The sequence below is a fragment of the Variovorax sp. AC103 genome, assembly GCF_979254005.1.
In genome coordinates this window covers 218,984-329,854 of sequence record NZ_CEEDFC010000004.1, presented here as the reverse complement: position 1 = coordinate 329,854, position 110,871 = coordinate 218,984, and the positions used below count along the sequence as shown (strand labels likewise).

109 protein-coding genes, 2 tRNA genes and 1 other RNA gene (2 of these 112 only partly in view) are annotated in these 110,871 nt (G+C 67.8%); 38 read left to right on the top strand and 74 right to left on the bottom strand.

The features are described 5' to 3' along the window. The 5 genes from pssA to AC0IYU_RS08230 all read right to left on the bottom strand — a co-directional run. Window positions 1-384 carry the 5' end (the start) of a CDP-diacylglycerol--serine O-phosphatidyltransferase gene (gene pssA / locus AC0IYU_RS08250; RefSeq protein ID WP_435438147.1) on the bottom strand. It extends 441 nt beyond the left edge of the window, so the window shows 384 of its 825 coding nt (coding positions 1-384); it begins with the start codon at window positions 382-384; the stop codon falls past the left edge of the window. A 187-nt stretch (window positions 385-571) separates the two neighbouring features. After that, on the bottom strand, window positions 572-1,588 hold the full coding sequence (ilvC, locus tag AC0IYU_RS08245) for a ketol-acid reductoisomerase (RefSeq protein ID WP_435438146.1): 1,017 nt from the start codon (window positions 1,586-1,588) through the stop codon (window positions 572-574). Between the two features lie 54 nt (window positions 1,589-1,642). After that, entirely contained in the window at window positions 1,643-1,906 is a 264-nt protein-coding gene (locus AC0IYU_RS08240) for a DUF4282 domain-containing protein (protein WP_435446297.1), read from the bottom strand. A gap of 55 nt (window positions 1,907-1,961) precedes the next feature. Continuing rightward, a complete protein-coding gene (gene ilvN / locus AC0IYU_RS08235) occupies window positions 1,962-2,453 on the bottom strand; it encodes an acetolactate synthase small subunit (protein WP_435438144.1) in 492 nt (163 codons plus the stop codon). 104 nt (window positions 2,454-2,557) lie between these two features. Then, window positions 2,558-4,342, bottom strand: a complete 1,785-nt coding sequence (locus AC0IYU_RS08230; RefSeq protein WP_435438143.1) for an acetolactate synthase 3 catalytic subunit — start codon at window positions 4,340-4,342, stop codon at window positions 2,558-2,560. Window positions 4,343-4,622: 280 nt separating this feature from the next. On the opposite strand from AC0IYU_RS08230, the gene AC0IYU_RS08225 reads away from it, so the two are divergent. Genes AC0IYU_RS08225 through AC0IYU_RS08200 form a run of 6 tightly spaced genes read left to right on the top strand, consistent with a single transcriptional unit; the run spans window position 4,623 to window position 8,055 of the window. Further along, entirely contained in the window at window positions 4,623-5,189 is a 567-nt protein-coding gene (locus tag AC0IYU_RS08225; RefSeq protein ID WP_435438142.1) for an RNA polymerase sigma factor, read from the top strand. Beyond that, complete coding sequence (locus AC0IYU_RS08220; RefSeq protein ID WP_435483896.1) at window positions 5,186-5,611, top strand: DUF3619 family protein; 426 nt, start codon at window positions 5,186-5,188, stop codon at window positions 5,609-5,611. The genes AC0IYU_RS08225 and AC0IYU_RS08220 overlap by 4 nt, the downstream gene beginning before the upstream one ends. A gap of 17 nt (window positions 5,612-5,628) precedes the next feature. Further along, window positions 5,629-6,453 carry a DUF3106 domain-containing protein gene (locus AC0IYU_RS08215; protein WP_472115048.1) on the top strand — a complete coding sequence of 275 codons (825 nt, stop codon included), beginning with the start codon at window positions 5,629-5,631 and terminating at the stop codon, window positions 6,451-6,453. A gap of 12 nt (window positions 6,454-6,465) precedes the next feature. Beyond that, window positions 6,466-7,029 (top strand): RDD family protein, encoded by a 564-nt coding sequence (locus tag AC0IYU_RS08210; protein WP_472115046.1) that lies wholly within the window; start codon window positions 6,466-6,468, stop codon window positions 7,027-7,029. After that, window positions 7,026-7,433, top strand: a complete 408-nt coding sequence (locus AC0IYU_RS08205; RefSeq protein ID WP_435438138.1) for a diacylglycerol kinase — start codon at window positions 7,026-7,028, stop codon at window positions 7,431-7,433. Before AC0IYU_RS08210 ends, AC0IYU_RS08205 begins: the two co-directional genes overlap by 4 nt. Before the next feature lie 31 nt (window positions 7,434-7,464). After that, window positions 7,465-8,055 (top strand): LOG family protein, encoded by a 591-nt coding sequence (locus AC0IYU_RS08200; RefSeq protein WP_472115044.1) that lies wholly within the window; start codon window positions 7,465-7,467, stop codon window positions 8,053-8,055. Between the two features lie 47 nt (window positions 8,056-8,102). Here AC0IYU_RS08200 and AC0IYU_RS08195 read toward each other — a convergent pair whose 3' ends face one another. Together AC0IYU_RS08195 and AC0IYU_RS08190 are read right to left on the bottom strand one after the other, a co-directional pair. After that, entirely contained in the window at window positions 8,103-8,441 is a 339-nt protein-coding gene (locus tag AC0IYU_RS08195) for a P-II family nitrogen regulator (protein ID WP_116907431.1), read from the bottom strand. Beyond that, on the bottom strand, window positions 8,438-10,135 hold the full coding sequence (locus tag AC0IYU_RS08190) for an NAD+ synthase (protein ID WP_472115041.1): 1,698 nt from the start codon (window positions 10,133-10,135) through the stop codon (window positions 8,438-8,440). The genes AC0IYU_RS08195 and AC0IYU_RS08190 overlap by 4 nt, the downstream gene beginning before the upstream one ends. A 19-nt stretch (window positions 10,136-10,154) precedes the next feature. Between AC0IYU_RS08190 and AC0IYU_RS08185 the strand changes: the two genes are divergently transcribed. Together AC0IYU_RS08185 and AC0IYU_RS08180 are read left to right on the top strand one after the other, a co-directional pair. Next, window positions 10,155-11,309 carry a GNAT family N-acetyltransferase gene (locus AC0IYU_RS08185; protein ID WP_435483900.1) on the top strand — a complete coding sequence of 385 codons (1,155 nt, stop codon included), beginning with the start codon at window positions 10,155-10,157 and terminating at the stop codon, window positions 11,307-11,309. Window positions 11,310-11,381: 72 nt separating this feature from the next. Further along, on the top strand, window positions 11,382-12,134 hold the full coding sequence (locus AC0IYU_RS08180; protein WP_472115039.1) for a hypothetical protein: 753 nt from the start codon (window positions 11,382-11,384) through the stop codon (window positions 12,132-12,134). 55 nt (window positions 12,135-12,189) lie between these two features. Here AC0IYU_RS08180 and ppa read toward each other — a convergent pair whose 3' ends face one another. After that, window positions 12,190-12,717 (bottom strand): inorganic diphosphatase, encoded by a 528-nt coding sequence (gene ppa, locus AC0IYU_RS08175; protein ID WP_116907427.1) that lies wholly within the window; start codon window positions 12,715-12,717, stop codon window positions 12,190-12,192. Between the two features lie 254 nt (window positions 12,718-12,971). Between ppa and AC0IYU_RS08170 the strand changes: the two genes are divergently transcribed. Genes AC0IYU_RS08170 through AC0IYU_RS08140 form a run of 7 tightly spaced genes read left to right on the top strand, consistent with a single transcriptional unit; the run spans window position 12,972 to window position 22,972 of the window. Beyond that, the gene (locus AC0IYU_RS08170) at window positions 12,972-15,482 is read left to right on the top strand and encodes a sodium-translocating pyrophosphatase (RefSeq protein ID WP_472115036.1); all 2,511 of its coding nucleotides are present in this window, start codon (window positions 12,972-12,974) and stop codon (window positions 15,480-15,482) included. A 48-nt stretch (window positions 15,483-15,530) separates the two neighbouring features. Beyond that, window positions 15,531-17,432: a YhgE/Pip family protein gene (locus tag AC0IYU_RS08165; RefSeq protein WP_472115034.1), complete on the top strand. Its 1,902-nt coding sequence runs from the start codon at window positions 15,531-15,533 to the stop codon at window positions 17,430-17,432. Between the two features lie 38 nt (window positions 17,433-17,470). Then, a complete protein-coding gene (locus AC0IYU_RS08160; RefSeq protein WP_472115031.1) occupies window positions 17,471-18,193 on the top strand; it encodes a MerR family transcriptional regulator in 723 nt (240 codons plus the stop codon). Between the two features lie 4 nt (window positions 18,194-18,197). Further along, complete coding sequence (locus AC0IYU_RS08155) at window positions 18,198-19,631, top strand: TolC family protein (protein WP_472115028.1); 1,434 nt, start codon at window positions 18,198-18,200, stop codon at window positions 19,629-19,631. After that, window positions 19,631-20,617: an HlyD family secretion protein gene (locus AC0IYU_RS08150; protein WP_472115025.1), complete on the top strand. Its 987-nt coding sequence runs from the start codon at window positions 19,631-19,633 to the stop codon at window positions 20,615-20,617. Before AC0IYU_RS08155 ends, AC0IYU_RS08150 begins: the two co-directional genes overlap by 1 nt. A 22-nt stretch (window positions 20,618-20,639) precedes the next feature. Next, on the top strand, window positions 20,640-21,824 hold the full coding sequence (locus AC0IYU_RS08145; protein WP_472115022.1) for an ABC transporter permease: 1,185 nt from the start codon (window positions 20,640-20,642) through the stop codon (window positions 21,822-21,824). Beyond that, window positions 21,824-22,972 carry an ABC transporter permease gene (locus AC0IYU_RS08140; protein WP_472115019.1) on the top strand — a complete coding sequence of 383 codons (1,149 nt, stop codon included), beginning with the start codon at window positions 21,824-21,826 and terminating at the stop codon, window positions 22,970-22,972. Before AC0IYU_RS08145 ends, AC0IYU_RS08140 begins: the two co-directional genes overlap by 1 nt. Here the strand turns inward: AC0IYU_RS08140 and AC0IYU_RS08135 are convergent. Then, window positions 22,969-23,598 carry a TetR/AcrR family transcriptional regulator gene (locus tag AC0IYU_RS08135; protein WP_472115016.1) on the bottom strand — a complete coding sequence of 210 codons (630 nt, stop codon included), beginning with the start codon at window positions 23,596-23,598 and terminating at the stop codon, window positions 22,969-22,971. The two genes, AC0IYU_RS08140 and AC0IYU_RS08135, sit on opposite strands and share 4 nt — an antisense overlap. A gap of 129 nt (window positions 23,599-23,727) precedes the next feature. Here AC0IYU_RS08135 and AC0IYU_RS08130 point away from each other — a divergent pair, with 129 nt between their 5' ends. Then, window positions 23,728-24,573, top strand: coding sequence for a metal-dependent hydrolase (locus AC0IYU_RS08130; protein WP_472115013.1), 846 nt, complete (start codon window positions 23,728-23,730; stop codon window positions 24,571-24,573). 21 nt (window positions 24,574-24,594) lie between these two features. Here AC0IYU_RS08130 and AC0IYU_RS08125 read toward each other — a convergent pair whose 3' ends face one another. From AC0IYU_RS08125 to AC0IYU_RS08090, 8 genes are all read right to left on the bottom strand, one after another. Continuing rightward, window positions 24,595-25,182 carry a hypothetical protein gene (locus tag AC0IYU_RS08125; protein ID WP_472115010.1) on the bottom strand — a complete coding sequence of 196 codons (588 nt, stop codon included), beginning with the start codon at window positions 25,180-25,182 and terminating at the stop codon, window positions 24,595-24,597. Window positions 25,183-25,437: 255 nt separating this feature from the next. After that, a complete protein-coding gene (locus AC0IYU_RS08120; protein ID WP_116907419.1) occupies window positions 25,438-25,668 on the bottom strand; it encodes a hypothetical protein in 231 nt (76 codons plus the stop codon). Continuing rightward, window positions 25,655-26,017: a hypothetical protein gene (locus AC0IYU_RS08115; protein WP_472115007.1), complete on the bottom strand. Its 363-nt coding sequence runs from the start codon at window positions 26,015-26,017 to the stop codon at window positions 25,655-25,657. The genes AC0IYU_RS08120 and AC0IYU_RS08115 overlap by 14 nt, the downstream gene beginning before the upstream one ends. Before the next feature lie 26 nt (window positions 26,018-26,043). After that, window positions 26,044-26,964, bottom strand: coding sequence for a DUF6999 family protein (locus AC0IYU_RS08110; RefSeq protein WP_472115005.1), 921 nt, complete (start codon window positions 26,962-26,964; stop codon window positions 26,044-26,046). Then, window positions 26,948-28,864, bottom strand: coding sequence for an iron-containing redox enzyme family protein (locus tag AC0IYU_RS08105; RefSeq protein ID WP_472115002.1), 1,917 nt, complete (start codon window positions 28,862-28,864; stop codon window positions 26,948-26,950). The genes AC0IYU_RS08110 and AC0IYU_RS08105 overlap by 17 nt, the downstream gene beginning before the upstream one ends. A 4-nt stretch (window positions 28,865-28,868) precedes the next feature. After that, the gene (locus AC0IYU_RS08100; RefSeq protein ID WP_472114999.1) at window positions 28,869-29,813 is read right to left on the bottom strand and encodes a fatty acid desaturase; all 945 of its coding nucleotides are present in this window, start codon (window positions 29,811-29,813) and stop codon (window positions 28,869-28,871) included. Next, window positions 29,791-30,567: a sterol desaturase family protein gene (locus tag AC0IYU_RS08095; RefSeq protein WP_472114996.1), complete on the bottom strand. Its 777-nt coding sequence runs from the start codon at window positions 30,565-30,567 to the stop codon at window positions 29,791-29,793. The genes AC0IYU_RS08100 and AC0IYU_RS08095 overlap by 23 nt, the downstream gene beginning before the upstream one ends. A 9-nt stretch (window positions 30,568-30,576) precedes the next feature. Next, the gene (locus tag AC0IYU_RS08090) at window positions 30,577-32,151 is read right to left on the bottom strand and encodes a phospholipase D-like domain-containing protein (RefSeq protein ID WP_472114993.1); all 1,575 of its coding nucleotides are present in this window, start codon (window positions 32,149-32,151) and stop codon (window positions 30,577-30,579) included. A 131-nt stretch (window positions 32,152-32,282) separates the two neighbouring features. On the opposite strand from AC0IYU_RS08090, the gene AC0IYU_RS08085 reads away from it, so the two are divergent. Both AC0IYU_RS08085 and AC0IYU_RS08080 read left to right on the top strand, forming a co-directional pair. Next, a complete protein-coding gene (locus AC0IYU_RS08085; RefSeq protein WP_472114989.1) occupies window positions 32,283-32,846 on the top strand; it encodes a peroxiredoxin in 564 nt (187 codons plus the stop codon). Between the two features lie 80 nt (window positions 32,847-32,926). After that, window positions 32,927-34,360, top strand: a complete 1,434-nt coding sequence (locus AC0IYU_RS08080) for an aldehyde dehydrogenase family protein (protein WP_472114987.1) — start codon at window positions 32,927-32,929, stop codon at window positions 34,358-34,360. A gap of 113 nt (window positions 34,361-34,473) precedes the next feature. On the opposite strand, the gene AC0IYU_RS08075 is transcribed toward AC0IYU_RS08080, so the two are convergent. Together AC0IYU_RS08075 and AC0IYU_RS08070 are read right to left on the bottom strand one after the other, a co-directional pair. Continuing rightward, complete coding sequence (locus tag AC0IYU_RS08075; protein ID WP_472114984.1) at window positions 34,474-35,394, bottom strand: ZIP family metal transporter; 921 nt, start codon at window positions 35,392-35,394, stop codon at window positions 34,474-34,476. Between the two features lie 11 nt (window positions 35,395-35,405). Beyond that, on the bottom strand, window positions 35,406-36,041 hold the full coding sequence (locus AC0IYU_RS08070; protein WP_472114982.1) for a superoxide dismutase: 636 nt from the start codon (window positions 36,039-36,041) through the stop codon (window positions 35,406-35,408). A gap of 192 nt (window positions 36,042-36,233) precedes the next feature. Here AC0IYU_RS08070 and AC0IYU_RS08065 point away from each other — a divergent pair, with 192 nt between their 5' ends. The 5 genes from AC0IYU_RS08065 (at window position 36,234) to moeA (ending at window position 41,490) form a co-directional block, all read left to right on the top strand. Then, the gene (locus tag AC0IYU_RS08065) at window positions 36,234-36,935 is read left to right on the top strand and encodes a hypothetical protein (RefSeq protein WP_472114979.1); all 702 of its coding nucleotides are present in this window, start codon (window positions 36,234-36,236) and stop codon (window positions 36,933-36,935) included. A gap of 81 nt (window positions 36,936-37,016) precedes the next feature. Then, window positions 37,017-38,300, top strand: coding sequence for a serine hydrolase domain-containing protein (locus tag AC0IYU_RS08060; protein ID WP_472114976.1), 1,284 nt, complete (start codon window positions 37,017-37,019; stop codon window positions 38,298-38,300). 57 nt (window positions 38,301-38,357) lie between these two features. Then, window positions 38,358-39,512 (top strand): GTP 3',8-cyclase MoaA, encoded by a 1,155-nt coding sequence (gene moaA / locus AC0IYU_RS08055; protein WP_472114973.1) that lies wholly within the window; start codon window positions 38,358-38,360, stop codon window positions 39,510-39,512. A 14-nt stretch (window positions 39,513-39,526) separates the two neighbouring features. Continuing rightward, on the top strand, window positions 39,527-40,174 hold the full coding sequence (mobA, locus tag AC0IYU_RS08050) for a molybdenum cofactor guanylyltransferase MobA (protein WP_472115233.1): 648 nt from the start codon (window positions 39,527-39,529) through the stop codon (window positions 40,172-40,174). Beyond that, complete coding sequence (gene moeA, locus AC0IYU_RS08045; RefSeq protein ID WP_472114970.1) at window positions 40,171-41,490, top strand: molybdopterin molybdotransferase MoeA; 1,320 nt, start codon at window positions 40,171-40,173, stop codon at window positions 41,488-41,490. Before mobA ends, moeA begins: the two co-directional genes overlap by 4 nt. On the opposite strand, the gene AC0IYU_RS08040 is transcribed toward moeA, so the two are convergent. The 11 genes from AC0IYU_RS08040 to AC0IYU_RS07990 all read right to left on the bottom strand — a co-directional run bounded on the left by AC0IYU_RS08040 (window position 41,487) and on the right by AC0IYU_RS07990 (window position 51,718). Further along, window positions 41,487-41,978, bottom strand: a complete 492-nt coding sequence (locus AC0IYU_RS08040) for a GAF domain-containing protein (RefSeq protein WP_472114967.1) — start codon at window positions 41,976-41,978, stop codon at window positions 41,487-41,489. The genes moeA and AC0IYU_RS08040 overlap by 4 nt on opposite strands. Before the next feature lie 28 nt (window positions 41,979-42,006). Further along, window positions 42,007-42,996, bottom strand: coding sequence for an acetamidase/formamidase family protein (locus AC0IYU_RS08035; RefSeq protein ID WP_472114964.1), 990 nt, complete (start codon window positions 42,994-42,996; stop codon window positions 42,007-42,009). 11 nt (window positions 42,997-43,007) lie between these two features. After that, window positions 43,008-43,718, bottom strand: coding sequence for an ABC transporter ATP-binding protein (locus tag AC0IYU_RS08030; protein ID WP_472114961.1), 711 nt, complete (start codon window positions 43,716-43,718; stop codon window positions 43,008-43,010). Then, window positions 43,708-44,433 (bottom strand): ABC transporter ATP-binding protein, encoded by a 726-nt coding sequence (locus AC0IYU_RS08025; RefSeq protein WP_472114958.1) that lies wholly within the window; start codon window positions 44,431-44,433, stop codon window positions 43,708-43,710. The genes AC0IYU_RS08030 and AC0IYU_RS08025 overlap by 11 nt, the downstream gene beginning before the upstream one ends. Continuing rightward, window positions 44,430-45,524: a branched-chain amino acid ABC transporter permease gene (locus AC0IYU_RS08020; RefSeq protein ID WP_472114955.1), complete on the bottom strand. Its 1,095-nt coding sequence runs from the start codon at window positions 45,522-45,524 to the stop codon at window positions 44,430-44,432. The genes AC0IYU_RS08025 and AC0IYU_RS08020 overlap by 4 nt, the downstream gene beginning before the upstream one ends. 39 nt (window positions 45,525-45,563) lie before the next feature. Continuing rightward, a complete protein-coding gene (locus AC0IYU_RS08015) occupies window positions 45,564-46,430 on the bottom strand; it encodes an ABC transporter permease subunit (protein ID WP_472114952.1) in 867 nt (288 codons plus the stop codon). Window positions 46,431-46,470: 40 nt separating this feature from the next. Then, a complete protein-coding gene (locus AC0IYU_RS08010; protein ID WP_435483932.1) occupies window positions 46,471-47,694 on the bottom strand; it encodes an urea ABC transporter substrate-binding protein in 1,224 nt (407 codons plus the stop codon). Window positions 47,695-47,737: 43 nt separating this feature from the next. Next, the gene (locus tag AC0IYU_RS08005; protein ID WP_472114949.1) at window positions 47,738-49,138 is read right to left on the bottom strand and encodes an amidase; all 1,401 of its coding nucleotides are present in this window, start codon (window positions 49,136-49,138) and stop codon (window positions 47,738-47,740) included. Window positions 49,139-49,406: 268 nt separating this feature from the next. After that, the gene (locus AC0IYU_RS08000; RefSeq protein ID WP_472114946.1) at window positions 49,407-50,342 is read right to left on the bottom strand and encodes a helix-turn-helix domain-containing protein; all 936 of its coding nucleotides are present in this window, start codon (window positions 50,340-50,342) and stop codon (window positions 49,407-49,409) included. Between the two features lie 110 nt (window positions 50,343-50,452). Beyond that, on the bottom strand, window positions 50,453-50,902 hold the full coding sequence (gene rnhA / locus AC0IYU_RS07995; protein WP_435446254.1) for a ribonuclease HI: 450 nt from the start codon (window positions 50,900-50,902) through the stop codon (window positions 50,453-50,455). 39 nt (window positions 50,903-50,941) lie between these two features. After that, on the bottom strand, window positions 50,942-51,718 hold the full coding sequence (locus AC0IYU_RS07990) for a class I SAM-dependent methyltransferase (protein WP_435483935.1): 777 nt from the start codon (window positions 51,716-51,718) through the stop codon (window positions 50,942-50,944). Here AC0IYU_RS07990 and gloB point away from each other — a divergent pair. Both gloB and AC0IYU_RS07980 read left to right on the top strand, forming a co-directional pair. After that, a complete protein-coding gene (gene gloB, locus AC0IYU_RS07985; protein ID WP_472114944.1) occupies window positions 51,717-52,496 on the top strand; it encodes a hydroxyacylglutathione hydrolase in 780 nt (259 codons plus the stop codon). The two genes, AC0IYU_RS07990 and gloB, sit on opposite strands and share 2 nt — an antisense overlap. Next, entirely contained in the window at window positions 52,493-54,091 is a 1,599-nt protein-coding gene (locus tag AC0IYU_RS07980; RefSeq protein ID WP_472114942.1) for a transglycosylase SLT domain-containing protein, read from the top strand. Before gloB ends, AC0IYU_RS07980 begins: the two co-directional genes overlap by 4 nt. A 36-nt stretch (window positions 54,092-54,127) precedes the next feature. Here the strand turns inward: AC0IYU_RS07980 and AC0IYU_RS07975 are convergent, their stop codons facing one another. The 8 genes from AC0IYU_RS07975 to dnaX all read right to left on the bottom strand — a co-directional run bounded on the left by AC0IYU_RS07975 (window position 54,128) and on the right by dnaX (window position 61,607). Next, window positions 54,128-55,309 (bottom strand): low temperature requirement protein A, encoded by a 1,182-nt coding sequence (locus AC0IYU_RS07975; protein ID WP_472114939.1) that lies wholly within the window; start codon window positions 55,307-55,309, stop codon window positions 54,128-54,130. 67 nt (window positions 55,310-55,376) lie between these two features. After that, window positions 55,377-56,213 (bottom strand): ABC transporter permease, encoded by an 837-nt coding sequence (locus AC0IYU_RS07970; RefSeq protein WP_472114937.1) that lies wholly within the window; start codon window positions 56,211-56,213, stop codon window positions 55,377-55,379. Further along, entirely contained in the window at window positions 56,213-57,028 is an 816-nt protein-coding gene (locus AC0IYU_RS07965; protein ID WP_472114934.1) for an ABC transporter ATP-binding protein, read from the bottom strand. The genes AC0IYU_RS07970 and AC0IYU_RS07965 overlap by 1 nt, the downstream gene beginning before the upstream one ends. A gap of 55 nt (window positions 57,029-57,083) precedes the next feature. Then, entirely contained in the window at window positions 57,084-58,121 is a 1,038-nt protein-coding gene (locus tag AC0IYU_RS07960) for an ABC transporter substrate-binding protein (protein ID WP_472114930.1), read from the bottom strand. A 172-nt stretch (window positions 58,122-58,293) separates the two neighbouring features. Then, window positions 58,294-58,686 carry an MAPEG family protein gene (locus AC0IYU_RS07955; RefSeq protein ID WP_472114927.1) on the bottom strand — a complete coding sequence of 131 codons (393 nt, stop codon included), beginning with the start codon at window positions 58,684-58,686 and terminating at the stop codon, window positions 58,294-58,296. Window positions 58,687-58,702: 16 nt separating this feature from the next. After that, complete coding sequence (recR, locus tag AC0IYU_RS07950) at window positions 58,703-59,293, bottom strand: recombination mediator RecR (protein ID WP_435483942.1); 591 nt, start codon at window positions 59,291-59,293, stop codon at window positions 58,703-58,705. A gap of 7 nt (window positions 59,294-59,300) precedes the next feature. After that, the gene (locus tag AC0IYU_RS07945) at window positions 59,301-59,633 is read right to left on the bottom strand and encodes a YbaB/EbfC family nucleoid-associated protein (protein WP_007836669.1); all 333 of its coding nucleotides are present in this window, start codon (window positions 59,631-59,633) and stop codon (window positions 59,301-59,303) included. Between the two features lie 72 nt (window positions 59,634-59,705). Further along, window positions 59,706-61,607, bottom strand: a complete 1,902-nt coding sequence (gene dnaX, locus AC0IYU_RS07940; RefSeq protein ID WP_472114924.1) for a DNA polymerase III subunit gamma/tau — start codon at window positions 61,605-61,607, stop codon at window positions 59,706-59,708. Window positions 61,608-61,738: 131 nt separating this feature from the next. Here dnaX and ffs point away from each other — a divergent pair. Further along, an RNA gene (gene ffs / locus AC0IYU_RS07935) (signal recognition particle sRNA small type) lies at window positions 61,739-61,835 on the top strand. A 94-nt stretch (window positions 61,836-61,929) separates the two neighbouring features. Here ffs and AC0IYU_RS07930 read toward each other — a convergent pair. From AC0IYU_RS07930 to AC0IYU_RS07920, 3 genes are read right to left on the bottom strand one after another with little or no spacing between them, the layout of a single operon-like run. Further along, window positions 61,930-63,168, bottom strand: coding sequence for a TIGR03862 family flavoprotein (locus AC0IYU_RS07930; protein ID WP_472114921.1), 1,239 nt, complete (start codon window positions 63,166-63,168; stop codon window positions 61,930-61,932). After that, window positions 63,165-66,431 carry a UvrD-helicase domain-containing protein gene (locus AC0IYU_RS07925; RefSeq protein WP_472114919.1) on the bottom strand — a complete coding sequence of 1,089 codons (3,267 nt, stop codon included), beginning with the start codon at window positions 66,429-66,431 and terminating at the stop codon, window positions 63,165-63,167. Before AC0IYU_RS07925 ends, AC0IYU_RS07930 begins: the two co-directional genes overlap by 4 nt. After that, entirely contained in the window at window positions 66,428-69,073 is a 2,646-nt protein-coding gene (locus AC0IYU_RS07920; protein WP_472114916.1) for a PD-(D/E)XK nuclease family protein, read from the bottom strand. Before AC0IYU_RS07920 ends, AC0IYU_RS07925 begins: the two co-directional genes overlap by 4 nt. A 159-nt stretch (window positions 69,074-69,232) precedes the next feature. Between AC0IYU_RS07920 and trxA the strand changes: the two genes are divergently transcribed. Both trxA and rho read left to right on the top strand, forming a co-directional pair. After that, window positions 69,233-69,565 (top strand): thioredoxin TrxA, encoded by a 333-nt coding sequence (gene trxA / locus AC0IYU_RS07915; protein WP_042578306.1) that lies wholly within the window; start codon window positions 69,233-69,235, stop codon window positions 69,563-69,565. A 179-nt stretch (window positions 69,566-69,744) separates the two neighbouring features. Continuing rightward, window positions 69,745-71,010: a transcription termination factor Rho gene (rho, locus tag AC0IYU_RS07910; RefSeq protein ID WP_013540932.1), complete on the top strand. Its 1,266-nt coding sequence runs from the start codon at window positions 69,745-69,747 to the stop codon at window positions 71,008-71,010. Between the two features lie 54 nt (window positions 71,011-71,064). Here rho and AC0IYU_RS07905 read toward each other — a convergent pair whose 3' ends face one another. Next, complete coding sequence (locus AC0IYU_RS07905) at window positions 71,065-72,132, bottom strand: oxidoreductase (protein ID WP_472114914.1); 1,068 nt, start codon at window positions 72,130-72,132, stop codon at window positions 71,065-71,067. 183 nt (window positions 72,133-72,315) lie between these two features. Between AC0IYU_RS07905 and AC0IYU_RS07900 the strand changes: the two genes are divergently transcribed. The 3 genes from AC0IYU_RS07900 (at window position 72,316) to AC0IYU_RS07890 (ending at window position 75,741) form a co-directional block, all read left to right on the top strand. Then, window positions 72,316-72,585, top strand: coding sequence for a type B 50S ribosomal protein L31 (locus AC0IYU_RS07900; protein ID WP_472114912.1), 270 nt, complete (start codon window positions 72,316-72,318; stop codon window positions 72,583-72,585). A 76-nt stretch (window positions 72,586-72,661) separates the two neighbouring features. Continuing rightward, window positions 72,662-74,401: a hypothetical protein gene (locus AC0IYU_RS07895; RefSeq protein WP_472114909.1), complete on the top strand. Its 1,740-nt coding sequence runs from the start codon at window positions 72,662-72,664 to the stop codon at window positions 74,399-74,401. Further along, on the top strand, window positions 74,398-75,741 hold the full coding sequence (locus AC0IYU_RS07890) for an MATE family efflux transporter (RefSeq protein WP_472114906.1): 1,344 nt from the start codon (window positions 74,398-74,400) through the stop codon (window positions 75,739-75,741). Before AC0IYU_RS07895 ends, AC0IYU_RS07890 begins: the two co-directional genes overlap by 4 nt. A 13-nt stretch (window positions 75,742-75,754) precedes the next feature. On the opposite strand, the gene phoR is transcribed toward AC0IYU_RS07890, so the two are convergent. The 7 genes from phoR to pstS are packed head-to-tail and all read right to left on the bottom strand — an operon-like array spanning window position 75,755 to window position 82,403. Further along, window positions 75,755-77,095, bottom strand: coding sequence for a phosphate regulon sensor histidine kinase PhoR (gene phoR, locus AC0IYU_RS07885; protein WP_472114903.1), 1,341 nt, complete (start codon window positions 77,093-77,095; stop codon window positions 75,755-75,757). 50 nt (window positions 77,096-77,145) lie between these two features. Further along, window positions 77,146-77,838, bottom strand: a complete 693-nt coding sequence (gene phoB / locus AC0IYU_RS07880) for a phosphate regulon transcriptional regulator PhoB (protein WP_435438081.1) — start codon at window positions 77,836-77,838, stop codon at window positions 77,146-77,148. A gap of 28 nt (window positions 77,839-77,866) precedes the next feature. Then, window positions 77,867-78,568, bottom strand: a complete 702-nt coding sequence (gene phoU / locus AC0IYU_RS07875; RefSeq protein WP_435446234.1) for a phosphate signaling complex protein PhoU — start codon at window positions 78,566-78,568, stop codon at window positions 77,867-77,869. A gap of 10 nt (window positions 78,569-78,578) precedes the next feature. Beyond that, the gene (gene pstB, locus AC0IYU_RS07870) at window positions 78,579-79,361 is read right to left on the bottom strand and encodes a phosphate ABC transporter ATP-binding protein PstB (protein WP_435483952.1); all 783 of its coding nucleotides are present in this window, start codon (window positions 79,359-79,361) and stop codon (window positions 78,579-78,581) included. Window positions 79,362-79,374: 13 nt separating this feature from the next. Further along, window positions 79,375-80,259, bottom strand: a complete 885-nt coding sequence (pstA, locus tag AC0IYU_RS07865; protein ID WP_435483953.1) for a phosphate ABC transporter permease PstA — start codon at window positions 80,257-80,259, stop codon at window positions 79,375-79,377. After that, complete coding sequence (gene pstC, locus AC0IYU_RS07860) at window positions 80,256-81,338, bottom strand: phosphate ABC transporter permease subunit PstC (RefSeq protein ID WP_435483954.1); 1,083 nt, start codon at window positions 81,336-81,338, stop codon at window positions 80,256-80,258. The genes pstA and pstC overlap by 4 nt, the downstream gene beginning before the upstream one ends. A 30-nt stretch (window positions 81,339-81,368) precedes the next feature. Then, a complete protein-coding gene (gene pstS, locus AC0IYU_RS07855) occupies window positions 81,369-82,403 on the bottom strand; it encodes a phosphate ABC transporter substrate-binding protein PstS (protein WP_472114900.1) in 1,035 nt (344 codons plus the stop codon). Window positions 82,404-82,664: 261 nt separating this feature from the next. Here pstS and AC0IYU_RS07850 point away from each other — a divergent pair, with 261 nt between their 5' ends. Further along, window positions 82,665-84,185: a Ppx/GppA phosphatase family protein gene (locus AC0IYU_RS07850; protein WP_472114897.1), complete on the top strand. Its 1,521-nt coding sequence runs from the start codon at window positions 82,665-82,667 to the stop codon at window positions 84,183-84,185. A 10-nt stretch (window positions 84,186-84,195) separates the two neighbouring features. Here the strand turns inward: AC0IYU_RS07850 and AC0IYU_RS07845 are convergent, their stop codons facing one another. The 3 genes from AC0IYU_RS07845 to AC0IYU_RS07835 form a co-directional block, all read right to left on the bottom strand. Then, on the bottom strand, window positions 84,196-84,657 hold the full coding sequence (locus AC0IYU_RS07845) for a SixA phosphatase family protein (RefSeq protein ID WP_472115232.1): 462 nt from the start codon (window positions 84,655-84,657) through the stop codon (window positions 84,196-84,198). Between the two features lie 19 nt (window positions 84,658-84,676). Further along, window positions 84,677-86,815: a polyphosphate kinase 1 gene (gene ppk1 / locus AC0IYU_RS07840; protein ID WP_472114894.1), complete on the bottom strand. Its 2,139-nt coding sequence runs from the start codon at window positions 86,813-86,815 to the stop codon at window positions 84,677-84,679. Window positions 86,816-87,006: 191 nt separating this feature from the next. Further along, entirely contained in the window at window positions 87,007-87,897 is an 891-nt protein-coding gene (locus AC0IYU_RS07835; protein ID WP_472114891.1) for a GNAT family N-acetyltransferase, read from the bottom strand. A 166-nt stretch (window positions 87,898-88,063) separates the two neighbouring features. Here AC0IYU_RS07835 and AC0IYU_RS07830 point away from each other — a divergent pair, with 166 nt between their 5' ends. From AC0IYU_RS07830 to AC0IYU_RS07815, 4 genes are all read left to right on the top strand, one after another. After that, on the top strand, window positions 88,064-89,743 hold the full coding sequence (locus AC0IYU_RS07830) for an FAD-dependent oxidoreductase (protein ID WP_472114889.1): 1,680 nt from the start codon (window positions 88,064-88,066) through the stop codon (window positions 89,741-89,743). A gap of 96 nt (window positions 89,744-89,839) precedes the next feature. Beyond that, window positions 89,840-90,544 (top strand): glutathione binding-like protein, encoded by a 705-nt coding sequence (locus AC0IYU_RS07825; protein WP_472114886.1) that lies wholly within the window; start codon window positions 89,840-89,842, stop codon window positions 90,542-90,544. 47 nt (window positions 90,545-90,591) lie between these two features. Next, a tRNA-Pro gene (locus AC0IYU_RS07820) sits at window positions 90,592-90,668 on the top strand. Window positions 90,669-90,852: 184 nt separating this feature from the next. Beyond that, a tRNA-Arg gene (locus AC0IYU_RS07815) sits at window positions 90,853-90,929 on the top strand. 141 nt (window positions 90,930-91,070) lie between these two features. Here AC0IYU_RS07815 and AC0IYU_RS07810 read toward each other — a convergent pair. The 18 genes from AC0IYU_RS07810 to AC0IYU_RS07725 all read right to left on the bottom strand — a co-directional run bounded on the left by AC0IYU_RS07810 (window position 91,071) and on the right by AC0IYU_RS07725 (window position 104,664). Further along, entirely contained in the window at window positions 91,071-91,391 is a 321-nt protein-coding gene (locus tag AC0IYU_RS07810) for a hypothetical protein (protein WP_472114883.1), read from the bottom strand. Window positions 91,392-91,537: 146 nt separating this feature from the next. Next, window positions 91,538-91,903, bottom strand: coding sequence for a hypothetical protein (locus AC0IYU_RS07805; protein WP_472114880.1), 366 nt, complete (start codon window positions 91,901-91,903; stop codon window positions 91,538-91,540). Window positions 91,904-92,181: 278 nt separating this feature from the next. Continuing rightward, window positions 92,182-92,379 (bottom strand): hypothetical protein, encoded by a 198-nt coding sequence (locus AC0IYU_RS07800; RefSeq protein WP_472114878.1) that lies wholly within the window; start codon window positions 92,377-92,379, stop codon window positions 92,182-92,184. Window positions 92,380-92,448: 69 nt separating this feature from the next. Then, the gene (locus tag AC0IYU_RS07795) at window positions 92,449-92,748 is read right to left on the bottom strand and encodes a hypothetical protein (protein ID WP_472114876.1); all 300 of its coding nucleotides are present in this window, start codon (window positions 92,746-92,748) and stop codon (window positions 92,449-92,451) included. A 72-nt stretch (window positions 92,749-92,820) separates the two neighbouring features. Then, window positions 92,821-93,081 carry a hypothetical protein gene (locus AC0IYU_RS07790; protein ID WP_472114874.1) on the bottom strand — a complete coding sequence of 87 codons (261 nt, stop codon included), beginning with the start codon at window positions 93,079-93,081 and terminating at the stop codon, window positions 92,821-92,823. Between the two features lie 233 nt (window positions 93,082-93,314). Then, window positions 93,315-93,548 carry a hypothetical protein gene (locus tag AC0IYU_RS07785; RefSeq protein ID WP_472114871.1) on the bottom strand — a complete coding sequence of 78 codons (234 nt, stop codon included), beginning with the start codon at window positions 93,546-93,548 and terminating at the stop codon, window positions 93,315-93,317. Window positions 93,549-93,633: 85 nt separating this feature from the next. Further along, window positions 93,634-94,596 carry a cupin domain-containing protein gene (locus AC0IYU_RS07780; protein ID WP_472114868.1) on the bottom strand — a complete coding sequence of 321 codons (963 nt, stop codon included), beginning with the start codon at window positions 94,594-94,596 and terminating at the stop codon, window positions 93,634-93,636. After that, window positions 94,593-95,888, bottom strand: coding sequence for a Zn-dependent hydrolase (locus AC0IYU_RS07775; protein WP_472114865.1), 1,296 nt, complete (start codon window positions 95,886-95,888; stop codon window positions 94,593-94,595). The genes AC0IYU_RS07780 and AC0IYU_RS07775 overlap by 4 nt, the downstream gene beginning before the upstream one ends. After that, window positions 95,888-96,769, bottom strand: coding sequence for an alpha/beta fold hydrolase (locus AC0IYU_RS07770; protein ID WP_472114863.1), 882 nt, complete (start codon window positions 96,767-96,769; stop codon window positions 95,888-95,890). The genes AC0IYU_RS07775 and AC0IYU_RS07770 overlap by 1 nt, the downstream gene beginning before the upstream one ends. A gap of 11 nt (window positions 96,770-96,780) precedes the next feature. Then, window positions 96,781-97,956, bottom strand: coding sequence for a pyridoxal phosphate-dependent aminotransferase (locus tag AC0IYU_RS07765; RefSeq protein WP_472114861.1), 1,176 nt, complete (start codon window positions 97,954-97,956; stop codon window positions 96,781-96,783). Further along, window positions 97,953-98,786 (bottom strand): SDR family oxidoreductase, encoded by an 834-nt coding sequence (locus AC0IYU_RS07760; protein WP_435438676.1) that lies wholly within the window; start codon window positions 98,784-98,786, stop codon window positions 97,953-97,955. The genes AC0IYU_RS07765 and AC0IYU_RS07760 overlap by 4 nt, the downstream gene beginning before the upstream one ends. A 52-nt stretch (window positions 98,787-98,838) precedes the next feature. Then, window positions 98,839-99,573, bottom strand: coding sequence for a GntR family transcriptional regulator (locus tag AC0IYU_RS07755; RefSeq protein WP_435483970.1), 735 nt, complete (start codon window positions 99,571-99,573; stop codon window positions 98,839-98,841). 70 nt (window positions 99,574-99,643) lie between these two features. After that, window positions 99,644-100,483: a TauD/TfdA dioxygenase family protein gene (locus AC0IYU_RS07750; protein ID WP_472114858.1), complete on the bottom strand. Its 840-nt coding sequence runs from the start codon at window positions 100,481-100,483 to the stop codon at window positions 99,644-99,646. 43 nt (window positions 100,484-100,526) lie between these two features. Beyond that, entirely contained in the window at window positions 100,527-101,297 is a 771-nt protein-coding gene (locus tag AC0IYU_RS07745; RefSeq protein ID WP_472114855.1) for a class II aldolase/adducin family protein, read from the bottom strand. After that, a complete protein-coding gene (locus AC0IYU_RS07740; protein WP_435483973.1) occupies window positions 101,297-102,037 on the bottom strand; it encodes an ABC transporter permease in 741 nt (246 codons plus the stop codon). Before AC0IYU_RS07740 ends, AC0IYU_RS07745 begins: the two co-directional genes overlap by 1 nt. Then, on the bottom strand, window positions 102,034-102,792 hold the full coding sequence (locus tag AC0IYU_RS07735) for an ABC transporter permease (RefSeq protein ID WP_435483974.1): 759 nt from the start codon (window positions 102,790-102,792) through the stop codon (window positions 102,034-102,036). Before AC0IYU_RS07735 ends, AC0IYU_RS07740 begins: the two co-directional genes overlap by 4 nt. Next, window positions 102,789-103,640, bottom strand: coding sequence for an ABC transporter ATP-binding protein (locus AC0IYU_RS07730; protein WP_472114852.1), 852 nt, complete (start codon window positions 103,638-103,640; stop codon window positions 102,789-102,791). The genes AC0IYU_RS07735 and AC0IYU_RS07730 overlap by 4 nt, the downstream gene beginning before the upstream one ends. Window positions 103,641-103,656: 16 nt before the next feature. Then, on the bottom strand, window positions 103,657-104,664 hold the full coding sequence (locus AC0IYU_RS07725; protein ID WP_472114849.1) for an ABC transporter substrate-binding protein: 1,008 nt from the start codon (window positions 104,662-104,664) through the stop codon (window positions 103,657-103,659). A gap of 138 nt (window positions 104,665-104,802) precedes the next feature. On the opposite strand from AC0IYU_RS07725, the gene AC0IYU_RS07720 reads away from it, so the two are divergent. Continuing rightward, on the top strand, window positions 104,803-106,245 hold the full coding sequence (locus AC0IYU_RS07720; RefSeq protein WP_472114846.1) for an amidase family protein: 1,443 nt from the start codon (window positions 104,803-104,805) through the stop codon (window positions 106,243-106,245). 79 nt (window positions 106,246-106,324) lie between these two features. Beyond that, complete coding sequence (locus tag AC0IYU_RS07715; RefSeq protein WP_472114843.1) at window positions 106,325-106,648, top strand: hypothetical protein; 324 nt, start codon at window positions 106,325-106,327, stop codon at window positions 106,646-106,648. Here AC0IYU_RS07715 and AC0IYU_RS07710 read toward each other — a convergent pair. The 4 genes in view from AC0IYU_RS07710 to AC0IYU_RS07695 are tightly spaced (each overlapping or abutting the next) and all read right to left on the bottom strand, a layout consistent with a single transcriptional unit that may run on beyond the window. Beyond that, on the bottom strand, window positions 106,569-107,363 hold the full coding sequence (locus tag AC0IYU_RS07710) for an ABC transporter ATP-binding protein (RefSeq protein ID WP_472114840.1): 795 nt from the start codon (window positions 107,361-107,363) through the stop codon (window positions 106,569-106,571). The genes AC0IYU_RS07715 and AC0IYU_RS07710 overlap by 80 nt on opposite strands. Further along, window positions 107,356-109,164 (bottom strand): branched-chain amino acid ABC transporter ATP-binding protein/permease, encoded by a 1,809-nt coding sequence (locus AC0IYU_RS07705; RefSeq protein ID WP_472114837.1) that lies wholly within the window; start codon window positions 109,162-109,164, stop codon window positions 107,356-107,358. The genes AC0IYU_RS07710 and AC0IYU_RS07705 overlap by 8 nt, the downstream gene beginning before the upstream one ends. After that, window positions 109,161-110,021, bottom strand: a complete 861-nt coding sequence (locus tag AC0IYU_RS07700; protein WP_435438664.1) for a branched-chain amino acid ABC transporter permease — start codon at window positions 110,019-110,021, stop codon at window positions 109,161-109,163. Before AC0IYU_RS07700 ends, AC0IYU_RS07705 begins: the two co-directional genes overlap by 4 nt. After that, a protein-coding gene (locus AC0IYU_RS07695; protein ID WP_472114834.1) for an amino acid ABC transporter substrate-binding protein crosses the window boundary here: on the bottom strand, window positions 110,021-110,871 show its 3' portion. 373 nt of this gene lie beyond the right edge of the window; only the last 851 of its 1,224 coding nucleotides appear in the window; the start codon falls outside the window, past its right edge — the gene reads right to left on this strand; it ends in the stop codon at window positions 110,021-110,023. The genes AC0IYU_RS07700 and AC0IYU_RS07695 overlap by 1 nt, the downstream gene beginning before the upstream one ends.

Here is a 110,871-nt window from a genome sequence, read left to right as displayed (position 1 = left end):
GTTGAAGCGCGCCAGCCGCAATGCGGCGCACGCGCAATACACGAACGCGGCGATCCAGCCCCAGCGCCCCAGTCCCTTGAGCGACCACTCGTAAGCAATGAGCGCCGGCGCGGCACCGAAAGACACCATGTCGGACAGCGAATCCATCTGCTCGCCGAACGCGCTTTGCGTGTTGGTCATGCGCGCGACGCGCCCGTCGAGGCTGTCGAGAATCATCGCGGCGAACACGCCGAGTGCAGCGAGGTCGAAGCGCGCATTCATGGCCATCACGACCGAATAAAAACCGCCGAACAACGCGGCGAGCGTGAACAGGTTCGGCAGGATGTAGATGCCCTTGCGCCGTTTGCGCGGCTGCACCACGTCGGGAACGGTATCGTCATGCATTGAATTTGCCTCCGTCCCTCGTGGGCACTGAGCGGTCAGCTATCCAATCGATAGCATCTTGGTCTGTGAGTCGCATGGCTTGCAGTGTAGTTCAGGGGACCTCTTGGACCCCCTTCAAACAAAAGGGCCACCGCGACGGGTGGCCCTTGGGGAAAGCGCCCCGGGGGAGCGCGTTTCGACGTGAAAATCAGTTGCGGGTCTGGTCGACCAGCTTGTTCTTCTTGATCCAAGGCATCATTGCGCGCAGCTTCTCGCCGACGACTTCGATCTGATGCTCCGAATTCAGGCGACGGCGGCTGATGAGTGCCGGCTGGCCGGCAGCCGCTTCGAGCACGAAGCTCTTGGCATATTCGCCGGTCTGGATGTCCTTGAGCACTTGCTTCATGACCTTCTTGGTCTCGTCGGTCACGATGCGCGGGCCCGTGACGTACTCGCCGTACTCGGCGTTGTTCGAGATCGAGTAGTTCATGTTGGCGATGCCGCCTTCATAGATCAGGTCGACGATCAGCTTGAGCTCGTGCAGGCATTCGAAGTACGCCATTTCAGGCGCGTAGCCGGCTTCCACCAGCGTTTCGAAACCAGCCTTGATCAGTTCGACCGTGCCGCCGCACAGAACCGCTTGTTCGCCGAACAGGTCGGTCTCGGTTTCTTCACGGAAGTTGGTCTCGATGATGCCGGCCTTGCCGCCGCCGTTGGCCGTGGCGTAGCTCAGCGCGAGGTCACGCGCCTTGCCGGTCTTGTCCTGGTGCACGGCCACGAGGTGGGGCACGCCGCCGCCCTGGGTGTAGGTGCTGCGCACGGTGTGGCCCGGGGCCTTGGGAGCGACCATCCACACGTCGAGGTCGGCGCGCGGCTGCACGAAACCGTAGTGCACGTTGAAGCCGTGCGCGAAGACGAGCGAAGCGCCTTCCTTGATGTGCGGGGCCACGTCGTTCTTGTAGACGTTGGCGATCTGCTCGTCGGGCAGCAGGATCATGACCACGTCGGCCGCCTTCACGGCGTCGGCGACTTCGGCGACCTGCAGGCCGGCCTTGCCGACCTTGTCCCACGAAGCGCCACCCTTGCGCAGGCCGACCACGACCTTGACGCCGCTGTCGTTCAGGTTCTGCGCATGCGCGTGACCTTGCGACCCATAACCGATGATTGCGACCGTCTTGCCCTTGATGAGGCTGAGGTCGGCGTCCTTGTCGTAGTAAACCTTCATGATGCGTCTTTCCTATTTAGTCTCGATGCACCCCCTGTACGGGGGTGCGTTCACTCACAGTTGACCGGAAGAATTCCGGTCCTTCATTTGCTGGTTGATGGACACGAGGTTGTCGTGAATGCGGAACAGCAGGATCAGCAATTCGCTATAGACGCGAACCATGATCGCGCCGAACACAAGAACGCCGATGGCCATCAGGATGCGCCCCTGGAACAATGACACGACGGTCATCACGAGCACACCCAGCAGTCCGAGGAAATACAGTATCCGGATGATGATGGGCGTCACCATCTTGTCGAATCCCAGCAAGTCTTGCATTCACCTTCTCCTCATGTATTGATAAACGATGGAACTGAGGGATTTGCACCCCCCTTTACACGCGCAGAATGCGCTCGCCGCGCCCGATGCCGCTGGCACCGGTGCGGACAGTCTCGAGGATAGCGCTACGCTCGATCGCTTCCAGAAAAGCGTCGTTCTTGCCGTGGTCGCCGGTGAGTTCGATGGTGTAGCTCTTGTCGGTCACGTCGATGATGCGGCCACGGAAGATTTCCGCCATGCGCATCATTTCCTCGCGCTCCTTGCCGACGGCGCGTACCTTCACCATCATGAGCTCGCGCTCGGTGTAGGCACCTTCGGTCAGGTCGACGACCTTCACCACTTCGATGAGGCGGTTCAGGTGCTTGGTGATCTGCTCGATCACTTCGTCGGAACCGTTCGTGACGATGGTCATGCGCGAGAGGCTCGGATCCTCCGTGGGCGCCACCGTCAGCGATTCGATGTTGTAGCCGCGGGCCGAAAAAAGGCCCACCACGCGGGAAAGAGCACCGGGCTCGTTTTCCAGCAGCACTGCAATGATGTGTTTCATGTTTGCGTGACTCCTCTTTTCGCCGCCCTCCCCCACGCACGGTAATGCGCAGGCTCGGCGGGCAATAGATTCGTCAGTGAATAGTTAAGCGAATGCGCCGTTGATCAGAGATCTTCGGAGCCCAACAGCATTTCGGTGATGCCCATGCCGGCCTTCACCATCGGGAACACGTTCTCGGTCGGGTCGGTACGGAAGTCCATGAACACCGTGCGGTCCTTGAGCTTGCGCGCTTCGCGCAGCGCGGGCTCCACGTCTTGTGGACGCTCGATCAGCATGCCGACGTGGCCATAGGCCTCGGCGAGCTTCACGAAGTTGGGCAGCGCGTCCATGTAGCTGTGGCTGTAGCGGCCGGAGTATTCGATCTCCTGCCACTGGCGCACCATGCCCAGGTAGCGGTTGTTGAGCGAGCAGATCTTGATCGGCGTGTTGTATTGCAGGCAGGTGGAGAGTTCCTGGATGCACATCTGCACCGAGCCTTCGCCGGTAATGGTGAACACTTCCGAGTCGGGCTTGGCGAGCTTGATGCCCATGGCGTAGGGAATGCCCACGCCCATGGTGCCCAGCCCACCGGAATTGATCCAGCGGCGCGGCTCGTCGAATCGGTAGTACTGGGCGGCCCACATCTGGTGCTGACCCACGTCCGACGTGATGTACGCGTCGGCGTCCTTGGTCATGTTCCAGAGCGTTTCGACCACATACTGCGGCTTGATGACGTCCTTGTTGTCGCGGTCGTACTTGAGGCAGTCGCGCGAGCGCCAGGCCTCGATGGTCTTCCACCACTCTGCCAACGCACCGGCGTCGGGCTTGGTGGTGCTCTCGCGGATCATCGAGATCAGTTCGGTGAGCACGTCCTTCACGTCGCCGACGATCGGGATGTCGACCTTCACGCGCTTGGAGATGCTCGACGGGTCGATGTCGACGTGGATGATCTTGCGTTCGTTCTGCGCGAAGTGCTTGGGGTTACCGATGACGCGGTCGTCGAAGCGCGCGCCCACGGCCAGCAGCACGTCGCAGTTCTGCATTGCATTGTTGGCCTCGATGGTGCCGTGCATGCCCAGCATGCCCAGGAACTTGCGGTCGCTCGCCGGGTAGGCGCCCAGGCCCATCAGCGTGTTGGTGACCGGGTAGCCGAGCATGTCGACCAACGTGCGCAGTTCGTTGCACGCATTGCCCAGGAGCACGCCGCCGCCGGTGTAGATGTAGGGGCGCTTGGCCGCCAGCAGCAGTTGCAGCGCCTTGCGGATCTGCCCGCCATGACCCTTGCGCACGGGGTTGTACGAGCGCATCTCGACCTTGTCGGGATAGCCGGCGTAAGGCGTCTTCTTGAAGGAAACGTCCTTGGGGACGTCGACCACCACCGGCCCCGGACGGCCGCTGCGTGCGATGTGGAAGGCCTTCTTCATCGTCATGGCCAGATCCTTCGGATCCTTGACGAGGAAGTTGTGCTTGACGATGGGGCGCGTAATGCCGACCGTGTCGCATTCCTGGAAGGCGTCGAGGCCGATGGCTGCCGTGGGCACCTGTCCCGAGATGATCACCATCGGGATCGAATCCATGTACGCCGTGGCAATGCCGGTGACCGCGTTGGTCAGGCCGGGACCCGACGTGACCAGCGCCACGCCGACTTCACCGGTAGCGCGCGCATAACCGTCCGCCGCATGCACTGCGGCCTGCTCGTGGCGCACCAGCACATGCTGGATGGTGTCTTGCTTGTAGAACGCGTCGTAGATGTACAGAACCGCGCCGCCGGGATAGCCCCAGATGTACTTGACGCCTTCGGCCTGCAGTGCCTTGACCAGCACTTCAGCGCCCATGAGTTCTTGCGTGATGTTGCCGGCGCCTGAGGACGCAGCGGCTGCGGAAGCGATTTCCGCCTTGGACATTTCCATGATCAACCTTTGTTTATTTCGGGAACGAAATACCTTGGGTGCCCCTTGCCAACCCTTGTGAGGTCGCGCCAGGACTTGAGGCCAAAGCCATGGGCGGACTGATGTTCCGCCGGACCGTGACCCGTTTGCCTTTTGACTTGCAGCGCGGATTATGGCATTTCCGGCCGTTCAGATTCGCTTCAGCTGGCTTGTAAAGCGACAAAGGCATAATTCGCGGCGACAAACACCCGCGATCGCCAGACCTTCCTCCTATGCGGCGCGCTCTGCGCCCCACTCTCGCTTGGCCACTGAACAAGAACTCTCCGACTTCCTGAAAAGCGTCGAACGACGCGCTTTCAAGCGCTCGGTCTATCACGTGCGGGACGAAGAAGCGGCGCTCGATATCGTGCAGGACAGCATGATGAAGCTGGCGCAGCACTACGGCGACAAGCCGCCGGAGGAGCTGCCAATGCTGTTCCAGCGCATCCTGTCGAACTGCACGCTCGACTGGTTCCGCCGCCAGAAAACCCGTCGCGCCCTGTTCTCCAACCTCAGCGACTTCGATTCGGTCGACGACGACGGAGATTTCGACCTGCTGGAGAACTTCGTCTCGCCGACCGACTCTAGGGAAACGGAGAGCGCCGAAGACACCACGCGCCGCGCCCAGGTCTTCCACGAGATCGAAGAACAGATCGCGGCTTTGCCGGGCCGTCAACGCGAGGCTTTCCTGATGCGTTACTGGGAGGAAATGGACGTCGCAGAGACGGCCGCCGCGATGGGCTGCTCCGAAGGCAGCGTCAAAACCCATTGCTCGCGAGCCGTTCACGCTCTGAGCAAGGCGCTCAAGGCCAAGGGAATATCGCTATGAATACGAAGGTATCAACCACATCATCCGCTGCTGCCGAGGACCGGTTCGGCGAGCGCTTGACGGCTCGTTTGTCTGTCGGCAACCGTGAGCTGCCGCACGACATCGGGGAGCGGCTGCGCGTGGCGCGCGCACAGGCCGTGGCTGCGCGCAAGCTCCCCCCGCAACTGCGAACCGCCCCGGTGGCGGTGCAGTCGGGCCACACGGTCACGCTGGGTGGCAGCTGGTGGACCCGCATCGGCTCGGCGGTGCCTCTGATCGCGCTGGTGGCCGGCCTCATCACCATCAGCGTGATGCAGGACGACGACCGTGCCAGCGAGCTGGCCGAAGTGGATTCCGCGCTGCTCACCGGCGACCTCCCACCTGCCGCCTATACCGACCCCGGTTTCGCCCAATTCCTCAAGGCCGACAGCGCCTCCGACTGAAATCTTTCACCGACCGAATGCGACGCCGTTCCTCCCCCAGCGCGAACCCGCCCCGCCTGACGCGCCCGCTTCCGGCGGGCGCGGTCGTTTGGGCTGGTGCGCTTGCAGTCGCAGCCTTCGGCCTGACGCTTGCCCACGCCCAGCCTCGCACCGAGGCGGCCGCCAAATCTGCGAACGGCCCGGCAGCGGCAGCCTCCAGCCCGAAGGCTGTCTCCACGACCAAGCCCCTCTGGAGCGAACTCACCGCCGAGCAGCAACAGGCACTGAAGCCGTTGAGCGTGCACTGGAACACGCTGAACGCCGGGCAAAAGAAAAAGTGGCTGGCGCTGTCGCGCAATTTTTCCAGCATGTCGGCGGACGACCAGACCACCCTGCACAGCCGCATGATCGAATGGGCCGCGCTGAGCAACCAGCAGCGCACCCAGGCTCGGCTGAACTTCGCCGAAGTCAAGCGCATTCCGGCTGACGAGCGCAAGGCCAAATGGGAGCAATACCAAGCCTTGAGCGAGGAAGAAAAGCGCAAGCTCGCCGAACTCGCGCCAGCCAAGCCACGCGGTGCGGCCGTTCCGGTGCGACCGGTTTCGGCGCAGAAACTCGTACCGGTGCCTGCCCTCACACCCGGCGGCCAGCACACGCCCCGCATCCTGCTGGCGCCGCCAGCACCTGCTGGCGCGCCTGCCACGATCATGGTGGCATCGCCGCCGGAACGCGCGCCGGTGGCCGCAACACCCGCTGTGTCTGTCGTACCTGTCGCACCCGCACCGTCCAAGGCGACCCTGCCGCCGGTTCCGGCCGAAGCCCAGGTGCCCGCGCCGGCCGACCCGCCCTCCTCGTCTCCCTGACGCAAGGCTTCGATGGTTTCCAGTTCTCCCGAGGCGTCGCGCCCCGACCCGGTCTCGCCCGTCACGACTGCAACCGCCGCTCCTGTTTCGATAGTCCCCGGCCTCTGGCGCCGGATGGCTTGCTGGCTCTACGAAGGCATGCTGCTTTTCGCCGTGGTCTTCGTCTCGGGCTGGCTGTTCAGCACGCTGGGCCAGATGCGTGACGCCATGGATTCGCGGCGCCATCTGTTCCAAGCTTTCCTTTTCGTGGTTTTCGGCGTGTACTTCGTCTGGTTCTGGACCAAGGGCCAGACCCTCGCCATGAAAACCTGGAACATCCGCATCGTCGACGTGCACGGCCGTCCCGTCACGCAGCGCCGTGCCCTGGCGCGCTACCTGCTGAGCTGGATCTGGTTCCTGCCGCCGCTGGCCGCCATGGCGCCGTTCAAGCTGTCAGGGGGCGAATCGACTGTGCTGATCGTCGGCTGGATCGCCGTCTGGGCCCTGCTTGCACGCTTTCACCCCGAGCGCCAGTTCTGGCACGACGCCTGGGCCGGTACCCGGCTCGTCACCTCCCCACCGATGAGCCGCCAATGAGTGCCCTGCCCAAACTTCCCGACCCCGCCGTGAATCCGCAGAAGGCGCGCAAGGGCTTCGAGCGCGTCTTTCACGCCACGCTGATCTCGTTGCAGGGCCTGCGCGCCGGCTGGAGCGAGCCGGCATTCCGCCAGGAAGCCATCCTGTCGATCGTGATGATCCCGGCGTCTTTCTGGCTCGGTCGCAGTTGGGTCGAGGTCGCGCTGCTCGCCGGCAGCGCGGTTCTGGTCATGATCGTCGAGCTGCTCAACACCGCCGTGGAAGCCGCCATCGACCGCATCGGCCCCGAGTGGCACGACCTGTCCAAGCGCGCCAAGGACATGGGCAGCGCGGCCGTGCTGCTGTCGCTCGCGCTGTGCGGGGGCATCTGGGCGACGGCACTGTGGCAACGCTTCGTGTCATGAGAAGGCCTGCCGGCTGCGGCATGATGGCGGCATGAATCCTGAATTTTCGATCTGTGTGTATTGCGGCTCGCGCCCCGGCGAGCGCCCCGAGTTTTCCCAGGCCGCGCAAGCGGTCGGCCAGTGGATCGGCCAGCACCGCGGCCAACTGGTCTACGGCGGCGGCCGCACCGGCCTGATGGGCACGGTGGCCGAGGCCACCCGCCTGGCCGGCGGTCGCGTCGTCGGCATCATCCCCAAGGCCTTGGTCGACAAGGAACTGGCCAACCCGCTGTGCGACGAGCTGCATGTGGTCGACACCATGCACGATCGCAAGGCCATGATGGGCGAGCGCGCCGATGCCTTCGTGGCCCTGGCGGGCGGCATCGGCACCTTCGAGGAGCTGTTCGAGATCTGGACCTGGCGCCAGCTCGGCTACCACGACAAGCCGACCGGCATCCTCAACACCGCCGGCTACTACGACGGCCTGCTGGGCTTCCTGGCGCACAGCGTGCGCGAGGGCTTCATGGGCGATTGGCAGATGCAGCTGATTCGCACCGGCACGGACGCGACCGAACTGCTCACGGCGCTGCGTGCCGAAGTGCCGCTGCATCCGCGCGAAGACAGGTTGTCGGAAAACCTCTGACGCCCCCTTCAAGAAAAAAAGCCCCCGTCCCCGGGGGCTTTTTTCGTTCAGACGGCGTTCTCGTTCTCTTCGCCGGTGCGGATGCGCACGATGCGGTCCACGCTGGTGACGAAGATCTTGCCGTCGCCGATCTTGCCGGTGCGCGCGGAACTGACGATGGCCTCGATGCAACGCTCCACATCGGCCTCGTTCACGACCACCTCGACCTTCATCTTCGGCAGGAAGTCGACCACGTACTCGGCGCCGCGGTAGAGCTCGGTGTGCCCCTTCTGGCGGCCGAAGCCCTTGACCTCGGTCACGGTCAGGCCGGTGACGCCCACTTCGGCCAAGGCCTCGCGCACGTCCTCGAGCTTGAAGGGTTTGACGATGGCGGTGATCTGCTTCATGGTTTTCGTGCTCCGGCGGTTTCGTTGAATTTGCTGGTGATAGGGTAACGCCAATCCTTGCCGAAGCTTCGGTGGGTGACCCGGATGCCTACCGGCGCCTGGCGCCGCTTGTATTCGTTGATCCTGATGAGCCGTGCAACCCGCTCGACCACCGCGCGGTCGTAACCCGCTGCAATGATCTCGTCGATGCCCTCGTCGTCCTGCATGTAGCGTGCCAGGATTCCGTCAAGGATGTCGTAGGGCGGCAGGCTGTCCTGGTCGGTCTGGTCAGGCCGCAACTCGGCGCTGGGGGGCCGGGTGATGATCCGCTCGGGGATCGGCGCCGCGCCGGTGCCATACGGGTCGTGGGCATTGCGCCAGCGGGCCAGGGCGAACACCGTGGTCTTCAGCAGGTCCTTGATGACCGCGAAACCGCCCGCCATGTCGCCGTAGAGCGTGCAATAACCGGTCGCCATTTCGCTCTTGTTGCCGGTGGTGAGCACGATGGCGCCGAACTTGTTCGACAGCCCCATCAGCAAAGTGCCGCGGATGCGGGCCTGGAGGTTCTCCTCGGCCGTGTCCTCGGGCCGGCCCTCGAACTCATCGGCCAGCGCGCCCTTGAAGGACTCGAAGGTGTCCTTGATGGAAATCTCGTCGTAGCGCACGCCCAGCCGGGCCGCCATGTCGCGCGCGTCGATCCAGCTGATGTCCGCGGTGTAGGGGGACGGCATCATCACCGCGCGCACCTTGTCCTTGCCCAGTGCATCGACCGCGATGGCGAGCACCAACGCGGAATCGATCCCGCCCGAAAGCCCCAGGATGGCGCCCGGAAAACCGTTCTTGCCGATGTAGTCGCGCACGCCCAGCACCAGCGCGTCCCAAAGCTGTGCCTGCGCGTCGCGCGGAGCCGCCACGGCGCCGGGCTGCGCCACGAACCCGACGCCGCCCTGCGCCGTGCGCTCCAGCTGCGCGAAAAGCAGCTTCTCCTGGAAGCTCTCGGCCTGCATGGCCGCGGTGCCATCGGCCTGCAGCGCGAACGATGCGCCGTCGAACACCACCTCGTCCTGTCCGCCGACCAGGTGCGCATAGACGAGCGGCAACCCCACGGCCCGCGCGCGGTCGGCCATGCGCGCCACGCGCTCGCCTTCCTTGCCCACGTGGTACGGCGAGGCATTGATCACCGCCAGCACCTCGGCCCCGCCCTTGCGGGCGAGTTCGGCCGGCTCGTCGAACCAGGCGTCCTCGCAGATCAGCAGGCCGACCGACACGCCGCCTGCCTCGAACACGCAGGTGCCCTGCCCCGGCGTGAAGTAGCGGCGCTCGTCGAACACCTGGTAGTTCGGCAGCTCGCGCTTGGCATAGGTCTCGAGAATGCGGCCTTCCTTGATGACGCTGGCCGCGTTGTGGCGCAGTTGCACGGCCACCGACCGGCTGCGCAGGCTGCCGCCGGTCGGATGCCCCACCACCACGACCATGTCTTTGAGGTCGGCCAAAGCGGCAGCAATGCCTTTCACGGCATCATCACAGGCTTCGGTGAAGGCGGGACGGAGGAACAGGTCCTCCGCTGCATAGCCGGCAATCGAGAGTTCGGGCGTCAACAAGAGGCGCGCGCCCTGGGCATGGGCCTGGCGCGCGGCGTCGACGATCTTTTTTGCATTGCCGGCGAGGTCGCCCACCACAAAATTGAGTTGCGCGATGGCGAGCTTGAGCGTCATACAGAAGGAAGAAAAAGGCTTGAACGATTATGTCATTCGGGTTCTGTCGTCGCCGGCGGACGTGAGCCCGCAAGCCTGGAATGCGCTGCTCGCCGCCGAGGCCGAGCCCTCGCCTTTCATGCGCCACGAATACCTTGCGGCGCTGAACGACAGCCGCAGCGCCACGCCCGAGAGCGGGTGGACGCCGCAGTTCGTCACGCTGTGGCACGGCGAAGAACTGCATGCCGCGTGCCCGTTCTACATCAAGGACCATTCCTACGGCGAGTACGTGTTCGACTGGGCCTGGGCCAACGCCTACGAGCAGCACGGCCTGGCCTACTACCCGAAGGCCGTGGTCGCGGTGCCCTTCACGCCCGTGCCCGGCACGCGGCTGCTGGCTCGCGACGCGGCCAGCCGCACGTTGCTGGTGCAAGGCCTGGTGGCACTGTGCAAGCAGGAACAACTGTCGTCGCTGCACCTGCTGTTCGGCGCCCAGGCCGACATCGCCGCCTGCACCGAGGCCGGCCTCATGCTGCGCAACACCGTGCAGTTTCACTGGACCAACGCGCAGTACGCCGATTTCGACGCCTTCTTGGCCAGCCTCTCGCACGACAAGCGCAAGAAGATTCGCCAGGAGCGCCGCAAGGTGGCCGACGCCGGCGTGAGCTTTCGCTGGTCGCGCGGGGCCGACATCGCCAAGGCTGACTGGGACTTCTTCTACCGCTGCTACGAGCGCACCTACCGCGAGCACGGCAACCCGCCCTACCTCACGCGCGACTTCTTCCGGCGCATGGCCGACACCCTGCCCGAGGCCTGGCTGCTGTTCGTGGCCGAACGCGACGGCAAGCCCATGGCCGCGAGCCTGATCGCACTGTCGACCCAGCCCGATGCCCCGCTGGTCGCTTACGGCCGCTACTGGGGCGCGCTGGAGCGGGTCGATTGCCTGCACTTCGAGGCTTGCTATTACCAGCCGCTGGCCTGGTGCATCGCGCACGGTGCACAGCGCTTCGAGGGCGGCGCCCAGGGCGAGCACAAGATGGCGCGCGCGCTGATGCCGGTGAAGACCACCAGCGCCCACTGGCTGGCGCATCCGTCGTTTGCCGATGCGGTCGAGCGCTTCCTGGAGCGCGAGGGCGCGGGCATCGAGAACTACATGGACCACCTGGGCGAACGCAGCCCGTTCAAGTCCGCCTGATCCCCGCCCTGGCTGTGCCATTCGGGGCTGCTATAAAAGCGCCCGAATCCACAACAACACAGAGGGAAAACGATGCCATTCGTCGGACTGGGCCTGCACGTCATCATTGCGCTGTTCTTTGCCATCCACGCCATGCGGCATGGCAAGCAGCTGTTCTGGCTCGTCATTCTTTTCAGTTTTCCGCTGCTGGGCAGCATCGTGTACTTCGTGGTCGAGTACCTGCCTGCCTCGCGCATTCAGAACACCGCCGGCAAGGTGGCCAGCGCAGCGATCGGCTTCATCGATCCCGAGCGCGAGTACCGTGCCGCAGCCGACGCCTACGACCTGGCGCCCACCGCCCAGAACAAGCTGCGCCTCGCCAAGGCCGCACTCGACCGGGGCCAGGCCGGCGATGCCGTCGGTCACTACCGCGATGCGCTCAAGGGCCCGCTGGCCTCCGACCCGGAGCTGCAGTTCGGCCTTGCCAGCGCCCTGCTCGCCGCGGGCGGCCCGGCTGCGGGCCGCGAAGCGCTGCAGGCCCTCCAGGCACTGCGTGCCACGCGCGACGACTACCGCCGGGACGAAGTCGCGGTGCTCACCGCCCGCGCGCTGGCCGCCGACGGGCGGCAGCAGGAGGCACGCGAAGCCTTCGAGAGCGCGCTGAGCCAATACAACACGGTCGAAACCCGCGCCCGCTACATCGCATGGCTGGCTGAACAAGGGGACAGCACCGGCGCGCAACGCCAGTGGGACGAACTCCAGCAGGCGGCACGCCACTGGAACTCGCACGCGCGATCGGTCAATCGCGAGTGGATGCGGCTGGCCGGGGACGCAGTCCGGGCCTGAAGCCGCCGGTCCAGGGGCATGGCGCCCCCGGACGCTGCCTCACGGCAGCAACAACTTACTTCTGGTAGGCCGCGATGCCGTCCAGGATTTCCTTCTTGGCGGACTCGATGCCTTCCCAGCCCAGCACCTTGACCCACTTGCCGGCTTCCAGGTCCTTGTAGTGCTCGAAGAAGTGGCTGATGGCCTTCAGGCGCATCGGGTTCACGTCGTCGACCGACTTCCAGTGGCTGTAGATCGGCAGCACCTTGTCCGTGGGCACGGCCAGCACCTTGCCGTCGACGCCGGCTTCGTCTTCCATCATCAGGATGCCCAGGGGACGGCAAGGCACCACCACGCCCGGCAGCAGCGGGTACGGCGCGATCACCAGCACGTCGACCGGGTCGCCGTCGCCCGACAGGGTCTGCGGCACGTAGCCGTAGTTGGCGGGGTAGTACATGGCCGTCGTCATGAAGCGGTCGACGAAGATCGCGCCCGACTCCTTGTCGACTTCGTACTTGATCGGGTCGGCGTTCATCGGGATTTCGATCACGACGTTGAAGGCATCGGGAACGTTCTTGCCGGGGGAAACTTTGTCGAAGGACATGACGTTTTTCGAGTAGTTGAAAAGTATGAGAAGGATGGGGACAAACCCGGAGTTTACTTTCCGTGTCACCGGACGGTCGCACGCGCGCTCGTTTTTGCCTGTAAATTGCAACCGTTGGCCAATCGGCTCCGCACCCTCGGTGCAGCGAGCTTCGAGGAAGCAACGCGGCGGAAAACATGTCCCGTACGCGTTGCACGCAGGGTCCATGGTGTCCGTCTCCACAAGTCTTAAACGAACGAATGGAGAAGCAAAGCATGATCGGCAACACCCCCTTGATACTGGCCATCGTCTGCGGCCTCGTGGCCGTGGCCTATGGGTTCTGGGCCCGAAGTTGGATTCTCGCGAAGGACCCCGGCAACGCCCGCATGCAGGAGATTGCAGCGGCCATCCAGGCCGGCGCCTCGGCCTACCTCGCCAAGCAGTACACGACCATCGCGGTGGTCGGCGTCGTCCTGGCGGTGCTCATCGCACTTTTCCTCGACCTGACCACGGCGGTCGGCTTCGTCGTCGGCGCGGTGCTCTCGGGCGCCTGCGGCTTCATCGGCATGAACGTGTCGGTGCGCGCCAATGTGCGCACGGCGCAGGCGGCAACGCAGGGTATCGGCCCGGCATTGGACGTCGCGTTTCGTGGCGGCGCCATCACCGGCATGCTGGTGGTCGGGCTCGGCCTGCTGGGCGTGACGGGCTTCTACTGGTTCCTGGCCGGTAGCGCGCCCAAGGCCGACCACACCCTGGCAGCCATCCTCAACCCGCTGATCGGCTTTGCCTTCGGCTCCTCGTTGATCTCGATCTTCGCGCGCCTGGGCGGCGGCATCTTCACCAAGGGCGCCGACGTCGGTGCCGACCTGGTGGGCAAGGTGGAGGCCGGCATTCCGGAGGACGACCCGCGCAACCCGGCGGTGATCGCCGACAACGTGGGCGACAACGTCGGCGACTGCGCCGGCATGGCGGCCGACCTGTTCGAGACCTACGCGGTGACGCTGATCGCCACCATGGTGCTCGGCGCGCTGATGGTCACCACGGCGCCCGGCAATGCGGTGCTGTATCCGCTCGCTCTCGGCGGCGTGTCGATCATCGCGTCGATCATCGGCTGCTTCTTCGTGAAGGCTTCGCCGGGCATGGTGAACGTGATGCCGGCGCTCTACAAGGGGCTGGCGGTGGCGGGCGTGCTGTCGCTGATCGCGTTCTGGTTCGTCACGAGCTGGATCATCCCGGACAACGCCATTGCCCCGAGCGGCAGCCAGCTCAAGCTGTTCGGCGCCTGCTTCGTGGGCCTGGCGCTCACCGCCGCGCTGGTGTGGGTCACCGAGTACTACACCGGCACGCAGTACAAGCCCGTGCAGCACATCGCGCAGGCCTCGACCACCGGCCACGGCACCAACATCATCGCGGGCCTGGGCGTGTCTATGCGCTCTACGGCCTGGCCGGTGATCTTCGTGTGCATCGCGATCCTGGCTTCTTACTCGCTGGCCGGCCTGTTCGGCATCGCGGTCGCGGCGACCTCCATGCTGAGCATGGCGGGCATCGTGGTCGCGCTGGACGCCTACGGCCCCATCACCGACAACGCTGGCGGCATCGCCGAGATGAGCGAGCTGCCCGACAGCGTGCGCGCCGTGACCGACCCGCTCGACGCGGTCGGCAACACAACCAAGGCGGTGACCAAGGGCTACGCCATCGGCTCGGCCGGCCTCGCGTCGCTGGTGCTGTTCGCCGACTACACCCACAAGCTGGAGAGCTTCGGGTTGAACATCAGCTTCAACCTGAGCGACCCGATGGTGATCGTCGGCCTGTTCATCGGCGGGCTGATTCCCTACCTGTTCGGCGCGATGGCGATGGAAGCCGTGGGCCGCGCGGCCGGCGCGGTGGTGGAAGAAGTGCGCAGACAGTTCCGCGAGATCCCCGGGATCATGGAAGGCACCGGCAAGCCGGAGTACGGCAAGGCCGTGGGCATGCTGACCGGCGCCGCCATCAAGGAAATGATGATCCCGTCGCTGCTGCCGGTGGTGGTGCCGATCGTCGTGGGCCTCGTGCTCGGGCCGAAGGCGCTGGGCGGGCTGCTGATGGGCACCATCGTCACGGGGCTGTTCGTCGCCATCTCGATGTGCACCGGCGGTGGCGCGTGGGACAACGCCAAGAAGTACATCGAGGACGGCCACCACGGCGGCAAAGGCTCCGAGGCGCACAAGGCGGCCGTCACCGGCGATACCGTGGGCGACCCCTACAAGGACACAGCCGGCCCGGCCGTGAACCCGCTGATCAAGATCATCAACATCGTGGCGCTGCTCATCGTGCCGCTGGTGGTGAAGTTCCACGCCGGCGATGCGGCGGCGGTGCCGGCCAAGGTGGAAATGCCACCGGCCGTGAGCGCGCCGGCGGCAACGGCACCGGCCACGCCGGCCGCGGTGGTTGCTTCGGGTGCCGTCGCAGCGGTCGAAGCCGCCGCAGTGAAGGTCGAGAACGGGGTCGTGAAGTTCTATTTCGCCAGCGCCAGCTCGGAGGTGGCGCCCAACGCCAAAGAGGCGCTGGCCGACGTCATCAAGGCGGTGCAGAGCGGCAGCACGGTGCTGGTGAGCGGCTACCACGACGCCAGCGGCGACCCTGCAAAGAATGCCGAGCTGGCCAAGCAGCGCGCCATGGCCGTGAGCGACGCGCTCAAGGCCGCCGGCGCGCCCGAAGACAAGATCGAGCTCGCCAAGCCCGAGCAGTCGCAGGCCGACGGGCCGCCCTCCGAGGCGCGCCGCGTCGAAGTCAAGGTCAAGCCCTGACGTGCGTTCCCGGGCCGGTCACCATGGCGCTGCGTACACACTAGCGCCATGCACTACCTCCACGCACTGTTCGCCGGCACCTGGGCCATTGCACGGGCCGAACTGGCGATCGTGCGGCGTTTTCCGCGCATCCTGCTGGCCGTGGTGGCGGTCGGCGTGGTGCCTGCGCTCTATGCGCTGATCTATCTCACGAGCGTGTGGGACCCGGCGGGCCACACCGCCGACCTGCCGGCAGCCATCGTGAACCAGGACCGGGGCGTTACCTACATGGCGCACACCTTGAACGTGGGCGAAGAACTCACGCGCACCCTGCTCGAAAAACGCGCCTTCGGCTTTCGCACCATGACCGACCCCGAGGCCGCGCGCGCCGAAGTGCGCCGCGGCACGCTCGCCTTCGTGCTGCTGATTCCGGGCGACTTCAGCGCCAATGCGGTGCCCGGCACGCAGCGCGGCGCAGGCCAGTTGGTCGTCTACACCTCCGAAGGCAACAACTACAGCTCGGCCGGCCTGGCGCGGCGCTTCGCGGGCGAGCTGGGCCACCAGGTCAACGAGATGCTCAACGAGCAGCGCTGGGAGCTGGTGCTGAACGCGGCCTCCGGCTCGCAGCAACGGCTGGAACAGCTCAAGCAGGCGCTGCTGCAGTTGCGCGACGGCAGCCAGGCGCTGGCCACGGGCGCCATCCAGTACAGCGCGGCGGCCCAGCAGGTGGGCAGCGGGTTCAAGCAGGTCAACGGCGCCATCCGCACCATCCAGTCGAAGCTGCCGGCCGATGCGGACCTGCGCGCGCTGAAGTCCGGCGCCCAGCAGCTCACGGCGGGGCAGCGCGAACTCGGCAGCGGGCTCGCGCAGATCGGCGATGGCCTGGACCAGTTGAATGCAGGCGCTGGCCAACTGGGTGACGGCGCACGCAAGATGCAGAAGGAATCGGCCGACATTCCCTTCATGGGCGACCGGCTCGCGCGCGGCGCCGGGGACCTGGCAACCGGTGCGGACAAGCTGCGCGGCGGGCTCGGCCAGGCCCAGGCCGCGATGACCAAGGCAGAGGACGGCAGCCAGAAGCTGGTGGCCGGCGCTGCGGCGCTCGAAGGCGGCGTGGGCAAGCTCGCCGACGGCATGGGCGCGCTGTCTGCCGGCATTCGCACCCTGGGCGGCAAGCTGCCCGAAGACCGCAAGCTCGATGAGTTCGTCCAGGGCGGCGCGCAACTGTCCCAGGGCGCGCAGCGTCTGTTGACCGGGGTGCGCACCATCGAGGCCGCCCTGCCCGCCTCCATCACCCGCATCCAGGGCAGTGCCTCGGGGCTGGCCGACTCGGTCGAGCCGAAGGTCGAGGTGGTGGCCCCGGTGGCCAACAACGGCAGCGCCTTCGTGCCCAACATGGTGTCGGTGGCGCTGTGGATCGGCGCTGTGATGGCCGGCTACCTGTTCAACATCCGCATCGTGCTGACGGACCACACCCACTACCCGAAGCTGGCGAAGACGCTCGGCAAGATCACCATGCCGGCGCTCGTCGTGCTGCTGCAGGTGGCGCTGGTGCTGGCCACGCTGCTGGGCGTGCTGCAGGTGCAGGCGCCGCGTGTGGGCGCGCTGGCACTCACCATGGTGCTGGCCTCGCTGGTGTTCCTGGTGGTGCTGTTCGCCATCCTCCATGTGTTCGGCGACTTCGGCCGCATCCTGACGGTGCTGCTGCTCACGCTGCAGCTGTCGGCCGGCGGCGGCGTGCTGCCGGTGGAGCTGTCGGCCGGCTTCTTCCGCGACGTGCACAGCTGGCTGCCCTTCAGCTGGGTGGTGCAGGCGTTTCGCGCGGTCATGTTCGGCGCCTTCGACAACGGATGGGCGCATGCCTGCGGGGTGGTGGTGCTGTCCGGCACGGTGGCGGTGGGCCTGATGGCGATCTTCGGCAAGTGGAACGACGTGCTGCTGGCCGACTACAAGCCGACGATCCAGGTTTGATCTATGTGACATTCACGATGTAACATTCGTACCGTCACATGAATTCCAACCACGCCCCCGCTGTCGCCCAGGACCTCTCCATCGAGGCCCTGGCCGCGCACGCGGGCGTGACGGTGCGCAACATCCGCGCCTACAGCACCGCAGGGCTGCTGCCACCGCCCCGGCTTCGGGGGCGCCTGGGCCTGTACGACGACGAGCACGCGCAGCGCCTGGCGCTGATCCGCGAGTTGCGCGACCAGGGCTTCGGCATAGAGGCCATCCGCCGCATCTTTGCGCGCGCGCCGGCCTCGTCCTGGCCCGACCTGGTCGCCGTGGCGCGCTCGGTCTCGGGCAGCCTGTTTGCCGAAGAAACGCCGGTGGTGGTGTCGGCCAAGGCGCTCGCCGCCAAGTGGAAAGGCCAGATGACGCCCGCCCTGCTCGCGCGCGCCACCAAGGCCGGCCTGATGCGCGAACTGCCCGACGGCAAGATCCAGATGCTCAGCCCCGCGCTGGGCCAAGTCGCAGAGCAACTGGCCGCGCTCGGCCTGCAGCTGGAGCAGGTGATCGGCATGCAGGAGTCCATGGCGCGCACGCTGCGCACCGTGGCGCGCCACTGGCTGCGCACGCTGGCCGACAGCCTGCTGAGCGGCGACGCCATCGATGCCGAGCGCCTGGCCCAACTGCTCGAGAAAGCGCGCCCGCTCGCCACCGGCGCGGTGCAGGCCGCGTTTCCCGTGATCCTGCAGCAGGAGCTCGACGCCCTGCTGCGCAAGGCAGCCTGAAACGATGCAACGACCTCGCCACGCCCTCTTCCCTTCCCTGCTCCTGCTGCCGGCCCTGATCGGGCTGGGTACCTCGGCCTTCGCACAGGTGCCGCCCCGCGCGGACACCCTCTCACTGAGCTTCGACGCAGCCCGCGCCCGCATGGTCGACCGCTCCGACAAGCTGGCCGCAGCGCGCGCGGCCGTCGAATCGAAAGAGCTGCAGGGCGAAGGCGTCAAGGGCCTGGGCGGCCCGGTGGTCAGCATCTCGGGCCTGGCCTACGCGTACAACGCCAACCTGAACCTCGACCTCGATCCGCTCAACCAGAAGCTGGGGCAGATCGGTTCCTCGCTGCCCTCGTCGGTCCAGAGCTTCATCTCGCGCGTGCCCATTCCGCAACTGCCCAACAGCTACACGCTGAACCGGCACGACACGGGCACCAACACCTCGGTCTCGGCCGTCTGGCCGCTGTACGTGGGCGGCGCGACCGACGCGGTGCGCGGCTTCGTGTCGGCACAGACGCGCGAGGCGCAGGCCGATGCCGAACAGGCCGGCCACGAAGTCGACACCCTGCTGGTGCAGCGCTACTTCGGCGCGCAGCTCGCGCAGCGCGCGGCCACGCTGCGCGCGCAAGCGGAACGCACGATCGCCCAGCATGATTCGGCGGCGCAGAAGATGCTCGCGGCCGGCGTGATCTCGCGCGTGGAGCGGCTGCAGGCCAGCGCCGCCTACGAAGAAGCGCGCCGCAACGCGCGCAAGGCAGAGGACGACGCGGCGCTGGCCGCCGTGGCGCTCGCCCGCACGGTGCGCGCGGACGGCAGCGTGGCGCCGCAGACGCCGCTCTTCATCCTCAGCACGCCGGTCGAGCCGCTGGGCTACTTCATCGATTCGGCGCTCACGCGCCACCCCGGCCTGGGCAAGGTCGCGGCCAAGAAGTCGCAGGCCGAGCAGCTGCACGAAGGCGAGGAGGCGTTGCGCCGCCCGCAGGTCATTGCCTTCGGCACCCGCGAACTCAAGAGCGGCAACGCCGACTGGGTGGCCGGCATCGGCGTGCGCTGGACGCTGTACGACTCGGTCGACCGCAGCGCCCTGTCGGCCTCCTCGCTCAAGCAGATCGAACAGGCCGAGCGCACCGACGCGCAGGCGCGCAGCGACATCTCGCTGCTGGTCGAGCGCAACTGGCGCGCGCTGGAAAACGCACGCCGCCAGTACCTGGAGATGAAGGCCTCGGTCGAACTGGCGCAAGAGGTGGTCAGGCTGCGTGTCTCGGGACTTCACGAAGGCACGAGCACCACGCTCGACCTGATCGACGCCGAAACCAACCAGGCCAAGGTGCTGACCGAACGCGCGCAGGCCGCCAACGACTATGTGCAGGCGCTGGCGCAGCTGCTCGAGAGCGCGGGCATTTCCGACAGGTTTTCCGACTACATCGCGCGTGCCGACGTGAAGGTGAATTGATGATGAGTGCCAAGACCCGACAACTGATCGCCATCCTTGCCGCCCTGCTCGTGCTGGCGGTGCTCGTCTGGGGGTTCTGGCGCGCGTCGCAGCCCGCGCCCGAGGTGTTCCAGGGCCAGATGGAAGCACGCGAGACCGACGTGGCGGGCAAGGTCACGGCGCGCGTGGCCGAGGTGCTGGTGAAGGAAGGCGATCGCATCCAGGCCGGTTCGGTGCTGGTGCGCATGGACAGCCCCGAGGTGCGCGCCAAGCTCGCGCAGGCCACCGCCGCCGAGCAGGCCGCGCAGGCCGTGGCCGACAAGGCGCAGAACGGCGCGCGGCCACAGGAGCTCGAGATGGCGCGCATGCAATGGCAGCGGGCGGAAACCGCGGCGCAGCTCGCGCAGACCTCGTTCCGCCGTGTCGACGGGCTGGCGCGCGAAGGCCTGGTGGCCGACCAGAAGCGCGACGAGGCCGAAGCCAACTGGAAGGCTTCGCGCGACGCCGCCATCGCCGCCAGGGCGCAGTACGACATGGCGCGCAGCGGCGCCCGGCCCGAAGACAAGGCCGCGGCCGATGCGCAGGCGCGCCAGGTCGCCGGCGTGGTCGCCGAAGCGCAGGCCGCCAAGGCCGAGACCGAGCTGCGCAGCCCCGTCGGCGGCGAGGTGGCCAAGGTGCTGGCCAAGGTCGGCGAGCTGTCGCCGCAGGGCGTGGCCGTGGTGACGGTGGTCGACCTCAACGACCAGTGGCTGGTGCTCAACGTGCGCGAAGACCGGCTCGCCCGGTTCGCGATGGGCAACGAGTTCGACGCGCGCCTGCCCGCGCTGCCCGAAGACAAGCGCACGGCGCGCTTCAAGGTCTACTACAGCGCCGTGCTGCCCGACTTCGCGACCTGGCGCGCCACGCGCGGCGGCGCCGGCTTCGACGTGCGCACCTTCGAGGTCCGTGCACGGCCGCTCAAGCCCGTCGAGGGCGCGCGGCCCGGCATGAGCGTGCTGGTGGACTGACCCGGCACGGAGCGCAGATCCGATGAGCCTCCGCGGCTTTTCCGCAGCCAGCGCACGGCGCGAGTTCGCGCTGCTGCGCACGCGCCCCTGGGACCTGGCCATGGTCTCGTGGGTGCCGCTGCTCGCGGTGTTGCTGATCTGGTGGATCTTCTCGGCCGGGCTGCCCGAGCGGCTGCCGATTGGCGTGCTCGACCAGGACCGCTCCTCGCTGTCGCGCCAGCTGGTGCGCTTTCTGGACGCCACGCCCGGCCTGCGCGTGGTGCAGCACTACGGCGACGAAGGCGAGATGGCGCGCGCGCTGACCAGCGGCGCGGTCGACGCGGCGGTGCAGCTGCCGCGCACGCTGAGCCGCGACGTCAAGCAGGGCCGCGCCGGCCAGGTCGTGCTGCTGCACAACGCGCAGCTCGGCACGCATTCGAGCCTGATCCAGCGCGACGTGCGCACGGCCGTGGCCACCGTGTCGGGCGGCGTCGAGCTCACGGTGCGCAACAAGCGCGGTGAATCGATGACGGCCGCGCGCGTGAGCATGGAGCCGATCAAGGCGAGCATGGTGGCGCTGTTCAACACCTCGACCGACTACGAGCAGTTCCTGGGCGCGGCGTTGATTCCCGCGCTGCTGCACATCCTGGCGATGACGGCCGGCGCGTGGGCCGTGGGCCGCGAGCTGCGCGACCGCAGCATCGGCGAATGGCTGGGCGCCGCGCCGCGCTGGCACGAGGCGCTGGCTGCGCTGGCGGGAAAGCTGGCGCTGCCGTTCGCGAGCCTGAGCGCGGTGGCCATCGCCGCGATGCTGTGGATCACGGCGGGGCGCGGGTGGCACCCGGTGGGCTCTCTCGGTTGGACGTTGTTTGCGCTGGTGGTTTTCCTGGCGCTGTCGATCGCGCTGGGCGCGTTCGTATCAGGCCTCACGCGCTCCCTGCGCACCGCGCTGTCGGCCACGGGCTTCATCACCGCGCCGGCCTTCGCGTTCGGCGGCGTGGGCTTCCCGCTGGTCGCGATGCCGTTTTTCGCACAGGCGTGGGCCAACCTGCTGCCTTACACGCACTACATCCGGGTGCAGATGGAGCAGTTGCAGATGGGTGCGCCGTTGGCCTACTCGGCGGCCACGCCGCTGTGGATGGTGCTGGGCACCGCCGTGCTGCTTTCGGCGACGGCCGGCGCGCTGGTGCGCGCCGCCAGGGCGCCTGACAGCTGGGGTGGCCGCTGATGACGAAGGACCGTTCGCACTTCGGCGCGGCATGGCGCGATACCGCCGTGGCCGTGCTGCGCGACAAGGGCGTGCTGCTGATCATGCTGCTCGCACCTGTCATCTACGGCTTCTTCTACCCGTGGCCGTACGGCACGCAGGCCGTCACGCGCGTGCCGGTGGCCGTGGTCGACCAGGACCACAGTGCGCTGTCGCGCCAGATCGCGCGCTTCGCGATGGCCAATCCGCGCCTCGACGTGCGCATGGTCACCGCCGACGTGCACGAGGCGCAGCAGGCGCTGTGGCGCGGCGAGATCGAGGGCTATGCGCTGCTGCCAGCCGACCTCAGGCGCGACGTGCTGCGCGGCACCTCGGCCGTGGTCACCATCGAAGGCAACGGGGCGTATGCCTTGCTCAACAAGGCCGTGCTGTACGGATTCTCGGAGGCGGTGGGCACGGTGTCGGCGGGTGTCGAGATCCGCAAGCTGCAGGCAGGCGGACAGAGCGCGATACAGGCCGCACGCAGCCGCAGCCCGCTCAACACGCAACTCGTCGCGCTGTTCAACCCGACCGAAGGCTATGGCAGCTACGTGGTGCCGGCGGTGGCGCTGCTGATCCTGCAGCAGACGCTGCTGATGGGCGCGGCCATGCTGGCCGGTACCTGGGCCGAGGCCGGGCGGCTGCGCGCCTCGATGGGCGCTTGGCTGGGGCGGCTAGGCGCGCTCTCGGGGTTCGGCTTGCTGAGCGGGCTTTTCTACTTTGGCTGGGTGTTCTTCCTGCAGGACTATCCGCGCGGCGGCAATCCATGGGGTGCGCTGGTGCTGCTGGCCTTCTACGTGCCGGCGATCTGCACCGCCGGCCTGCTGCTGGGCTGCTGGTTCCGCGACCGCGAGCGAGCTTTGCAGGTGCTGCTGTTCACCGCCCTGCCGATGGCTTTTCTCTCGGGCTTCTCCTGGCCCGTCGAAGCATTGCCGGGGCCGCTGCAGGTGCTGCGCTGGATCTTTCCCAGCACGGCCGGCATCCAGGCCTCGCTGCGGCTCAACCAGATGGGTGCGCCGCTGCACGACGTGCTGCCTTACCTCGGCGCGCTGCTGGTGCTGACCTTGGCCGGACTGCTGACCCTGTGGATGTCGGCCGCGCCGGGCGCCGTCGAACGCAAGCGCGTTTAACGCTGGCTCTCGGCCGCCACCGCGCGCACCAGCCGCGTGGCCGGCGCCACCAGCTCGCGCAGGTCGCCCGCGCGGTCCTGCTCGATGGCCTGCAGCACCAGTTCGTTGATGCCGCCGACCACCGTCATCGCCATCTCTGCGGTCAGGTGCGCCGCTGGCTCCTGGGGGCTGCCGCTGCTGTTGATCGCCACCTGGATGAAGCTGGCGATCTCGTCGTTCACCCGGCGCCGCACCACGAGGCCCGGCATGCCCAGGCCCAGGATCTCGACGAACAGCGTGCGCAGCAGCACCGGGTCTTGCGCCAGGTAATCGAAATAGGCCGCCATGGCCCGCTCCACCTGCGTGTGCCAGGGCTGCACCGGGTCGAAGGCCTCGCTCACCGCCTGCAAGGCAAGCCGGCTCGCCGTTTCGTAGAGCGCGATCAGGCACTCGGTCTTGGTGCTGAAGTGCTCGTAGAAGGTACGGCGCGACACCGCGGCCTCGCGCACGATGTCGGCGATGGTCGTCTCCGCGTAGCCCTTCGCGCCCACGGCGTGCGCCATGCCCTGCAGCAGGCGCGCGTAGTGCTCGCTCCCCGGCGCGTCGCCAGACCTGGAAGACGCTGGTTTTTCAATGGTTTCGCTCATGAACCGTACATTTTCCTATGCCTCGGTACTTGACAGTACCGACTCACGATTGCAACATGAAGGCAAGCGGTACGAAGCTGTACCAACTTTCCAGCCCACGCATTCCGGGCTTTTTTCCGAGGTTTTTGCATGACCGAACTCGTTGTCCGCCGTCTTCTGATCGACCTGCAGTCGCCCTTCTCCCGCAACTGGTGTGGCGGCGATGCATTCTCGACCGCTTTCTTCAACGCCCTGTCGATGAGCTTCCCCTTCGGAGAGCAGTTCTTCATCGACGCCGTGCGCAACACCGTGGCCACGCTGCCGCCCGAGGCACAGGACAAGCACCGTGCCGAGGTGCGCGGCTTCATCGGCCAGGAGGCCACGCACCGGCGCATTCATTCGCTGTTCAACAACCACCTCGAAAGCCAGGGGCTGGTGGACGGCTGGACGGCGCGTGCCAGCAAGCGCCTGACGCTGATGGAGAACGCCGATCCGCGCCACGCGCTGGCGGTCACGGCGGCCACCGAGCACTTCACGGCGATGTTCGCCGAATGGCTGCTGGCCCATCCGCAGATTCTCGAGGGCGCCGAGCCCAGGCTGCGCACCATGTGGCTGTGGCACAGCGCGGAGGAGCTGGAGCACAAGAGCGTAGCCTTCGACATCTACAAGGCCGCGGGCGGCTCCGACGCGTGGCGCAACCGCTGGTTCCGCCGCGTGACGATGATGTTCCTGGGCGACCTGATGCGCCAGACCGTCGACAACCTGCGCCACGAGAAACAGCTGTGGAAATGGTCGACGTGGAAGAGCGCAGCGCGCATCCTGTTGAGCCGCGACGGGCTGCTGCGCGGCAACGTGGCGGGCTGGCGCAGCTACCTGCGGTCGGACTTCCATCCGGCGCAGCAGGACAGTGTCCTGTCGGAGCGCTGGCTGGCGGACAACCGCGCGCAGTACACGCCTGTGGGCGCAGCGCCCGAAGCGGCCGCGGCTGCTTCCTAGCCCCGGCTGACCAGCCAGGATTCAGTAGAAGCTGGCGCGGTGCGGCGCGCCGTTGCCGGGCTGCGGTTGTTCGGGGCGCAGCGAAAGGTCGTGCAGCGTGTCGAAGTCGGACGGGGCGTCCGGCACGCGCATCACGGCTTCCAGTTCGTGCATCGACGTGACCCAACGGCCGGCTGGCGATTCGGCCGGCTCGTCGTTGGCGAACACGCCGTCGCGGATGTAGAGGGTTTCGCCTTCGGGGCGCTCGGCATGCAACTCGATCAGGCGCGCGATCGCGAAGTTGTAGGTGACGAGCTTCTCGCGCGTCTTGCGGTCCTTGCCGCCGCAGTTGAACGAGCCCTCGGCGGCAATGACGATGCAGGAGCCGTCCACGCCCCCATCCATCTCGATCTCGCTGCCAGAGCGCCAGATGGCGTTGGGCAGGCGCACCCTCACCTTGTCGATCACCAGATCGCGTTGCTTGTTGAGGCTGCCCAGCGGTGGAACCAGCGAACGCAACTGGCGCAGGCGCTCGGCAAAGTTGTCGTCCATCAGGAACTCGACATGGTGCGTGGCGCTGCCAGACGAGCGCTTGACCACCTGCATGATGACGTGGCGCGGTTTAGCCATGGCGGCACCCCTTTGCAAGCGTTGGAACCCATGTCCCGCGCGAAGAGTCAATGGCGTGGCTGCAATTCATTGGAATCGACTACAAATTAGAACTTTGGAGTAAATGCAATTACTTGCATCATTTGTTTCCAACTGTATAGCGATTGCAGTCACTGTGGAAGCCATCCGTGACTTTCTGCACACGGGAATGTCTCCTAAATGTCTTCCTGACGTGCTAGCAGGTGACCCCGTCAGTGGCGTGTTTCCAACGCCCCCCTATTCGAGGGATTCGTCGAGCGCCTTGCACGACGGCGCGCAAACGGTCTGGGACTTGCCCAGTACCTGGCGCGTGCGCAGCTGCGAGCGCACCCGGTGCTTGCCGCACATGAAGCACGACATGGTCGCGCCGCTGAACGACGCGGAGGCACGAAACGGCGAACCCGGTGCCTTGGTCTTGTAGCGCAGGCCGTCCGCCACCACTGCCGTCTTCACTTCACCCTTCGCCATGCGTCTTTTCCTTGCTGTTCGGTTCGGCACGGCGCATGGCGCGTGCAATGGCTTCACGGGCGCTGAGTTCAGCAGCCAGCGAAGCGTCTAGTGCCGAGCGGCAAAGCCCGGCGTGCTGGTAATTGAGGTTTTCGTACACCTCGGCCGCGGCCGGAAAGGCGTCGAGCAGTCGGCCGAGTTCGGCTCCCTGTTCGACGTCCTCGAACTCGTGCACCAGGTGCTCGACAACGGAGCGGTACTGCGCTGCGCCGACGGGCACGGCACTGTGCTCGAGTTTTTCCAGCAGATGAGCCAGTACATGGGTCACTGCCAGATCGGTCTTGGGAGACGGATTATCGGTGGTGTTCATGAGTTCCATCTGGGGGCAGCATACGCCTATGCAAGTGGCTGCTCGTAGAGGGTCGTCTCCGGTGCCCCCGCCTGCTGCAGGTTCTGCGCCGCCTGCGTGCGCTGGAGCAGGCTGTGGAGCATCTCGGTCGACAGCCCATGGATCACCAGCCGGTGCCCCGCCCGCAGGGTCGACAGCGGCACCAGCGGATGCTTGTTGTTGACCAGGATCAGGTGTTCCGGCGCATTCAGGATGGTCGCGGTGTAGATGCCGATGGTTTCATCCAGTTGCAAGGAGTTGGCCGCACGCCAGAAGTCGTTGTCCGTGAGCATCAGCTGGTACAGCGGCGTGAACAGCTCGATGGCGCTTTGCAGGTCGAGGAAATTGAGCTTGCCCTGGGGCATGTCCTCCAGCCGCAGCCCGGGCTCCCTGATCATCGAGAAGTCGACGTTCTCGGCCTTGCACAGCGCCAGCCCCTTGTCGCGCAACGCCGTGTTCAGCCGGATCACGAAGTTGAACAGGTTCAGGTCGTGCTTCAGGAACATCTCGTCCTTCAGCGCGTCGATGTCGGCCGGCTCCAGCGGATGGGTTCCGACCGGCGCCGGTGAATTGCGCCCGATGAAGGCCAGCACCTGCGAGCCCAGGTGAAAGTGCCGCAGGATCAGCCAGTTGGCCTCGGGCGAGACGAAACGCTTCAGCCCCCACGCCAGAAACCGATGCAGCAGCATCGAGTGCGACCAGTTGCGCGGCACGAACACCTTCACGACCTGGATCAGGATGATCGTCAGCCGCGCCAGCGGCCGCAGAAACGGCAGCAGGTACTGACGCGAGCCCGAGCTCGAATCGGCCAGCCACGCCGACTTCACGTTGTCGGGCAGCGGCGTGCTCTGGTCGAGGTACAGCGCCAGCCAGGGGCTGGGGTCGCGCTCGTCGTGCGCCTGGGTCAGAAAGTCAGGTGTTCGGTCCATGGGGCATTCGCTCGGTGATGTGCTGGAACTGCATCAGGTACAGCGCGGCCGTGTGGCGCGCGGTGTCGGTGATCTGGCGGGCGGCGCGCGCCTGCCCTTCCACGGCCATCACCATCTCGACCGCGGTGAGCCAGCGGCCCAGGTGGTGCTCGTCGTTGTGGCCGTGGTACTCGAGGAAGCGGAAGGCGTCGGGCGGCAGCTTCAGGCTGGCCTTGAGCAACGGCAGCAGCGCCGACACGATGCGCTGGCCCGTGCCCTCGATGATGTAGATCGCGCCCAGCAGCCCGATCGGGTCGCGCGTGGCGGCCAGGCCGTGCAGGTAGGCGTTGAGCGCCTCGCCGCCGGGGTTGCGGCGCAGGTCCTCGATGCGCTCGACCTTGCCACCGGCCCGGCGGTAGTCGCTGAAGAGAATGTTGAAGTCGTTCTGCTCCTCGCCCGCATGCACGCCGATCAACGAGGCCAGCATCTGGTAAGGCTCTCTCAGCGAGGCTGCGCCTTCGCGCATCCACAAGCTGCCTTCGCGCACCTGCGGCACCCACTGCTCCATCCAGTTCAGGTAGTCGGGCACGGCGAAGCGGCGCTCGCGGATCTGCCGGACTAGCGGCGTGCGCCACACGCGCGAACGGTAATCGTGCCAGATGGCGGCCAGCTCGGTCAGCAGGGCGCCCAGGCCTTCGGGCGCGGCGGCCGGGTCGTGCGGGGGGGCGATCACCAGGTCGTCGTCGGGCACCGCTGCCGCGCGGGGCGCCACCGCCACGGGTGCGGCGTCCACCGCCTCCACCTCGAGCAGCATGTAGGCCGCCATGAAGCGCCCCGACTCCGGCACGTAGCAGAAGATCTGCTCGCCCGGCTTCAACGTCCTGGTGTGCAGGAACTCGGCCAGCATGACGAGGATCGACGCCGCGCCGGTGTTGCCGCGCCATGCGAGGTTGCTCCACCAGCGTTCCCGCGGAATCGACAGGTCGGCCTTGGCCATCAGGTCTTCGACCACCGGAATGAATTTTTCCGACGAGTAGTGGCAAAGAAAGTGATCCACCCGCTTCGGCTCGACCCAGCCGTCGCGCACCAGCCCCGCGTATTCATGGATGCCGATGTCGAACAGGTGCGGCAGCAGCCGGATGTCCTGCCGCAGCGACAAGGCGCCCGCCGCTTCGGCCTCGGCCCAGGAGCCGAAGTCGAGGTGACCGCGCGCGCGGTCTTCGGTCAGGCCCAGTTGCATGCACACCGGGTAGTCGCCTGAAAACGCGCGCTGGTGCACCCATTTCAGCTTCAGCCGCAGCCCCGGCGCGCCGGCCAGCGCTGGCGTGCCGTCGGACAGCAGCAAGGCGCCCGCGCCATCGGAGAGCATCCAGCGCAGGAAGTGCGAGTCGAAGTCGGCTTCGTAGCCGCGTGCCGCGAAACGCGAGCGCTTGAACAGGCGCGACGGCATCTCGCTCGCCACCGCCATGGCCGTGCGGTGCGCGCCCAGCTCGATGCCCTGGGCCGCCGTCTGGATCGCCGACACGCCCGCCGCGCAGATGCCGTGCACCGAGTGCGTCTCCATCGGCTGCGCCGCCAGTTCGCCCTGGATCATGTTGGCGAAGCCCGGCATCAGCGTGTCGCCGCCCGAGGAGCCGCTGGCCAGCAGCGACACGCGCGACAGCTCGGCCCCGCCGCGCCGCAGGCAGTCGCGAATGGCGCCGGCCGCCAGTTGCGCGTTGGTGTGCTGCGTGACGCCTTGCGCATCGATGGCGTAATGCCGCGTGAGGATGCCGTTCTCCGCCAGGATGCGCCGCTTGATGCGCTCCGACATGCGGTTCAGCGGCGCGATGTACGCGTCCATGCGGTCGTTGGGAATGGGTTCGCCCGGCATGAAATAGCCGGCGCTCTCGAGGTAGACGCGTTGGAATGAAACGGGCATGGGTTCAGGAGATGGGTGAATCGGGAGGCATCAGCGGGCGGCTGCGAAAACGCGGCCACACGGTCCCCAGCACGAACACGCGCACCATGTACGGCACCAGCCCGCCCTCGTTGAGCAGGGGCGCGACCTGCGCGCGGTAGCGCGTGTGATGAAGGTGCGTGAGCTCGGACCAATGGGCATGCGGGTTCTCGTGGTGTGCGGTGTGCAGGCCGATGTTGAACAGCAAGGGGTTCACCAGCCCCTCGAAATTGCGGGCGTAGTTCAGCTGGCTACCCGGGGTATCGCCGGGCGCCTCCTTGCGTGATGCCTTTCGGCCGTCCGCGTGGGCGTGCTGCAGGTAGTTGGTCGCCAGCAGCCAGTGCAGGCCGTGCAGTTGCGGCACGATCACGAAGACCAGCGCGCGGCGCCAGTCGAGCGCCAGCAGCACCGCCCAGCTTCCCAGCCACAGCGCGTACTGCGCCATGCAGTAGCGCCACGCGCCGCGCCGGTGCAGCCTCAGCCGCGCGAGCCACGCGACAAACACCGGCACCAGCACCCACACCGCCTGGAACGGGTGCAGCAGGTAACCCCCCAGGTGATTGGTGTCGCCGCCGAAGCGGTAGGTGCGCGCCACGTCCTTCGGACCGTGTCGATGGCGATGGTGGTTGGCCACGTGCGCGGGCCAGAACACGAAGGTCGGATGGCCCTGCAGCAGCGTGATCCAGAAGTCGGTGAACCGGTTCATGCGCCGGCCGCGCCACATGCGAAGGTGCACATGGTTGTGATGGATCACGCCGACGCCGAGCGTGAGGAACAGCATCAGCGCATACAGCACGAGGTCGAAGCCGTGCAGCCACTGCCAGGCCGCCAGCGCAGGCAAGGCCACGAGGTAGGCCAGGCTCTGCCAGTCCCGCCCGTGGCGCAGCCTCGGCAAGCGATGGCGCGCGTCAGGCGGTCGTGGTCGCGCCATGCTTTTTGTGGAACGCCTGGAAAAGCGGCTCGGCCGCGTCGGCCGCGATGCGGGTGCGGAACAGCCGGTCCATGAAGGTGAACTGAAAACCGTAGTTGCCGTTGTGCACGGCATGGTGCAGGTGGTGCCGGCGGCTCGCCGCGAACCAGTGGCTGTACGACACGCGCGTGAAGAAGTCGTAGTTCGAATGCCCGACGCAGTTGAAGAACAGGCTGAACACCGGCACCGCGGCCAGCGCCCAGAAGCTGAAGTCGTGCACCACCATCGGCAGCAGGATCACGTTGCCGAGCATCAGCGCCTCGACGGGATGAAAGCTGTAGGTCGCCCAGGGCGTGGTCACGAACGAGCGGTGGTGCGGCCCGTGAAATCGCCGCAGCCAGCGCGTGTGCAGCAGCCGGTGGTTGACCCAGAAATGCACGTCGTTCCAGACCGCGAGCACCAGGATTTCGAGCGCGATCTGCCGCCAGCCCGCATCGCCGTCGAGCCGCGCCCAGCCCAGCTGCAGCAAGCCCCACGGAAACACCATGCCCAGCCCGAAGATCAGCACCGACACGCCCGACTGCCCCAGCTCGCGCCGCAGTTGCCCCGGCTGCAACGGCCGCGGATCGAGCACGCGCCCGATGCCCAGCGCCGGCAGCACGCGCTTCGTCAAGAGCCAGGTGAGCCCGCCGAAACCGAGATAGATGCCGCCGAAAAAAAGGACGCCCCACAGCATGACCTGCGGGGCGGACAACGAGGAGAAAGTCTGCGCCATCCCCCGAGGCTACAACAGCATCTCGGGAACGATGGGTGCAATGAGCATGTTGTAGAAGCGCTGGAAGAAACCCGACTCCGGCTCGTAAGTCAGGATGACCTCTTTCTCGCCGTCGTTGGTGAGCCATTGCAGCGTGCCGGTGTCCTTGGCCAGGCGCAGCCGGTAGGAGTTTTGCAGCTTGCTGATGTTGATGATGCGCAGCATCTCGCGCGCCAGCTGCGGGCTGTCGACCACCAGCCCCATCTCAGTGTTCTGGCTGGCCGAGCGCGGGTCGAGGTTCATCGAGCCGATGAAGATGCGCTTCTTGTCGATGGCGGCGGTCTTGGCGTGCAGCCGGCCGAGCGACTTGCCGAACATGCCGAAGCGCTCGCCCTTGCTGGTGCGCTGCGGGCTCAGCTCGTACAGGTCGGCGCCGCTTTCGAGCAGCCGCTGGCGGTAGCGCGCATAGCCGGTGTGCACCAGCGGCTCGTCGTTGGCGGCCAGCGAGTTGGTCAGCAGCGTGAGCTTCACGTTGCGCTTGGCCAGGTCTTCGAAGGCGGCCATGCCGCGCTCGCCCGGCACTAGGTAGGGCGAGGTCAGGTCGACCTCGGTCTTGGCGTCCAGCAGCAGGGCCCACACCTTCATCGTCACGCTGGTGGCGATGGCCTCGTCGGCCGTCATGGTCGCGGGCTTGGTGGGCGGGTCGGCGATGGCGCGGGCCTCGCCCCACAGCAGGCCCATGCGGCCGCCGTCGAGCTCCTCGGCGATCGGGCCGTAGCCAAGGATGTCGGAAGGCGGCAGCACGATCTTCGGCGGCGGCGCGGCCATGCCGACCCAGTTGTCGAAGTCGGCGGTGCCGGGCTTGTGGCCGCCCTCGCCCGCCACGATGTCGGCAATGGGCCAGACCTGCACGCTGTTCCAGTAGGCGTCGAAGATCTGCTCGAGCTGCGGCACCACCTTGCCGACCACCAGCGCGTCCATGTCGATGAAGTTCTGCGCCTCGCTCAGCACGAAATACTCGTCGGCGATGTTGCGCCCGCCCACCACCGCCATCACGCCGTCGGCGATGAACAGCTTGTTGTGCATGCGGTGGTTGAGCCGCACGATCTCGAAGGGCGAGGCCGCAAAGCGAGACAGGAAGCCGTTGCGCCCGCAGCAGAACGGGTTGAACAGGCGCACTTCCACGTTGGGAGTTTCGGACAGGGCCAACAACAGTTGCTGGCTCTTGACTGTGTACAGGTCGTCGACCAGCACGCGCACTTTCACGCCGCGTGCCGCCGCTTCGCGCAGCGTGCGCAACAGCAGGCGGCCCACCGCGTCGTTCTCGAGCTGGTAGTACTGCACCACCAGCGAGCGCTGGGCCCGCTGCGCGAGCTGGATGCGCGCGTCCAGCGAGTAAACGCCCAGCGGCATCAGCCGGAAGCCCGAATGCTCGCCCGGCGGGGTGGACGCATCGACGATCTTCGCCAGCGTGGTGGACGCATCGGCGGACGCGGAGTACTCCGCCGGCCTTTCCGGCGTCGGCGGCAGGGAGCCGCAGGCGCCGAGCGCCGCGGCCAGAGCGCCTGCAAGCGCCATGCGCAGAAGTGAGGTCCAGGCCTTCATGATCGAGATTTCCCTTGCGTTGTGGTTTTGCCGTTGTCTTCTGTACGCCCGCGGGGCAGTGCCGGTTTCACGCAAGCCCCTGCGTTCATGCTGCGGCCTAGAATTGCCGCCACACCGCACCGGAGTACATCATGGCCCGTTCGACTCTCTCGCGCATCGCCGTGACGACTGTTTTTGCCGCTGTCCCGGCCCTTGCACTCCCCGCCTGGGCCGCGCTGGACATAGGCGACCCCGTGCCCCGCTTCACCGCCGACGCCGCCCTGGGCGGCAAGACCTTTCGCTATTCGCTGAACGACGCGCTCGCCAAGGGGCCGGTGGTGGTCTACTTTTTTCCGGCCGCCGACTCCGCCGACTGCTCCATCGAGGCGCACGCCTTCGCCGAGGCCGTCGACAAGTTCGCCGCCCTGGGCGCCACTGTCATCGGCGTCTCGGCGGACGACATCGGCACGCTGTCGAAGTTTTCCGTCAAGTCCTGCCAGAGCCGCTTTCCGGTGGCGTCGGACGAAGCCAAGACCGTCATCAACGGTTTCGACGCGCTGATGCAGACCCGGCCCGACTTCGCCAACCGCCTGTCCTACGTGATCGCACCCGACGGCAAGGTCGCCTATTACTACCAGAACCTGAACCCCGACAAGCATGTGGAACGCACGCTGAACGCCGTGCGGGCGCTGCCGAAGGCCACGGCCGCCAAGTAGAGGCGGCACACAGCAGCTGCACAGGGGTTGCCGTCGCGCCCGGCCACGGATTTCGCGCGCTTCGCGCAGAATCCTGCCCCATGCAGCTCAACTACATCGCCAACGCGGACGTTCCGTCCTCCTCCGGCCGCACCCTGCCGGTCATCGACCCTTCCGACGGCCAGCCCTTCGACGAGATCCAGCGCAGCAACGCCGCCGACATCGACTCCGCCGTGCGCGCCGCGCGCGACTGCTTCGAGGGCGTGTGGCACAAGGTGAGCGCCGCCGACCGCGGCCGCCTGCTCTACAAGCTCTCGCAGAAGATCGCCGAGCACGTCGACGAACTCGCGCTCATCGAGCAACGCGACTGCGGCAAGCCCGTGAAACAGGCCCGCGCCGACGCCGTGGCGCTGGTGCGCTACTTCGAGTTCTATGCCGGCGCCTGCGACAAGCTGCACGGCGAGACCATTCCCTACCAGGACGGCTACAGCGTGTTCACCTGGCGCGAGCCGCACGGCGTCACCGGCCACATCATTCCCTGGAACTACCCGATGCAGATCTTCGGGCGCAGCGTGGGCGGCGCGCTGGCCGCGGGCAACGTGTGCGTGGTGAAGCCGGCCGAAGACGCCTGCCTGTCGCTGATCCGCGTGGCGCAGCTGGCGGCCGAGGTCGGGTTCCCGGCCGGCGCGCTCAACATCGTGACGGGCTACGGCCACGAGGTGGGCGACGCGCTCGCGCGGCACGAGGGCATCGACCACATCAGCTTCACCGGCAGCCCGAAGATCGGCACGCTGATCCAGCAGGTGGCGGCCGAGCGGCACTGCCCGGTCACGCTCGAACTCGGCGGCAAGAGCCCGCAGATCGTCTTTGCCGACGCCGACCTGGACGCGGTGATCCCGGTGGTCATCAACGCGATCGTGCAGAACGCGGGACAGACCTGCTCGGCCGGCTCGCGCGTGCTGATCCAGCGCGACATCTACGAGCCGCTGCTCGAGCGCCTGGGCCATGCCTTCGAGGCGCTGCGCGTCGGCCCCGCCGCCATGGACCTCGACGTGGGCCCGCTGATCCGCCAGACGCAGCAGCAGCGCGTGTGGGATTTCCTGAGTGATGCCCAACATGCCGGCATTCCGATGGTGGCGCAGGGCGTCGTGGTCGAGGAAGCGCCAGAAACGGGCTTCTACCAGGCCCCCACCCTGCTGCGCGACGTGCCCGTGGGCCATCGCCTGGCGCAGGAAGAGGTGTTCGGCCCGGTGCTGGCCGCCATGTCCTTCACCGACGAAGACGAGGCGGTGGCGCTTGCCAACGCCACGCAGTTCGGCCTGGTGGCCGGCGTGTGGACCGCCGACGGCTCGCGCCAGTTCCGCATGGCCAAGCGCGTGCGCAGCGGCCAGGTGTTCATCAACAACTACGGCGCGGGCGGCGGCGTGGAACTGCCCTTTGGCGGCGTGAAGTCCTCGGGCTACGGCCGCGAGAAGGGCTTCGAGGCGCTCTACGGCTTCACGACGCTGAAGACCGTCGCCGTCAAGCACGGTTAGGACCTGGCGCTCCCCCAGGCTGCGCGCACTTCGTGTCGCTTCGCCAACCCCCTCGCCGGGGGCGACACCTGCGGCCCGGCAAAGCCGGTTCCGCGGTGTCCCACGAAGGCCCCCTACCCCAACGCGGTGTCCAGCAGCATCATCAGCACGAAGCCGATCATCAGCCCGCTGGTGGCGAAGGCTTCGTGCCCCTTGCGGTGCGACTCGGGAATGATCTCGTGGCTGATCACGAACAGCATCGCGCCGGCCGCAAAGCCCAGCCCCCATGGCAGCAGCATCGCCGAGTGCCCCACCACGGCCGCGCCCAGCACGGCGCCCAGCGGCTCCACCAGGCCCGAGGCCATGCCGATCAGCACCGCGAACACGCGGCTGTAGCCCGCGGCCAGCAGCGCCACCGCGACGACCAGGCCTTCGGGCACGTCCTGGATCGCGATGCCGGTCGCCAGCGCGTCAGCGCGCAGGCCGTTGTCGGCCGCATAGCCCACGCCGATCGCCAGGCCCTCGGGCACGTTGTGCAGCGCAATGGCGAACACGAAGAGCCAGGTGCGACGCAGCTGTTTCGCGCTCTGGCCTTCGCGGCCCTTGATGAAGTGCTCGTGCGGCAGCACGCGGTCCATCAGCATCAGCACCGCGCCGCCCAGCAGGATGGCCGAGCCGATCACCCCGCCCGCCGCCCAACTGCCGCCGCCGAACACGCCCACCTGCTTCGCGGCCTGCAGCCCCGGAATGATCAGCGAGAAGGCGCTGGCCGCGAGCATCACGCCGGCGCCGAAGCCGAACAGCGTGTCCTGCAAACGGTCGGGCAGCTTCTGCGAGAACAGCACCGGCAACGTGCCCAGCGCCGTCGCCAGCGCGGCGACGCAGCCGCCCACCAGTGCGCTCCACACCAACGGATCGGCGCGCACGAACTGCCAGAACTGCGACACCGCCACCAGCACACCTGCCGCGACGATGGCCAGGCCGATCCATTCGCGCATCGGACGTGCCGGCTTCGGCTGTGCGCCGGCCACCGTGGCGTGCAGCGGTTCGTTCATGGGCCCGCTCCTCAGCCAGCGGTCGCGGCGGCGTGGCGCCGGGCCACCTCGGCCCAGTTCACCACGTTGTAGAAGGCCGCGATGTACTCGGGGCGGCGGTTCTGGTACTTGAGGTAATAGGCGTGCTCCCACACGTCCAACCCCAGGATGGGCGTGTTGCCCGAGCCGATGCCCCGCATCAGCGGGCTGTCCTGGTTGCCGCTGCTTTCCACGGCGAGCTTGCCGCCCGCGCCCACCGACAGCCAGGCCCAGCCGCTGCCGAAGCGCGTGAGGGCGGCCTTGGTGAAGGCGTCCTTGAACGCGTCGAGGCCGCCCAGGTCGGTGTCGATGGCCTGGGCCAGCGCTCCCGTGGGGGCACCGCCGCCGCCCTGCCCGACCGGCGCCATCACCAACCAGAACAGGCTGTGGTTGGCGTGGCCGCCGCCGTTGTTGCGCACCGGTGCGCGCAGCGCCTCGGGCAGATCCTCGACACCGGCGATCAGCTGCTCGACCGGCGTGCCCGCGTGCGGCGTGTCTTTCAACGCCGCATCGAGGTTGTTCACATAGGTCTGGTGGTGCTTGCCATGGTGGATTTCCATGGTCTGCGCGTCGATGTGCGGTTCGAGCGCATCGAAGGCATAGGGCAAGGCTGGCAAGGTGTACGGCACGGGCTGGAGCTCCTGGGTTGGAAGAGCCCTTTGCGTTGTCGACTTGGTGCGTACTCAGGCAGCCAAATGATAGGAATTCTCATTGGCCGCGTCAAGACATCGAAACAGGCGATGCCTCAAACAAGCCAACACCGCACACCCGGCGAGGGCATCGATACACTGCCACGCGTCCCCACCAAAGGCTTCGCACCGATGAAATTGCATCGCATCTTGTCCCTCGTACCCGCGTTCCTGTTGCTGCTGGGCACCGGCATTGCGGGCGCCCAGCCCGCCAATCCACCCGCCGGCGAGTACATCTACGAAGGCGGCGCCGGCTCGCTGAACGTCAAGCCCAGCGGGCGCTTCGACCTCAACACCATTGGCCCGAACGCCCACCTGTGCGCACTCGACGGCACCATCGTGCGGGGCAAGTCGAAGATCGACGACACCGCGTGCGTGGTGAATTTCACCGTCAAGGGCCGCGTGGTCGAGGTCACCAGCAACGGCTCCGAGGACTGCCGCCAGAGCTGCGGGGCGCGCGCCTCGTTCGAAGGCACGTACACCATGCCGGCCCCCGCCTGCACCACCAAGGCCGTGGCCGCGACCCGCAAGACCTTCAAGCGCCAGTACGACGCCAAGGACTACGCCGCCGCCCGGACCACCCTCGCACCGGTGCTCGGCGACTGCGACAAGACGCTCGACTGGATCACCAGGGGCCGCGTGCGCAACGACCTGGCGATCACGCAGTTCCGGCTCGGCGACCGCGCGGGCTGCCTCAAGACGCTCGAACCGCTGGCCGAAGATGCCGCGCGCACCGACGAGGGCGTGAAGGAAAACTATCCACCGGCGGACGCCGAGGACATCCTGCCCGTGGTCCGCGCAGCCCGCACCAACCTGAAGCTCTGCCGCGGATAGCACCGGGCGGACACGCAACAGACGGCGGCCAAGACCGTCGTGCCGGTTTTGAATTCACCACAACAAGACGGAGACAAATCCATGAGATTCCTGAAACGCACCCTGTGCACCGCCGTGCTGGGCCTCGGCCTGGCCATTCCGCTGCTGGCCGCCGCGCAGGCGCTGCCCACCGCCACGCCCGAGCAGGTCGGCCTGTCGAGCGAGCGCCTGCAGATGCTCAGCGACGTGCTCAAGGCCGACGTGGCCGCCGGCAAGATCCCTGGCGCGGTGCTGCTGGTGGCGCGCCAGGGCAAGGTGGCCTGGTTCGAGCCGGTGGGCAAGCTCGACGCGGCCACGGGCGCGCCGATGCCGCGCGACGGCATCTTCCGCATCTACTCGATGAGCAAGCCCATCACCACGGTCGCCGCGATGATGCTGGTGGAAGACGGCCGCCTGAAGCTGGACGACCCCGTCGCCACCTACCTGCCGGAGTTCGCCAGCATGACGGTGGGCGTCGAGAAGCCCGGCCCCGACGGCAAGCCGGTGCTCGACACCGTGCCCGCGCGCCGCCCGATCACCGTCCAGGACCTGATGCGCCACACCTCGGGCCTGACCTACGGCTTCTTCGGCCCGGGTCTGGTCAAGCAGGCCTACAACGCCGCCGGCCTGGGCGCCGGCGACCCGACGCTGGCCGAGTTTTCCCAGCGCCTGGCCAGGCTGCCGCTGGCCTACCAGCCCGGCACGACCTGGGAGTACAGCCAGTCGACCGACATCCTGGGGCGCGTGATCGAGGTGGTGTCGGGCCAGTCGCTCTACCAGTTCGAGAAAACCCGCCTGCTCGACCCGCTGGGCATGAAGGACACCAGCTACTACGTGCCGGAGGCGGCGCGCCAGCCGCGCATTGCCGAGCCGTTGCCCAGCGACCGCAGCTTCGGCGTGGGGGCCGACTTCAACGACCCGCGCATCGTGCGCAAGTACGAGTCGGGCGGCGGCGGGCTGGTGTCGACGGCGAACGACTACGCGCGCTTCCTGCAGATGCTGCTGAACGGCGGCTCGCTCGACGGCAAGCGCTACCTCGGTCCGCGCACCCTGGCGCTGATGACCTCCGACCATGCCAACGCGGGCGCCGGCATCGTGCCCGGTCCGCTGTACCTGCCGGGCCCGGGCTACGGCTTCGGCCTGGGTTTCGCGGTGCGCCGCAACGACGGCGAGGCGCCCTATCCGGCGGCCGGCGGCGAATACAACTGGGGCGGCGCGGGCGGCACCTACATGTGGGTCGATCCCAGGAACGAGATGTTCGTGGTGCTCATGCTGCAGTCGCCCAAGTACCGCACGCACTACCGCAGCCTTGCGCGCAACATGGTCTATGCGGCAGTGCTCAAGTAGCCTGCGCGGAGTGGGCTCATGGGCGATGGCGCAAAATCGCCCTCTCCCCTCGACGCCATGAAGAACAGCAGCAGCACCGTCATTCCCATTTCCGCCGTCGGCCACGCGCAACCCGCCGTGGCCGTGCCGGAGCTGACCCTGCCTGCCACCGGCCAGTTGCTCGACCGCCTGGGCCGGCCCCTGACCGACCTGCGCATCAGCGTGACCGACCGCTGCAACTTCCGCTGCAGCTACTGCATGCCCAAGGACGTGTTCGACAAGGACTACAAGTACCTGCCGCACAGCGCGCTGCTGAGCTTCGAGGAAATGACGCGGCTGGCCCGCCTGTTCGCAGGCCACGGCGTGCGCAAGATCCGCCTCACCGGCGGCGAGCCCCTGCTGCGCAAGAACATCGAAGGGCTGATCGAACAGCTCGCCGGCATCCGCACGCCGGGCGGCGAGCCGCTGGCGCTCACGCTCACCACCAACGGATCGCTGCTGCAGCGCAAGGCCGCCGCATTGCGGGCCGCGGGCCTGCAGCGCGTGACGGTGAGCCTCGACAGCCTGGACGACGCCGTGTTCCGCCACATGAACGACGTCGACTTTCCGGTGGCCGACGTGCTGGCCGGCATCGACGCGGCGCTGGCCGCGGGCCTGGGGCCCATCAAGGTCAACATGGTGGTCAAGCGCGGCACCAACGAGCAAGAGATATTGCCGATGGCGCGCTACTTTCGCCAGCACCACGGCGGCAAGGTGGTGCTGCGCTTCATCGAATACATGGACGTGGGCGCCACCAACGGCTGGCGCATGGACGAGGTGCTGCCCTCGGCCGACGTCATCGCGCGCATCCATGCCGAGTTCCCGCTGGTGCCGCTGGAGGCCTCCACGCCTGGCGAAACGGCCCAGCGCTGGGCCTACGCGGACGGCGGCGGCGAAATCGGCGTCATCAGCAGCGTGACCCAGGCCTTCTGCCACGACTGCAGCCGCGCGCGCCTGTCGACCGAAGGCAAGCTGTACCTGTGCCTGTTCGCCAGCGCGGGCCACGACCTGCGACCGCTGCTGCGCGGCACCGCGAGCGACGACGACCTGTCTTCCGCCATCGGCCACATCTGGCAGGGCCGCGCCGACCGCTATTCCGAGTTGCGCGCCCTGCGCGGACCGGAGGACGAGCACAGCGGCAGTGCGGGCGACAAGGCCCCGCGCCGCGTCGAGATGAGCTACATCGGCGGATGAGGCCGGCCGTGGCCATGCACGCGCAGCCCGCCATCGCGCCTGCCGACATCACGGGCTTGCTGCTGGCCGGTGGACGCGGCTCGCGCATGGGCGGCGTCGACAAGGGCCTGCAGCTCTTCCGAGGCGAGCCGCTGGCGCTGCATGCGATACGACGCCTGCGCCCACAGGTCGGTGCGCTCATGGTCAATGCCAACCGCAACCGGGCCGCCTACGAAGCCTTCGGCGCACCAGTGTGGCCCGACAGCCTGGCCGACTACCCGGGGCCGCTCGCCGGCTTCCTGAGCGGCCTCGAACACTGCACCACGCCCTGGCTGCTGACCGTGCCCTGCGACACCCCGCTGTTTCCGCTCGACCTGGCAGCCCGGCTGGCTGAAGCAGCGGCGGCAGCGGCCGAAGATGCCGAGATCGCCATGGTTGCCGCCCCCGAAACCGCCGAGGGCGATACCGCCGCCGCGCTGCGCCCCCAACCCGTGTTCTGCCTGCTGCGCGCCGACCTGCACCACAGCCTGCGCCGCTACACCGAAGCCGGCGGCCGCAAGGTCCACGCCTGGACCGCGCAGCACCGCACGGTGCGCGTGCCCTTCGACCGCCCCGGCGACGCGCCCGAGGCCTTCTTCAACGTCAACACCCTGATCGAGCTGCACGCGCTCGAGAACCGATGAGCCGCATCGCAGACATCGCCGCCGCCCTGCCGGGCTACGACGCCGCCGACCTGAGCGTCGAAGCAGTGCATGCCTTTCTTGCGCGACTCACCGCGCCGTGCGTCGTTACCGAGCGCGAAAGCGTGGCGCTCTTCGATGCGCTGGGCCGCGTGCTGGCCGAGGACATCGTCTCGCCCATCAGTGTGCCGCCGCACGACAACTCCGCCATGGACGGCTATGCCTTCGACGGCGCCTTGCTGCGGGAAAACGCGCCCAGCGACGCCTCTGTCACCGTGCGCGTCGTGGGCACGGCGCTGGCCGGCGCGGCCTGGCGGGGCGCGCTGGGCGCGGGCGACGCGGTGCGCATCATGACCGGCGCGATGATGCCGGCCGGGCTCGACACCGTGATTCCGCAGGAGTTCTGCAACGTCGAGGGCGACCAGGTGCGCTTTCCGGCGCATGTGGTGCGCCGCGGCGACAACCGCCGCTTTGCCGGCGAAGACCTGATGCAGGGCCAGCCCGCGCTGCGCCGGGGCGAGCGCCTGTCGCCGGCCGCGCTGGGCATGGTCGCGAGCCTGGGCCTGCCCGGCGTGAGCGCGCTGCGACGGCTGCGGGTCGCGTACTTCTCGACCGGCGACGAAATCCTGAGCCTGGGCGAGGCGCCGCGCGAAGGCGCGGTGTACGACAGCAACCGCTACACGGTGTTCGGCCTGCTCGCGAAGCTGGGCTGCGAGGTGATCGACCTCGGCCTGGTGCGCGACGACCCGGCCACGCTGGCGGCCACGTTGAAGCGCGCGGCGCGCGAGGCCGATGCCATCGTCACCAGCGGCGGCGTCAGCGCGGGCGCTGCCGACCACACGCGCGACGTGATGCAGCAGCTGGGCGACATGGCCTTCTGGCGGGTGGCCATGCGCCCCGGCCGGCCGTTGGCCGTGGGGCTCATTCCACGGGACGGGCCCGACGCCTCGACGCAGCCGGCCTTGCTGTTCGGCCTGCCGGGCAATCCGGTGGCCGTGATGGTGACCTTCCTGGCCTTCGTGCGCCCGGCCCTGCTGCGCCTGATGGGCTGCCACGCAACCGCCTGCGCCCCGCCGCCCTTGCTGCACGCGCGCAGCACGGGCCCGATCCGCAAGAAGCCCGGACGCACCGAGTACCAGCGCGGCTTCGTCACGTCGGTGAACGGGGCCTTGCCCGAGGTGACGGTGGCCGCCAACCAGGGCTCCGGCGTGCTGAGCTCGATGCTAGAGGCCAACGGGCTCGTGGTGCTTCACCACGCCCAGGGCAACGTCGCGCCGGGCGACGAGGTCGACGTGATGATGTTCGACGGGGCGATCTAGGCCGAAGCGTCGTTGTCGCGCGCCCGTTCCTCTAGCTTCGTGACCACCTGCTGCGCCAGGAAGCGCAGTTGCTCCAGGGCTTCGAGGCTGATCTCGCGCGGCTTGGTGTCGATCACGCACACCGTGCCCAGCGCTTCGCCGTTGCTCGTCACCAGGGGCGCGCCCGCATAGAAGCGGATGCTCGGGTCGCCGGTGACCAGCGGGTTCGACTTGAAGCGCTGGTCCGCCAGGGCGTCGTTGACCACCATCACCTCGCCGGGCGTCTGGATCGCATGCGCGCAGAACGCATGCGCCCGGGGCGTTTCCGCCGCCTCCAGCCCCACCCGCGACTTGAACCACTGCCGCCGGTCGTCGACCAGCGAGATCAGCGCAATGGGCGTTCCGCACATCTGCGCGGCAAGGCGGGTGATTTCGTTGTAGGCGGCCTCTTCGCTGGTGTCGAGGATGGCCACGCGGCGCAGTTCAGCCAAACGTGAGGTTTCAGTCATCCCGTGATTATCAGGCCCCCGAAAGTACTCAAAACGCCAGGTACGTCTTCGAAATGCCGGCCCCCACGGTGTACTTCGGGTCGACGAAGTTGCCCAGCCGCACCTTGCCGCACTGGCTCAGCATCATGTAGGCGTCCCAGCGGTCGTAGCCGTATTCGGCCTCCATCCAGAGCACCAGCTCCTTGTAGGCGATGCGGGTCGCGTCTTCCAGCGGCCGGGCGCTGCCGATGGCCATGATCATCTCGGCGGTCTCCAGCCGCGGCCATTCGAGGCTCCAGCCCTTGACGAGGTCCACGCGGATGGTCGTGAGGCTCGGGTACTCCACCGCCGTGCCGCAGACCTCGCCGTCGCCCTGGCAGGCGTGCGCGTCGCCGATGAACAGGCGCGCGCCCGCGGTGCGCACCGGCAGGTAGGTGATGCTGCCCGGGCCCATGTCGGGCAGGTCCATGTTGCCGCCGTGCTGGTCGGGCGTGAGGCTGTTGATGGAGTCGAGCTCGGGCGAACAGCTCAGCGTGCCGATGTGCGGCCTGTAGGGCAGCGTGACGCGCTTGCTCCAGTACACGCCCTCCTCGTCCACGTCGATCTTGCGGGTGATCTCGGGCAGCGGCTCGTTCAGCAGCGCGGTGAAGGCGGTGCCGCTCAGCGCGCCGAACGACGGGATCATGCAGCAGGTGCCGCGCGGGTTGGGCCCGCGCGGCGCCATCGACTCGATGTGCACGGCGAGGGTGTCGCCGGGCTCGGCCCCCTCGACCATGATCGGCCCGTTCTGCGGGTTCACGAAGGGCATGGTCAGCACCTTCGAGGGCAGGTCCTGCTCGGTCACTATCTTGCCGTCGAAGGCGTCGCGCGTCTCCACCACGATGCGGTCGCCGGGCTTCACCGTCATCACGGGGCTGGAATACGGGCCGATGGTGAAGTGGAAGGTGCCCTGCTTCGCCTCGGTGAGTTCATGCGTGACGATGCTGCGTTCGCGGCCGATGCCGCGCGTGTGCATGATCGATTGGTCGAGCCAGCTCATGGGGTTGTCCTTCAGATCATCAGGTGGTTGCGCACGGTCTGCGCGTTCATGTGGCCCGCTTCGATGCGGCCCACCACGCGGCCCTTCTCCATCACGTAGGCGCGTTCGCCGACGTCCAGGATCGTGTCGAGGTTCTGTTCCACGAACAGAATCGTCGTGCCCAGGTCGCGCCGGATGGCGCGCAGCACGTCGCAGATCAGCTGCACGATGGAAGGCTGGATGCCTTCGGACGGCTCGTCGAGCAGCATCAGCGCCGGGTTGCCCACCAGCGCGCGGCCGATGGCGAGCTGCTGCTGCTCGCCGCCCGACATGGTGCCGGCCAGCTGGTTGCGGCGCTCCGCGAGCTTGGGAAAGTACTGGTAGACCAGGTCGGGCAGCTTCTTGCCCTGGGGCCCGCCGACCAGCTCGCCCACCATCAGGTTCTCCGCCACCGTCATGCGCGCGAACACGTCGCGGCCTTGCGGCACGTAGCCGATGCCCAGGCGCGCGCGCGCATCGCCCGGCAGCGCCGATATTTCCTGCCCGCGCAGTTGCACGCTGCCGCCGCGCGTGCGCAGCAGGCCCATCAGGCAGCGCATGGTGGTGGTCTTGCCCACGCCGTTGCGCCCGATGAGGCTCACGATCTCGCCCTTGCGCACCGTGAGGTCCACGCCCTGCAGGATCGGCGTGGCGCCGTAGCTCGCATGCAGGCCCTTCACGTCCAGAACAATTTCAGTGCTCATGGGTCTTCCCCAGGTAGATCTCGGCCACGCGCGGATCGGCGATGACTTCGCCGATGGAGCCTTCGGCAAACACCTTGCCGAAATGCAGCACCGTCACGCGCTGCGCGATCTGGCGGATGAACGCCATGTCGTGCTCCACCACCAGCACCGTCATGCCCTCGGCGTTGAGCTTCTGGATCAGCTCGCCGGTCTTGAAGGTTTCCTCGGGCGACAGGCCCGCGGTGGGCTCGTCCATCAGCAGCAGCACGGGCTTGAGCGCCAGCGCCATGCCGATCTCCAGCCACTGCTGCTGGCCGTGCGCCAGCTCGCCCGCGAGCTTCTTCGCGTCGGCGGCGAGGTCGAGCAGCGCCAGCAGCCGGTCTTCCTCGCGCGTGAGTTCCGCGCGGCCCGCCACGTGGTGCTGCAGCGCGATGTGGATGTTCTGCCGCACCGGCAGTTCCTTGAACACGCTGGGCGCCTGCATCTTGATGCTCATGCCCTGCTGCACGCGCTGGAACGGGCGCTGGCGCGTCACGTCCGCGCCCTGGAAGGCGATGTGGCCCGAGGTGGCCTCGTGCGTGCCCACGATCAGCTTGAACAGCGTGCTCTTGCCCGCGCCGTTGGGGCCGATGAGGCAATGAATCTCGCCCTGCGTCACCGACAGGTCCACCTCGGACACGGCCGCATGCCCGCCGAAGTGCTTGGTCAGCGAGCGGGTTTGCAACAAGGGGGTCATGCGCGCACCTCCTGTGCGTCGGGCACGCTGTGCACCGAACGCTCCTTCACGGCGCTGCCGCCGCGCCTGGCGAACACGCGCCGCACCGCCTGCACCACGCCGATGACGAAGCCCTGCGGCGCCACCATCACCGTGCACAGCAGCATCGCGCCCATCAGCAGCAGCGCGGCCTGCTGGCTGTAGACCGTGATGGTCTGGAACGCCCACAGCACCAGGAACGAGCCGACCAGCGTGGCCGTGATGTCCCCGCGCCCCGAGAACGCCACCCACACGATCGGCATGGCCGCAGCCGGCAGCCCGATGCTCGCGGGCGTGATGAACTGGCCCCACGAGGTGTAGAGCACGCCGCTAAGGCCCGCCAGCGCCGAGCCGATGACGAAGGTCGCCAGCTGGTACTTGCGCACGTCGTAGCCCAGCAGCTCGGCGCGCTGCGGGTCTTCGCGCACCGCGACCACCACATGGCCGAAGCGTGAGTTCAGCAGCATGCGCAGCCCGATGTACACCACCACGATGAGCCCCACCACCAGGTAGTAGAGCGGCATGCCGTCGAAGTACAGCGTTTCGCCGCCCGGCAGCGGCAGGTTCAGCGGCGCCATGTCCTTCATGCCGTTGAAGCCGTTGAGCCGCGCGCTGCCGATGTGCCATTCGGGGCCCGCCGTCTGCCCCAGGAAGAAGGCCAGCACCAGCGTGGCCGACAGCGTGACGATGCCAAAGAACACGCCGCCCACGCGCCCCCAGATCATGAAATACCCCAGCACCGCCGCGGCCAGCGCCGCGAGCACCAAGGCACCCAGCAGCGCCAGGAAGGTGGTGCCCGCCTCGCCGCCCAGGTTGATGGCGAGCACGCCGTAGCCGTAGCCCGCGATGCCGAAGAACAGCGTCTGCCCGAAAGACAGCATGCCGCCGTAGCCCCACACCAGGCACAGGCCCATGGCCATGAAGACCCAGGTGAGCAGGTAGGCCATGTTGCCCACGTCGTAGGCGTCGGCGACCACCGGGTACAGCAGCACCGCGGCGAGCACCGCCAGGAAGGGAAGCCAGAAGACGCGCGTGGTGCCTAGCGTCTGCGGGCCGTTGATGAGTTGGAACATGAAAGGTGACTCCGTCGATTCAGCGTGGTTCAGCGCGGTTCATCGGGTTTTGCGTGCCAGCCAGCCCGACACCCCCTCGGGCAGGATGCGGATGACGACGATCACCGCGAGCAGCATGCCGATCTGCCCCACGATCTGCCCGCCCCAGCCGTTGAGCCCGGTGCGGATCACCGCCAGCAGGATGCCGGCCGGCGCGGTGCCCAGCAGCACGTTGGCACCGCCCACCACCACCGTGACGAAGCTCTCGACCAGGAAGGCCGCGCCCATCGTCGGGATCAGCGTCATGGTGGGCGCATACAGCGCGCCGCACAGGCCGGCCAGCGCCGCCCCGATGCCGAAGCTCAGCGCATACACCCGCCCCACGCGCACGCCGGTGGCCTGCGCAATGGACGCGTTCTGCATCGTGGCGCGCGCATGCACGCCGAAGCGGGTGCGCATGAAGATGAAGTAGATGCCGCCCAGCACCGCCACGGCTGCCGCGAACAGCACCATGCGGTACACCGAGAAGGTGTAGCCGCCCACCACGAAGCTGCCTTCGGGCGTGCCGATACCCGTGACCGACGAGCCCACCGTCAGCAGCATGCCCTGCGTGACGATCAGGCTCAGCCCCCAGGTGGCCAGCAGCGAATCGAGCGGGCGCTTGTAGAGCTTGCGCACCAGGCTCCACTCCAGCACCACGCCGATGAGCCCGGCGGCCAGCGTGCCGCACAGCTGCGCGAGCGGCAGCGCAAAGCCCGCATGCACCAGGCCCACCGTCACGTAGGCCCCGCACATGATGAACTCGCCGTGGGCCATGTTGATCACGCCCATCATCCCGAACACGATCGCCAGCCCGGCGGCCGACAGGATGAGGAACGCGAACACGTCCGCGAACTGGTAGAAGAACGAAAAGATTTCGGCGAACACCGCAGGGTCCTTTGAAGAACGCGGATGAAGGGCGCGGGTGTCAGGACTTCTTCGGCAGGTCCGAAGGCGTGTACTGCTTCTTGTCGTTGTTCTTCGTCAGGTCGCAACCGATCTTGCCCAGCCAGTACGGCTGGATGGTCCCGTAGTCCTTCAGCACGTTGACCTTGTGCTTCTCGTCCACCGCGATCAGGCGCATCTGGTGCGAGGCGTGCTGGCTCTTGGGGTCGATGCAGATCTTGCCCTCTCCTGCCTCGATGCACGCGTCGCCCGATGCGATCACCTTGCGCAGGTCGGCCAGCTTGGTCGACTTGGCCTTCTCCACCATCGTCTTGTACATGTACAGCGCGTTGTAGGCGTTGTAGCCCATGTCGTTGATGTACGGCTCGTTGGGGAACTTGGCGTGCCAGCGCTTCTTGAAATCGGTGGCGGCGGGCGAATCGATCTCCTCGAACCAGTTGGCCGTGGCGTGCATGCGGTTGAGCGCCGGCGGCGCGAAGCGCTTGTGCTCGAAGCCCAGCATCACCTTCACCGACGAGCCCATTGGCAGGTTCAGCTTGGCGGCGGCGGCCTGCTCGAAGAACGAGTCTTGCGCGGCGCCCACGTTGAGCATCAACAGCCAGTCGGGCTTGGCCTTCTGGATGTTCTGGATGGTCTGCGCGAACTGCGAAACGCCCAGCGGAATGAACTCCTCGCCCACCACGGTGCCGCCGATGTCCTTCAATATCGAGCGGTTCCACTCGGCGCTGATCTGGCCGAAGTTGTAGTCGGCCGCCACCACGTAGACCTTCTTGCCGAACTTCTCGACCATGTAGGGAATGAGCGTGGAGAACTGCTGCTCGGGCACCGCGCCCATGCTGATCATGTTGGCGTCGCACACGCCGCCTTCGTACTGGTTGGTATAGAAGTACGGCGTCTGCGTGCGGTCGACGATGGGGCGCACGGCCTCGCGCGAGGCCGAGGTGATGCCGCCGATGAGCACGTCGACCTTGTCCTTGCTCAGCAGGCGCCGCGTGAACTCCTGGTAGCGCGCGTTGTCGCCCTGCGGGTCGAGGTGAATCAGCTCCACCTGCCGGCCCATGATGCCGCCGGCCTTGTTGATTTCTTCCACCGCCAGCAGCGAACCGTTGAGCTTGGGCTTGCCCATGAAGGCGAGGTCGCCCGAGACGTCTTCCATCAGCCCGACCTTCAGCGGGTCCGCGGCCCATGCGGAGGTGGCCAGGGCCAGCGTGCAACCCAGGGAGACAAGCGCGTGACGTAGTTTCATGGTGATGTGCTTTCGAGGGATGTGAAGAAAGGAGGAAAGAGATTCAGAGCGCCGGGTGCTTGCGGTGCCAGTCGGTCGATTGCTGGAAGGCCGCGCCCGCGCGCACCAGCAGCGCCTCGTCGAAGTGGCGCGCCACGAACTGGAAGGCCACCGGCATGCCCGCGGGCGTGAAGCCGCCGGGCAGCGTGATCGTGGGGCTGCCCGTCATGTCGAAGGGGCAGGTGTAGCGCAGCATCGCGGACATCAGATCGGCGTCCACGCCCATCTGCGACATGCGCTCCATCGTCGGCGACGCGATGCCCGTGGCCGGGATCAGCAGCAGGTCGATGTCCTGGAACAGCGCCCTCACCTTGCCGCTGAAGTCGTGGCGGCGCAGCACGATCTTCTGGTAGTCGACACCGCGCTGCGCCAGGCCCAGCTCGACCAGACCGGCCACCGCCGGGCCGTACATGTCCTTGCGCGAAGGGTAGGTCTTCTCATGCACCACGGCGGCCTCCATGCCGCACAGCGGAAACCAGTCTTCGATGGCCTGCGTGGGGTCGGGGAAGCTCACTTCGCGCACCTGGCCCCCCAGCGTCTTCACGGCCGCAATGGCGGCGTCGAGCACCGCGCGCGTCGGCGCATCGACGCCATCGGTGGTCCAGCGCGTGTCGATGCCCACGCGCAGGCCGGCCAGGCCCTTGGCCATGTCCGCGAGGTAGTCGGGCACGGGCAGCAGGCTGGCCGTGGGGTCCTTCGCGTCGGCGCCGGCGATGGCGCCGAGCATGGCGCCCGCGTCGGCCGCGCTGCGGGTCATCGGGCCGATGTGGTCCAGCGTGGCCGCCAGCTCGAAGGCGCCGTAGCGGCTCACGCGGCCCCAGGTCGGCTTCAGGCCCGTGAGGCCGTTGGCGGCCGAGGGAAAACGAATGGAGCCGCCCGTGTCGGTGCCCAACGAGCCGTAGCACAGGCCCGCCGCCGTGGCCACGCCCGAGCCGCTGGACGACACGCCCGGCCAGTGCGCCGCGTTCCACGGATTGACCGGCGGCGACACCAACGGATGGTGGTCGGCGTACGCGCTCTCGGTGAGCTGCAGCTTGCCGAGGATGACCGCACCGGCCTCGCGCAGCTTGCGCACCACGGTGCCGTCTTCGGTGGGCACGAAGTCCTTGTACAGCGTCATGCCGGCGGCGGTAGGCACGCCTTGGGTCCAGCACAGGTCCTTCACGCCGACCGGCACGCCCTGCAGCGGGCCGCGCAGCTGCCCCTTGGCGATCTCGGCATCGGCGCGCTCGGCTTCGGCCAGCGCCGAGTCGGTCATCACGCGCACATAGCTCTTCAGGGCGCCGTCTACCTCGTCGATGCGCGCGAACTGCGCCTTCGTCACCTCCACCGAAGACAGTTCCCGGGACTGGATGAGGCGGCCGACTTCAAGAAGCTCGAGGTAATGCAGATCGTTGCTCGACATGGCGGGAGGACTCCGGTCGTTGTTGAAGAAAGAAGGGCTCTGGAAGCGCGTCCAGAGCAGGTACCGAAGTTATCGGCCGGCGGCTGGGAGCGCTTTGCTCACAGCGCCATTGCAATGTGCTGGTTCGGCCAGCCTGTGCCTGTCAGCGCAGGTCAGCGCGGAACAGGCTTGCGCCGATGGAAGGCGGTGGCAGGCTGGAAGGCATGGCCGGCGCGCAGCGGCGCGGCCTGGCCGAAGGGCCCGCCGACGATCTGCAGGCGTTGCAGGCTCAGTGCCGGCGCAGGAGCGTCTGCGGCGTCACGCCGTAGGCCTTCTTGAAGACCCGGCAGAAGTGCGACATGTCGCTGAATCCGTACTGGAACGCCGCCTGCGTGACCTGCCGCACGCGCCCGTCCGTCAGCGCACGGTGGCTGGCTTCGAGCCGCTGCTTCCACAGCCACTGCGTCGGTGTGGTGCCCTGCTCGGCGAACACCCGCGCCAGCGTGCGGGCCGAGACGTTCTGTGCGCGGGCGATCTGCGCCACGTCGAGCTCGCAGTCGTCGAGATGGGCCACGATGTAGTCGCGCGTTTTCTGCAGCAGTGCACCGTGCGCGGTACGCGCCGAGTCCGTGCCTTCGGCCTGCACCTGCAGCGCGGCCGAGAGCATGTCCAGCAGCGAGCTCGCCAGGCTGGCCTGCATGCCGTCGCGCCCTGAAATGTCGAGCACCGCCGCCTCGCGGATCATGGTGCCCAACAGCTTCGCTATGGGGTGGCCCTCGGCCAGGTGCATGGCCGTGAGGTTGTGCGCCTCGGGCACGCGGCACAGCAGCTGCATGCGCGGAATGCGCACCAGCAGCGCCGATTCGGGCGCGAGGTCGAAGGTGAAGGGGCGCGCGGCGTCGTACAGCACGATGTCGCCGTTGCGCTGCTGCACGCTGCGGCCCGACTGCGACAGCACGCCATGGCCCGACACCATCAGGCTGAGCATGAAGTCTTCGTTGGGCCCGCTGCGCAGGTGCCGGGCATCGCGCTCCCAGAGGCACCGCGGGGAACACATCTCGGCCAGTGTGAGGTTGCCCAGCGAACGCACCGAAAAGCGCGCATTGAAATGCGCGCGGTCGGGCACCAGGCTCTTGGCGGGAATGAAGTGCCTGCAGACCACGTCGCTCCAGTAGTCGAAGCGCTGGCCGGGGTCGACCGCGTCGGTGGTGTAGTCGAGGTTCATGCTGCGAACGAATGAGTGACCGTGAGGCGGGAACCGCCCGGTGGCGCCGAAACGCACTCTAGCAACATCCATGCCCCTTGCGCAGGGGCCCGACCCGGGTCAGCCGTGCATCAAAGGCGGCCGAGTGCCTTGTCCACGCCCTTGTTGGCCAGCATGTCGGCGCGCTCGTTGCCCGGGTCGCCGGAGTGGCCCTTGACCCAGCGCCATTCGATCTGGTGGCCGCCCTCGGCCACCAGCTTGTCGAGCCGCTGCCAGAGCTCGACGTTCTTCACGGGCTGTTTGCTCGCGGTCATCCAGCCCTTGGCCTTCCAGCCACGGATCCACTCGGTGATGCCCTTGCGCACGTACTGGCTGTCGAGGTAAAGCAGCACCTTGCAGGGCCGCTTGAGCGCGGCCAGGCCTTCGATGACGGCGGTCAGCTCCATGCGGTTGTTGGTGGTGTCGAGTTCACCGCCGAACAGGTCCTTCTCGGTGGCACCGGACTTGAGCCACGCGCCCCAGCCTCCGGGGCCAGGGTTGCCCTTGCATGCACCGTCTGTGTAGATCACGACTTCGTTCAAACCGACTGTCCTTGTGTATTCGTTTTCGTCATTTTCTTTTCAATTGCCGGGTTCGCCGGTCTTGTTGCGGTGCACCTTGCCCGCAATGGGCACGGGCGCCGTCGTCCGGGCGGCGGCACGGCGCCAGTCGGCGCTGAGCAGGCGCATGCCGCGCACGCGCTTCACCGCCACCAGGAAGTAGGCCGCGCCGAAGATCGGCCACCAGCGCTCGCCGGCGGCGTCCATCCAGCGCGCGCGCTCCAGCCAGGCCTCGCTGCGCACGGCCGGCCGGTAGATGCCGAAGCGGCCCGACTCGACCTCGAAGCTCAGCAGCCGCAGCCAGTCGCGCATGCGCCAGTAGCCGATGAACTCCCCGCCCTCGGGCAGGTAGAGATCGCCGACGCCCAGCTTGCGGTAAAGATGCGCCCTGCGCTGCCGCATGCCCCACAGGCTGGCCGGGTTGAGCCCGCAGATCACCACCCGGCCCTCGGGCACCAGCACCCGCTCGACCTCGCGCAGGGTGGCGTGCGGGTCAGGGCTGAGCTCCAGCGCGTGGGGCAGCACCACCAGGTCCAGGCTGTTGGCCGCGAACGGCAGTGCCGCAAAGTCGGTCAGGAGCGTCCCTCTGGCGCCGCGCGCCGGGTCGTCCAGCGCCAGCCAGCGGTGCGGCATGCGGTTGGTGCGCAGGGCGTCGACCTCGGCCGCGCCCAGCTGCAGCGCGTGATAGCCGAACACGTCGGCCACCGCCTGGTCGAACTGGGCCTGCTCCCAAGCCAGAAGGTAGCGCCCCGGGGGGGTCGCGAACCAATCATGCAAACCTATAATTTGACCGCTCATGACCCTTGTTCCGCTGCCCGCCTTCGCCGACAACTACATCTGGATGCTGCACGACGGGTCCCACGCCATCGTGGTGGATCCGGGCGATGCCCAACCGGTGTTCGACGCGCTCGCGCGCCACAAGCTGCAGCTCGCCGCGATTCTAGTCACGCACCACCACGCCGATCACACGGGCGGCGTGGCCGCACTGCACGCGGCCACCGGCGCGCCGGTGTGGGGCCCCGCGACCGAGCGCATTCCCGAGCCCTTCACGCCGATGGCGCAGGGCGACGTGGCCGAGGTGCTGGGGCTGCAGTTCCAGGTGATCGACGTGCCGGGCCACACCGCCGGGCACATCGCCTACTTCCTGCCAGCGGCGCCTTCCCAGGCGCCGTTGCTTTTCTGCGGCGACACGCTGTTCTCCGGCGGCTGCGGGCGCCTGTTCGAGGGCACGCCCGCGCAGATGCTGCATTCGCTCGACGCGCTTGCTGCGCTGCCCGGCGATACCCGTGTCTGCTGCGCCCACGAATACACACTTTCTAACCTGCGTTTCGCGCTGGCCGTGGAACCGGGCAACGCCGAACTGAGTCTCTACTACGCGCACTGCGAAAGCCTGCGCGCGCAGGGGCAGCCGACGCTGCCCTCGCAACTGGCCACCGAACGCCAGATCAACCCTTTTCTTCGCAGCCGCGAAGCCACTGTCCTTCGAGCGGTGCGTGCCCACGCCGAGCTGGCTGCCGACGCAGCCCAAGCCGACGTGTTCGCCGCACTGCGCCAATGGAAAAACGACTTCCGATGAAATTTTTCGCTGCCACCTGCCTTGCAGGTTCACTGGTGCTCGCGGGCTGCGCGGGCACGAACAACAGCTCCACACCCTCCTCTTCTTCACCCCAGGCCGGCGGCACCGGCAGTGCGGCCCCGGTCTATCCGCGCAGCGCCCTCTCCCCGCTTGCCAGCGGCAGCGCGCAGTCGCAAAGCGTGGTCACGCTCGCCCCGCCGGTGGACATGTGGGACCGCATCCGCCGCGGCTTCAAGATGCCCAACCTGGAAAGCGACCTGGTTCGCGACCGCGAGCAGTGGTACGCCAGCCGGCCCGACTACATCCAGCGCATGACCGCGCGCTCGGACAAGTACATCTTCCACATCGTCGAGGAACTCGAGCGCCGCAACATGCCGACCGAGCTCGCGCTGCTGCCCTACATCGAGAGCGCGTTCAACCCGCAGGCCGTCTCCAGCGCGCGCGCGGCGGGCATGTGGCAGTTCATGCCGGCCACCGGCAACGACTTCGACCTGAAGCAGAACATCTTTCGCGACGACCGCCGCGACGTGCTGGCCTCCACCCGCGCCGCGCTCGACTACCTGCAAAAGCTCTACGGCATGTTCGGCGACTGGCAGCTCGCCCTGGCCGCCTACAACTGGGGCGAAGGCAGTGTGAGCCGCGCCATCGCCAAGAACCAGCGGCTGGGCCTGCCCACCACCTACAGCGACCTGACGATGCCGGCCGAAACGCGCCTGTACGTGCCCAAGCTGCAGGCCGTGAAGAACATCGTGGCGAACCCGCAGGCCTTCAACACCGAGCTGCCGGTGATCGCCAACCACCCGTACTTCCAGACCGTCACGCTCACGCGCGACCTCGACGTGGAGCTCGCCGCCAAGCTGGCCGATGTGCGGCTGGAAGACTTCCGCGCCCTGAACCCGGCCGCGCACAAGCCCGTGCTCATCGCCTCCGGCACGCCGCAGATCCTGCTGCCCTGGGACAACGCGGCCGTGTTCCAGCGCAACTTCGACGCCTACTCGCAAGGCCAGTACGCCAGCTGGACCGCCTGGGTCGTGCCCACCACCATGACGGTGGCCGACGCCGCCCAGCGCTCGGGCATGAGCGAAGCCGACCTGCGCGCCATGAACAACGTGCCACCGCGCATGCTCATCAAGGCCGGCTCGACGCTGATCGTGCCGCGCGGCGCGCGCGTGAAGGAAGACGTGGCGGCGGTCGTGGCCGACGGTGGTCACCTGAGCTTCCAGCCCGAAATCGTCACCCGCCGCACCACCGTGAAGGCTGGGCGCGCCGACAACGTGGCCAGCATCGCGCGGCGCTACAACCTCAAGCCCGCCAACGTGGCCGAGTGGAACGACGTGCAGCAGAACCACGCGTTCAAGCGGGGCTACAGCGTGGTGGTGTACCTGCCCATCCGCGCGAGCGTCGCGGCCCGCGTCGGCACCGGCATCCGGCCCGTCGCCCACACGCCCACGGTCACGACCTCGCGGCGCGGCGCGGCGGCGCCCTCCAAGGCGGCGGCGCCCAGGGGCTCCAACATCGTCAAGGTGCCTGCCAGCAGCAAGCAGCCAGTCGTGCGCGAGAAGCGCGGCGGCACGCCGGCGAAGAAGCAGCGCTGAACCCCGCGGTTCGCCGCATTTGCTGCGTTCGCCGCTTCAGTGGGCCTTGGCGGCCCACGCCCTGCGGCGCACTACCGCTTCGAGCGCGGCCACGGCAATCATGATGACCGTGGTCAGTGCGCCCACCGCCATCACCGTGAGGTGCGACCCGAAGACCGCAAGCACCGCCAGCAGGCCCAGCCCGTACAGATGCGACTGCGGCAGGAAGCCGCGCACCACGCGCTTGAACAGCGCATTGCCGAACAGGTCGAGCGCCGGCCCGCCGATCAGGGCGCCCAGGTACTTGAGCTCGGCATGGTGCGCGCCCTCGCCGATCGTCAGTTCGTCGGCCACCGCGCACACGATGATGCCGGCCACCAGGATCACGTGCGTGTAGTGGAATTTGGCGCCGATGGCGCCCGGGTCCGCCGAATGCTCGATGACGTGCGTCGCCTCCTTGGCGCTGGTGTCGAAGTACATCCACCACATCGCCAGGCTGCCCGCAAAGCCCACGAGCAGCGCGAACAGGTCGGCGGCATGCCATTCGGCGTGGTGCCCGAAGGCGATGCCGGTGGCCAGCACCGACTCGCCCAGCGCCACGATCACGAACAGCTGGCAGCGCTCGGCCAGGTGGCCGCCGTCGATGGTCCATTCGCGCGTCGACGAGCGACCCAACCCCGGAAAGTGCAGCCCGATCATCGGCGCGATGTACTCGCACAGCACGCCGCCGAACCACAGCGCAAGGCGCACCGGCCCGTCGGCCAGGCCGCCCGCGATCCAGAATGCCCCCGCCACGCAGTTCCAGGCCAGCAGGCGGCGGAAGTTGGGCGTGAGCGGATCGTTGCGGCCGATGGCGATCAGCATGCAGAGCGTGCGCCCCGCCTGGATGCCCACGAAGCACAGCGCGAACACCAGCCCCCGCTCGGCAAAGGCCCCGGGCAGCGCCGAGGCCATCACCAGGGCCAGCAGCATGATCGCGAACAGCACGCCGCGGATGCGCAGCGTGCCGGGGTTGAACCAGTTGGTGGTCCACGCCGTGTACTGCCAGCCCAGCCATACGGCGAACCACATCACCAGCGTCTGGAACGCGCCCAGCAGCGTGAGGTGGTCGAGCAGGTAGTGGGACAGCTGCGTGACGGAGAACGCGTAGACCAGGTCGAAGAACAGTTCTTCGTTCGAGACCCTGGCCGCCTGGTCGCGCGAGCGCAAGGTCGTGGCCCGCTTGTGGTCCTGATTCATCGTTCACCCCGGTGGATTCGTTGCGGCGCCCTGCGCACCGCGCGGGATCATCGCACGCACGCCGGGGCTAGAGCTTTTCGGTTTCGCCCGTTCTGGGCTGCCACTTCATGAGGCGCTTTTCGACCAGGCCCACGATGCCGTCGAGCACCAGCGCAAAGGCGGTGAGCACCACGATGCCTGCGAACACGGTGTTGACGTCGAAGGTGCCCTCGGCCTGGAGAATCAGGTAGCCCACGCCGCGCGCCGAGCCCAGGTACTCGCCCACCACCGCGCCCACGAAGGCCAGCCCCACCGACGTGTGCAGGCTGGAGAACACCCAGCTCGTCGCGCTCGGCAGGTACACGGTGCGCAGCAGCTGCCGCTGGTTGGCACCCAGCATCTTCGCGTTGGCCAGCACCACCGGGCTCACCTCGCGCACGCCCTGGTAGACGTTGAAGAAGACGATGAAGAACACCAGCGTGACGGCCAGCGCCACCTTGCTCCAGATGCCCAGGCCGAACCACAGCGCGAAGATGGGCGCGAGGATCACGCGCGGCATCGAGTTGGCGGCCTTGATGTAGGGGTCGAGGATCAGGCTCGCGGTGGGCGCGAGCGCCAGCCACAGCCCGCAGGCCAGCCCGAGCACGGTACCGATGCCGAACGCCAGCACGGTCTCCAGCAGCGTGGTGCCCAGGTGCAGGTAGATGTCGGCGTTGCCCTTCAGCCCTTCGGGAAAGAACACGTTGGCCGGCACCGCGAACGGCAGGAACCAGCTCCAGATGCGACCCGCCACCTGGACGGGCTCGCCCAGGAAGAAGGCGAACTGCTGGTTGCGCGAGGCAAGGTGCCACGCCACCAGAATGACCACCAGCAGCGCCAGTTGCCAGAAGCGCGCGTTGCGTTCGTTGAGTCCGAGGCGGGCCATCAGGCGGCCTTCCTCAGTTGCTGCGCATAGCCCTTGAGCACCTCGTCGCGCAGCACCTCCCAGATCTGCGTGTGCAGCTCGACGAAGCGCGGCTGCGTGCGCACCTCGGCCACGTCGCGCGGGCGTGCGAGGTCGATCGCGAATTCGCCGATCGGGTGCGTGGCCGGCCCGGCCGACAGCACCACCACGCGGTCGCTCATGGCGATGGCCTCGTCGAGATCGTGCGTGATGAACAGCACCGCTTTCTTCTTGGCGCTCCAGAGGTCCAGCACCTCGTTCTCCATCAGCTGGCGCGTCTGGATGTCGAGCGCGCTGAAAGGCTCGTCCATCAGGATGATGTCGGGGTCGAGCACCAGCGTCTGCGCCAGCGCCACGCGCTTGCGCATGCCACCGGAGAGCTGGTGCGGGTAGCGGTCGCCGAAGCCCGAGAGACCCACGCGCGAGAGCCACGCCTCGGCCTGCCGGCGCGCATCGGCATCGGGCACGCCGCGGTACTGCAGCCCCACCATCACGTTGTCGACCGCGCTGCGCCACGGCATCAGCGCCTCGGTCTGGAACATGTAGCCCGCGCGCGCGTTGACACCCGCGAGCGTCTGGCCGAAGACCTTCACCGTACCCGACGAAGGCGCCAGCAGGCCCGCGCCCACGTTCAGCAGCGTCGACTTGCCGCAGCCCGTGGGACCGACCACCGACACGAACTCCCCGGCCTTGATGCGCAGCGTGGTGTCCGCCACCGCGGTGTAGCGCTGGCCGGGATCGTCCTTCGAGTGGAAGGTGCAGCTGATGGAGAGGAGTTCGAGTGCGTGGTCGTGCATCGTCGGACGGGGAATAAAAAACCCGGCCGAAGCCGGGTCGCGGGGACGTTCGTCGTCAGGCTTTGAACCTGTCTTTCGCGCGCCGGGCAAAATCGTTGGTGTAGGTTTTCGCGAGGTCGATCTTGTCGGCCTTCACGGAGGTGTCGAAGCTCGCGATCGCGGTGAGCGCCGTCTTGGGCCCGTCCGTGGGCACGAGGCCGTCGGTGGCGATCGATTCGCGCACCTTGTCGAAGGACGCGAGGTACAGCGCGCGGTCGCCGAGCAGATAGGTCTCGGGCACCGTCTTGATGATGTCGCCCGGCCCCGCCGTCTGCAGCCACTTCAGCCCGTGCACGATGGCATTGGCCAGCGCCTGGCAGGTGTTGGGATTCTTCTGGACGAAGTCGGCCGACGCGTACAGGCAGGCCGCCGGCATCGTGCCGCCGAACACCTGTTCCGTACCCTTGAGCGTGCGCGTGTCGCTGATGATCTTCACGTCGCCCTTCTGCTCGAGCATGGTCATCACCGGATCCGTGTTGCTGATGGCGTCGATCTGGCCCGAGCGCAGCGCGGTGAGCGCGCCGGCCGCCACGCCCACGCCGATGAAGCTCACGTCGCTGGCCTTCAGCCCGCCGCGCGACAGCACGAGGTTGGCCACCATGTTGGTCGATGATCCCGGCGCCGAGACGCCGATCTTCTTGCCCTTGAGGTCTTGAATGCCGGTGTAGCCCGCCATGTTCTTGGTCGACACGCCCACCGCGATCTGCGGTGCGCGGCCCTGCAGCACGAAGGCCTGGAAGAACTGGTTCTTGGCCTGCAGGTTGATGGTGTGTTCGTACGCTCCCGAACAGACATCGGCCGAACCGCCGACCACCGCCTGCAGCGCGCGCGCGCCGCCGGCGAAGTCGGAAATTTCGACATCGAGCCCTTCGGCCTTGAAGTAGCCCAGCTGCTCGGAAATGGTGAGCGGCAGGTAATAAAACGCCGCCTTGCCGCCCACGGCGATGGAGATCTTCGTCTTCTCCAGCTTCGCCTGCTGCGCAAAGACACGCGGCAACGCGATGGTTGCGGCGGCAATGGCGGAGGCTGAAATGAGGGCGCGGCGATGAAGCATGAAACGGTGCCTGTGACGGGGCCTGTAGGCTCTGCGATTCCTGTGAACTGAATCGAGCTTAGAGGCCGCATCACGCCACTGCATCGGGGTCATCCCGTGCGGGTTTTCACGTAAGCACGAAGGCCTCCAGGAGACCCGTGGCCAACCGTTCTTCTGCGCTTGTCCTGCGCGCTTACCGCGCGAGGAAAAGAATCGCGACGTTCACCAGGAACGCCAGGGCCCAGACCGCGCTGCGCGCACCGCCGATGCCCTTGATATAGAGCCCCAGGTAGATCACGCGCAGCACCACGTAGGCCACGGCGAGCATGTCCAGGCGGGACTGCGCCGCGCCGAGCTGGTGCGCGATGATCACCGCGCCGACGAAGAACGGCAGCCCTTCGAAGCTGTTCGCCTGCGCACTGTTGGCGCGTGCGCGCCAGCCGCTCTGCCTGGCGGCCCAGTCGCGCGGGTGCTGGTTGTCGCGCGGCCCGAAGCTGCCGGCCTTGGCGAGCCACGCGGAGAGGTACGGCAGGCCGCAGGCGATGAACACGCACCAGTAGGCGACGGTGAGCAATGAGAAGGTCATGTCGAGGGGGGCTGTGTTAGCGGCGGTCGACCAGCGCGTGGGCGATGGTGCCGAGGTCCACGTATTCGAGCTCGCTGCCGGCCGGCACGCCGCGCGCCAGGCGTGTCACGGTCAGGCCATGCTGCTTGAGCGCTTCGCCGATCACATGCGCGGTGGCTTCGCCTTCTGCCGTGAAGTTCGTGGCCAGGATGACTTCGCTCACCGTGCCGTCGCGGGCGCGGTCGAAGAGCTTCTGCAGGCCGATGTCGTTGGGCCCGATGCCGTCGAGCGGACTGAGCTTGCCCATGAGCACGAAGTAGTAGCCGCGAAACGCGCCAGTGCGCTCCAGCGCGGCCTGGTCGGCCGGCGTCTCGACCACGCAGAGCTTGGTGCCGTCGCGACGGGAGTCCATGCAGACGTTGCAGATCGGCGCTTCGGTGAAGGTGTTGCACAGCTCGCAGTGCCGCACATGGCCCGCGGCCTGCTGCAACGCGCGCGCGAGCAGCTGCGCGCCGTCGCGGTCGTGCTGCAACAGATGGAACGCCATGCGCGAGGCCGACTTGATGCCGACACCCGGCAGGCGGCGCAGCGCATCGACCAGGGCGTCGAGCGAGCTTGCGTCTGCCATGTACCGCTTAGAACGGCAGCTTCATGCCGGGCGGCAGACCGGGCATGCCGGCCGTCAGCTTGCCCATCTTCTGTTCGCTCGTTTCCTCGGCCTTGCGCACGGCAGCGTTGAAGGCTGCGGCCACGAGGTCTTCGAGCATGTCCTTGTCGTCCGCCAGCAGGCTGGGGTCGATGGTGATGCGCTTGACGTCGTGCTTGCAGGTCATGACGACCTTCACGAGACCGGCACCGGACTCGCCTTCGACCTCGATGTGCGCCAGTTCTTCCTGGGCCTTCTTGAGGTTGTCCTGCATTGCCTGCGCCTGCTTCATGAGGCCGGCGAGTTGTCCTTTGTTGAACATCGTGTGGTCCTAGTCGATTGAGATGGGTTGGAAAGTGGGGAAGGATAAGAGAGACGGGCCATCGGTCCGGTGTCAGACCGGCTTCAGCGTGCCAGGGACGATCTTCGCATCGAAGTCGCGCATCAGCGCCTGCACCTCGGGGTCGCTCAGGATGGCGTCTTCGGCCACCCGCTGGCGCTCTTCGGCGGCCTGCTTGTTGCGGCGCGCGGGGCTGTCGATGACGCCACCGATCTCGATGGCCAGCTTGACGTCATGGCCGATGGCAGCCAGGGCAGTGGTCAGCTTTTCGCGGCTGGAAGGCTGGCTGAGCGTTTCGCGCTCGATGCGCAGCAGCCATTGGTCGGTGTCACGCCCCACCAGTTGCGACTGCAGCGCCAGTTCGCGCGCCAGTGCCGTAATGGCCTCGGACGCGACCAGCTGGGTGACCGTGGCGTACCAGAAATCGCCGTCCTCGCTGGGGGGAATGGGCGTGAAGGCACCGCGTTGCCCTTCGGCATGCGGCACGTCGCGCGCACCCGCCGGCGGCTGCACGCGAATCGGTACGCCGAAGACCTTGGCAGACGCTTCCGTGGGCGCCGGACGGGGGTCGGCATGGCGGGGTTCGTCGACCACCGAGAGGCGTTGGCCTGCCGGGGCGGCAGGCGCAGCGGGCGCGGTGGGTGCGGGAGCAGCCGAGGCCGGCGGCTCTGCGGGAGGGCGAACCGCTGCGGGTGCGGGTGCAGGTACCGGGGCAAGGGGCGCCGAGGGCGCGGTCATCGATGCAACGGGCGCCGCGGGCGCGGCGCGTGCCGGGGCCTGCGGCACGACCGCCGCAGCTTCATTCAGAGTTTTTTTTTCCGTGGAGGCTGTCGAAGCAGCCGCGTGGGACGGTTTGAAGGCCAGCAGCCGCAGCAGCACCATGGTCAGCGCGGCGTACTCGTCGGGCGCCAGGCCCAGCTCGCCGCGGCCGTGCAGGCAGAGGCTGTAGAGCAGTTGCGTTTCGTCGGCCGGCATCAGCGCGGCGAGGCGCGCGGTGTCGGCCGCGTCGGGGTCGGTGGCCGAGTCGGCCGATTCCGCCCGAGAAGGCACCGCCTGCAGCACCGCCATGGCCTGCAGCACAGCCGTCATTTCTTCCAGCGTGGAGGCGGCGGACATGCCGTCGACGCGCAGCGCCTCCGAGGTCTCGACCACCGTCTTGCCGTCGCCTTGCGCCAGCGCCTCGATCAGGCGGAACACATGCCCGCGATCGACGCTGCCGAGCATCTGGCGCACGCCGGTCTCGAGCAGCTCGCCGTTGCCGAAGGCGATGGCCTGGTCGGTGAGCGACAGCGCATCGCGCATCGAGCCGCGCGCCGCGCGCGCCAGGAGGCGCAGCGCCTGCTGCTCGGCGGGGACTTGCTCGGTCTGCAGCACGCTCGTCAGATGTTCGAGCACCGTCTCGGGCGCCATCGGGCGCAGGTTGAACTGCAGGCAGCGCGACAGCACCGTGACCGGCACTTTCTGCGGATCGGTGGTGGCCAGCACGAACTTGAGGTACTCGGGCGGCTCCTCGAGGGTCTTCAGCATCGCGTTGAACGCGGTGTTGGTGAGCATGTGCACTTCGTCGATCATGAAGACCTTGAAGCGCCCCTGCACCGGCTTGTAGACGGCCTGCTCGAGCAGCGACTGCACTTCGTCCACGCCGCGGTTGGAGGCCGCGTCGAGCTCGGTGTAGTCCACGAACCGGCCCGAATCGATGTCGCGGCAGGCCTGGCAGACGCCGCACGGCGTGGCCGTGATGCCGCCCTGCCCGTCCGGCCCCTGGCAGTTGAGCGACTTCGCCAGGATGCGCGAGACCGTGGTCTTGCCCACGCCGCGCGTGCCGGTGAACAGATAGGCGTGATGCAGGCGCTGCGTGGTCAGCGCGTTCTCGAGTGCCTGCACCACGTGCCCCTGGCCGACCATCTCGGCGAAGGTTTTCGGACGGAACTTGCGGGCGAGCACGAGATAGGACATTGCGGGCATTCTAAAAGGCACCAGCCGCCGATCCGGGCCGCCGGCCAAGAAACGCCGTGCGACCCCGGCGCAGAAAAGGGTTGTCAACGCGACATCAAGTGCGCGAAAAAGTGAGGGTTAGAATGCAGCTTGACGGGCCTCCCTGCATGGTGAAGTGGCCAACCGGGTCAGGTGGGGAACCAAGCAGCCCTAACTGCGTAGTCAGTGCCAGGGGTAAGGCTCGTCAACCTCTTCAGCAGCCTCGTTTCATTCCGTGCGAAATGAAACGAGGCTTGCAAATTCACTTAGCCAGTCAGCATAAACACCCAGCGATTCGGGGCCTTCACAGGCCCAGCCGCTGAATCGCGCCGCGCGCTGCCGCCGCACCGCTGGCCATCGATGCCGTCAGCAGGTAGCCGCCGGTCGCCGCTTCCCAGTCCAGCATTTCTCCCGCGGCAAACACACCCGGCAGCGCGCCGATCATCAGCTGTGCATCGAGCGCGCCGAAGCGCACACCGCCCGCCGTGCTGATGGCCTCGTCCACCGGCCGCGTCGCGACCAGCTTCAGTGGCACCGCCTTGATCGTGGCCGCCAGTTGCGCCGCGTCCTGCATTGCTTCGCGGCTCAGCGCTTCGTGCAGCACGCCGGCCTTGATGCCCTCCAGGCCCAGCCGGCTCTTGAGGTGGCTGCTCAGCGAACGCGCACCGCGTGGATGCCTCACCGCGGCCAGCACCTGCTCGGCACTGCGGTCGGGCAGCAAGTCCAGCAACAGCGTTGCACTGCCGTTGGCTGCGATCTCGTCGCGCAGCAGCGCGGAGGCCGCATAGACCAGGCTGCCTTCGATGCCCGTGGCGGTCGCCACGAACTCGCCCTTGCGCGCAAACTGACGGCCCTGGCTGTCGGTGAATGCAATGGCCACCGACTTGAAGGGCTGGCCGGCGAAGCGGTTGGAGAAATGCTCGCTCCAGCCCGCGCCGTCGAAGCCGGAATTGGCGGCCAGCAGCGGAGCCACGTCCACGCCCTGCGCCTGCAGCCAGGGCGCCCAGGCACCGTCGGAACCCAATCGCGCCCAGCTGGCACCGCCCAGCGCCAGCACCACCGCATCGGCCTTCGCCGTGACCTCGCCGCCCGGCGTCGTGAAGCGCAACGCACCCAGGTCCAGCGCCCCGTCGCCCTGCCAGCGATGCCGCATGTGAAATAGCACGCCCGCCGCGCGCAGCCGCTGCAGCCAGGCGCGCAGCAGCGGGGCTGCCTTCATGTCGGTCGGGAACACGCGCCCCGAGGTGCCGACAAAGGTCTCGACGCCCAATCCCGCCGCCCATTCGCGCACCTGCTGCGGCCCGAACTGCGCGAGCATCGGCTCGAGCTGCGCGCGCCGGTCGCCGAAGCGGCTCATGAACACGTCGAAAGGCTCGGAGTGCGTGAGGTTCAGCCCGCCGCGGCCGGCCAGCAGGAACTTGCGGCCCACCGAGGGCATGGCGTCGTACACATGCACCTGCGCGCCGGAGGCGCTCAGCACTTCGGCCGCCATCAGGCCGGCAGGTCCGCCGCCGATCACGGCAACGGTAGAGGAAACAGTCATTCGAGATTTACCAGTTCGCCCTGCCCGGTCAGGAACGCGACGCGCACCGTGGCACCGGGGTAGGCATGTTGCACCGCGGCGCGGTAGCGCTGCATCTGTGCGATCAGCGCGGCGTCCCGTTCGGGGCGCGCCGCGGATTTGTAGTCGAGGATCCACCAGGCGCCGCCGTCGCGCTCGCGCACCAGACGGTCGATGCGCAAGGTCTCGCCTTCATGCACCAGCGTGACTTCGTTGCCATGCCAGTCGACCCTGCGATCGTCCCACACCCAGGCGCCCTCACCCGCGCGGATGCGCTGGGCCAGCGCCGCCGCGCCGCGCGCCTGCTGCGCGTCGAGCATGAATTCGCGTGCCGCGGCACGCACATGCGCCGCCGGCAGCGCCTCGCCCGGCACGGCCCATTCGAGCAGCCGGTGCATGGCCTGGCCGAAGGCCGCGGCGCGCGCATCGACGGTCGCGTCGGCGGCCTTCTTCGCGGTCGGCGGCGCGGCGGATGCGGGCACCGCAGGCATCTGCTTCATGCCGAAGGTGCCCGCGCTCGCTGCCGTCGGCAGCGCGACCACCGGCTCGTCGGCCTCGGTGGGCTCGCACAGAGGCTCCAGCCGTGACCACCAACTGCTTTCGTTGGCACGCGCGGGACGCACCGACGACAGCACCAGCCGCTCGCGCGCCCGCGTGGTCGCCACGTAAAGGCCGTTGAGCTCCTCGCGATGCCGCGCGCGCTGCTCTTCCTCGAGCAGCGAGACCGCGCAGGCGGGCGGCGCCTTCTCGCTCGCAAGGAACACGAAGCGCGTGGGCGCGCTGTCGCTTCCCTTCCATTCGACCAGCACGCCCATGGTCTGGGCGCGCGGTGGCGCGGCGTCGCAGTCGAGCATCAGCACCGTGTCGGCTTCGAGGCCCTTGGCGCCGTGCACGGTCAGCAGTTGCACCGCATCGGGCGCGGCCACGGTCGGCGCACGCACCCCGCCGGCGCGCAGCGCACGCACCAGCGCGTAAGGTGTGACGAAGCGCGCGCCGTCGATGTCGAGCGACGCCGTCAGCACGCCGCGCAGGTTGGCCAGTACGCCTTGGCGCAGGGTGGCCGGCACGGCGGCGCCGAATTTTGCGAGCAGGTCGCCGTCGTGAAAGATCGCGTCCAGCGCATCGTGCGGCGGCAGCGTCATCAGCCAGCGCTGCCACTTCTTCAACCTCGCGCCCGCCTCGGTCAACACCGGCGGCAGGCTTTCGTCCTTCTGCACCAGCGCAAACCAGCTGACCATGCCGCGCTCGCGCTGGCGCAATGCCAGTTCAACCAGCACCTCGTCGTCGACGCCGAACACGGGCGACTTGAGCGCGCGCGCCAGCGACAGGTCGTGCGCGGGCGACACCAGCGCGTCGATGAGCGCGACCACGTCCTGCACTTCGGGCGCGTCGTGCAGCTCGTTCTTCTCGGGCTGCTGCACGGGAATGTGGCGCTGGCGCAGGGCGTCCTGCATGGCGGACAGGCGGCTGCGGCGCCGCGCCAGCACCATGATCTGCCGCGGCGGCGTGCCGTCGGCAATGCGCTGCGCGACCCATCGGGCGGCCTGCTCGCACTCCTTCTGCAGCAGTTGCTCTTCGGGCAGCACGCGCGGGGTGACGAGGCTGTCGCGCCAGTGCAGCATGCCGTCGTCCGCCGGCGCGGCCGCGGCCGCGGCCGATTCACCGAGCGCATCGCGGTCGATGGCCGGCAGCTTGAGCAGCTCGCCCTCGTCGCCGCGTTCGGTGGTGTGGGCGCGGTAGCCGTCGAACTCACCGGCCTCCTGCGCGGCCAGCATCGCCGCGTTGACCAGGCCGACCACGTTGCGCGCGTTGCGGTGCGTGTGGTCGCAGTTCAGCAGCTCGCCGCCCAGCCCTTCGCGCACGAACTTCTTGGCCGCGATGAACACCTGCGGCTCGGCCCGGCGAAAGCGGTAGATGCTCTGTTTCGGGTCGCCCACGATAAACACGCGCGGCGCGCTGCTGCCTGCGCCAACGTAGGCGCTGAGCCAGCCGTAGAGCGCCTGCCACTGCAGCGGGTTGGTGTCCTGGAACTCGTCGATCAGGAGGTGCGCGATGCGCGCGTCGAGCCGCTCCTGCACCCAGCCTGACAGCGCCGACTGGCCCAGCAGCAGTTGCGCGGCCTGCTCGACGTCGTTCATGTCGACCCAGCCGTGGGCGCGCTTGACATCGGCAAAGGCGGCGATCAGCAGGCGCGTGAGGCGCGTCATGCGCTGCTGGTAGAGCCAGGCCGCGTGCTGCGCCTGCGCGCCGCACAGCACCTGCAGTTCGGCCTCGGCCTCCTGGGCGGCGGGGAACTTCTGCAGGTTCTTGTTGAGCCGGTCTTCGGTGGCGACGAAGAAGTTCTTGCGCAGGTGCGCGAGCGCGGACGACAGCGATTCAACCGCGGGCTCGCCCGTGCCGAACACGTCGATGATGGCTTCGGCCGCCTTCTGCGGCGTCTTGTTGGATTCGCGGCCCAGCGCGGCGGCGCGGTCGAGCCAGCGACGCCGGACGGGTTCTCCGCGCAACGCATCGGTCGGCGCGTCCAGGCCTTCGAGCGACGGATGGAACGCGCTGAAATGCTGCACGGCGTTTTCCGGGTCGGCGAGCGAGAACTCCACGCGCTTGGACAGGGCTTCGCTCAGCGCCTTGGCCGTCTGCGAGCGGCCGTGCGTCGCGACGACGGCGTAGTAGTCGGCCAGGGCGTCCTTGTCGGCAGTGACCGCTTCGAAGAACGGGCGCCACGTGTGGCCGCGCGCCTCGGCATCGTCTTCGAGCAGCTCGTAGTTGGAAGGCAGCCCCAGTTCGCGCAGCACCGCGAGCGGCGCATTGCGCAGCAGGCCCGCAAACCAGGCGTGGAAGGTGCGGAACTGCACCGGCCGGCCGCCTTCGAGCAGGCGCCGGTAGAGGCCTTTCAGGCGCGGAACGGCGGCCCCTGCGGCCGCAGGTTCGACACCACGGATCACGAGTTCGCGCACCAGCTCCTCCGGCGGGCGCTCGGCGAAGTCTTCGAGCCACTGGTCGAGCCGCTCGCGCATTTCACCGGCCGCCTTCTTCGTGAAGGTGATCGCCAGGATCTCGTGCGGTTCGCAGGCGGATTCGCCCTCTTCGAGCAATGCACGCAGGATGCGCGAGACCAGCATCCAGGTCTTGCCCGCGCCGGCGCAAGCCTCCACCGCCACGGAGCGGCGCGGGTCGCAGGCGACCGTGTAGAAAGCCTCGCGCGCGACGTGGCGGCCGTTGTGTTCGTATGCCGCGTCGTTCATTTCGTATCGCCTCCGACCGCCGGGCCGCCCCAAGGCGCAGGCGCCTCCCCCTCGGGGGAGGGCGAAGCCCACGCAGTGGCAAGCCGGGGGGCTTCATCGCCCCAGAAATCCTTGCGGCACAGGCCGCGCGCCACGCAGTAGTCGCACACGGCGCCCTCCCCCAGCGGCGGCAACGCGGCGCCCTGCGCGATGCGGGCGAAGTCTTCGATGATGCCGGCCACCAGGGCGTCGCGCGCCTCGACCACCGCGGGCTGCTCGACGGTCTGCGTGCCGGACGATTTCTCGCCCACGTTCACGTAGGCCGCTCGCAGGGTGTCGTCGGCCACCAGCGCCGCGTAGAACGCGAGCTGCGTGTCTTCGGTCGGGTCTTTCACGCGCTCCTTGGTCACCGAGGAAGACTCGGTCTTGTAGTCGATCACGAAGGCCTGGCCGTCGGGCATGCGGTCGATGCGGTCGAGACGGCCGACCAGCCGAAGGTTGCCCAGCGACTGCTCTTTCCAGGGCTCGGATTCGACGAAGACCGCGCCGCCGGCCTCGTGGCCCGTGAGCCAGCCAAGGTAGCCGTCGCGCACCGCGGGCCAGGCCGCGGCAAAAGGCAGGAATTCGGCGTCGGACAGCGCCATTTCACGGGTGGCGCGCTGCGCGGCGTCTTCGATGAACGCGAGGCGCTCCTGCGCATCCTGCGTCGGGGTTTCGATCAGCGCCTCATGAAAATGGCCCAGCACGGCGTGCAGCCAGTTGCCGAAGTCGCGCTTGTCGACCTCGGCATCGAGCTCGTCGGCACTGCGCAGGCCCAGTTGGCGCAGCGCGAAGAAACGGTAGGGGCAGCGGCGCAGGTCCTCGTACACGCTGGTGGAGATGTTCTCCAGCGGCAGGAGCGCGCCCGAGGGCTTCGGGTACGCGGTCGGCTCCACGGCAACCTCGCGCGGCAGGCGCGGATCGGCGGAAGGCTGCAAGGCGTAGTCGAGCCGCAGTGCCTGCACCAGCGGGCTGGGACTCACCGGCTCGCCGGTGGCATCGGACTGGCGCCAGAGCAACTCGCAACACGGGTTGCGCAGGGCCGCGGCCCATGCCGCGCGCTGTGCCGCCTCGAGCACCTCGCGCAAAGGCAGGCCGAGTTCGAGGCGTTGCGCCGCGCTCCAGTTACCCGGCGGCTCGGGCGATGCGGGCAGGCGCCGGTCGTCGCAACCGGGGATGACCACGGCGCCGAACGCGCGGCCCAGCAGCTGGTACAGCGGGAGCACGACGACGCGCGGGGCCTGATCGCCGGCCGGCGGCACGAAGCTGGCGTCTTCCAGCACGTCGCGGGCCCAGGCGGTGAACTCGGCCAGCGTGTGGCGCCCGCCCGGAAACGCGTCGTCGTCGCCGTGCGCGCCGGCGTCGAGCCAGAGCGCGCCGATGACCTTGCCGCCGGCGAAGTCGTCGACCAGCAGCTGCCAGTGGCCGCCCGCCTCGAGCAGCTCTCGCAAGGCGTGCAGCCATTCGGCCAAGGGGCGCGAGCGGGCCATCGGCATGCGGCGCGCCTCGACGGCCTCGGTGAAGGGCAGCAGCGCGACGTCCTGCGCTTTCTCGCTGCGCGCCACCAGCGCACACCACGCGGACCAGTCGCGCAGGCCCTCGCGGCGAAGGCGGGCCTCGAGCGACTGCACGGCCGGAGCGTCGCCGTCTGCGCCGCCCTTGAGCCACTCGAGCACCTGGTCGCTGCCGGCGTCGTGGGCGCAGGCGCGCAGCGCGCTCATCAGCGTGGCGGCGGCGCGCGTGGTCGACAGCTTCCAGCCGGTCTCGTCGTGCGTGACCACACCTTGCGCCGCGAGTTGGGCGTTGATGCGGCGGGTGAGCGCGCGGTCGGTCGCAGCCAGCGCGACGGGGGAGCGTTCTTCGGCCAGGTGGCGCAGCACGCAGGCGGCGGCGAGCTGGGCTTCGTCTTCCGGATCCAGCGCCACGTGGAAGGCAGCCGGCTCCCCGGGCGCGCCCGGCGGCACAAGCGAGAAACGCAGGGCATCGTCGCCCCACAGGGCGCACAGCGACTGGGTGAGCGGATCGGTCTGGAAGCCCTCGAGAACGATCAGCGCATCGACCTGCGCGCGCGTGGATTCGCGCAGCAGCACGTCGGTCGCGTAGCCCGAGGTCGAGACCCACGCGACGGCGATGCGGATCAGCGCGCTTTCGGTGCGAAACCACTCCGATTCGCTGCCCGCCTCGGCCACGCCGGCGGCACGCTGCGCCCAGTCGCCAGCGCGCGCCTCGGGCGTCTCGGCTGCCGCGAGGGGCGCCAGTTGGTAGGCCAGCTCGACCACACGGCCAGCCAGGGCGAATCGCTCGGCGGTGAACCCCGACTGCGAAAGCAGCGCCTGGGCCGTGACGAGGTCGCGCGCCATGTCGTGCGCGATGTCGTAGCCGCTCGGCACGAAGCCGCCCGCGCTGCGTGCCCAGTTGTGGGTGGTTTCGAAGCGCGGCACGAAGCCGGCGCTGCCGCAGCGCGCCCACATGGCGCGCGCCACGCCCATCAGCTGCGCATAGGGCACCAGCACCACGGTGCGGGCGGCATGCAGCTGGCGGTCGTCGAGCGCGCGGACGATGCGCGCGACGACGCCGGCGGCGGGATCGCACCACAGGGCCTGGACAGGGTGGCCTTCATTCATGTTCTATCGAGGGGGTTGGAGAGCGCGTGGAGGTGACGGACAAGGGCTTTGGCTATCGCTGCCATAGCATGCCCGCACGGCACGCCACCCCTTGGTTTCTGTCACAATGACCAGCACTTTAGCTGCACCGAAACTCTCTGCGCACCAAGGACACATCACATGGCCAGCGAACTCATCAAACACATCTCCGATTCCTCTTTCGAGGCCGACGTGCTCAAGTCCAGCCAGCCCGTGCTGGTCGACTACTGGGCCGAATGGTGCGGCCCCTGCAAGATGATCGCCCCGATCCTCGACGAAGTGTCGGCCACCTACGAAGGCAAGCTGCAGATCGCCAAGCTGAATGTGGACGAGAACCGCGACATCCCCGCCAAGTTCGGCATTCGCGGCATCCCCACGCTGATGCTGTTCAAGGACGGCCAGCTGGCCGCCACCAAGGTCGGCGCCATGAGCAAGGCGCAACTCACGGCCTTCATCGACCAGCAACTCGCCTGAACGATTTCAACCGGCCAGCGCGCAATGCGTTGGCCGGCGCGTTTTTCCTGTCATAATCTCCCACAGATCACCGGCCCTTCCAGGCAACCGGTTCGAGTTCCCCGGTTAGTGAAGCAGTTCTCGCTTCACATTCAACCTCCCCCCGTTTTCCGTTCGATTACCCCGCGAGGGGTCATTCCATGCACTTAAACGAACTCAAGGCACTCCACGTGTCTGAAGTCCTCAAGCAAGCTGAAGCGCTTGAAATCGAAAACGTCGGCCGCATGCGCAAGCAGGAGCTGATGTTCGCGATCATCAAGAAGCGCGCAAAGGCGGGCGAACAGGTCTTCGCCGACGGTGTGCTCGAAATCCTGCCCGACGGCTTCGGCTTTCTGCGCAGCCCCGACACCAGCTTCACGGCCAGCACGGACGACATCTACATCTCGCCCAGCCAGGTGCGCCGCTTCAACCTGCACACCGGCGACATGATCGAAGGTGAAGTGCGCACGCCCAAGGACGGCGAACGCTACTTCGCGCTGACCAAGCTCGACAAGGTCAACGACGGTCCGCCCGAGCAGAACAAGCACAAGGTGATGTTCGAAAACCTGACGCCGCTGTTCCCCAAGGAACAGATGAAGCTGGAACGCGACGGCGTCAAGGGCGAAGAGAACATCACGGGCCGCATCATCGACATCATCGCCCCCATCGGCAAGGGCCAGCGCGCCCTGCTCGTGGCGCCGCCCAAGAGCGGCAAGACGGTGATGATGCAGCACATCGCCCACGCAATCAGCGCCAACTACCCCGACGTGCACATGATGGTGCTGCTCGTGGACGAGCGCCCTGAAGAAGTGACCGAAATGCAGCGCACGGTGAAGGGCGAAGTCATTGCTTCGACCTTCGACGAGCCCGCAGCGCGCCACGTGCACGTCGCCGAAATGGTGATCGAGCGCGCCAAGCGCCTGGTCGAACTCAAGAAGGACGTGGTGATCCTGCTCGACTCGATCACCCGCCTGGCCCGCGCCTACAACAACGTCGTGCCCTCCTCGGGCAAGGTGCTGACCGGCGGCGTGGACTCCAACGCACTGCAACGCCCCAAGCGCTTCCTGGGCGCCGCGCGCAATGTGGAAGAAGGCGGCTCGCTGACCATCATCGGCACCGCGCTGATCGACACCGGCAGCCGTATGGACGAAGTGATCTTCGAAGAGTTCAAGGGCACCGGCAACTCCGAAATCCACCTCGACCGCCGCCTGTACGAAAAGCGCGTGTTCCCGTCGATCCAGCTCAACCGCAGCGGCACGCGCCGCGAAGAGCTGCTGCTGGCGCCCGAGATCCTGCAGAAGACCCGCATCCTGCGTCAGCTCATGTACAACATGGACGAGATCGAGTCGATGGAGCTGATGCTCAAGAACATGAAGGCGACCAAGACCAATGTCGAGTTCTTCGACATGATGCGTCGCGGCGGCTGAGCACCACGCTCTGTCGCAAAAGCGCGTTGGCCCTCACGGGTCAACGCGCTTTTTTCATGGGCGCGCGATGCAGATCGCGCGGCCCTCATGGGCGCTCTGGCGACCGATGTCCAGCAGTTCCATCAGCGCGACCGCCTGCTCCGGCGGCACCGGGTTCTGCCCCTGGCCGAGGATCGCGTCGCGCACCGCGGCGTAGTAGTCCGCATAGTTGCCCGGGCGCGTCGGCACGGCCCGCGTGCTGGCGGCCCCGTCGCTGCCGATCAGCGTGAGTTCGCCGTCGAGCGGATCGGCGCCCCACCCTTCGGACGGCGGCCGGTGGCCGGCGCGCAGCGCATCTTCCTGCGTATCGACGCCGTGCTTGACGTAGCTCCCGCGCGTGCCGTGAAGGATGTAGCGCGGCGCGGCATGCGCGGCCAGCGTGGTCGAATGCAGCACCACGCGCAAGGGTGCATGCGGCCCGCTGTCATAGCGCAGCACGGCGTGAAAGTAGTCTTCGACCACGGCGCCGTCGCGCAGGACGGCGGTGTCGAGCTGGAGCGCGTCGGGCCGGCCGAACAGCTGCACGGCCTGGTCGACCAGGTGGGCGCCCAGGTCCACCCAGAGGCCCGAACCCGGCACGGCCTGCTCGCGCCAGCGCACCTTCACTTCGGGCCGGAAGCGGTCGAAATGCGACTCGAAGTACACAGGTCGGCCCAGCTCCCCGCTGGCCACAACGTCTTTCAGCGTCAGGAAATCGGCGTCGAAACGCCGGTTCTGGTAGACGCTCAGCACACGGTGGTGGCTCCGCGCCAATGCCTCCAGCGCCCGGGCCTGCGTCACGTCGAGGGTGAAGGGCTTGTCCACCACCACATGCCTCCCGGCCTCCAGTGCCGCCCTCGCGACCGGAAAGTGCTCGGCATTCGGCGTTGCCACCACGACCAGGTCGATGTCCGCCCGGGCCACGAGCGCTGCCACGTCGGGCACCACGGCCACGCCCGGCCAGTCGGCGTGGACCTTGTGCGGCTGCGAACTGGCCACGGCGGCCAGTTCGAGCCCCGGCACGGCGGAAAGCACCGGGGCATGGAAGGTCTGGCCGGCAAAACCATAGCCGACGAGGCCGGCGCGCAGGGGTCTGGAAGTCATGGAAGCGCCTCGGTTTGCTCGAAAATGGGGCAGTATGCGATAATCATGGGCTCCGCGAAAAGTGCGGCTGGGCAGCTTGGCCCGGCCTCCCCAGCTTGCCTGGGGCAGCGCGCCAGACGACTGGCATGCTGGTGGCTCTCGCATCGACCGCGCATTGATTCCAACAGCGCAAAAGGAAACACCATGGCAAAAGAAGGCATCCACCCCAATTACCGCGACATCCTGTTCGTCGACATGTCGAACGGCTTCAAGTTCGTGACCCGTTCGTGCGCGAACACCAAGGAAATGGGCAAGACCGACGACGGCCGCGAGCTGCCCCTGTTCAAGCTCGACACCACGAGCGAATCGCACCCGTTCTACACCGGCACGCAAAAGTCGGTCGACAACATGGGCGGTCGCGTCGAGAAGTTCCGCAACCGCTTCGGCAAGACCACCGGCACTGCTTCGAAGTAAAGCACGCGCTTGTGCGTCGAGGGCAGCCCGGTTTACCGCGCTGCCCTTTTTCTTTCCGACTCCTGCTTTTCGCCACTTGAACCAGCCCACCCCCGCCATCGTTGCCCAGAATGCCGTGCGTCGTCTCCCGCGCATCGCATTGCTCCTGCTGTGCGCGGCCTATCTGCTGCCGGGCCTGGTCGGCCGGGGCCCCTGGAAGAGCGCGGACATCACCGCCTTCGGCTACATGGCCGAGCTGGCCCACACCGCCGAAGGCATCGCGCGCTGGTTCGACCCGATGCTGCTGGGCCTGCGCCCGGAAACGCCCGCGCTGGTCCCCTACTGGATCGGCGCCCTCGCCATCAAGATCGCCCCCTCGTGGCTGAACCCCGACCTGGCCGTGCGCATCGTGTTCGCGTTCCTGCTGTGGGGCGCGTTCACCGCCACCTGGTACGCCGTGTACTACCTGGCCCGCACCGCGCGCGCGCAGCCCGTGGCCTTCGCCTTCGGCGGCGAGGCACGCCCGACCGACTATGCGCGCGCCATTGCCGACGGCGGCCTGCTCGCGCTGATTGCCTGCCTCGGCCTGGCCCAGCTCGGCCATGAAACCACGCCCGCGCTGGCGCAGTTGTTCTTCGCCTCGTACCTGTTCTACGGCGTTGCCGCCTTGCCCTACCGCCGGACCGGCCCGGTGACCGCCCTGGTCGTGGGCACGCTCGGCGTCACGCTGAGCGGCGCACCCACCGTCGGCCTGGCATTGGCCATCGGGAGCGCGCTCTACATCGCCTACGAGCGCCGACTCGTGGCCGCGCGCCTCGCCAAGGACACGTTCAGCGAAGACGACAGCGGCCCCGGCTACACGCGTGGCGCCTTCCTCACGGTGGTCGGCGTCACCGTGCTGGCCGCCGTGCTGGTGTTCGCCCTGAAGCTGCCGACCTGGAAGATCACCATGACCGGCGGCTCGCTGCTCGGCGACGTGCGCAGCCAGGCCAAGCTGCTGCTGTGGTTCACCTGGCCGGTCTGGCCGCTGGCCCTCTGGACGCTGTGGCGGTGGCGGCGCCAGCTCACGGCACGCCATGTCGCCCTGCCGTTCTGGTTCGCGCTGGTGCCGCTGGCCGCCACCTGGACCACCGACTTCTCGGACCGCTCGCTGCTGCTGGCCCTGCCCGCCTTCGCCACGCTCGCCGCCTTCGCCCTGCCCACTTTCCGGCGCAGCGCGGCAGCGCTGATCGACTGGTTCAACGTGCTGTTCTTCAGCGGCCTGGCCGTGCTGGGCTGGATCTACTGGATCGCGATGCAGACCGGCGTGCCGCCCAAGCCGGCCGCCAGCGTGGCCCGCCTGGTGCCGGGGTTCGTGCCCGAGTTCTCTCTGATTGCCGTCGTGCTGGCGGTGGCCGCGACCATTGCCTGGTGCTGGCTGGTGCGCTGGCGCACCGGGCGCCACCGTGCGGCACTGTGGAAGACGCTGGTGCTGCCGGCCGGCGGCACCGCGTTGTGCTGGATGCTGCTCATGACGCTCTGGCTGCCGCCGATCGACTACGCGCGCAGCTACGTGCCGCAGGTCGACGCCGTGGTCCAGCGCGTCGGTCGAAACGGCTGCGTGGCCGAGCTGGCCCTGAGCCGTGCGCACATCGCGGCGCTGCGCCACCACGGCCAGCTCGACGTCAAGCCGCTGCTGCTGGACAACAACTGCCCGTGGCTGCTGGCCAGCCCCGAGACCATCGAGCGGCTGCACACCATCATTCCGTTCGACCAGTGGCGCTTTGCCGGCACGCTGCGCCGCCCCAGCAGCGCGGCGGACGACCTGCTTCTGTACCAGAAGATCCCGCCGCAGTGAGTGGCGAACGGGGCCTGATCGCGCGGCACGCCGGCACCGTGCTGGTCGGCCAGTTGGCCGTGATGGCCTTCGGCGTGACCGACACCATCATCGCGGGCCGCTATTCCGAAAACGCACTGGCTGCCCTGTCGGTCGGCGCGGCCGTGTTCATCAGCGTGTACGTGTCGCTGATGGGGGTGCTGCAGGCGCTGTTGCCGATCTGGGCGGAGCTGCACGGCGGCGGTCGCGGCGCGGAGGTGGGCCGTTCGGTGCGCCAATCGCTGTACCTTGCCGGCATCGCCATCGTGGTCGGCATGGCGGTGCTGCTGTCGCCCGGTGCCGTGCTCCGGTGGACCCAGGTGCCGGCCGAGATGCGCGGCGAGGTCGAGGCCTACCTCATCGTGCTGGCCTTCGGCCTGGCGCCCGCCCTGCTGTTTCGCCTGTTCAGCACGCTCAACCAGAGCCTGGGCAAGCCACAGCTCGTGACGTGGCTGCAGCTGGGCTCGCTGCTGGTGAAGCTGCCGCTGTCGGTGTGGTTCACCTTCGGTGGCGCGGGCGTGCCGGCCATGGGCCTCGTGGGCTGCGGGTGGGCGACGCTGTGCGTCAACTGGGCCATGCTGGGCTGCGCGGTCTGGCTGCTGCGCAGCAGCCCCCTGTACCGCGGCTACAGGCTGTGGGAACGCCTGGAGGCACCCGACTGGCACACGATCCGCCACTTCGCGCGCATGGGCGTGCCCGCAGGACTGGCGGTGCTGGTGGAGGTGACCTCGTTCACGCTGATGGCGCTGTTCATCGCCCGCCTCGGCACAGCCGCGGCCGCCGCGCACCAGATCGCCGCCAACCTGATGGCGGTGGCCTACATGGTGCCGCTGTCGCTGTCCATCGCGACCAGCGCGCGCGTGAGCTTCTGGCTCGGCGCGGGAGATACGGCCAAGGCCAGACACGTCTGCCGGCTGGGGTTCGAGCTGACGGTGCTGTGCGCGCTGCTGTTCGCGGGGGTGATGGTTGCGCTGCGCTCGCAGCTCGCCAACGTGTATTCGGACAACCCCGCGGTGGTGGCGCTGGCCGCCGCATTGCTGCTGCCCGTGGCGGCCTTCCACCTGTCGGACGCCGTGCAGACGCTCTGCGTGTTCGTGCTGCGCTGCTACCGCGTGACGCTGGCGCCGCTGCTCATCTACTGCGCCATGCTATGGGGCCTGGGGCTGGGCGGCAGCTACCTGCTGGCCTACCGAGGCATTGGCCCCTGGCCGGCTATGCAGTCGCCGCTGGCGTTCTGGGTCATGAGCGCCGGCGCGCTGGCATTGACGGCGTTGATGTTCATCGCGCTGCTGCGCCGCACGATGGCGCAGCGGCCGGCCTGAAACGCCCCGCCGGCTACCTGACCAGCACGCGCGCTTCACGCACGCGCGCGGACGGAAACAGCAGCGCGAAGCGCGAGCCCTTGCCCACGGTGCTTTCGATGCGCAACTCTGCGCCGTGCCGCTGCGCGATGTGCTTCACGATCGCCAGGCCCAGCCCCGTGCCGCCCGTCTCGCGCGAACGGCTGCGGTCGATGCGGTAGAAGCGCTCGGTCAGCCGCGGAATGTGCTCCGCGGCAATGCCCGGGCCCGTGTCCTTCACGGCGTATTCGCCGCGCCCGTCGGGCAGCACGCGCCAGCTCACGGCCACCTCGCCGCCGCCCGGCGTGTAGCGGATGGCGTTGCTCAGCAGGTTCGACATGGCGCTTTGCAGCTCGGTCGGCGCGCCCGACACCTCGGACTCCGCGTCGATGGTGAAAGACAGCCGGTGCCCCAGCGGCGCCAGCCGGCCGGAGAGCCCGCGCCCTTCGTCCTCGCAGTGCGCAAGCAGCGCGCGAATGCGGATCCACTGGTTGCCCGAAGGCGCCGCGCTGCCTTCCAGCCGCGACAGCGTCAGCAGGTCGTTCACCAGCGTTTCCATGCGGTGCGACTGCTGCCCCATCAGCGACAGGTAGCGCATGCGTTCGTCCGCATCGAGCGGCAGGTTCTGCAGCGTTTCGACAAAACCGGCCAGCACGGTCAGCGGCGTGCGGATTTCATGCGACACGTTGGCCACGAAGTCGCGCCGCATCGCCTCGGCCTGCTCCAGTGCCGTGATATCGCGCGTGAGCAGCATGCGGCGGTTTCCGGCATAGGGATGCACCTGCACCGACAGCCGCATCGCATGCCCGCGCTGGTGCGCGTGATGCCCGATGCCCGGCGCGTCGATGACCACGTCGCGGCTGTAGTTCCACGAGGCCAGGTAGGCCACGAAGGCCGGATCGCGCACCAGGTTTGCCAGGTGTTGCGCCAGGTCGCGCTCGGCGTCGATGCCGAACTGGGCTGCCGCCGTCTGGTTGCACCACTCGATGCGGCCCTGTTCGTCGAGCAGCACCACGCCGTTGGGCGAGGCCTGGATCGCCGCCAGAAACTCCTGCAGCCGGTCTTCGGCCTGGCGGGTCTGCTGCTCGCGCTCGCGCAGCAGCTTGCGGATGCGCTCCGACAGCTCGCCCCACACACCCGGTCCGCGCGTCGGCAGGCCCGCTGCGTCGTTACGCAGCACCTGCAGCAGCCGCTCGGCGCGCCAGGCGTCCAGCGCCAGCCAGAGCACAGCGCCCACCCACGCACCCAGCCAACCGTATGTCCAGCCGAAAACAACGATAGCGCCCGTCGCCATTGCGAGAGACGCTATTAAAAAAGTAGCAATGCGAAAAGGCATGGCGGGCGATTATCCGCGCCTGCCATCGGGCGGCGCCGACGGCACGGCGCTCAGACCGTGACCTGGGCCGTCAGGCGATAGCCCGCGCCGCGGACGGTTTCCACCATCGGTGCGGCCGCGCCCAGCGATTCGCGCAGGCGCTTGACGTGCACGTCGACCGTGCGTTCCTCGATGTAGACGTGGTCGCCCCACACCTTGTCGAGCAGTTGCGCCCGGCTGTGCACGCGCTCGGCATGCTGCATCAGGTAGGCCAGCAGCTTGAACTCGGTTGGCCCGACCTTCAGCGCGCCGCCCTGCCAGGTCACGCGGTGCGTGGAGGTGTCGAGTGCGAGCTCGCCGATCTCCACCCGCTCCGTGACCACTTCCGGCGCCCGGCGGCGCAGCACCGCCCGGATGCGCGCCAGCATTTCCTGCGTGGAAAAGGGCTTGGTGATGTAGTCGTCGGCACCGGCGTCCAGGCCGGCCACCTTGTCGGGTTCGTCGCCGCGCGCCGTCAGCATCAGGATCGGAATGGCCTTGGTGCGCGGATCCTTGCGCCACTGGCGCGCGAGTTGCAGGCCGCTCTGGCCCGGCAGCATCCAGTCGAGCAGGATCAGGTCCGGCAGCAGCGCGTCGATCTCGCGCTGGGCTGCCGCGCCGTCTTCCGACCAGATCGGCTCGAAGCCGTTGTGGCGCAGGTTGACGGCGATCAGCTCGGCGATCGAGGACTCGTCTTCGACGATCAGGACTCGGGGTTTCTTCATGCTATTTGAGGGAGTCTTGCCGCCGCCGTTACAGGAGCGCGGACTCGATTTCCTGCATCGAAGTGTGCCGCACATCGGCGCCCTTGACGATGTAGATGATGAATTCGGCAATGTTCTTGGCGTGGTCGCCGATGCGTTCGATCGCCTTGGCCAGGAACAGCAGGTCCAGGCTGGCGGAGATGGTGCGCGGGTCTTCCATCATGTAGGTGACCAGCTTGCGCACGAAGCCGTCGAACTCCTTGTCGATCAGGTCGTCGTCCTTCAGGATCGACACCGCGGCGGCCGTGTCCAGGCGCGCGAAGGCGTCGAGCGCCTTGCGCAGCAGGCCCGAGGCCAGGTCGGCCGCAATGCGCAGCTCGGTGGTGGGCAAGGCCCGGGCCGAACCGCTCTCGATGATCGACTTGACCATGCGCGCGATCTTGTTGGCCTCGTCGCCCACGCGCTCCAGGTTGGCGGTGGTCTTGCTGATGGCGATGAGCAGGCGCAGGTCGCGTGCCGTCGGCTGGCGTCGCGCAATGATCGAGGAGAGCTCGCGGTCGATGTCGATCTCCATTGCATTGACGCGGTTCTCCGTTTCCATCACGCGGTCGGCGGCTTCCACGTCGAACTGCAGCAGCGCGTACACGGCCGTGTGGATCTGCGACTCGACCATGCCGCCGAGCTCCATCACGCGCGACGAGACGCCGTTGAGTTCGCTGTCGAACTGGCTGGACAAATGTTTTTCAGTCATGGTTGTCTCCTTAGCCGAAACGGCCGGTGATGTAGTCCTCGGTCTCCTTGCGCTGCGGCTTGAAGAACATCTGTTCCGTCGCGCCGAACTCGATCAGGTCGCCCAGGTACATGTATGCGGTGTAGTCGCTGCAGCGGGCGGCCTGCTGCATGTTGTGGGTCACGATGACCACGGTGTACTCGTTTTTCAGCTCGGCGATCAGCTCCTCGATCTTCGCGGTCGAGATCGGGTCCAGCGCCGAGCAGGGTTCGTCGAGCAGCAGCACTTCGGGCTTGATCGCGATGCCGCGCGCAATGCACAGGCGCTGCTGCTGCCCGCCAGAGAGGCCCGAGCCGCTCTGCTGCAGCTTGTCGCGCACTTCGGTCCACAGGGCGGCCTTCTTCAGTGCCCATTCGACACGGTCGTCCATGTCGCTGGCCGAGAGGCTCTCGAACAGCTTCACGCCGAAGGCGATGTTGTCGTAGATCGACATCGGGAACGGCGTGGGCTTCTGGAAGACCATGCCGATCTTGGCGCGGATCAGTGCCACGTCCTGCTTGGACGTGAGCAGGTTCTCGCCGTCCAGGGCGATCGTGCCTTCGGCACGCTGCTCCGGGTACAGCTCGAACATGCGGTTGAAGGTGCGCAGCAAGGTCGACTTGCCGCAGCCCGACGGGCCGATGAAGGCCGTGACCTTGTTCTCGGGAATCTCGAGGTTGATGCCCTTGAGCGCGTGGAACTTGCCGTAGTAGAAGTTCAGGTCCTTGACCGAGAGCTTCGAGCGCGACATTTGGGGTGCGACGGTGGTTGGCATGAAAGCTTCTTCTTCAGTGTTTGTTGCGCGTCAGCACACGCGCCAGGATGTTGAGGGCGAGCACGGCGACGGTGATCAGGAACACGCCGGCCCAGGCCAGCTTTTGCCAGTTCTCGTACGGGCTCATCGCGAACTTGAAGATCGTGACCGGCAGGCTGGCCATCGGCTGGCTCACGTCGGCGGTCCAGAACTGGTTGTTCAGCGCGGTGAAGAGCAGCGGCGCGGTTTCACCCGCGATGCGCGCCACGGCCAGCAGGATGCCCGTGACCACACCGGCGCGTGCGGCGCGCAGCGTGATGCTCAGAATGACCTTCCACTTCGGCGCACCCAGTGCGTAGGCGGCTTCGCGCAGGCCCGGCGGCACCAGCTGCAGCATGTTCTCGGTGGTGCGGATCACCACCGGAATCACGATCAGCGCGAGCGCCAGCGCACCGGCCAGGCCCGAGAAGGTCTTGAAGTAGGCCACCACCACGGCGTAAACGAACAGGCCGATCACGATCGACGGCGCTGACAGCAGGATGTCGTTGACGAAGCGCGTGACCGAGGCAAGCCAGCCCTTGGTGTTGTATTCGGCCAGGTAGATGCCGGCCATGATGCCGATCGGCGTGCCCACGAAGGTGGCCAGCGCCACCATCACGAACGAGCCGAAGATCGCGTTGGCGATACCGCCCATCTCGTTCGGCGGCGGTGTCATTTCGGTGAAGGTGGCGAGCGCCAGCCCGCCTAGCCCCAAGCGCAGCGTTTCCCACAGGATCCACACCAGCCAGAACACGCCGAACACCATCGCGGCGAGCGACAGCGTGAGCGCGATCTTGTTGACGCGGTTGCGGGAAGCAAACCGGGCCTGGCGCGTTTCGGCCAGCGCCTGTGCGTTCATCAGGTTTTGAGCAGTACTCACGACTTGGTCCCTTCGCTCTTCTTCATCTGCGCCAGCAGCACCTTCGAGAGCGTCAGCACGACGAAGGTGATGAAGAACAGCACGAGGCCGAGGTACATCAGCGCGGCCTGGTGCAGGCCTGCGCCAGCTTCGGCGAATTCGTTGGCCAGTGCCGAGGTGATGCTGTTGGCAGCCTCGAACACCGACAGCGAGTTGAGCTGGTTCATGTTGCCGATCACGAAGGTGACCGCCATCGTTTCACCCAGCGCCCGGCCCAGGCCGAGCATGATGCCGCCGATCACGCCGGCCTTGGTGTACGGCAGCACCACCTTGGAAACGACTTCCCAGGTGGTCGAGCCGAGGCCGTAGGCCGACTCTTTGAGCAGCGGCGGCGTCACTTCGAACACGTCGCGCATCACCGAGGCGATGAACGGAATGATCATGATCGCCAGGATGATGCCGGCCGACAGGATGCCGATGCCCACGGGCGGGCCGGACACCAGCGCGCCGAGGTACGGCACCCCGGCGAGCAGCTTCTGCAGCGGCTGCTGCACCCAGGTCGACAGGATCGGCCCGAACACCAGCAGGCCCCACATGCCGTACACGATGGACGGCACGGCGGCCAGCAGCTCGATGGCAGTGCCCAGCGGGCGCTTGAGCCAGTTGGGCGAGAGTTCGGTCAGGAACAGCGCAATGCCGAAGCTCACCGGCACGGCGATCACCAGCGCGATGAACGAGGTGGCCAGCGTGCCGTAGATCATGACCAGGCCGCCGTACTCCTCCTTCACCGGGTCCCACGTGCTGTTGGTGAGAAAGCCGAGGCCGTACTTCGAAATGGCGGGCCAGGCGCCGACGATCAGCGACAGCAGGATGCCGATGAGCATCGCGAGCGTCAGCAGCGCGGCGCCCTTGGCGGCCCAGCCGAACAGGCGGTCGGCCATGGGGCCGGAACGCGGTGCCTTCACGGGCGGCGGTGGGGCGGTGGCGCGACCGCGCTCGGCCGAGAGGTCGAGCGAGGTGGCAGCGGTGGGAAAGGTGGATGACACAGGTCGCTCCGGCAAAGACGAAAGCGGCGCGTCCTTGAGCGAGGAGTTGCTCATGGGCGCGCCGGTCTGGACTGATGGTTGGATTTACTTGAACGCGACGGCCTTGCCCGACGCGTCCTTCACATCGCCCCATGCCTTGGCGATGGTGGCCTTCACGGCGTCAGGCATCGGCACGTAGTCGAGGTCGTCGGCCGTCTTGTCGCCGCTCTTGTAGGCCCAGTCGAAGAACTTCAGCACGGTGGTCGCGTTGGCCGGCTTGTCCTGCACCTTGTGCAGCAGGATGAAGGTGGCACCGGTGATGGGCCATGCGCCCTTGTCAGCCTGGTTGGTCAGCACCTGGTAGAAGCTCTTGTTCCAGTCGGCACCGGCGGCGGCGGCCTTGAAGGCGGTGTCTTCGGGCGAGACGAAGTTGCCGGCGGCGTTCTGCAGCTGGGCGTAGGTCATCTTGTTCTGCTTGACGTAGGCGTACTCGACGTAGCCGATCGAGTTGGGCAGGCGGTTCACGAAGGCGGCGACGCCTTCGTTGCCCTTGCCGCCCGCGCCGGTGGGCCAGTTCACGGCCGTGCCTTCGCCGACCTTGGTCTTCCATTCGGCGTTGACCTTGCTCAGGTAGTTGGTGAACAGGAAGCTGGTGCCCGAACCGTCGGCGCGGCGAACCGGGGCGATGGCAGCGTCAGGCAGGGCCAGCGAACCGTTCAGCGCCTTGATGGCGGGGTCGTTCCACTTGGTGATCTTGCCGAGGTAGATGTCGCCCAGCACCTGGCCGTTGAGCTTCAGCTCGCCGGGCTTGATGCCCTGGATGTTGACCACGGGAATCACGCCGCCGATGACGGTGGGGAACTGCATCAGGCCCTTGGCCTGCAGTTCGTCGTCCTTCAGGGGAGCGTCGGAAGCGCCGAAATCGACGGTCTTGGCTTCGATTTGCTTCAGGCCGGCACCCGAGCCGACCGACTGGTAGTTGATCTTGACGCCGGTGGCCTTGTTGAAGTCCGAAGCCCACTTGGCGTACAGCGGTGCGGGGAAGCTGGCGCCGGCGCCGGTCACGTCCTGTGCGAAGGCGGGAATGGTGAACATCGCGGCCAGCAGGCCGGCGGTTGCAAATTTGAACGTCGTTTTCATGAAGCTTCCTTTAGAAGTAAGAAGTAGTCCCTTGAGGGCTTGGCACGGACTCTAAAAACCTTGTGTGACATCGGTGTGACACCCCGCTGTCGAGGGAAAATGCCCTGATTCACCCCGTGGCGCATGTGACGCTGTCACACAACCGTCATGCGCCGCGCCTAGCCTTGCGAGCCTCGCCGCTGCGCGAAAACGGGAGGCCGCACGCGCTGTCATGGCGCTACGATCGAACTCCAGGGCACCCGCCTTCTTCATCAGAACAACATGCAAAACGGCACCCGCCTCGCAGCAGTCGACCTGGGCTCGAACAGCTTCAGGCTCGAAATCGGACAGGTCGACCACGGCCAGATCCACCGCACCGAATACCTCAAGGAAACCGTGCGCCAGGGCAACGGCCTGGACAGCGCGCGCAACCTGACGACCGAAGCCATGCAGCGCGGCTGGGACGCCCTCGCCCGCTTCGGCGAACGCCTGGCCGGCTTCAAGCGCTCGCAAGTGAGGGCCGTGGCCACGCAAACGCTGCGCGAAGCGCGCAACCGCGAAGAGTTCTTGTTGCGCGCACGCACCATCCTGGGCTTCGGCATCGACGTGATCCCCGGCCGGGAAGAAGCGCGACTGATCTACCAGGGCGTGGCGCACATGCTGCCGCACACCGACGCCTCGGACAGCGAACGCCGGCTGGTGGTCGACATCGGCGGGCGCTCCACTGAAATGATCATCGGCCAGGCCTTGGTGGCCGACCGCATGGAGTCGTACCGCGTCGGCAGCGTCGCCTGGTCGATGAAGCACTTCAGCGAAGGCCTGTTCACGCCCGCAGCATTCCGCGCCGCCGAAGTGGCCGCCAAGGCGGTGCTGGACGACGCGCTCGCCAGCTACACCCGCGACCAGTGGGACGTGGCGTACGGCGCCTCCGGCACCATCGGCGCGGTCGGCGACGTGCTGGCGGCTTCCGGTGCCGAGCCCGGCAAGGTCACGCGCGAAGGCCTCGACTGGCTGCTCGACCGCCTGCTGAAGGCTGGCAGCGCCGACAAGCTGCGCATCGAAGGCATGCGCGACGACCGCAAGGCCGTCATCGGCGGGGGCGTGAGCGTGCTGCGCGCGGTGTTCGACCTGCTCGGCATCGAGGAAATGAAGGTCGCCCAGGGCGCGCTGCGCCACGGCGTGCTCTATGAACTGCTGGAACGCGACGACAGCGTGGCCGACATGCGCACCGCCACGGTGGCGCGCCTGGCCAACCGCTTCGCCGTCGATGCGGCGCAAGCCAGGCGCGTGGGCGACACGGCCGCGGCGCTGTTCGTGCAGCTGGCACCCGCCGCGCGCGGCGGCAGCACGGCCAACCGCGCGGGCCGCGCGCTGCGCAAGCTGGGCTGGGCGGCGCAGCTGCATGAAATTGGCACGCAGATTTCGCACAGCGACTATCACAAGCACGGCGCCTACATCCTCGACAACACCGACGCGCCCGGGTTCGCGGTGAACGAAATGCATGCGCTGGCGCAACTGGTGCTGGGCCAGCGCGGCAAGCTGCGCAAGCTGGAGGCGGCGCTGGACGACGAGACCTTCGTCATGCAGCTGCTGTCGCTGCGCCTGGCGCTCATTCTTTGCCACGCGCGCCGCGACCCCGATCCGCGGGCGCTGCACCTCGCGGCACTGGGCGCACGGGCCTTCACGATCGTGTGCGCACCCGACTGGGCGGAGGCCTATCCGCAGTCGGCCCACCTGCTGCGCGAGGAGGTGCTGGCCTGGCAGAAGACCAGCAGCTGGCGCGTGGAGCTCAACGGAGCCTGAGCGAAGAAGGCTAGAGCAGCTCGGGCGACTGCACCGTCACCACGACGGTCTGCACGTCGCCGTCGCGTTCGCGCGTGCGGATCCACCACAGCGCGCCCTTGCGCACCGGGCAACTGTCCTGCTTGAGGCCCAGCAGCAGCGAAATCGCCTGCCCCACCGAGGGCTGGTGGCCGATCATCAGCACCACCGACTTGCCGCCGGGCCAGCCCGCCGCGCCGAGCAGCGCCTCGGGCGTGGTCTCGGGCGACAGTTCTTCCCGCAGCTTGAACTTGCGGCCCAGCGCCAGAGCCGTCTGCTCGCAGCGGCGCGCGGGGCTGCAGATGATGCGGGTGCCATCGGGCAGTTGCCGGTCGAGCCAGCTGGCCATGCGCTTGGCCTGCTTCTCGCCGCGTGCGGTGAGCGAGCGTTGCATGTCGTCGCAACCCTCGGTCCAGTCCTCGGCTTCGGCGTGGCGCCAGAAGATCAAGTCCATGGTCATCGTCTTTCGGTCGTCAGTTGTTGGATGCATCACGCAGATGCCCTCTGGATGCGTAGCGGTTCATGAGCGCGGCCTGCGCGCCATGCGCCTCGATGGCTCGCGAGGCGCCCTCCTCGCCCGGATGCGTGTCGCGGTCCACGCGCGTGTAGGTGCCGTCCGCGCCCAGGTCCCAAGCGTCGCGCCCGTCGTGCAGGTACGCCACCAGGCATTCGTCGATCAGCCGCTGGCGCAGGCCCGGGTCGGTGACCGGCCAGGCGAGCTCGATGCGCCGCATCATGTTGCGGTTCATCCAGTCGGCGCTGGACAGGTACAGCGACTCGTCTTCGCCGTTGCGGAAATAGAAGACCCGCGAATGCTCCAGGAAGCGCCCGATCACCGAGCGCACGCGGATGTTGTCGGTCAATCCCGGCACCTGCGCGGGCAGCGTGCAAGCGCCGCGCACGATCAGGTCGATCTTCACGCCCTTCTGCCCCGCACGGATCAGCGCGCCGATGATTTCCTCGTCGGTCAGCGCATTCATCTTGGCCACGATGCGCGTGGCCTGGCCGGCCACGGCGGCAAGGCCCAGCGCATCGATCTGCGCCACGATGTTCTTGTGCAGGTCGAACGGCGCCAGCCACATGCGGTTGAGCTTGGGCAGCCGGCTCTGGCTGGCCAGGTGCACGAACACGGCCTCCATGTCGGCCGTCAGCATCGGGTCGGCCGTGAGGTGGCTGATGTCGGTGTAGAGCCTGGCGGTGCGCGGGTTGTAGTTGCCGGTGGACAGATGGCCGTAGCGGCGCATCTGCTTGCCCTCGCGGCGCGTCACCAGCAGCATCTTGGCGTGCGTCTTCAGGCCGACCACGCCGTACACCACCTGCGCGCCGATCGACTCGAGCATTTCGGCCCAGTTGATGTTGGCCTCTTCGTCGAAGCGCGCCTTCAGCTCCACCACCACCGTGACTTCCTTGCCGCGGCGCACCGCCTCGCGCAGCAGGTCCATCAGCTCCGAGTCCGCACCGGTGCGGTAGATCGTCTGCTTGATGGCCAGCACCTGCGGGTCGAGCACCGCCTCGCGCAGGAACGCGAGCACGCCGTCGAAGCTCTCGAAGGGCTGGTGGATCAGCACGTCGCTGCGCTGCAGCCGCTCGAAGAACGACTGCGAAGGCGACAGCGTGACGGGGTACGACGCGGGGTACGGCGCAAAGCGCAGCTGCGGCTCTTCGAGCAGGTCGGCCAGCTGCGTGAACCGCGCCAGGTTGACCGGGCCGTGCACGCGGTACAGCGACTGCGGCGGCAGGTTGAACTGCGCCAGCAGAAAGCTCGCGAGCGATTCGGCGCAGCTTGCCGACACTTCCAGTCGCACGGCCTGCCCGTAGTGGCGGTGCTGCAGGCCCTGGCGCAACGCGGTGCGCAGGTTCTTCACGTCTTCCTCGTCCACCGCCAGGTCGGAATGCCGCGTGACGCGGAACTGCGAGAAGTCGCCCACCTCGCGGCCCACGAACATGCTCGCCAGGTGCGCGCGAACCACGCTCGACAGCGCCACGAACAGCGTCTTGCCGTCGGAGACCTTGGCCGGCATCCGGATCAGGCGCGGCAGCACGCGCGGCACCTTGACGATCTGGATCGGGTTTTCGCGCCCGAAGGCGTCCTTGCCGCCCAGCCGCACGATGAAGTTCAGCGACTTGTTGGCCACCTGCGGAAACGGATGCGCCGGGTCGAGCCCGACCGGAATCAGCAGCGGGCGCACCTCGCGCTCGAAATACTCGCTGACCCACTTGCGCTGCGCCGGGTTGCGCTCTCCGTGCGAAATGATGTGGATGCCGTGGGTGGCAAAGGTCGGCATCAGCTCGTCGTTGTACAGCGCGTACTGGCGCGCCACGAGCGTGTGCGCCGCCTCGGCCAGCCGCTCGAACGAATCGACCGTGTAGGTGCCCTTGTGGTCGCCCGCGCTCCCCGCGATCAAGTGCGGCGCGGCGCGCACTTCGAAAAACTCGTCGAGGTTCGACGACACGATGCACAGGTAGCGCAGCCGCTCGATCAGCGGCACCTCGCGCCGATGCGCCCAGTCCAGCACCCGTTCATTGAACGAGAGGATGCTGTGGTCGCGGTCGAGCAGCGCGAACGTAGGCGCCGCGGCGGCAAGCGACCGGTCTGCGGGGGCGGATGGCATGGGGACTGATTCTGGAGCAAGGGGCACGGGAGCACACGTAGGCGGAAATATGACAGTGTCGACATCGTTTGTGACGTTCTCATGACACCCTCGTGACGCATCCGCCCCCGTTGTCGCATGCCCCTTGTGCGGCTCCATCATGCCCGGGGGCAATGCGGACGGCCCGTTGCTGGACGGGACGGCCGCGGGCTTCATGCGCCCAGGAAGTGCTTGCGGTAGCGCGCCGGCAGGTCGTCGATGCGCATCAGCATCGGCAGGTCGGCGGCGTTGAAGTCCGGGTCCCAGGCGGGTGCGCCCAGCACCTTGGCGCCCAGGCGCAGGTACCCCTTGATCAGCGCGGGCGGCTCCACGTCCAGCGTGCTGTCCAGCCGTTCGACCGGCAGCGGCAGGCGTGGCTGCACCTGGTACTGAATGGGCGCCATGTGCTTGGCCGACACCTGGCGCCAGATGCTGGCCGCCGCGTCGCCGTTGGTCACGCCGTTGTGTGACATCGGAATGCTGGCGCAGCCGATCATCGTGTCCAGCTTGTTGCGGTGCATGAAGCCGGCCAGCGCGCCCCACAGCGCGAGGATCACCCCGCCTTGGCGATGTTCGTGGTGCACGCAGCTGCGGCCCAGTTCGACCATGCGTTCGCGCAGGTCGCGCAGGCGGGTCAGGTCGAACTCGGTGTCGCTGTAGGTGCTGCCGACGCGGCGGGCCTGCGCTGGCGTGAGCACGCGGTAGGTGCCGACGACCTGCTGGGTCAGCTCGTCGCGCACCAGCAGGTGTTCGCAGAAGTCGTCGAACAGGTCGATGTCGTGGCCGGCCAGCGGCGACGAGACGCGGGCGCCCATTTCGCCGACGAACACGTCGTAGCGCAGGCGCTGCGCTGCGCGCACGTCGTCCAGGTGGCGGGCCCAGCCGACCGTGATGCCCTGCCTGGCTTCGACGGGCGGAGGAAGAATGACGACGGGTGCCTGCGGCACCGACACACGGGCCGCGGTGGAAGCACCGGCGGCAGCGGCGACCGTGGGCGCAGGCCACAAGGCCGCGCGCAGCCCGAGCTGCGAGAGCGGAAACGTCGGGTTGGGCAGTTCTTTCATGGGGAACCCTTTCTGCCGAGGGAGTCTGCGCACGTGGAATGAAGCGTGCATGTCAGGAAGATGGCAGGCGGATGACGGTGGTTACAGCGCCGACATCGCATGGAACGCCACGCTGGCCCCACTTGGTCGTCTAATGCGGTCTGCAAGCGACATGGAGCTTTACCGCATGGCCACCGAAGCAAACGGCACCGACACCAGCCGACTCCACCAGACCTTTCCCGTCCTGAGCGACACCGAGATTGCGCGCATTGCCCGTTTCGGCAGCGTGCAGCAATTTGCGCGCGGCACCCGGCTCTTCACCGCCGGCGAGACCGGGCCCGGCATGTTCGTGCTGCTCAAGGGCGTCGTGGCCGTCACGCAACGCGACGGCCTCGGCCATGTGGTGCCCATCGTGCGGCAGGGGCCGGGTGAATTCCTGGCCGAAGTCGGCCAGTTGAGCGGCCGCCCTGCCCTGGTCGACGGCCAGGCCGAGGAGGACGTGGAAGCGCTGCTCGTCTCGCCCCAGCAACTGCGCGCGTTGCTGGTGGCCGAAGCCGACCTGGGCGAGCGCATCACGCGCGCACTCATCTTGCGTCGGGTAGCGCTGATCGAGTCCGGCGCCGGCGGGCCGGTGCTCATCGGCGCGCCGCAGTCGCCTGACATGGCGCGGCTGGAAAACTTTCTGCGGCGCAACGGCTATCCCTACCACGTGGTCGACGCCAATGAAGACCCCGACGCCGCCGCGCTGCTCGCGCAGTACGGCGCCGGCCATCTGCTGGCCGTGTGCCCCGACGGTTCGGTGCTGGTGAACCCGACGGACGAAGGACTGGCGCGATGCCTGGGCATGCTCGACACCGCCGAGCACGACGCCCTGTACGACGTGGCCGTGGTCGGCGCCGGCCCGGCGGGCCTGGCGACGTCGGTGTATGCGGCCTCCGAAGGGCTGCGCGTGATCGTGCTGGACTGCCGCGCCTTCGGCGGGCAGGCCGGCGCCAGCGCGCGCATCGAGAACTACCTCGGCTTTCCGACCGGCATCTCGGGGCAGGCGCTGGCGGGCCGCGCCTTCGTGCAGGCGCAGAAGTTCGGCGTCGAGATGCTGATCCCGGCCAAGGTGCTGTCGCTGGACTGCGCGCGCGACAACGCGCTCGGGTGCCTGCGCATCGCGCTGGCCGACGGCCGCACGATCAACGCGCGCACCGTCGTCGTGGCCAGCGGCGCGCGCTACCGGCGCCCCGAGGTGCCGCGGCTGGCCGAATTCGAGGGCCGCGGCATCTGGTACTGGGCTTCGGCCATCGAGGCCAGGATCTGCTCGCAGCAGGAAGTGGCGCTGGTCGGCGGCGGCAACTCCGCGGGCCAGGCCGCGGTGTTCCTGTCGCGCCATGCGGCCAAGGTCAACGTGCTGGTGCGCGGGCCGTCGCTGGCGGCCAGCATGTCGCGCTATCTCATCGACCGCATCGAGGCCACGCCCAACATCGAGCTGCATCCGTTCACCGAACTCGTGCGCCTGCATGGCGGTTCCGACGAAGGCCTGACCGGTGCCACCTGGCGCAGCCACACCACGCATGCGGAACACGACTGCCCCGCACGCAACATCTTTCTTTTCGTGGGTGCCGAGCCCGAGACCTCGTGGCTCGAAGGCTGCGGCGTGTCGGTCGACAAGCACGGCTTCGTGCAGACGGGCGACGCGGCGAGCGGCGGCTTTCCGGCGCGGCCGGCCACCGCGCTCGAGTCCAGCGTGTCGGGCGTGTTCGCCGTGGGCGACGTGCGCTCGGGCTCGGTCAAGCGCGTGGGCGGCGCGATCGGCGAAGGCGCGGCCGTGGTGGCGCTGATTCATCAACACCTCTCGCAAGCCTCGGCGGTGGCCTGACGCGGGCGGTGAATCGCGCGAATTCCCGGCGCGGTGCGCGATTGAACCTGCGCGTATAAGCTGCCGGCTCGCATCACACCCACCGGAGCAAGAGACATGTCCGCATCGCCCATCGAGGTCTATTCCTGGCCCACGCCCAACGGCCACAAGATTCACGTCATGCTCGAAGAGTGTGGCCTGCCGTACCACGCGCACCCGGTGAACATCGGCAAGGGCGACCAGTTCGCGCCCGAGTTCCTGCGGATCAGTCCCAACAACAAGATCCCTGCCATCACCGACCCCGACGGTCCGGACGGCAAGCCGATCTCGCTGTTCGAGTCGGGCGCCATCCTCGTGTACCTCGCCGGCAAGACCGGCAAGTTCTTGCCCACGGGCGACCGCGAACGCTACGACGTGCTGCAGTGGCTCATGTTCCAGATGGGCGGCGTCGGCCCCATGCTGGGCCAGGCGCACCACTTCCGCCTGTACGCGCCCGAGAAGATCGCCTATGCCATCGAGCGCTACAGCAACGAGGCCAAGCGCATCTACGGCGTGATCGACAAGCAGCTGGCCAAGAACAAGTTCATCGCCGGCAAGACCTATTCCATTGCCGACATCGCCATCTTCCCGTGGCTGCGCAGCTGGGAAAACCAGGGCATCACGCTCACCGACTACCCGCATCTGAAAGCCTGGTTCGACGGCATCGCCGCCCGTCCCGCCGTGCAGCGCGGCGTGAAGGTGCTGGCCGACCTGCGCCAGCCGATCACCGGCGACAAGGAGCGCGAGATTCTTTTCGGCAAGACGCAGTACGAGAAACGCTGAGAAACCCGCCGACCGGGCAAATATCCGGGCTAGAATAGAAGGCTTGGCGGGGTGTAGCGCAGCCTGGTAGCGCATCTGGTTTGGGACCAGAGGGTCGAAGGTTCGAATCCTTTCGCCCCGACCAAAGAAATCGATATGCACACAGTTCCCAACGGACTGTGTGCATTTTTCGTTTCAGGCCACGCACGGCTTTGCGCAAGCGCTTCGGAGCGCTGCGCGAGACACGGAACTGGGTAGAATCCGCCGCTGCCGGCTGGAAACAACAACGCCTAAGTTGTTGATTTTCTTGGTTTCTTCCGGCTTCAAATCTGCCCGTAGCTCAGTTGGATAGAGCACCTGCCTTCTAAGCAGGTTGTCGGGGGTTCGATCCCCTCCGGGCAGGCCAGAACAGCCTCCAACCAATCGGCTTTTTCTGACTTTTAGCGCATCGGCCCTTCAGCCGCGGCGCCCGGAGCATCTGCCCGAACCCGTGCAAACAGGCTCCAGCACGGCGCGCACGCTGTCGCAGCTCGCCAACCTGGCCTTGCTAATGCAGCCCGCGCCGAACACCCGCATCCGACTGCGCATCCCGCGCGCCCCAGCCCACCCCTGCAGCGCCAGTGCTTTCCCCGATCGCAAAGAACCGGCAAAGGCCGTTGCTGGTGTCGAAGTGCCCGCCGTGCGTGCGGTGCACGAAGCGCCCGTCGAGCAACTGGTAGCTCACGCTCGCGACCATCGGCGTGTATTGCCTGTGAAGGCTGACGCGGAGGAAAAAAGTCGTGTATTCAACGACAGTGCCCTCGCAGTCGTTGGCGTCGACCACGTCGAACCGCGCGGTTTCGCGGATGACTTTCTCGTAGGTTGCCATGGCTCTTCTCCAGCTTCGGTGGAAAAAGCGGCCTGCAAACGAATGACGTGCCGTGACGGTGACACGGCTCGGGAATCAGGCCATCAGCATGCTCTACGCAGCGGGAGCGAAAGTGGATTCGCTTCGCCCGCGAGCGACGGCACGGCTCAGATCGGCCGCACGTCGAAGAAAGCCTCGTCGGTATCCCCCAGATCGCGAAAGCCCGCCGTGCGCGCCGCGTCGTAGGCCTTGGCCCAGCGCTTGGCCATGGCGATCTCGGCCTTTGACAGGTCGCTCTCGCTCGATTCGCTCGCGTTCTGGAATGCGCGCAATGCCGCGACGACATCGCCGCCGAGATGCTTGTCGATCTCGCGGCGGAAGCGCTGCTCGGCCACCTTCACGGCGTCGGCCGCCGGATGCGGATAGTCGGCGAGCCGCACGGCGTACGCGACGCGCGCTTCGACTTCGATGTCTTCGAACCGGAATGGCGCCTCACTCGCCTCTGCCAGGGAAGGAAGTGGCGGCGCGGGCACCGGCCGAGCGGGTTGTGAAGGTGGCCGCGGCGCCGAGGCATGCTGCGCCACCGCCATGGGCACCACCGACGCGGTCACGCGCGGAAAGAAAAGCTCAAACTGATTCATGGTTCATCGCCCCCTGCGCGTTGCGCGCTCACCAAAGGCCTGCTGCCAAAAGACTGTATGAATATACAGTTTTAAATTGCAGTTAACCAGTCCTGGATGAACGGGTACGAGCGCATCAACCCGCGGCCCTGCAGGCCCTCGGGGCGTCTTCCCCTCAGTCGTTGCGCGGCTCAACGACCGTCGTAGATCATTCGCCAGACGTTGCAGCCGCTCGGGCACGCCGCGTTGACCTGGCTGGTGTTGAGCTGTGTTTCGACAACGGGGGAGGCAGAAAGGGAAGGCCCGGCCGGATCGGCGCCCGGTGCCGGCACGCCGCCCATCGCCAGGGCGGTCACCCCAGCCGCGACGACTTTGGTCACCATCAACATGTGTGTCTCCAACAGTGGGTCACAAATGCAACTTAGACCCATGGGAGACAAAAATCGCCGGGACTTACCCTAGCTGCCCGATGCCGGATCGCCCGGCGGCGAAGGCAGGTCGCCCTCTCGCAGCTTGCGGCCCACCCACATCGTTCCGTTCGCATGGTCGGCCGCGCCCACCTGGATGCCGCCCACGGTTCGAAGCGCACCGGTGCCGTCGTCAGTGGCGGGGCCCTCGCCCGTGTACTCGCCCGGAACCAGCAGCCGGCCTTCTTTCAGGAAATCGGCGATGCGAAGTTCCCGCATGGCACGGCCCCAGTGCCACTGCTTCTTGATGTCGTAGGGAGCCGGCCTGGCCGGCGGTCTGGATTTCTTCATGTCGTTCAGATCGCGCAAAAAACTGGCGCCAGCATAGCCGCGCCAAGTCACGACCGCACGACCCATCAGTGCCTACTCAGCGCACGGCCTCCTGCCGTCGCTTTGCATCAGCGGGGCCGGTTCGGTGGCCTCGCCCGATTCCACATAGTTGGGTTCGACGGGATGCACGATGACGGCCGCGGGCTCTCCGTCGAACTTCACCAGCAGGTATTCCCCGCTGGCCCCGGTGATGACGCCGAACTTGCCATGAAACTCGATGCGCCCGCCGCGTCGCGCGGGCACCTTGAAACGAACGCGAATGTAGGGCAACCCCACGCGGAAATATTCAACCATCTGAACTCCCGAAACTTGCCGATCTGGCCAGTGCGTGCGCCCACCGGCATGCCATGCAGGCGGAGTGACATCCGCGGCTGCACGCTGCACTGTCTGCGTTAGGCCGGGGGAACGCATGTCAGCCACAGCCTACGCTTGTTGAAAGGCATTGGACATCCGCCAAGTGGCCATGGCGCCCATGGCGGCGGGTTCGGCCGATCGGCCTGGGTGTGCGGCATTGCGCCGCGCAAGCCTCAGTCGTATTCGCCGCTGGTGCCGTCCTCGACCAGGGCCGGGTCGTCGGCTTCTTCACGGGGGCCGACGTTCAGGTCTTCCGACAGCCCCCGCAGCACCGCGTAGCCGGCCTGCAAGGCTTCGGCATAGGTAGGGAAGCCCTTGGCGGCCTCCATCAGCGACTCGAACTCCATCGAATTGTCGAAGGACTCCAGCAGCACCCAGAAATAGTCGCCGCCGTCGTGTTGGTCCACGGACAGGGCGATGGAGATAAGTTGACCAGCCATGCGCGCATGGTGACCCGCCCGAATGACGGATCGAAGAAAGGGCCGTGACCCTTTACTCGACGCCTTCCAGAAACTCGAACCCCATGGTTCGCGCGTGATAGTGCAGCCCGCCGTCCTGCACGATCAAGAAGCGCGCACCCTGCGGCCCCGCGTTGTGGTGCGAATGCGGCGCGCCCGGCGGCGTGACCAGCGTGGCCCAGGGCTCCCACGGGCACTGCGTGTCGCCGACGACCGAGTGGCAGCCCTCGCCCTGCACCACCAGCGTGACGGCGGCCGAGTTGTGGCGGTGCGTGCGCTGGTGCGTGCCGGGCTCCAGCGTGTTGAAGCTCAGCGTCAGCGTGGGCGTGAGGTTGCGCGCGGCGGCTTGCCGGTCGGACGAGAAGATCAGCGCGCGGCCCGAGGTGTCGTCTCGCGTGCCGCTCGAAAAGATCAGCGCGAACTGGCGCTCGATTTCCGCGGCCGGATAGTGCACGGCGTCGATGGTCGCCTTGGCCAGCGGCGCAGGCTGCGCGCGCTCGAACGCCAGCTGCGGCTCGTTGCCGACGGTCCACAGCAGCACGCCTTCGGCGCCGGCCTCGAGCCGGTAGCCCTTGGCGCCAGGCAGCAGAAAGACATCGCCCGTGCCGAACGCAAAGCCGTCCGTGCCGCCGGCCAGGCGGCCGCTGCCGGAGATCACGTACCACACCGACCCGGTGGCGCACACGTCCAGCGACAGCAGCGCGTCGCGCGCGGCAACGCGCACATAGCGCGCGAGCATCAGCGGCGTGGTGGCCGCAAAGCCGCAGCCCAGCGCACGCGACTGGTCGCACTCGAACACGCCGAAGCGATCTTCCGCGGGCGGCGGGAAAAGCCGCGCCGGAACTGCCGGCAGCTTCACGTTGAAGGCATTGCCCGAGTTGAAGAAGCGCGCGCGGGCCTGCGCGGCGCTGGCCGGCGCACGCGGATGCTGCATCGGCAGGTCGGCCATGTCCACAGGGGTGGCGGTGGCTTGTGTGGCGGCGACAGTGGCATTCATGGCGAATCGCCCTCCCCGGTTGTTGCGCCTGGCAGCGCGTAAGGCAGCAAGACGCGCAGCAGCACGTTCGCCCCCGCCGCCACGTGCGCGGGCTCGGCCCACTCGTGTTCCGCATGGCTCACGCCGTCGCGGCAGGGAATGAAGATCATCGCGCTCGGGCACAGCGGGGCCATGTGGCGTGCATCGTGGCCGGCGGCCGAAAGAATGGGCATGTGCGGCTCCCCGATGCGCTGCGCGGCATGGGCAATCGCCTGCTGCAGCGCCAGGTCGAATTCATTCGACGGTGCATCGACCAGCGGCGTCACCGTCACCCGGCACGGCAGCGCGAACAGCTCGCACGAAGCCGCGAGCCTCTGGCCCAGCAGTTCCAGCACGGTGTTGTCGGGGTGGCGCAGGTCGATGCGCAGCGCCACGCGCTCGGGCACCACCGACGGCGCGTTGGGCTCGACCTGCAGGCGCCCGATGGTGAACTTGACCGCGTCGTCGTAGCCGCCGATCTGCGCGTACAAGACCATCGCCATGCGCGAGAACGCCGCCAGCGCGTCGCGCCGGTCCGCCATCGCGAGCGTGCCGGCGTGGCCGCGCTCGCCCTCGATGACGATGTCGAAGGTCTTCTTGCCCTGGATGCCGGTGACGACGCCGATCACGCACTCCTGCGCCTCCAGGATCGGCCCCTGCTCGATGTGCGCCTCGACATAGGCCGCCAGCGGAAAACCGAGCGGGCGTCGGCGCAGCGCGGGGAACGCGGCGTGCAAGGCATCCAGCGCATCGGCCACTGACACACCCTTCGCATCGCGCACCGCGCGCACGTCTTCGAGGCTGCGCACACCGGCGAAGGCTTCCGAGCCCATCATGCCGGGCGCGAAGCGCGAGCCCTCCTCGTTCATCCACGCCACGCACACGATGTCCACCGGCGGACGCACGCCGCGCTGCGACAGCGTGGTCAGCACCTCCAGCGCGGCCGCCACGCCGTACACGCCGTCGAAGCGCCCGCCGCCGGGCTGGCTGTCGAGGTGGCTGCCGGCCAGCACCGGCGGAGCCTCCCGGTCCACGCCGGGCAGCGCGATGAACAGGTTGCCGGCCGCGTCGGTCGAAGGCTCCAGGCCGGCCGACAGCGCCCAGTCGATCATCGTGCGCCACGCTGCAATTTCTTCCGCGCTCAGCGCCTGCCGGTCGACGCCGCCGCCCGGCGTGGCACCGATGCAGGCCAGCGCCATGAGCCGGTCCCAGAGCCGGTCGGCATCGATGCGCCAGATGCCCTGCTGCACCGCGACAGTCACTGGGGCGTTCATCAGTCGGTCTTCATGATCTGGCTGGGCAGCGCGCGCGGGTCGCGCGGCTTCCACTGGCCGGCCTCGACCTGCGCGAAGAACTCCGCCAGCAGGGCGTTGAACGCGGCCGGCTCTTCCAGGTTGAGCGTGTGGCCGGTCTTGGGCATCACGGCCAGGCCGCAGGCCGGCACGGTCTTCTTCAGGAAGATGCCCGGCTGCAGGCAGTGGTCGTCCTCGTCGCCGACCACCACGAGCGAAGGCACGGTCATCGCGCGCAGGTCGCTTTCCAGGTCGTAGATCGACGGGCGCCGCGCCTGCACGCCGCGCATGGTGTTGGCCGCACCCGCGGCATCGTGCTCGCCGAGCCAGGTCGCAAACTCCTGCCAGCCGCGCGGGTCCTTGTTCTGGAACTGCACGCGGCTCGCGCCCAGCGAATAGGTGCGGGCGAATTTCTCGGAGCCCTGGGCCTCGAACTGTTTCGCGACCTCGAGCGAAACGCCGCGAAAGTAGTCTTCGTGCTCCTTCTCGGCGCCGTAGCCCGCGCCTGCAATCACCAGCGAGGCTGCGCGCTTCGCATGGCGCAGGCCGAAATGCAGCGTCGCGAAGCCGCCCATCGACAGCCCCACGATGTGCGCGCGCTCCAGGTTCAGCGCATCCATCACGGCCACGATGTCATCGGCCGCTGTGGCCTGCGAATAGCGTTCCACGTCGGCCGGCACGTCCGACGGCGGATAGCCGCGCGCGCCGAAGGTCACGCACTGGTGGCGCCGCGCGAAGTAGCGCATCTGCGGCTCCCAGCTGCGGTGGTCGCCGCCGAACTCGTGCACGAACACGATGGGCGTGCCGCTGCCGGCCGTCTCGTAGTACAGGCGGATGCCGTCGGGGGTGGTGGCAAAACTCATGGCCCGGCCTTTCAGAAGAGCGCCGCCGTGGCGGGCAGGCTGCGCGCGCGTTCCACCGCCTCCGGCAGCACGTCGCACAACGCCTGCGCCCACGCCTTCGGCACGGTGGTCGAGATCTTGATGAAGCGGTGGCCGAAGCGCGGCGTGTGGTACGTGCCCTGGCGCACCATGATGTCGTGCTCGCCCAGCGCGGTAACCAGCGCCTCGGGCGTCACGCCCGCCATGCTGCACTCGACCACGATGAAGTTGGCCTGCGACGGAAACACCGGCACTTCGAAGCCCGGCAGCCTGGCGAAAGCGTCGACGATCATCTGCTGGTTCTCGCGCTGCTGCGTGATGACTCCGGCCATCCATTCGTCCTTCACGCCCAGGCCCGCGATGGCCGCGCGCTGCGCCAGCACGCTGGCACCCAGTGGCGCCTGCGAGTGCGGCAGGATCCGTGCGAGCAGCTCCGGCGACGCCACCAGCGCGCCCAGCCGCAGGCCGGCAAGGCCGAGCCACTTCGAGAAGCTCACGATGGTCACCGTGCCTTCCGGGTAGAAGCGCGAGGCCAGCGTGTGGCTGTCGGCAAAGTCGCGGTAGGTGCAGTCGTGGATCAGCACGGCGCCGATCTCGCGCGCGCGGTCCGCGAAGGCGCGGATCTCGTCTTCGGTGTAGGTGGTGCCCAGCGGGTTGTTCGGGTCCACCAGGTAGATGACCGACGTGTTCGCGTCGGTCGCGGCCGCCAGCGCCTCGGCCGACAGCTTGAAGCCGTACTCGGGCCCGTAGATCGGAATCTCGGTGATCACAGAGCCGGCCTTGGCCGCGAACTGCAGCGGCCACTTCCAGCCCGGGTCGGTGGTGACGAAGCCCTTGCCGGCGCCGCAGAAGGCACGGCAGGCCAGTGCCAGCGCCGAGACGGCACCGTCGGTCACCACGGCCGACTGGTCCGGCACGCCCAGGTCTTCAACAATCGCCGAGCGCAGCGCTTCCATGCCCAGCGGCGGCGCATAGGCGTGGAAGCTCTCGTCGTCGATGGCGTCGTGCAGCGCCTTCTTCACGGCGGGGTGCAGCGGGAAGTGGTTGGTGTTCTGGCCCAGCCACATCAGGTCGGGGTTGGTGAAGAGCTTGTCGAAATACTGGTTGCGGGTTTCGGCGTCGCTCGTCACTGCGGGCACGGCCGCCGCGGGATTCAGCGCCGCGTTCATGCTGCGAGCCTTTGCGCCTGCTCGGCGGCCATGGCCTTCTTGCTGGTCTTGATGATCGAGCCGCGCGAGGCAATGCCGCCGTCGATGGTCACCACCGTGCCCGTGATGTAGCCGGCGCGCGGCGAGGCCAGGAACACCATCAGCTCGGCCACTTCTTCCGGCGTGGCCGGGCGGCCGCCCGGGTAGTTGTCGAACAGCTCTTCCCAGCGGCCTTCGTCGCCGTGCGTGTCGAAGGCGCGGCGCTTCATGAGCTTGACCATGCGGTCGGTCGCGACCGGGCCGGGGTTCACGCCCACCACGCGGATGCCGTCGTCCAGGCTCACGCCGCCCAGGGCGCGCGTGAAGGCCATCACGGCCGCGTTGCCGGTGGAGCCCGCGATGTAGTTGGCGTCCCAGTTCTCGCCGGAGTTGCCGATGTCGTTCACGATCACGCCGCCGCCCGCGGCCTTCATGCGCGCGTAGTAGATCTGCGTGAGCTCCATGTAGCCCAGCACCTTGAGCTGGAAGCCGCGGCGCACCACGGCGAAGTCGAGCGACTCGATGGGGCCGGCCGGAATGTCGCCCGCGTTGTTCACGAGGATGTCGACATGCCCCGCCGCCTCGGCCAGTTGCTGCATGGCGCCGGGCGCGGCCAGGTCCATCGGGTGGATGCGCACGTTGATCGGGTAGATCTTCTCGATCTCTTCCTTGGCCGCGGCCAGCGCCACGCCGTCGCGCGCGGCCAGCTGCAGGTGGCAGCCTTCGGCCGCGAACGAATGGGCGGCCGCAAGGCCGATGCCTTTGGACGCGCCGGTGATGAGTACGGTCTTGCCTTCGAGTTCGAGTTTCATGATGAGGTGATGTCCGGGAATGCGGTCGAAAAAGTGGGTGTTGAAAAGGCGCTCAGGGCGCGCCGCCGTCCTGCTCGGACAGCGCCGCGATCAGGTCGACGATGTCGTCCTCGAGCAGGCTCACGTGGTCGATGGCGGAAGAAAACGCCGCGCCCGGATCGTTGCGCCGGATGGCGTCCAGGATGGCGCCGTGCTCGCCGATGGTGGCGGTCATGCGCCCGGGCTGGAAGGTCACGTAGCGGCGGTACACGCGCACCCGCTTGCGCAGCGCGCGCGTCTGCTCGGCCAGGTAGTGCGTGTTGGAGGCCTCGTACAGCGCGTCGTGGAAGTCCTGGTTCACGTCGTAGAAACGCGAGTGGTCGCCCGAGGCCAGGATGCTGGTCAGCTCGTCGTGCAGCGCGCCCATGCGCGCCTTCTGCACTTCGGTGGCACGGCGCGCGGCGAACTTGGCGCACAGGCCTTCCATCACGGCCATCATCTGGAACATCTCGATGAGCATGGGCAGCGAGATGCGCGCCACGCACACGCCGCCCTGGCGGCTGCGCAGGTCGACCAGGCCCGTGGCGGCCAGCGCCTTCAGTGCCTCGCGCACCGGCGTGCGCGACACCTTGAAGCGCTCGGCCAGCTCGGCTTCGTCGAGCCGCGCGCCGGGCTTCATGACGCCGCTGACGATCAGGTCTTCCAGCGTGTCCTTCAGCTCGTCGGACAGCGTGGCGCCCTTGCCGCGCTGGCGCTCGCGTCCGCGCAGCATCGCGGGCTCCGCCATCTCGGGTTCGTTCGGTTCCATGGTCTTGCCTTCCTTGTTGTGTTTGTCTTTGTCGGTCTTCGATCGCGGGGCGCTGCGGCGAACCGGCGGGTCAGAACGGGCGGTCGCCCGCCACCGTGGTGCGGTGCATCACGCGGCGGTACACGTTGTCGTCGTACGGCGTGGCGCGGTGCATGGTGCAGCGGTTGTCCCACACCAGCAGATCGCCCGCGAGCCACTTGTGGCGGTAGCTGAACTCGGGCGAGATGGCGTGCGCATTCAGCTCGGCCAGCAGCGCGGTGCTTTCCTCGGCGGGAAGCCCGTCGATCTGCTTGACCACGTCCTCGCCCACGTAGAGCGACAGGCGGCCGGTCTCGGGGTGCGTGCGCACCAGCGGGTGCACCACGTCGGGCGTGGCGGCCAGCTGCTCGGGCGTGAGCGGGTTGCGGTCGGCAAACGCCTTGCCGTAGTAGTTGGCGTAGCTGTGCGTGGCCGTCATGGGGCGGATGCGCGCCTTCATGTCGTCGTCCAGCGCCTCGTAGGCGGCGTGCATCGAGGCGAAGAAGGTGTCGCCCTCCACCGGCGGCACTTCCAGCGCGTAGAGCAGCGCGCCCATCGAGGGCTCGGCCTTGTACGACAGGTCGGAGTGCCAATTCCAGCCCTCCTTGTGGTTGCCGATGGGCTTGCCGTTTTCCGACACGTTCGACAGCACGTACACCTCCGGGTGCTCCTTCTTCAGGAACTGGGTGAGCACATGGCCCAGCAGCGGGCCGAAGCGGCGCGAGAACGCCACGTGCTGCGATTCATTGATGCGTTGGCCGCGAAACAGCAGCACCGAGCGCTGGTTGAGCGTGTCGCGCAGCACGGCGAAGTCGTCGTCGCTCACCGGCTCGCGCAGGTCGATGCCTTTGACTTCGGTGCCGATGAAGGAGGTGAGGTTCTCGAGTTGCATGGTCGAAATGTGTCTCTGGGGGTGAAGATGAAAAGAGCGGCTGTCAGAGCCTGTAGTCGGGCTGCGTGCGCTCCAGCATGCGCAGGAACGCAGGCCATTCGCGCGTGCCGGGCGGCAGGATGTCGCCGGCGAATTCGGTGAACTGGCGCGCGGCCAGGTCGCTCACTTCGGGCTGCGGGTACACCAGCGATTCGCCGGGCGCCACGCCGCCCTGCGCAAGCAGCTGCACCTTGGCCGCCTTCTCGAAGTAGTACATGAGGATGAAGGCCTCCGGAATGGTGCGGCCCACGGTCAGGATGCCGTGGTTGCGCAAGACCAGGGTGTTGTGCGCTCCGAGGTCGCGCACCAGCCGCTCGCGCTCGCCGGTTTCCAGCGCCACGCCTTCGTAGTCGTGGAACGCGGTGTGGCCCTGGTAGCGCATTGCGAACTGGCTCAGCGGCGAAAGGCCGTTCGGCATGGCCGCGATGGCGGTGCCGGCGTCGGAGTGCGTGTGCAGCACGCACAGCGCGTCGGGCCGGCCCGCGTGAATGGCGCTGTGGATGACGAAGCCGGCCTGGTTGACCTCGGCCTCGGTGTCGTCGATCTTGTGGCCGTCGAGGTCGATCTTCACCAGCGACGAGGCCGTCACTTCCGAGAACAGCAACCCGTAGGGGTTGATCAGGAAGTGATGCGCCGGCCCCGGCACGCGTGCCGAGATGTGGTTGTAGATGAGGTCGTCCATGCCGAAGTGCGCCACCAGCCGGTAGCAGGCGGCCAGCTGCACGCGCAGCTCGGCTTCGGTGTCGGGATACGCCGCGGGATTCGTCTTTGCCATCAGCGCCACCACACCAGCTTCTGATCGATCCAGATCAGCAGGCCATAGAACACCATGCTCGCCAGCGACGCCACCAGCACCGCCGACCACACGCTCAGCAGGTCGACCTGCTGCGTCGACTCATAGATCATTCGCCCGAGCCCCGCATAGGCGCCCAGCATCTCGCCGACGATCGCGACGATCATGCTGCGCGGCACGCCGATGCGCAGGGCAGTGACCACCGAGGGCATGGCCACCGGCAGGCGCAGGCGCCAGACGATCTTCATGGGCCCTGCGCCGAAGCTGCGCATCAGGTTCACCGCCGCCAGGTCGGCCTGCTTCAGCCCGTGCAGCGCATTCACCAGCATGGTGAAGCCGACCGCCAGCGCCACCAGCGCGATCTTCGAGGCGGCGCCCAGGCCGAACCAGATCAGGAACAGCGGCGCATAGGCCACCGTGGGCACCGCGTTCACGGCCACCGCCAGCGGCATCACGATGCGCTCCAGCGGCGGTGCGAGCAGCAGCAGCACGGCCAGCAGCAAGCCCAGCACGCTGCCCAGCGCATAGCCGCCGAGTGCTTCGCCCAGCGTGGCCAGCAGCGCGGCCATCAGGCGGGCGGTGTCGGTAAAGGCGTGCTGCACGATCGCGCCCAGGCTGGGCAGCACGAACGGCGGAATCTTGAACAACAGGATCGCGCCCTCCCACACCACCAGCAGCACGACCACGCTCAGCACCACCGGCACCACGGGCGAATCTTTCAACTTTCGCTGCGCCACCATACGAGCCTCCTTTCCACGAAGGTGAGCAGCCCGTACAGCAGCGCACCCATCAGCCCGCAGGCAAACATCACCACCCACAGGCGCACCACGAGGTCGGCGTTCATCGCCTCCATGAGCATCACGCCCAGGCCCACGGTCTCGCCGAACCATTCGCCCACCACCGAACCGATGAGGCTCAGGCCGATGGCCACGCGCAGCCCCACCATGATCTGCGGCAGCGCCGAGGGCACGGCCAGCTTGAAGAACATCGTGAAGCGGTTGGCGCCGAAGCTGCGCATCAGCGCCATGCGCTGCGGGTCGCACGACTTCAGCCCGCGCAGCGTGTTCACCGTGACGGGGAAGAACGTGAGGAAGAACGCGGTCATCACCTTGGCCAGCAGCGAGTTGCCGAACCAGATGACGATGAGCGCACCGAAGGCCACCACCGGCACCGTCTGCGACACCACGAACAGCGGGAACACCGAGCGCTCCATCCAGCGCGAGTAAGTGAACACGGTGCCGCAGAGGCAGCCGAACACCGCCCCCATGGCAAAGCCCAGCACCGTTTCGAGCAGCGTGCGGCCGAAGCCGCGCGCCAGTTGCGGCCACACCGACCAGGCGTCCTGCGCGATGGCGCTGAGCGCCGGCAGGTAGCGCGGCGACGGCGCGAAGGCGTGCACGCACAGCTCCCACACCAGCGCCAGGCCCACGAAGGCCAGCACGGGCGAGCGCACGGCGCGCTGCAGGAGTGCGTTCACGAGGCTGTGCCCTCCTGCGCGAAGGTCTTCTGGCTTTCTTCCTCGATCTCGGCCAGCAGGCGCTGCTTGAGCCCGATGAACTCCGGCGTGAGCACCACCGACGGGTCGCGCGGACGCGGCAGGTCGATCACGGTTTCGCTCTTCACGGTGCCGGGGCGCGCGGTCATCACCAGCACCTTGTCGCCCATCAGGATGGCTTCGTCGATGTCGTGCGTGATGAAGAGCACCGTGCGGCGGTGGCGCGCCCACAGCTCCAGCAGCCAGTGCTGCATGCGGGTGCGGGTGAGCGCGTCCAGCGCGCCGAAGGGTTCGTCGAGCAGCATCAGGTCGCGCTCGAACAGGAAGGTGCGCATCAGCGCCACGCGCTGGCGCATGCCGCCCGACAGCTGGTGCGGGTAGTGGTTGGCGAAGCCGGCCAGGCCGAACTCCGGCAGCATGGCGCGGGCGCGTTCACGCGCCTCCTTGCGCGGCACGCCTTCCACCTCGAGCGCGAGGATGGCGTTGTCCAGCACGGTGCGCCACGGAAACAGCAGGTCGCGCTGCGGCATGAACGACACCTTGCCGAGCAGCTGGCCGTCGCGCTGCGGCGCGCCGCCGAACAGCAGCGAGCCATCGTCGTCGGGCGGCAGCAGGCCCGCGATCATGTTGAAGAGCGTCGACTTGCCGCAACCCGAGGGGCCCACGAGCGTGACGAACTCGCTCTTCGCGATCCGCAGGTTGACGCCCGACACCGCGACGGTCTGGGCCTGCGCCTCACCGAAGCGCTTCCACACGTTGACCAGTTCGAGCATGGGCGGCGCCGTGTCTGCCACGGCGGGCGGCATCACTTCGTGAGGCATGAATTTCATGACGTTGCGATACGGCTCAGAACTTCTTGTCGGCCGCAGGCACCTGCGTCCAGAAGCTGGCGTCGTAGGCCTTCGACAGGTCGGCCGGCGCCTTCAGCGCCTTGTAGCCCACGAGCTGCGTCTGCATCTTCTCGACGGTCGGCAGGTCGATGGCCAGGATGCCGTCGCTGCCGCCCTTGCCGGCCTTCACGAGCTTTTCGAACTCGTCGAGCATGGCTTCCTGGTGCGGGCGGTTCAGGCTGGGCGAGGCGGCCATGATGATGTCGATGGCCTCCTTCTTGTTCTGCAGCGCGTACTTCCAGCCCTTGACGGTGGCGTTCATGAAGGCCTGCACCTGCTGCGGCTTCTCGTTGCGGTACTTCTCGGACACCAGCACGGTGTCTTGCTGCACCACCACGCCGTAGTCGTCGGGCTTGATGAGCACCAGCTTGTCGCCCAGCCCCTGCTCCTTGAGCGTGTTGAGCTCGTTGTAGTAGGTGGCGGCGGCCACGTCGAACTGCTTCTCGACGAAGGGCGCCATGGATCCCGACTGCGGCACGATGGTCAGGTCGGTCTGCTTCACGCCGGCCGAGGCCAGCATCGAGTACAGCGTGTACTGCGTGCCGGTGAACCAGGTGGCCACCTTCTTGCCCGCGAAGTCCTGCACCTTGGTGATGCCGGAGTCCTTGTAGGTGACGTAGGTGAAGGGCGTCTTCTGCACGGTCACGCCGATGCACACCAGCGGCAGGCCCTTTTCGCGGGCGAGCAGCACGGTCTCGGTGCCGCCGGCCAGGCCGAAGGTGTCGTTGCCCGAGGCCACCAGCGTCTCGACGTTGAGGTTGGGGCCGCCGGGGTTGATCGTCAGGTCGAGGCCGGCCTGGTCGTAGAAGCCCTTGGCCTTTGCCACATAGAAGCCAGCGAACTGCGCCTGCGCCAGCCACTTCAGGCGCACGGACACCTTTTCAGCAGCGGACGCCGGCAGGGCCGACAGAAGGGCCATCGACGCAGCGACGACAGCCAGGAGACGCAAGGACTTGAAAGACATGTTGAAAGCCTCTTGAATACAAAAAACTATTTAAGCAGTATCCATGCCATGCGATTTGAGTGTGTTTTGCGCCGCAAGACGGCGAAATTGGCCCGGAACATGCACCGGAGTGCAGCTCCTGCCCCAATTCGAGCCCTCATGAACCGAATCCATGCGCTGACCGATCTCTCCGCGCGACAGGCCGCCGAGCAGATGTCCCGCGGCGACCTGCGTGCCACCGACTACGCCCGGGCGCTGCTGGAACGCGCCGAGGCCACCGTGTCTTTCGGCGCCCTGCTGCACGTCGAACCCGACGCGCTGCTGGCGTCCGCCGCGTCACTGGATGCAGGGCCGCGCCCCGCGCCCGGCACCCTGCCCCTGCATGGCGTGCCGCTGGCCTTCAAGGACAACATCGACGTGGCCGGCATGCCCACCACCGCCGGCAGCCCCTGGATGGCCGGCCACCGCCCGCGCGTCCATGCCGGAGTGAGCCGGCGACTGCTCGACGCGGGCGCGCTCGTGCTCGGCAAGACGAACCTGCACGAGTGGTCGCAGGGCGTCACCGGCCACAACCATGGCTTCGGACCCTCGCGCAACCCCTTCGACCCGGCGCGCGTCACGGGCGGCTCCAGCGGCGGCAACGCGGCGCTGCTGGCCCTGCGCGCCGCGCCGGCCGCCATCGGCACCGACACGGGCGGCTCGGTGCGCGTACCGGCCGCGCATTGCGGCCTTGTGGGCTTCCGCCCGACCGTGTACCGCTGGCCGGACGAAGGCCTGGTGCCGATCTCGCCGACCTTCGACACCGCCGGCGTGATGGCGCGCTGCGTGGACGACTGCGTGCTGGTCGACCACGCCGTGGCCGGCGGTCCGCTGCGGATTGCTCCCGCACCGCTGGCGGGGGTGCGCCTGGGCGTGCCCGAGGCCTACTTCTGGCAAGACGTCGATCCGCCCGTGGCCAGCCTGGCCCGCGAAAGCCTCGAGCGCCTGCGCGCCGCGGGCGCGGTGCTGGTGCCGTGCAACCTGGCCGAAGCCGGTGCGCTGTTCCAGGAAGGATCGATGTCGATCTCGCTGTACGAGATTCTTCCCGCGCTGGCCGCCTACTTCGCGCGCCACGACCGCCCCTTCGACGCCCGCGCGCTCACCGACGCCGTGGCGAGCCCCGACGTGCGCCCGCTGTTCGAGCGCCTGTTCGGCGACACCGCCGTCACGCCCGAGGCCTACGCCCACGCGCTGCACACCCTGCGCCCGCGCATGCAGGCCGCCTACCGCGAATGCTTCGCCCGGCACGACCTGGCGGCGCTGGTGTTCCCGACCAGCCCGCTGACCGCGGCGCGCATCGGCGAGGACGTGGAAGTCACGCTGTGCGGCCGCCCGGCCTCCGCGTTCTCGGCCTACATCCGCAACACCGGCCCGGCCGGCATGGCGGGGCTTCCGGCCCTGAGCCTGCCGATGGGAATGAGCTTCGACGGCCTGCCCGCCGGCCTGGAGCTGACCGGCGCGGCAGGCGACGACACGGCCCTGCTCGCGCTGGCCCTGGGTGTCGAGGCCGTGCTGCCGCCGGCCCCCGTGGCCGCTGTTGTGCACAAGTTGGCAAATCGCTGAAACGGGCGTCGCCAAAACACTACGTGGCTTGGCGTAACAAGCCTTCACGGGGAGAGGTGGGATCGGCGATGCTCAGGGCATGCCCATCGCAACTCCGGCAAGTTCACGACCGCCCCGGCGCTCCGGCTGGCGCACTGCCGCGCTGATCTACACGGTCACCGGCGTGGTGTGCATCCTGGCCATGGCCGTCGCGCCCGACAGCGAAGTCGGCATGCTCGCCGCCATCGCGGGCGGCCTGCCGTGGTCGCTGAGCCTGCTCACGCTGGGCCTGTCGCCGGGCGTGGCCAGCACCGCGCTCGTGATGCTGGCCGCGAGCTGGGCGATCAATGCCGCGCTGCTGTGGTGGCTGGCGCTGCGGCGCCCCCGACGCCCGCGGCACCATGCGCCGTCGCACCTGGCGTAGCGCCGGCTTCTTCCAGCCCCAGGTACGCGCGCCGCAACTCCGGCCGCGCCATCAGTTCCTCCGGTCGGCCCAGCGCGACGATGCGCCCCTCCTCCAGCACCGCGGCACGTTCGGCCACGTCCAGCGCCATGCCCACGTTCTGCTCCACCAGCAGCACCGCGATGCCCTCGGCATGGATGCGCCGGATGGCGGTGAACATGTCGAGCACCACGCTCGGCGCCAGGCCCAGCGAGGGCTCGTCGAGCAGCAGCAGCTTGGGACGCGCCATCAGCGCACGGCCGATGGCCACCATCTGCTGCTGGCCGCCCGACAGCGAGCCGGCCGGCTGCGCCAGCTTTTCCTTCAGCACAGGGAACAGCGTGCACACATGCTCCATCGAGCGTGCGCGCTCCAGGCGCGCCGCGCGCAGGTAGCTGCCCAGCTCCAGGTTCTCGCGCACCGTCATCTCGGTGAACAGGCGCCGCCCCTCGGGCACCAGCGCAATGCCCTGCGCGCAGAAGCGGTGCGGCGCCAGGCGCGAGATGTCCTGCCCCTCGAAGCGCATGCGCCCCGCGCTGATGCGGTGCAGCCCGGCCACCGCGTTGATGAGCGTGCTCTTGCCCGCGCTGTTGGGCCCGACGATGCACAGCAGCTCGCCCTTGCCGATGGACAGCGACACGTCCCACAGCGCGGTCGCCTGCCCGTAGGCGACGCGGATGGCTTCGAGTTCAAGCATGGGCCAGCTCCCTTTCGATGCCCGTGGCGGGCGGTGCGCTCGCCGGTGTGGCGGGGTCGGGCGCCATCGCCTGCCCCAGGTAGGCCGACACCACCTCGGGGCGCTGCATCACGTCGTGCGGCGCGCCTTCGGCCAGCACCTCGCCGCGGTTGAACACCACGATGCGGTCGCACAGTGCCATCACCGCGCGCATCACGTGCTCGACGAAGACGATGGTCGCGCCCTGGTCGCGAATGCGGCGAATGAGCGCCACGGCCTCGTCGATTTCCGACGGCGTGAGGCCCGACAGCACCTCGTCGAGCATCAGCACCTGCGGGCGCGAGGCCAGTGCGCGCGCGAACTCCAGGAACTTGCGCTGGTGCAGGTTCAGCTCGGCCGGCAAGGCGTGCGCGCGCTCGGTGAGGCCGGTGAAGGCCAGCCACTGCCATGCCTCGGCCTCGGCCGTCTGGCGGTCGAGCGCGGCCGCGCCGAACATCGCGGGCAGCGCCACGTTTTCCAGCACCGTGAGGTGCGCGAAGGGCCGCGGGATCTGGTACGTGCGCGCGATGCCACCCTGGGCGATGCGGTGCGCCGGCACGCCCGAGATGCGCCGCCCCTCGAACTCGATGAGCCCGGACGTCACCGCATAGTGGCCGCTCGCGACATTGATGAAGGTCGACTTGCCCGAGCCATTGGGCCCGAGCAGCCCGAGGATCTCGCCGCGACGCACCTCCAGGCTCACGCCGCGCAGCGCGTGCACGCCCTTGAAGGACTTGCGCACGCCTTGCGCACGCAGCAGCACCTCGCCGTCGGCAACGGCGGGCTTCTTCGCTTCGGCGGCAACGGGCGCAAGGGCCGGCGCCGCCGAAGCGGCCGGCGCACCCCGCCTTGCGCTCCACCACTTCAGCACCTGCCCCAGCAACCCTTGCGGCATGAACAGGATCACCACGATCAGCACCAGCCCCGTCAGGCCCTTGCCGATGATGGCGCTGTCGCCGCCCGTGAAGGCATAGAGCAGCAGCGTGATCGCCGTCGCGCCGACGATGGGCCCGGCCCAGTGCCGCGTGCCGCCGAGCACCGCCATCAGCACCACCGTGAGCGGCATCGCGATGGTGAAGGTGTCGCCCGTGGTCACGTACGAGATGAACAGCGCATGCACCCCGCCCACCACGCCCGCCAGCCCGCACGACAGCGCGAAGGCGCCGAGCTTGTAGCGGTAGGTGGGCACGCCCATCACCTCGGCCACGTCCTCGTCGTCATGGATGGCGAACAGGCCCGTGCCGAAGCGCGAGTGGTACACGGCCAGCGCGGCCAGCACCGTGACCACCGCCACGCCCAGGGCCAGCAGGTAGAAGGTACCCGAGGCGGTCGGCCCGAGCTGCGGCACCGCCACCGCGCTCATGGACACGCCCGGTCCGCCGTCGATGGGCGTGTTCAGGATGATGGTCGCCACCACGAAGGTGGCGGCCAGCGTGAGCAGCGAGAACAGTTCGGCGCGCACCGCCTGCACGCGGAAGGCCACCGCGCCCAGCAGCGTGCCCACCAGCGCGGCCACCACGGCGGCGGCCGGCAGCGTCCAGAGAAAGGGAACGTCGAAGCGTGTCGCCAGCGTGGCCGTGGTGTACATGCCGATGCCGAAGAACGCGCCGTGCCCGAACGAGAAGTACCCCGAGTAGCCCGACAGCAGGTTCCACGAGGTGGCCAGCGCCACCCAGTGCAGCACCAGGTAGAGAATGGATTCGTAGAACGCCGGCAGCCCGAGCCACGGCACCACGGCCAGCCCCGCGCCGGCCGCAAGAATCAGCAGGAACGAGCGCTTCATGCCACCCTCCCCGGCCGCACCAGCAGCACGAACATCAGCAGCGAGAACGACACCAGCGGTGCCCACGAGGGTGCGGTCACGGTCATGGTCACGGCCTCGGTCACGCCGATGATGCAGCCCGCAATCAGCGGCCCGAGCGGGCGGCCCAGGCCGCCCAGCATCACGGCCGCGAACACCACGCCGATCCATGCATAGATCTGCGAGGGCGACAGCGTGTACGCCAACGCAATGCACACGCCCGCCACGCCGGCCAGCGCCGCGTTCAGGCCCGAGAGCATGAGCGCCAGCGCGTGCTGGTTCACGCCGAAGGCCGCGGCAATGGGCGCGTCTTCGGCCGCCGCGCGCATCGCCTTGCCCAGGTCGGTGCGGCGCAGCGCGAGCCACACCGCCAGCGAGATGCCCACGCCCAGGCCCAGCGTGATGAGTTCGGGCACCGGCAGGTACAGCGTGCCGATCTGCAGCTTGTGCTCCGCGTAGCTCGACTCCAGCTTGCGGTAGTCGGCCGTCCAGGTCCACTGCAGCAGCGCCTCGATGATCACGGTGATGCCGAAGGTGACCAGCAGCGAGTTGAAAGGGCTCACCCGAAAGCGCGTGAGCACCCAGTGCAGCGCCACGCCCAGCACGAAGAACAGCGGCACGATGACCACCAGCGTGAGCAGCGGATCGACGCCGCGGTGGCTCGACAGTTCGTACGTGAGGTAGGCGCCCAGGAAGGCGAGCGCGAAGTGCGCCAGGTTGATCTGCCGCAGCATGCCCCACGACAGGCTGAGGCCGAGCCCCAGCAGGCCGTAGAGCGCCCCGGTGAACAGGCCCGCCAGGATGGACTGGGCCAGCAGCGTGGCACTGGGAAAGCTCATCAGCCTGTCACTCCGCGCGTCTGCAGCTTCGCGCCGGGGGCGGCCCACTCCTTGGGCCACACCACCACCCACTTGCCGTTCTGCACCTGCTTCACCTTGCCGAGGTCGTCGCCGAAGTTGCCGCGCTCGTTGAAGCGCAGCTTGCCCTGGATGGTGTCGACCTTGTTGGCGCGCAGCCAGGTGGCCATGGCCTTGTCGTCCAGGCCCTGCGTCGCGACCACGGCGGCCTCGATGATCTGCCAGGCCGAGAACGACGCGGCCGCCTGCGTCTCCACCGCCGTGTCGGGCATGGCGGCCTTGGCCGCGCGCTCGCGGTAGAGCTTCACGAACGCGGCGGCCGTCGGGTTGTCGGTGAAGGGCGGATGGTCTTCGAAGATGGTGGTGGCCAGCGCGCCGTTGGCCTCGGGCGCCTTGAGCATCGGCGCGGGCGCGGGCACGTGATAGAAGTGATGCAGCGGCGCGTAGTCGATCTTCTTCATCGCATCGAGCAACTGGTTGCCTTCGAGGCCGATGGCGCCGTTCCAGATGAAGTCGGGGTTGGCCTCCTTCAGCCGGCCCGCAATGGGGCCGAAGTCGCGGTTGCCGAAGTCCCACTCCAGGAACAGCACTTCCTTCAGCCCGCGCTGCCGGGCCACCTCGCGCGCGCCCAGCGCCACGAAGTGCACCGAGGGGAACTTGCTGGTGACGATGGCGACGGTCTTCGGCGGCTTGGGCGACGTGGCCAGCGCGTCGAACACCATGGCGGGCATCGTCTTCTCGGGGTCGGGGCCGAGCGACCATGCCGGAAACTGCTGGTCGTACTTGGCTAGGCTGGGAATGCCGAAGGTGTGGTGCACCAACGTCTTGTTGT

Coding starts and splice junctions, on each gene's coding strand:
- ilvC (WP_435438146.1), bottom strand. CDS start 1,588: ATGAAGGTTTACTACGACAAGGACGCCGACCTCAGCCTCATCAAGGGC.
- AC0IYU_RS08240 (WP_435446297.1), bottom strand. CDS start 1,906: ATGCAAGACTTGCTGGGATTCGACAAGATGGTGACGCCCATCATCATC.
- ilvN (WP_435438144.1), bottom strand. CDS start 2,453: ATGAAACACATCATTGCAGTGCTGCTGGAAAACGAGCCCGGTGCTCTT.
- AC0IYU_RS08230 (WP_435438143.1), bottom strand. CDS start 4,342: ATGGAAATGTCCAAGGCGGAAATCGCTTCCGCAGCCGCTGCGTCCTCA.
- AC0IYU_RS08220 (WP_435483896.1), top strand. CDS start 5,186: ATGAATACGAAGGTATCAACCACATCATCCGCTGCTGCCGAGGACCGG.
- AC0IYU_RS08215 (WP_472115048.1), top strand. CDS start 5,629: ATGCGACGCCGTTCCTCCCCCAGCGCGAACCCGCCCCGCCTGACGCGC.
- AC0IYU_RS08210 (WP_472115046.1), top strand. CDS start 6,466: ATGGTTTCCAGTTCTCCCGAGGCGTCGCGCCCCGACCCGGTCTCGCCC.
- AC0IYU_RS08205 (WP_435438138.1), top strand. CDS start 7,026: ATGAGTGCCCTGCCCAAACTTCCCGACCCCGCCGTGAATCCGCAGAAG.
- AC0IYU_RS08200 (WP_472115044.1), top strand. CDS start 7,465: ATGAATCCTGAATTTTCGATCTGTGTGTATTGCGGCTCGCGCCCCGGC.
- AC0IYU_RS08195 (WP_116907431.1), bottom strand. CDS start 8,441: ATGAAGCAGATCACCGCCATCGTCAAACCCTTCAAGCTCGAGGACGTG.
- AC0IYU_RS08190 (WP_472115041.1), bottom strand. CDS start 10,135: ATGACGCTCAAGCTCGCCATCGCGCAACTCAATTTTGTGGTGGGCGAC.
- AC0IYU_RS08180 (WP_472115039.1), top strand. CDS start 11,382: ATGCCATTCGTCGGACTGGGCCTGCACGTCATCATTGCGCTGTTCTTT.
- ppa (WP_116907427.1), bottom strand. CDS start 12,717: ATGTCCTTCGACAAAGTTTCCCCCGGCAAGAACGTTCCCGATGCCTTC.
- AC0IYU_RS08170 (WP_472115036.1), top strand. CDS start 12,972: ATGATCGGCAACACCCCCTTGATACTGGCCATCGTCTGCGGCCTCGTG.
- AC0IYU_RS08165 (WP_472115034.1), top strand. CDS start 15,531: ATGCACTACCTCCACGCACTGTTCGCCGGCACCTGGGCCATTGCACGG.
- AC0IYU_RS08160 (WP_472115031.1), top strand. CDS start 17,471: ATGAATTCCAACCACGCCCCCGCTGTCGCCCAGGACCTCTCCATCGAG.
- AC0IYU_RS08155 (WP_472115028.1), top strand. CDS start 18,198: ATGCAACGACCTCGCCACGCCCTCTTCCCTTCCCTGCTCCTGCTGCCG.
- AC0IYU_RS08150 (WP_472115025.1), top strand. CDS start 19,631: ATGATGAGTGCCAAGACCCGACAACTGATCGCCATCCTTGCCGCCCTG.
- AC0IYU_RS08145 (WP_472115022.1), top strand. CDS start 20,640: ATGAGCCTCCGCGGCTTTTCCGCAGCCAGCGCACGGCGCGAGTTCGCG.
- AC0IYU_RS08140 (WP_472115019.1), top strand. CDS start 21,824: ATGACGAAGGACCGTTCGCACTTCGGCGCGGCATGGCGCGATACCGCC.
- AC0IYU_RS08135 (WP_472115016.1), bottom strand. CDS start 23,598: ATGAGCGAAACCATTGAAAAACCAGCGTCTTCCAGGTCTGGCGACGCG.
- AC0IYU_RS08130 (WP_472115013.1), top strand. CDS start 23,728: ATGACCGAACTCGTTGTCCGCCGTCTTCTGATCGACCTGCAGTCGCCC.
- AC0IYU_RS08125 (WP_472115010.1), bottom strand. CDS start 25,182: ATGGCTAAACCGCGCCACGTCATCATGCAGGTGGTCAAGCGCTCGTCT.
- AC0IYU_RS08120 (WP_116907419.1), bottom strand. CDS start 25,668: ATGGCGAAGGGTGAAGTGAAGACGGCAGTGGTGGCGGACGGCCTGCGC.
- AC0IYU_RS08115 (WP_472115007.1), bottom strand. CDS start 26,017: ATGAACACCACCGATAATCCGTCTCCCAAGACCGATCTGGCAGTGACC.
- AC0IYU_RS08110 (WP_472115005.1), bottom strand. CDS start 26,964: ATGGACCGAACACCTGACTTTCTGACCCAGGCGCACGACGAGCGCGAC.
- AC0IYU_RS08105 (WP_472115002.1), bottom strand. CDS start 28,864: ATGCCCGTTTCATTCCAACGCGTCTACCTCGAGAGCGCCGGCTATTTC.
- AC0IYU_RS08100 (WP_472114999.1), bottom strand. CDS start 29,813: ATGGCGCGACCACGACCGCCTGACGCGCGCCATCGCTTGCCGAGGCTG.
- AC0IYU_RS08095 (WP_472114996.1), bottom strand. CDS start 30,567: ATGGCGCAGACTTTCTCCTCGTTGTCCGCCCCGCAGGTCATGCTGTGG.
- AC0IYU_RS08090 (WP_472114993.1), bottom strand. CDS start 32,151: ATGAAGGCCTGGACCTCACTTCTGCGCATGGCGCTTGCAGGCGCTCTG.
- AC0IYU_RS08085 (WP_472114989.1), top strand. CDS start 32,283: ATGGCCCGTTCGACTCTCTCGCGCATCGCCGTGACGACTGTTTTTGCC.
- AC0IYU_RS08080 (WP_472114987.1), top strand. CDS start 32,927: ATGCAGCTCAACTACATCGCCAACGCGGACGTTCCGTCCTCCTCCGGC.
- AC0IYU_RS08075 (WP_472114984.1), bottom strand. CDS start 35,394: ATGAACGAACCGCTGCACGCCACGGTGGCCGGCGCACAGCCGAAGCCG.
- AC0IYU_RS08065 (WP_472114979.1), top strand. CDS start 36,234: ATGAAATTGCATCGCATCTTGTCCCTCGTACCCGCGTTCCTGTTGCTG.
- AC0IYU_RS08060 (WP_472114976.1), top strand. CDS start 37,017: ATGAGATTCCTGAAACGCACCCTGTGCACCGCCGTGCTGGGCCTCGGC.
- moaA (WP_472114973.1), top strand. CDS start 38,358: ATGAAGAACAGCAGCAGCACCGTCATTCCCATTTCCGCCGTCGGCCAC.
- mobA (WP_472115233.1), top strand. CDS start 39,527: ATGCACGCGCAGCCCGCCATCGCGCCTGCCGACATCACGGGCTTGCTG.
- moeA (WP_472114970.1), top strand. CDS start 40,171: ATGAGCCGCATCGCAGACATCGCCGCCGCCCTGCCGGGCTACGACGCC.
- AC0IYU_RS08040 (WP_472114967.1), bottom strand. CDS start 41,978: ATGACTGAAACCTCACGTTTGGCTGAACTGCGCCGCGTGGCCATCCTC.
- AC0IYU_RS08035 (WP_472114964.1), bottom strand. CDS start 42,996: ATGAGCTGGCTCGACCAATCGATCATGCACACGCGCGGCATCGGCCGC.
- AC0IYU_RS08030 (WP_472114961.1), bottom strand. CDS start 43,718: ATGAGCACTGAAATTGTTCTGGACGTGAAGGGCCTGCATGCGAGCTAC.
- AC0IYU_RS08025 (WP_472114958.1), bottom strand. CDS start 44,433: ATGACCCCCTTGTTGCAAACCCGCTCGCTGACCAAGCACTTCGGCGGG.
- AC0IYU_RS08020 (WP_472114955.1), bottom strand. CDS start 45,524: ATGTTCCAACTCATCAACGGCCCGCAGACGCTAGGCACCACGCGCGTC.
- AC0IYU_RS08010 (WP_435483932.1), bottom strand. CDS start 47,694: ATGAAACTACGTCACGCGCTTGTCTCCCTGGGTTGCACGCTGGCCCTG.
- AC0IYU_RS08005 (WP_472114949.1), bottom strand. CDS start 49,138: ATGTCGAGCAACGATCTGCATTACCTCGAGCTTCTTGAAGTCGGCCGC.
- AC0IYU_RS08000 (WP_472114946.1), bottom strand. CDS start 50,342: ATGAACCTCGACTACACCACCGACGCGGTCGACCCCGGCCAGCGCTTC.
- gloB (WP_472114944.1), top strand. CDS start 51,717: ATGACCCTTGTTCCGCTGCCCGCCTTCGCCGACAACTACATCTGGATG.
- AC0IYU_RS07990 (WP_435483935.1), bottom strand. CDS start 51,718: ATGAGCGGTCAAATTATAGGTTTGCATGATTGGTTCGCGACCCCCCCG.
- AC0IYU_RS07980 (WP_472114942.1), top strand. CDS start 52,493: ATGAAATTTTTCGCTGCCACCTGCCTTGCAGGTTCACTGGTGCTCGCG.
- AC0IYU_RS07975 (WP_472114939.1), bottom strand. CDS start 55,309: ATGAATCAGGACCACAAGCGGGCCACGACCTTGCGCTCGCGCGACCAG.
- AC0IYU_RS07970 (WP_472114937.1), bottom strand. CDS start 56,213: ATGGCCCGCCTCGGACTCAACGAACGCAACGCGCGCTTCTGGCAACTG.
- AC0IYU_RS07965 (WP_472114934.1), bottom strand. CDS start 57,028: ATGCACGACCACGCACTCGAACTCCTCTCCATCAGCTGCACCTTCCAC.
- AC0IYU_RS07960 (WP_472114930.1), bottom strand. CDS start 58,121: ATGCTTCATCGCCGCGCCCTCATTTCAGCCTCCGCCATTGCCGCCGCA.
- AC0IYU_RS07955 (WP_472114927.1), bottom strand. CDS start 58,686: ATGACCTTCTCATTGCTCACCGTCGCCTACTGGTGCGTGTTCATCGCC.
- recR (WP_435483942.1), bottom strand. CDS start 59,293: ATGGCAGACGCAAGCTCGCTCGACGCCCTGGTCGATGCGCTGCGCCGC.
- AC0IYU_RS07945 (WP_007836669.1), bottom strand. CDS start 59,633: ATGTTCAACAAAGGACAACTCGCCGGCCTCATGAAGCAGGCGCAGGCA.
- dnaX (WP_472114924.1), bottom strand. CDS start 61,607: ATGTCCTATCTCGTGCTCGCCCGCAAGTTCCGTCCGAAAACCTTCGCC.
- AC0IYU_RS07930 (WP_472114921.1), bottom strand. CDS start 63,168: ATGACTGTTTCCTCTACCGTTGCCGTGATCGGCGGCGGACCTGCCGGC.
- AC0IYU_RS07925 (WP_472114919.1), bottom strand. CDS start 66,431: ATGAACGACGCGGCATACGAACACAACGGCCGCCACGTCGCGCGCGAG.
- AC0IYU_RS07920 (WP_472114916.1), bottom strand. CDS start 69,073: ATGAATGAAGGCCACCCTGTCCAGGCCCTGTGGTGCGATCCCGCCGCC.
- trxA (WP_042578306.1), top strand. CDS start 69,233: ATGGCCAGCGAACTCATCAAACACATCTCCGATTCCTCTTTCGAGGCC.
- rho (WP_013540932.1), top strand. CDS start 69,745: ATGCACTTAAACGAACTCAAGGCACTCCACGTGTCTGAAGTCCTCAAG.
- AC0IYU_RS07905 (WP_472114914.1), bottom strand. CDS start 72,132: ATGACTTCCAGACCCCTGCGCGCCGGCCTCGTCGGCTATGGTTTTGCC.
- AC0IYU_RS07900 (WP_472114912.1), top strand. CDS start 72,316: ATGGCAAAAGAAGGCATCCACCCCAATTACCGCGACATCCTGTTCGTC.
- phoR (WP_472114903.1), bottom strand. CDS start 77,095: ATGCCTTTTCGCATTGCTACTTTTTTAATAGCGTCTCTCGCAATGGCG.
- phoB (WP_435438081.1), bottom strand. CDS start 77,838: ATGAAGAAACCCCGAGTCCTGATCGTCGAAGACGAGTCCTCGATCGCC.
- phoU (WP_435446234.1), bottom strand. CDS start 78,568: ATGACTGAAAAACATTTGTCCAGCCAGTTCGACAGCGAACTCAACGGC.
- pstB (WP_435483952.1), bottom strand. CDS start 79,361: ATGCCAACCACCGTCGCACCCCAAATGTCGCGCTCGAAGCTCTCGGTC.
- pstC (WP_435483954.1), bottom strand. CDS start 81,338: ATGAGCAACTCCTCGCTCAAGGACGCGCCGCTTTCGTCTTTGCCGGAG.
- pstS (WP_472114900.1), bottom strand. CDS start 82,403: ATGAAAACGACGTTCAAATTTGCAACCGCCGGCCTGCTGGCCGCGATG.
- AC0IYU_RS07850 (WP_472114897.1), top strand. CDS start 82,665: ATGCAAAACGGCACCCGCCTCGCAGCAGTCGACCTGGGCTCGAACAGC.
- AC0IYU_RS07845 (WP_472115232.1), bottom strand. CDS start 84,657: ATGGACTTGATCTTCTGGCGCCACGCCGAAGCCGAGGACTGGACCGAG.
- ppk1 (WP_472114894.1), bottom strand. CDS start 86,815: ATGCCATCCGCCCCCGCAGACCGGTCGCTTGCCGCCGCGGCGCCTACG.
- AC0IYU_RS07835 (WP_472114891.1), bottom strand. CDS start 87,897: ATGAAAGAACTGCCCAACCCGACGTTTCCGCTCTCGCAGCTCGGGCTG.
- AC0IYU_RS07830 (WP_472114889.1), top strand. CDS start 88,064: ATGGCCACCGAAGCAAACGGCACCGACACCAGCCGACTCCACCAGACC.
- AC0IYU_RS07825 (WP_472114886.1), top strand. CDS start 89,840: ATGTCCGCATCGCCCATCGAGGTCTATTCCTGGCCCACGCCCAACGGC.
- AC0IYU_RS07810 (WP_472114883.1), bottom strand. CDS start 91,391: ATGGCAACCTACGAGAAAGTCATCCGCGAAACCGCGCGGTTCGACGTG.
- AC0IYU_RS07800 (WP_472114878.1), bottom strand. CDS start 92,379: ATGTTGATGGTGACCAAAGTCGTCGCGGCTGGGGTGACCGCCCTGGCG.
- AC0IYU_RS07795 (WP_472114876.1), bottom strand. CDS start 92,748: ATGAAGAAATCCAGACCGCCGGCCAGGCCGGCTCCCTACGACATCAAG.
- AC0IYU_RS07790 (WP_472114874.1), bottom strand. CDS start 93,081: ATGGTTGAATATTTCCGCGTGGGGTTGCCCTACATTCGCGTTCGTTTC.
- AC0IYU_RS07780 (WP_472114868.1), bottom strand. CDS start 94,596: ATGAATGCCACTGTCGCCGCCACACAAGCCACCGCCACCCCTGTGGAC.
- AC0IYU_RS07775 (WP_472114865.1), bottom strand. CDS start 95,888: ATGAACGCCCCAGTGACTGTCGCGGTGCAGCAGGGCATCTGGCGCATC.
- AC0IYU_RS07770 (WP_472114863.1), bottom strand. CDS start 96,769: ATGAGTTTTGCCACCACCCCCGACGGCATCCGCCTGTACTACGAGACG.
- AC0IYU_RS07765 (WP_472114861.1), bottom strand. CDS start 97,956: ATGAACGCGGCGCTGAATCCCGCGGCGGCCGTGCCCGCAGTGACGAGC.
- AC0IYU_RS07760 (WP_435438676.1), bottom strand. CDS start 98,786: ATGAAACTCGAACTCGAAGGCAAGACCGTACTCATCACCGGCGCGTCC.
- AC0IYU_RS07755 (WP_435483970.1), bottom strand. CDS start 99,573: ATGGAACCGAACGAACCCGAGATGGCGGAGCCCGCGATGCTGCGCGGA.
- AC0IYU_RS07750 (WP_472114858.1), bottom strand. CDS start 100,483: ATGCAACTCGAGAACCTCACCTCCTTCATCGGCACCGAAGTCAAAGGC.
- AC0IYU_RS07745 (WP_472114855.1), bottom strand. CDS start 101,297: ATGGCAAAGACGAATCCCGCGGCGTATCCCGACACCGAAGCCGAGCTG.
- AC0IYU_RS07730 (WP_472114852.1), bottom strand. CDS start 103,640: ATGAAATTCATGCCTCACGAAGTGATGCCGCCCGCCGTGGCAGACACG.
- AC0IYU_RS07725 (WP_472114849.1), bottom strand. CDS start 104,664: ATGTCTTTCAAGTCCTTGCGTCTCCTGGCTGTCGTCGCTGCGTCGATG.
- AC0IYU_RS07720 (WP_472114846.1), top strand. CDS start 104,803: ATGAACCGAATCCATGCGCTGACCGATCTCTCCGCGCGACAGGCCGCC.
- AC0IYU_RS07715 (WP_472114843.1), top strand. CDS start 106,325: ATGCCCATCGCAACTCCGGCAAGTTCACGACCGCCCCGGCGCTCCGGC.
- AC0IYU_RS07710 (WP_472114840.1), bottom strand. CDS start 107,363: ATGCTTGAACTCGAAGCCATCCGCGTCGCCTACGGGCAGGCGACCGCG.
- AC0IYU_RS07705 (WP_472114837.1), bottom strand. CDS start 109,164: ATGAAGCGCTCGTTCCTGCTGATTCTTGCGGCCGGCGCGGGGCTGGCC.
- AC0IYU_RS07700 (WP_435438664.1), bottom strand. CDS start 110,021: ATGAGCTTTCCCAGTGCCACGCTGCTGGCCCAGTCCATCCTGGCGGGC.